This is a genomic window from Nocardia sp. NPDC051750 (genome assembly GCF_044453135.1).
Lineage (GTDB): Bacteria > Actinomycetota > Actinomycetes > Mycobacteriales > Mycobacteriaceae > Nocardia.
Genome location: NZ_JBITCK010000002.1, coordinates 968,498 through 1,081,364 on the forward strand (window position 1 = coordinate 968,498; position 112,867 = coordinate 1,081,364).

114 protein-coding genes and 1 tRNA gene (2 of these 115 cut by a window edge) are annotated in these 112,867 nt (G+C 68.0%); 57 read left to right on the forward strand and 58 right to left on the reverse strand.

Features of this window, described 5'->3' with window-relative positions; translation table 11 throughout:
- Both ACIA75_RS11870 and ACIA75_RS11875 read left to right on the forward strand, forming a co-directional pair.
- A protein-coding gene (locus tag ACIA75_RS11870) for a DUF6883 domain-containing protein (RefSeq protein WP_397102767.1) crosses the window boundary here: on the forward strand, nt 1-974 show its 3' portion. 370 nt of this gene lie to the left of the window's left edge; 974 of the gene's 1,344 nt are visible here — the last part of the coding sequence; the start codon falls outside the window, past its left edge; the stop codon is at nt 972-974.
- A gap of 30 nt (nt 975-1,004) precedes the next feature.
- A complete protein-coding gene (locus ACIA75_RS11875) occupies nt 1,005-1,226 on the forward strand; it encodes a DUF4926 domain-containing protein (protein ID WP_397102769.1) in 222 nt (73 codons plus the stop codon).
- A 339-nt stretch (nt 1,227-1,565) separates the two neighbouring features.
- Here the strand turns inward: ACIA75_RS11875 and ACIA75_RS11880 are convergent, their stop codons facing one another.
- Together ACIA75_RS11880 and ACIA75_RS11885 are read right to left on the reverse strand one after the other, a co-directional pair.
- Nucleotides 1,566-1,889: a hypothetical protein gene (locus tag ACIA75_RS11880; RefSeq protein ID WP_397102771.1), complete on the reverse strand. Its 324-nt coding sequence runs from the start codon at nt 1,887-1,889 to the stop codon at nt 1,566-1,568.
- A 67-nt stretch (nt 1,890-1,956) separates the two neighbouring features.
- Entirely contained in the window at nt 1,957-2,262 is a 306-nt protein-coding gene (locus tag ACIA75_RS11885; protein WP_397102773.1) for a hypothetical protein, read from the reverse strand.
- 107 nt (nt 2,263-2,369) lie between these two features.
- Here ACIA75_RS11885 and ACIA75_RS11890 point away from each other — a divergent pair, with 107 nt between their 5' ends.
- Nucleotides 2,370-3,770, forward strand: coding sequence for a helix-turn-helix domain-containing protein (locus tag ACIA75_RS11890; RefSeq protein WP_397102775.1), 1,401 nt, complete (start codon nt 2,370-2,372; stop codon nt 3,768-3,770).
- A gap of 15 nt (nt 3,771-3,785) precedes the next feature.
- Entirely contained in the window at nt 3,786-4,094 is a 309-nt protein-coding gene (locus tag ACIA75_RS11895; protein ID WP_397102777.1) for a 4a-hydroxytetrahydrobiopterin dehydratase, read from the forward strand.
- 174 nt (nt 4,095-4,268) lie between these two features.
- Here ACIA75_RS11895 and ACIA75_RS11900 read toward each other — a convergent pair whose 3' ends face one another.
- Nucleotides 4,269-4,637, reverse strand: coding sequence for a hypothetical protein (locus tag ACIA75_RS11900; protein WP_397102779.1), 369 nt, complete (start codon nt 4,635-4,637; stop codon nt 4,269-4,271).
- 76 nt (nt 4,638-4,713) lie between these two features.
- Between ACIA75_RS11900 and ACIA75_RS11905 the strand changes: the two genes are divergently transcribed.
- Nucleotides 4,714-4,860 (forward strand): hypothetical protein, encoded by a 147-nt coding sequence (locus ACIA75_RS11905; protein WP_397102781.1) that lies wholly within the window; start codon nt 4,714-4,716, stop codon nt 4,858-4,860.
- A gap of 86 nt (nt 4,861-4,946) precedes the next feature.
- On the opposite strand, the gene ACIA75_RS11910 is transcribed toward ACIA75_RS11905, so the two are convergent.
- The 4 genes from ACIA75_RS11910 to catA form a co-directional block, all read right to left on the reverse strand.
- Nucleotides 4,947-5,438, reverse strand: coding sequence for an SRPBCC family protein (locus tag ACIA75_RS11910; protein ID WP_397102783.1), 492 nt, complete (start codon nt 5,436-5,438; stop codon nt 4,947-4,949).
- Nucleotides 5,439-5,779: 341 nt separating this feature from the next.
- The gene (catC, locus tag ACIA75_RS11915) at nt 5,780-6,070 is read right to left on the reverse strand and encodes a muconolactone Delta-isomerase (protein WP_397102785.1); all 291 of its coding nucleotides are present in this window, start codon (nt 6,068-6,070) and stop codon (nt 5,780-5,782) included.
- An 11-nt stretch (nt 6,071-6,081) separates the two neighbouring features.
- On the reverse strand, nt 6,082-7,203 hold the full coding sequence (locus tag ACIA75_RS11920) for a muconate/chloromuconate family cycloisomerase (protein ID WP_397102787.1): 1,122 nt from the start codon (nt 7,201-7,203) through the stop codon (nt 6,082-6,084).
- Between the two features lie 30 nt (nt 7,204-7,233).
- A complete protein-coding gene (gene catA / locus ACIA75_RS11925) occupies nt 7,234-8,082 on the reverse strand; it encodes a catechol 1,2-dioxygenase (RefSeq protein ID WP_397102789.1) in 849 nt (282 codons plus the stop codon).
- Between the two features lie 126 nt (nt 8,083-8,208).
- On the opposite strand from catA, the gene ACIA75_RS11930 reads away from it, so the two are divergent.
- A complete protein-coding gene (locus ACIA75_RS11930; protein ID WP_357979764.1) occupies nt 8,209-8,979 on the forward strand; it encodes an IclR family transcriptional regulator C-terminal domain-containing protein in 771 nt (256 codons plus the stop codon).
- 3 nt (nt 8,980-8,982) lie between these two features.
- Here ACIA75_RS11930 and ACIA75_RS11935 read toward each other — a convergent pair whose 3' ends face one another.
- From ACIA75_RS11935 to ACIA75_RS11960, 6 genes are all read right to left on the reverse strand, one after another.
- Nucleotides 8,983-9,603 carry a response regulator transcription factor gene (locus ACIA75_RS11935; protein WP_397102792.1) on the reverse strand — a complete coding sequence of 207 codons (621 nt, stop codon included), beginning with the start codon at nt 9,601-9,603 and terminating at the stop codon, nt 8,983-8,985.
- A gap of 77 nt (nt 9,604-9,680) precedes the next feature.
- Entirely contained in the window at nt 9,681-10,238 is a 558-nt protein-coding gene (locus ACIA75_RS11940; RefSeq protein WP_397102794.1) for a nuclear transport factor 2 family protein, read from the reverse strand.
- Entirely contained in the window at nt 10,235-11,512 is a 1,278-nt protein-coding gene (locus ACIA75_RS11945) for an amidase (RefSeq protein WP_397102796.1), read from the reverse strand. The genes ACIA75_RS11940 and ACIA75_RS11945 overlap by 4 nt, the downstream gene beginning before the upstream one ends.
- Nucleotides 11,509-11,778 (reverse strand): hypothetical protein, encoded by a 270-nt coding sequence (locus ACIA75_RS11950; protein ID WP_397102798.1) that lies wholly within the window; start codon nt 11,776-11,778, stop codon nt 11,509-11,511. The genes ACIA75_RS11945 and ACIA75_RS11950 overlap by 4 nt, the downstream gene beginning before the upstream one ends.
- Nucleotides 11,754-12,311 carry a flavin reductase gene (locus ACIA75_RS11955; RefSeq protein ID WP_397102800.1) on the reverse strand — a complete coding sequence of 186 codons (558 nt, stop codon included), beginning with the start codon at nt 12,309-12,311 and terminating at the stop codon, nt 11,754-11,756. Before ACIA75_RS11955 ends, ACIA75_RS11950 begins: the two co-directional genes overlap by 25 nt.
- 66 nt (nt 12,312-12,377) lie before the next feature.
- Nucleotides 12,378-13,871, reverse strand: coding sequence for an ATP-binding protein (locus tag ACIA75_RS11960; RefSeq protein WP_397102802.1), 1,494 nt, complete (start codon nt 13,869-13,871; stop codon nt 12,378-12,380).
- 174 nt (nt 13,872-14,045) lie between these two features.
- On the opposite strand from ACIA75_RS11960, the gene ACIA75_RS11965 reads away from it, so the two are divergent.
- The 8 genes from ACIA75_RS11965 to ACIA75_RS12000 all read left to right on the forward strand — a co-directional run bounded on the left by ACIA75_RS11965 (nt 14,046) and on the right by ACIA75_RS12000 (nt 21,076).
- Complete coding sequence (locus tag ACIA75_RS11965) at nt 14,046-15,200, forward strand: acyl-CoA dehydrogenase family protein (protein ID WP_397102804.1); 1,155 nt, start codon at nt 14,046-14,048, stop codon at nt 15,198-15,200.
- A gap of 31 nt (nt 15,201-15,231) precedes the next feature.
- A complete protein-coding gene (locus ACIA75_RS11970; RefSeq protein WP_397102806.1) occupies nt 15,232-15,597 on the forward strand; it encodes a hypothetical protein in 366 nt (121 codons plus the stop codon).
- 20 nt (nt 15,598-15,617) lie between these two features.
- On the forward strand, nt 15,618-16,910 hold the full coding sequence (locus ACIA75_RS11975) for a Rieske 2Fe-2S domain-containing protein (protein WP_397102808.1): 1,293 nt from the start codon (nt 15,618-15,620) through the stop codon (nt 16,908-16,910).
- Nucleotides 16,903-17,415, forward strand: coding sequence for an aromatic-ring-hydroxylating dioxygenase subunit beta (locus tag ACIA75_RS11980; RefSeq protein WP_397102810.1), 513 nt, complete (start codon nt 16,903-16,905; stop codon nt 17,413-17,415). The genes ACIA75_RS11975 and ACIA75_RS11980 overlap by 8 nt, the downstream gene beginning before the upstream one ends.
- A complete protein-coding gene (locus ACIA75_RS11985) occupies nt 17,412-18,152 on the forward strand; it encodes an SDR family NAD(P)-dependent oxidoreductase (RefSeq protein ID WP_397102812.1) in 741 nt (246 codons plus the stop codon). Before ACIA75_RS11980 ends, ACIA75_RS11985 begins: the two co-directional genes overlap by 4 nt.
- Nucleotides 18,153-18,161: 9 nt before the next feature.
- Nucleotides 18,162-19,118 (forward strand): PDR/VanB family oxidoreductase, encoded by a 957-nt coding sequence (locus ACIA75_RS11990; RefSeq protein ID WP_397102814.1) that lies wholly within the window; start codon nt 18,162-18,164, stop codon nt 19,116-19,118.
- A gap of 114 nt (nt 19,119-19,232) precedes the next feature.
- Entirely contained in the window at nt 19,233-19,532 is a 300-nt protein-coding gene (locus ACIA75_RS11995) for a DUF485 domain-containing protein (protein ID WP_397102816.1), read from the forward strand.
- A complete protein-coding gene (locus ACIA75_RS12000) occupies nt 19,529-21,076 on the forward strand; it encodes a cation acetate symporter (RefSeq protein ID WP_397102818.1) in 1,548 nt (515 codons plus the stop codon). The genes ACIA75_RS11995 and ACIA75_RS12000 overlap by 4 nt, the downstream gene beginning before the upstream one ends.
- Before the next feature lie 67 nt (nt 21,077-21,143).
- Here ACIA75_RS12000 and ACIA75_RS12005 read toward each other — a convergent pair whose 3' ends face one another.
- From ACIA75_RS12005 to ACIA75_RS12015, 3 genes are read right to left on the reverse strand one after another with little or no spacing between them, the layout of a single operon-like run.
- A complete protein-coding gene (locus ACIA75_RS12005) occupies nt 21,144-22,559 on the reverse strand; it encodes an MFS transporter (RefSeq protein WP_397102820.1) in 1,416 nt (471 codons plus the stop codon).
- Nucleotides 22,560-22,572: 13 nt separating this feature from the next.
- Entirely contained in the window at nt 22,573-23,613 is a 1,041-nt protein-coding gene (locus tag ACIA75_RS12010; RefSeq protein WP_397102822.1) for a 3-hydroxybutyryl-CoA dehydrogenase, read from the reverse strand.
- Nucleotides 23,610-24,710, reverse strand: coding sequence for an NAD/NADP octopine/nopaline dehydrogenase family protein (locus ACIA75_RS12015; protein WP_397102824.1), 1,101 nt, complete (start codon nt 24,708-24,710; stop codon nt 23,610-23,612). The genes ACIA75_RS12010 and ACIA75_RS12015 overlap by 4 nt, the downstream gene beginning before the upstream one ends.
- Before the next feature lie 134 nt (nt 24,711-24,844).
- On the opposite strand from ACIA75_RS12015, the gene ACIA75_RS12020 reads away from it, so the two are divergent.
- Nucleotides 24,845-25,858, forward strand: a complete 1,014-nt coding sequence (locus tag ACIA75_RS12020; RefSeq protein ID WP_397102826.1) for an Lrp/AsnC family transcriptional regulator — start codon at nt 24,845-24,847, stop codon at nt 25,856-25,858.
- Nucleotides 25,859-25,926: 68 nt separating this feature from the next.
- Here the strand turns inward: ACIA75_RS12020 and ACIA75_RS12025 are convergent, their stop codons facing one another.
- Entirely contained in the window at nt 25,927-26,889 is a 963-nt protein-coding gene (locus ACIA75_RS12025) for a LysR family transcriptional regulator (RefSeq protein ID WP_397102828.1), read from the reverse strand.
- Between the two features lie 98 nt (nt 26,890-26,987).
- Here ACIA75_RS12025 and ACIA75_RS12030 point away from each other — a divergent pair, with 98 nt between their 5' ends.
- Nucleotides 26,988-28,190, forward strand: coding sequence for an MFS transporter (locus ACIA75_RS12030; protein WP_397102830.1), 1,203 nt, complete (start codon nt 26,988-26,990; stop codon nt 28,188-28,190).
- A 23-nt stretch (nt 28,191-28,213) separates the two neighbouring features.
- On the opposite strand, the gene ACIA75_RS12035 is transcribed toward ACIA75_RS12030, so the two are convergent.
- From ACIA75_RS12035 to ACIA75_RS12045, 3 genes are all read right to left on the reverse strand, one after another.
- Nucleotides 28,214-28,777 carry a flavoprotein gene (locus ACIA75_RS12035; protein ID WP_397102832.1) on the reverse strand — a complete coding sequence of 188 codons (564 nt, stop codon included), beginning with the start codon at nt 28,775-28,777 and terminating at the stop codon, nt 28,214-28,216.
- Nucleotides 28,778-28,838: 61 nt separating this feature from the next.
- Nucleotides 28,839-30,104: a multidrug effflux MFS transporter gene (locus ACIA75_RS12040; RefSeq protein WP_397102834.1), complete on the reverse strand. Its 1,266-nt coding sequence runs from the start codon at nt 30,102-30,104 to the stop codon at nt 28,839-28,841.
- Nucleotides 30,101-30,952 (reverse strand): alpha/beta fold hydrolase, encoded by an 852-nt coding sequence (locus ACIA75_RS12045; protein ID WP_397102836.1) that lies wholly within the window; start codon nt 30,950-30,952, stop codon nt 30,101-30,103. The genes ACIA75_RS12040 and ACIA75_RS12045 overlap by 4 nt, the downstream gene beginning before the upstream one ends.
- 101 nt (nt 30,953-31,053) lie before the next feature.
- On the opposite strand from ACIA75_RS12045, the gene ACIA75_RS12050 reads away from it, so the two are divergent.
- The 15 genes from ACIA75_RS12050 to ACIA75_RS12120 all read left to right on the forward strand — a co-directional run bounded on the left by ACIA75_RS12050 (nt 31,054) and on the right by ACIA75_RS12120 (nt 46,002).
- Nucleotides 31,054-31,533, forward strand: coding sequence for a MaoC family dehydratase N-terminal domain-containing protein (locus tag ACIA75_RS12050; RefSeq protein WP_397102838.1), 480 nt, complete (start codon nt 31,054-31,056; stop codon nt 31,531-31,533).
- On the forward strand, nt 31,530-31,943 hold the full coding sequence (locus ACIA75_RS12055) for an acyl dehydratase (RefSeq protein ID WP_397102840.1): 414 nt from the start codon (nt 31,530-31,532) through the stop codon (nt 31,941-31,943). The genes ACIA75_RS12050 and ACIA75_RS12055 overlap by 4 nt, the downstream gene beginning before the upstream one ends.
- An 86-nt stretch (nt 31,944-32,029) precedes the next feature.
- Nucleotides 32,030-33,340, forward strand: coding sequence for a Rieske 2Fe-2S domain-containing protein (locus ACIA75_RS12060; RefSeq protein ID WP_397102842.1), 1,311 nt, complete (start codon nt 32,030-32,032; stop codon nt 33,338-33,340).
- 131 nt (nt 33,341-33,471) lie between these two features.
- On the forward strand, nt 33,472-34,812 hold the full coding sequence (locus ACIA75_RS12065) for a M20 family metallopeptidase (RefSeq protein ID WP_397102844.1): 1,341 nt from the start codon (nt 33,472-33,474) through the stop codon (nt 34,810-34,812).
- Entirely contained in the window at nt 34,812-35,765 is a 954-nt protein-coding gene (locus ACIA75_RS12070) for a catechol 1,2-dioxygenase (RefSeq protein ID WP_397102846.1), read from the forward strand. The genes ACIA75_RS12065 and ACIA75_RS12070 overlap by 1 nt, the downstream gene beginning before the upstream one ends.
- Nucleotides 35,766-35,817: 52 nt before the next feature.
- Nucleotides 35,818-36,690, forward strand: coding sequence for an alpha/beta fold hydrolase (locus ACIA75_RS12075; protein ID WP_397102848.1), 873 nt, complete (start codon nt 35,818-35,820; stop codon nt 36,688-36,690).
- A 406-nt stretch (nt 36,691-37,096) separates the two neighbouring features.
- Entirely contained in the window at nt 37,097-38,050 is a 954-nt protein-coding gene (locus ACIA75_RS12080) for an ABC transporter substrate-binding protein (protein ID WP_397102850.1), read from the forward strand.
- Nucleotides 38,047-38,913, forward strand: coding sequence for an ABC transporter ATP-binding protein (locus tag ACIA75_RS12085; protein ID WP_397102852.1), 867 nt, complete (start codon nt 38,047-38,049; stop codon nt 38,911-38,913). Before ACIA75_RS12080 ends, ACIA75_RS12085 begins: the two co-directional genes overlap by 4 nt.
- On the forward strand, nt 38,910-39,734 hold the full coding sequence (locus ACIA75_RS12090; protein ID WP_397102854.1) for an ABC transporter permease: 825 nt from the start codon (nt 38,910-38,912) through the stop codon (nt 39,732-39,734). Before ACIA75_RS12085 ends, ACIA75_RS12090 begins: the two co-directional genes overlap by 4 nt.
- A 52-nt stretch (nt 39,735-39,786) precedes the next feature.
- Nucleotides 39,787-41,289, forward strand: coding sequence for an AbgT family transporter (locus ACIA75_RS12095; protein WP_397102856.1), 1,503 nt, complete (start codon nt 39,787-39,789; stop codon nt 41,287-41,289).
- Nucleotides 41,290-41,318: 29 nt separating this feature from the next.
- On the forward strand, nt 41,319-42,542 hold the full coding sequence (locus tag ACIA75_RS12100; RefSeq protein WP_397102858.1) for a M20 family metallopeptidase: 1,224 nt from the start codon (nt 41,319-41,321) through the stop codon (nt 42,540-42,542).
- Between the two features lie 148 nt (nt 42,543-42,690).
- Nucleotides 42,691-43,701 (forward strand): NAD(P)/FAD-dependent oxidoreductase, encoded by a 1,011-nt coding sequence (locus ACIA75_RS12105; protein WP_397102860.1) that lies wholly within the window; start codon nt 42,691-42,693, stop codon nt 43,699-43,701.
- Between the two features lie 2 nt (nt 43,702-43,703).
- On the forward strand, nt 43,704-44,024 hold the full coding sequence (locus ACIA75_RS12110) for a DUF362 domain-containing protein (RefSeq protein WP_397102862.1): 321 nt from the start codon (nt 43,704-43,706) through the stop codon (nt 44,022-44,024).
- Nucleotides 44,024-44,914, forward strand: coding sequence for an alpha/beta fold hydrolase (locus ACIA75_RS12115; RefSeq protein ID WP_397102864.1), 891 nt, complete (start codon nt 44,024-44,026; stop codon nt 44,912-44,914). The genes ACIA75_RS12110 and ACIA75_RS12115 overlap by 1 nt, the downstream gene beginning before the upstream one ends.
- A gap of 203 nt (nt 44,915-45,117) precedes the next feature.
- The gene (locus ACIA75_RS12120) at nt 45,118-46,002 is read left to right on the forward strand and encodes an IclR family transcriptional regulator (protein ID WP_397102866.1); all 885 of its coding nucleotides are present in this window, start codon (nt 45,118-45,120) and stop codon (nt 46,000-46,002) included.
- Between the two features lie 182 nt (nt 46,003-46,184).
- Here the strand turns inward: ACIA75_RS12120 and ACIA75_RS12125 are convergent, their stop codons facing one another.
- The 6 genes from ACIA75_RS12125 to ACIA75_RS12150 form a co-directional block, all read right to left on the reverse strand.
- Nucleotides 46,185-47,729 (reverse strand): AMP-binding protein, encoded by a 1,545-nt coding sequence (locus tag ACIA75_RS12125; protein ID WP_397102868.1) that lies wholly within the window; start codon nt 47,727-47,729, stop codon nt 46,185-46,187.
- Between the two features lie 9 nt (nt 47,730-47,738).
- Entirely contained in the window at nt 47,739-48,686 is a 948-nt protein-coding gene (locus tag ACIA75_RS12130) for a zinc-binding alcohol dehydrogenase family protein (protein WP_397102870.1), read from the reverse strand.
- A 49-nt stretch (nt 48,687-48,735) separates the two neighbouring features.
- Nucleotides 48,736-51,072 carry a CoA transferase gene (locus ACIA75_RS12135; RefSeq protein WP_397102872.1) on the reverse strand — a complete coding sequence of 779 codons (2,337 nt, stop codon included), beginning with the start codon at nt 51,070-51,072 and terminating at the stop codon, nt 48,736-48,738.
- Nucleotides 51,073-51,157: 85 nt separating this feature from the next.
- Nucleotides 51,158-52,138 carry an ABC transporter substrate-binding protein gene (locus ACIA75_RS12140; RefSeq protein ID WP_397102874.1) on the reverse strand — a complete coding sequence of 327 codons (981 nt, stop codon included), beginning with the start codon at nt 52,136-52,138 and terminating at the stop codon, nt 51,158-51,160.
- A gap of 20 nt (nt 52,139-52,158) precedes the next feature.
- Complete coding sequence (locus ACIA75_RS12145) at nt 52,159-52,944, reverse strand: enoyl-CoA hydratase/isomerase family protein (RefSeq protein ID WP_397102876.1); 786 nt, start codon at nt 52,942-52,944, stop codon at nt 52,159-52,161.
- A 154-nt stretch (nt 52,945-53,098) separates the two neighbouring features.
- Nucleotides 53,099-53,947: an LLM class flavin-dependent oxidoreductase gene (locus ACIA75_RS12150; RefSeq protein ID WP_397102878.1), complete on the reverse strand. Its 849-nt coding sequence runs from the start codon at nt 53,945-53,947 to the stop codon at nt 53,099-53,101.
- Nucleotides 53,948-54,183: 236 nt separating this feature from the next.
- Here ACIA75_RS12150 and ACIA75_RS12155 point away from each other — a divergent pair, with 236 nt between their 5' ends.
- The 5 genes from ACIA75_RS12155 (at nt 54,184) to ACIA75_RS12175 (ending at nt 59,613) form a co-directional block, all read left to right on the forward strand.
- Nucleotides 54,184-54,939, forward strand: coding sequence for a prolipoprotein diacylglyceryl transferase (locus ACIA75_RS12155; protein WP_397102880.1), 756 nt, complete (start codon nt 54,184-54,186; stop codon nt 54,937-54,939).
- 101 nt (nt 54,940-55,040) lie between these two features.
- Nucleotides 55,041-55,352: a hypothetical protein gene (locus ACIA75_RS12160; protein WP_397102882.1), complete on the forward strand. Its 312-nt coding sequence runs from the start codon at nt 55,041-55,043 to the stop codon at nt 55,350-55,352.
- Nucleotides 55,349-56,911 (forward strand): radical SAM protein, encoded by a 1,563-nt coding sequence (locus ACIA75_RS12165; RefSeq protein ID WP_397102884.1) that lies wholly within the window; start codon nt 55,349-55,351, stop codon nt 56,909-56,911. Before ACIA75_RS12160 ends, ACIA75_RS12165 begins: the two co-directional genes overlap by 4 nt.
- The gene (locus ACIA75_RS12170) at nt 56,908-57,192 is read left to right on the forward strand and encodes a hypothetical protein (RefSeq protein ID WP_397102886.1); all 285 of its coding nucleotides are present in this window, start codon (nt 56,908-56,910) and stop codon (nt 57,190-57,192) included. The genes ACIA75_RS12165 and ACIA75_RS12170 overlap by 4 nt, the downstream gene beginning before the upstream one ends.
- 114 nt (nt 57,193-57,306) lie before the next feature.
- A complete protein-coding gene (locus ACIA75_RS12175; RefSeq protein ID WP_397102888.1) occupies nt 57,307-59,613 on the forward strand; it encodes a M28 family peptidase in 2,307 nt (768 codons plus the stop codon).
- A 71-nt stretch (nt 59,614-59,684) separates the two neighbouring features.
- Here ACIA75_RS12175 and ACIA75_RS12180 read toward each other — a convergent pair whose 3' ends face one another.
- The 3 genes from ACIA75_RS12180 to ACIA75_RS12190 all read right to left on the reverse strand — a co-directional run bounded on the left by ACIA75_RS12180 (nt 59,685) and on the right by ACIA75_RS12190 (nt 63,780).
- Nucleotides 59,685-60,887, reverse strand: coding sequence for an FAD-dependent oxidoreductase (locus ACIA75_RS12180; RefSeq protein ID WP_397102890.1), 1,203 nt, complete (start codon nt 60,885-60,887; stop codon nt 59,685-59,687).
- A 155-nt stretch (nt 60,888-61,042) separates the two neighbouring features.
- Nucleotides 61,043-62,074, reverse strand: a complete 1,032-nt coding sequence (locus tag ACIA75_RS12185; protein WP_397102893.1) for an alpha/beta hydrolase — start codon at nt 62,072-62,074, stop codon at nt 61,043-61,045.
- Nucleotides 62,075-62,307: 233 nt separating this feature from the next.
- On the reverse strand, nt 62,308-63,780 hold the full coding sequence (locus ACIA75_RS12190) for an MFS transporter (protein ID WP_397103462.1): 1,473 nt from the start codon (nt 63,778-63,780) through the stop codon (nt 62,308-62,310).
- Between the two features lie 49 nt (nt 63,781-63,829).
- Here ACIA75_RS12190 and ACIA75_RS12195 point away from each other — a divergent pair, with 49 nt between their 5' ends.
- Complete coding sequence (locus tag ACIA75_RS12195; protein WP_397102895.1) at nt 63,830-64,219, forward strand: MarR family winged helix-turn-helix transcriptional regulator; 390 nt, start codon at nt 63,830-63,832, stop codon at nt 64,217-64,219.
- 495 nt (nt 64,220-64,714) lie between these two features.
- Nucleotides 64,715-65,338 (forward strand): class I SAM-dependent methyltransferase, encoded by a 624-nt coding sequence (locus tag ACIA75_RS12200; RefSeq protein WP_397102897.1) that lies wholly within the window; start codon nt 64,715-64,717, stop codon nt 65,336-65,338.
- 34 nt (nt 65,339-65,372) lie between these two features.
- Here ACIA75_RS12200 and ACIA75_RS12205 read toward each other — a convergent pair whose 3' ends face one another.
- Nucleotides 65,373-66,245 (reverse strand): LysR family transcriptional regulator, encoded by an 873-nt coding sequence (locus ACIA75_RS12205; protein WP_397102899.1) that lies wholly within the window; start codon nt 66,243-66,245, stop codon nt 65,373-65,375.
- A gap of 79 nt (nt 66,246-66,324) precedes the next feature.
- Here ACIA75_RS12205 and ACIA75_RS12210 point away from each other — a divergent pair, with 79 nt between their 5' ends.
- From ACIA75_RS12210 to ACIA75_RS12220, 3 genes are all read left to right on the forward strand, one after another.
- Complete coding sequence (locus ACIA75_RS12210) at nt 66,325-67,593, forward strand: MFS transporter (protein WP_397102901.1); 1,269 nt, start codon at nt 66,325-66,327, stop codon at nt 67,591-67,593.
- A 42-nt stretch (nt 67,594-67,635) separates the two neighbouring features.
- Entirely contained in the window at nt 67,636-68,274 is a 639-nt protein-coding gene (locus ACIA75_RS12215; RefSeq protein WP_397102904.1) for an NAD(P)-dependent oxidoreductase, read from the forward strand.
- 183 nt (nt 68,275-68,457) lie between these two features.
- On the forward strand, nt 68,458-69,114 hold the full coding sequence (locus tag ACIA75_RS12220; RefSeq protein ID WP_397103464.1) for a formylglycine-generating enzyme family protein: 657 nt from the start codon (nt 68,458-68,460) through the stop codon (nt 69,112-69,114).
- Here ACIA75_RS12220 and ACIA75_RS12225 read toward each other — a convergent pair.
- Nucleotides 69,049-69,708: a TetR/AcrR family transcriptional regulator gene (locus ACIA75_RS12225; protein WP_397102906.1), complete on the reverse strand. Its 660-nt coding sequence runs from the start codon at nt 69,706-69,708 to the stop codon at nt 69,049-69,051. The two genes, ACIA75_RS12220 and ACIA75_RS12225, sit on opposite strands and share 66 nt — an antisense overlap.
- Nucleotides 69,709-69,827: 119 nt before the next feature.
- Here ACIA75_RS12225 and ACIA75_RS12230 point away from each other — a divergent pair, with 119 nt between their 5' ends.
- From ACIA75_RS12230 to ACIA75_RS12250, 5 genes are all read left to right on the forward strand, one after another.
- Nucleotides 69,828-70,556 (forward strand): nuclear transport factor 2 family protein, encoded by a 729-nt coding sequence (locus ACIA75_RS12230; RefSeq protein WP_397102908.1) that lies wholly within the window; start codon nt 69,828-69,830, stop codon nt 70,554-70,556.
- Nucleotides 70,557-70,656: 100 nt separating this feature from the next.
- Nucleotides 70,657-70,733, forward strand: a tRNA-Met gene (locus tag ACIA75_RS12235).
- A 229-nt stretch (nt 70,734-70,962) separates the two neighbouring features.
- Nucleotides 70,963-71,394 carry a pyridoxamine 5'-phosphate oxidase family protein gene (locus ACIA75_RS12240; RefSeq protein ID WP_397102910.1) on the forward strand — a complete coding sequence of 144 codons (432 nt, stop codon included), beginning with the start codon at nt 70,963-70,965 and terminating at the stop codon, nt 71,392-71,394.
- 504 nt (nt 71,395-71,898) lie between these two features.
- Nucleotides 71,899-73,026, forward strand: a complete 1,128-nt coding sequence (locus tag ACIA75_RS12245; protein WP_397102912.1) for a hypothetical protein — start codon at nt 71,899-71,901, stop codon at nt 73,024-73,026.
- Nucleotides 73,027-73,075: 49 nt separating this feature from the next.
- The gene (locus ACIA75_RS12250) at nt 73,076-73,648 is read left to right on the forward strand and encodes a hypothetical protein (protein ID WP_397102914.1); all 573 of its coding nucleotides are present in this window, start codon (nt 73,076-73,078) and stop codon (nt 73,646-73,648) included.
- A 733-nt stretch (nt 73,649-74,381) separates the two neighbouring features.
- Here ACIA75_RS12250 and ACIA75_RS12255 read toward each other — a convergent pair.
- The 6 genes from ACIA75_RS12255 to sucB form a co-directional block, all read right to left on the reverse strand.
- Nucleotides 74,382-74,669, reverse strand: a complete 288-nt coding sequence (locus ACIA75_RS12255) for a putative quinol monooxygenase (RefSeq protein ID WP_397102916.1) — start codon at nt 74,667-74,669, stop codon at nt 74,382-74,384.
- A 159-nt stretch (nt 74,670-74,828) separates the two neighbouring features.
- Nucleotides 74,829-75,851: a lipoyl synthase gene (lipA, locus tag ACIA75_RS12260; RefSeq protein ID WP_397102918.1), complete on the reverse strand. Its 1,023-nt coding sequence runs from the start codon at nt 75,849-75,851 to the stop codon at nt 74,829-74,831.
- The gene (lipB, locus tag ACIA75_RS12265; RefSeq protein WP_397102920.1) at nt 75,848-76,621 is read right to left on the reverse strand and encodes a lipoyl(octanoyl) transferase LipB; all 774 of its coding nucleotides are present in this window, start codon (nt 76,619-76,621) and stop codon (nt 75,848-75,850) included. Before lipB ends, lipA begins: the two co-directional genes overlap by 4 nt.
- A 2-nt stretch (nt 76,622-76,623) precedes the next feature.
- Entirely contained in the window at nt 76,624-77,151 is a 528-nt protein-coding gene (locus ACIA75_RS12270; protein ID WP_397102923.1) for a GNAT family N-acetyltransferase, read from the reverse strand.
- The gene (locus tag ACIA75_RS12275) at nt 77,148-78,038 is read right to left on the reverse strand and encodes a TIGR01777 family oxidoreductase (RefSeq protein WP_397102925.1); all 891 of its coding nucleotides are present in this window, start codon (nt 78,036-78,038) and stop codon (nt 77,148-77,150) included. The genes ACIA75_RS12270 and ACIA75_RS12275 overlap by 4 nt, the downstream gene beginning before the upstream one ends.
- Nucleotides 78,039-78,048: 10 nt before the next feature.
- Nucleotides 78,049-79,800 carry a 2-oxoglutarate dehydrogenase, E2 component, dihydrolipoamide succinyltransferase gene (gene sucB, locus ACIA75_RS12280; protein WP_397102927.1) on the reverse strand — a complete coding sequence of 584 codons (1,752 nt, stop codon included), beginning with the start codon at nt 79,798-79,800 and terminating at the stop codon, nt 78,049-78,051.
- 253 nt (nt 79,801-80,053) lie between these two features.
- Here sucB and ACIA75_RS12285 point away from each other — a divergent pair, with 253 nt between their 5' ends.
- On the forward strand, nt 80,054-80,407 hold the full coding sequence (locus ACIA75_RS12285) for an oxidoreductase (protein ID WP_397102929.1): 354 nt from the start codon (nt 80,054-80,056) through the stop codon (nt 80,405-80,407).
- Nucleotides 80,408-80,637: 230 nt separating this feature from the next.
- Here ACIA75_RS12285 and ACIA75_RS12290 read toward each other — a convergent pair whose 3' ends face one another.
- Entirely contained in the window at nt 80,638-82,149 is a 1,512-nt protein-coding gene (locus tag ACIA75_RS12290) for a leucyl aminopeptidase (RefSeq protein ID WP_397102931.1), read from the reverse strand.
- Between the two features lie 10 nt (nt 82,150-82,159).
- Complete coding sequence (locus ACIA75_RS12295) at nt 82,160-82,954, reverse strand: TetR/AcrR family transcriptional regulator (RefSeq protein ID WP_397102933.1); 795 nt, start codon at nt 82,952-82,954, stop codon at nt 82,160-82,162.
- Nucleotides 82,955-83,059: 105 nt separating this feature from the next.
- Here ACIA75_RS12295 and ACIA75_RS12300 point away from each other — a divergent pair, with 105 nt between their 5' ends.
- From ACIA75_RS12300 to ACIA75_RS12310, 3 genes are all read left to right on the forward strand, one after another.
- Entirely contained in the window at nt 83,060-83,671 is a 612-nt protein-coding gene (locus ACIA75_RS12300) for a GNAT family N-acetyltransferase (RefSeq protein ID WP_397102935.1), read from the forward strand.
- A 132-nt stretch (nt 83,672-83,803) separates the two neighbouring features.
- A complete protein-coding gene (gene gcvT / locus ACIA75_RS12305; RefSeq protein WP_397102937.1) occupies nt 83,804-84,898 on the forward strand; it encodes a glycine cleavage system aminomethyltransferase GcvT in 1,095 nt (364 codons plus the stop codon).
- A gap of 106 nt (nt 84,899-85,004) precedes the next feature.
- Nucleotides 85,005-86,105 carry a branched-chain amino acid aminotransferase gene (locus ACIA75_RS12310; protein ID WP_397102939.1) on the forward strand — a complete coding sequence of 367 codons (1,101 nt, stop codon included), beginning with the start codon at nt 85,005-85,007 and terminating at the stop codon, nt 86,103-86,105.
- Between the two features lie 54 nt (nt 86,106-86,159).
- On the opposite strand, the gene ACIA75_RS12315 is transcribed toward ACIA75_RS12310, so the two are convergent.
- The 6 genes from ACIA75_RS12315 to ACIA75_RS12340 all read right to left on the reverse strand — a co-directional run bounded on the left by ACIA75_RS12315 (nt 86,160) and on the right by ACIA75_RS12340 (nt 91,165).
- Entirely contained in the window at nt 86,160-86,873 is a 714-nt protein-coding gene (locus ACIA75_RS12315) for an MBL fold metallo-hydrolase (RefSeq protein ID WP_397102941.1), read from the reverse strand.
- Nucleotides 86,874-87,077: 204 nt separating this feature from the next.
- Nucleotides 87,078-87,830, reverse strand: a complete 753-nt coding sequence (locus tag ACIA75_RS12320; RefSeq protein ID WP_397102943.1) for an adenosylcobinamide-GDP ribazoletransferase — start codon at nt 87,828-87,830, stop codon at nt 87,078-87,080.
- Between the two features lie 25 nt (nt 87,831-87,855).
- A complete protein-coding gene (gene cobT / locus ACIA75_RS12325; protein WP_397102945.1) occupies nt 87,856-88,923 on the reverse strand; it encodes a nicotinate-nucleotide--dimethylbenzimidazole phosphoribosyltransferase in 1,068 nt (355 codons plus the stop codon).
- Between the two features lie 320 nt (nt 88,924-89,243).
- Complete coding sequence (locus tag ACIA75_RS12330) at nt 89,244-89,915, reverse strand: maleylpyruvate isomerase family mycothiol-dependent enzyme (RefSeq protein ID WP_397102947.1); 672 nt, start codon at nt 89,913-89,915, stop codon at nt 89,244-89,246.
- A 7-nt stretch (nt 89,916-89,922) separates the two neighbouring features.
- The gene (locus ACIA75_RS12335) at nt 89,923-90,489 is read right to left on the reverse strand and encodes a bifunctional adenosylcobinamide kinase/adenosylcobinamide-phosphate guanylyltransferase (protein ID WP_397102949.1); all 567 of its coding nucleotides are present in this window, start codon (nt 90,487-90,489) and stop codon (nt 89,923-89,925) included.
- Nucleotides 90,490-90,496: 7 nt separating this feature from the next.
- Nucleotides 90,497-91,165 carry a DUF3043 domain-containing protein gene (locus ACIA75_RS12340; protein WP_397102951.1) on the reverse strand — a complete coding sequence of 223 codons (669 nt, stop codon included), beginning with the start codon at nt 91,163-91,165 and terminating at the stop codon, nt 90,497-90,499.
- Nucleotides 91,166-91,407: 242 nt separating this feature from the next.
- On the opposite strand from ACIA75_RS12340, the gene ACIA75_RS12345 reads away from it, so the two are divergent.
- Nucleotides 91,408-91,764, forward strand: coding sequence for a HesB/IscA family protein (locus ACIA75_RS12345; protein ID WP_397102953.1), 357 nt, complete (start codon nt 91,408-91,410; stop codon nt 91,762-91,764).
- Nucleotides 91,765-92,120: 356 nt separating this feature from the next.
- Complete coding sequence (locus tag ACIA75_RS12350) at nt 92,121-93,092, forward strand: carbohydrate kinase family protein (protein ID WP_397102955.1); 972 nt, start codon at nt 92,121-92,123, stop codon at nt 93,090-93,092.
- A gap of 65 nt (nt 93,093-93,157) precedes the next feature.
- On the opposite strand, the gene asnB is transcribed toward ACIA75_RS12350, so the two are convergent.
- The gene (gene asnB / locus ACIA75_RS12355) at nt 93,158-95,101 is read right to left on the reverse strand and encodes an asparagine synthase (glutamine-hydrolyzing) (RefSeq protein ID WP_397102957.1); all 1,944 of its coding nucleotides are present in this window, start codon (nt 95,099-95,101) and stop codon (nt 93,158-93,160) included.
- Between the two features lie 443 nt (nt 95,102-95,544).
- On the opposite strand from asnB, the gene ACIA75_RS12360 reads away from it, so the two are divergent.
- Together ACIA75_RS12360 and ACIA75_RS12365 are read left to right on the forward strand one after the other, a co-directional pair.
- Nucleotides 95,545-96,531: a cytochrome c oxidase subunit II gene (locus ACIA75_RS12360; RefSeq protein WP_397103466.1), complete on the forward strand. Its 987-nt coding sequence runs from the start codon at nt 95,545-95,547 to the stop codon at nt 96,529-96,531.
- A 13-nt stretch (nt 96,532-96,544) separates the two neighbouring features.
- Entirely contained in the window at nt 96,545-96,961 is a 417-nt protein-coding gene (locus tag ACIA75_RS12365) for a cytochrome c oxidase subunit 4 (protein WP_397102959.1), read from the forward strand.
- 168 nt (nt 96,962-97,129) lie between these two features.
- Here ACIA75_RS12365 and ACIA75_RS12370 read toward each other — a convergent pair whose 3' ends face one another.
- Together ACIA75_RS12370 and ACIA75_RS12375 are read right to left on the reverse strand one after the other, a co-directional pair.
- Nucleotides 97,130-98,407 (reverse strand): FAD-binding oxidoreductase, encoded by a 1,278-nt coding sequence (locus ACIA75_RS12370; protein ID WP_397102961.1) that lies wholly within the window; start codon nt 98,405-98,407, stop codon nt 97,130-97,132.
- Between the two features lie 606 nt (nt 98,408-99,013).
- The gene (locus ACIA75_RS12375; RefSeq protein WP_397102963.1) at nt 99,014-99,835 is read right to left on the reverse strand and encodes a sporulation protein; all 822 of its coding nucleotides are present in this window, start codon (nt 99,833-99,835) and stop codon (nt 99,014-99,016) included.
- A 229-nt stretch (nt 99,836-100,064) separates the two neighbouring features.
- On the opposite strand from ACIA75_RS12375, the gene ACIA75_RS12380 reads away from it, so the two are divergent.
- The gene (locus ACIA75_RS12380; protein ID WP_397102965.1) at nt 100,065-101,378 is read left to right on the forward strand and encodes a hypothetical protein; all 1,314 of its coding nucleotides are present in this window, start codon (nt 100,065-100,067) and stop codon (nt 101,376-101,378) included.
- Between the two features lie 38 nt (nt 101,379-101,416).
- Here the strand turns inward: ACIA75_RS12380 and ACIA75_RS12385 are convergent, their stop codons facing one another.
- From ACIA75_RS12385 to ACIA75_RS12425, 9 genes are all read right to left on the reverse strand, one after another.
- Nucleotides 101,417-102,142 (reverse strand): lysophospholipid acyltransferase family protein, encoded by a 726-nt coding sequence (locus ACIA75_RS12385; RefSeq protein WP_397102967.1) that lies wholly within the window; start codon nt 102,140-102,142, stop codon nt 101,417-101,419.
- 152 nt (nt 102,143-102,294) lie between these two features.
- Entirely contained in the window at nt 102,295-103,272 is a 978-nt protein-coding gene (locus ACIA75_RS12390; protein ID WP_397102968.1) for an ROK family protein, read from the reverse strand.
- Nucleotides 103,269-103,781: a hypothetical protein gene (locus ACIA75_RS12395; RefSeq protein ID WP_397102969.1), complete on the reverse strand. Its 513-nt coding sequence runs from the start codon at nt 103,779-103,781 to the stop codon at nt 103,269-103,271. The genes ACIA75_RS12390 and ACIA75_RS12395 overlap by 4 nt, the downstream gene beginning before the upstream one ends.
- Nucleotides 103,778-105,076, reverse strand: coding sequence for an ArsA family ATPase (locus tag ACIA75_RS12400; protein ID WP_397102970.1), 1,299 nt, complete (start codon nt 105,074-105,076; stop codon nt 103,778-103,780). Before ACIA75_RS12400 ends, ACIA75_RS12395 begins: the two co-directional genes overlap by 4 nt.
- An 80-nt stretch (nt 105,077-105,156) precedes the next feature.
- Nucleotides 105,157-105,594: an SRPBCC family protein gene (locus tag ACIA75_RS12405; RefSeq protein ID WP_397102972.1), complete on the reverse strand. Its 438-nt coding sequence runs from the start codon at nt 105,592-105,594 to the stop codon at nt 105,157-105,159.
- 42 nt (nt 105,595-105,636) lie between these two features.
- Nucleotides 105,637-106,017 (reverse strand): polyketide cyclase / dehydrase and lipid transport, encoded by a 381-nt coding sequence (locus tag ACIA75_RS12410; protein WP_397102974.1) that lies wholly within the window; start codon nt 106,015-106,017, stop codon nt 105,637-105,639.
- Between the two features lie 47 nt (nt 106,018-106,064).
- Nucleotides 106,065-107,201 carry a glycosyltransferase family 4 protein gene (locus ACIA75_RS12415; protein ID WP_397102976.1) on the reverse strand — a complete coding sequence of 379 codons (1,137 nt, stop codon included), beginning with the start codon at nt 107,199-107,201 and terminating at the stop codon, nt 106,065-106,067.
- A 45-nt stretch (nt 107,202-107,246) separates the two neighbouring features.
- The gene (locus tag ACIA75_RS12420; RefSeq protein ID WP_397102978.1) at nt 107,247-108,329 is read right to left on the reverse strand and encodes an NlpC/P60 family protein; all 1,083 of its coding nucleotides are present in this window, start codon (nt 108,327-108,329) and stop codon (nt 107,247-107,249) included.
- A 164-nt stretch (nt 108,330-108,493) separates the two neighbouring features.
- Nucleotides 108,494-109,072: a C40 family peptidase gene (locus ACIA75_RS12425; protein WP_397102980.1), complete on the reverse strand. Its 579-nt coding sequence runs from the start codon at nt 109,070-109,072 to the stop codon at nt 108,494-108,496.
- A 540-nt stretch (nt 109,073-109,612) separates the two neighbouring features.
- Here ACIA75_RS12425 and ACIA75_RS12430 point away from each other — a divergent pair.
- Nucleotides 109,613-111,400, forward strand: a complete 1,788-nt coding sequence (locus tag ACIA75_RS12430; RefSeq protein ID WP_397102982.1) for a DEDD exonuclease domain-containing protein — start codon at nt 109,613-109,615, stop codon at nt 111,398-111,400.
- A gap of 63 nt (nt 111,401-111,463) precedes the next feature.
- Nucleotides 111,464-111,739: an Lrp/AsnC family transcriptional regulator gene (locus ACIA75_RS12435; RefSeq protein ID WP_397102984.1), complete on the forward strand. Its 276-nt coding sequence runs from the start codon at nt 111,464-111,466 to the stop codon at nt 111,737-111,739.
- Between the two features lie 179 nt (nt 111,740-111,918).
- Here the strand turns inward: ACIA75_RS12435 and trpD are convergent, their stop codons facing one another.
- On the reverse strand, nt 111,919-112,867 hold the 3' portion of the coding sequence (trpD, locus tag ACIA75_RS12440; RefSeq protein WP_397102986.1) for an anthranilate phosphoribosyltransferase. It continues 110 nt past the right edge of the window; the window shows 949 of its 1,059 coding nt (coding positions 111-1,059); the start codon falls outside the window, past its right edge; the stop codon is at nt 111,919-111,921.

The following is a 112,867-nucleotide window of genomic DNA, read 5'->3' on the forward strand; positions in this document are numbered from 1 at the left end:
CCGGCGAGGGCTTACTCGACGACGGTCTCGACCTCGCTACCCAGATCGGTGTCCCGATACCTGATGGCGACGCCGACAAACTCGCGAAAGCCGCCGCCTGCTGGAACAGCCTCGCCACCGGGCAAGCAACCACCAAACTGCCCGCGGAGCTGGAACGCGCCGCGGTGTCGTTCCAAGCTGTCACCGCTCCTGACGCGTCGTTCGTCGATGAAGACCTTCGTGAAATGAAATCGGCGGCCGAGGATCTACTCAACGCCTTCGCTGACCTTGCCACAGCATGTCGCGATCAGGAAGCAGCGCATCGGAAGCAGCGTTCAGAACTCGCCGCAGTGCTCAAGGATATGGCCTACGACATCGGTCAGGATATCGCTGTCGACCTAGCCTTGTACATTGCCGCGTCGGCGGTCACCTTTGGAATGGGCGCCACCGCAGTGGCAGCAATACGAGGGGGTCGCTATGCTCAGAAGGTCATAGACTACGTCGCCAAGATGCGTAAGGTCATGGGTGATTTCAAGCTCAAGACCACAGTGACGTTCCGAAAGCCGATTTCAACAGCGCGCCAACAGATGCAGCGCATCTTGGATCTGGTCAAGAAACGCGCGGACGACACCGGCGATCATAAACCTGATTCTCCCGGAACCAAGAAGCCGTCGCCGGGCAGCACCGAGGATAGCGTGAACAAGAAACTCACACACTATCTACTAAATCAGGAACATCCTGTAGGCGGCCCAAAAGCCAAGTGGTTCGAACAAGCGCTTGGATACACCAAGGAAAACCAAGGGGACCTCGAAAAGCAGATAAAATTCGATCCCGAAAAAGCGGTAGAAACCGGAACAACTCAATACGGTACCAAATATAATCAGACGATACCCATCGTCGGAGCGAACGGCCGAACGATCGAGGTTAATTTCGCATGGATCAGAAATGAGGATGGTGTTGTCAGGTTGGTGACGGCAATCCCGACAAAAAAGTAGAGGAGCATTGTGTACAGTGAAGGCGACACAGTGAAACTGCTGCACGCAGTTTCCCCTGAAACCAAGCCGTTCTGGCCAGGAATCGGCGGTCAAGAGATACCGGAAAATACGGTCGGCGCAGTGGTTTCCGTTTACGGAACCAGTCCGCTGAATGTCGTTTATGAAGTTGAATTTGTCGCTGATGACGGTGAAACGCTTGGAATAGTGACGCTGAGCGGTTCCGACATACAGCCACTGCGCCCAAGCGCGTAGAGCGTCGGGATCGACCCTGACCGCCGTAGTCCCCCGATCGTCATCCCCGGCGGCCCTTCGTGCCTACCGTCGAACGTTGATGATCGGATCGAAGCTGTCACAGCAGTTGTGGTGGTCTCCGGAGGGCTGGGTGAGTGCTGGGGTATGCCCGGGTCTCGGACCGGGGAATAGGCCGAAACCGCTTTCGGTGCAGTCGCCGGGGAACTCGTTCGACGCGTCACCGTGACGGCCGGCTGAGGACACGGCGGGTTCATGGCTTGTCCCGGCGTTCGGGCAGTATCACCGACAGGATCAGCACGGCGAGTGGCAGGCCGATCGCGATGGCGAATCCGAGCGCGATCATTGTTCGGTCCTGTGCTGTGTGGTGAGTGCCGACCCGAGGGGATACTTCTGCGTTCCGGTGATCAGGTCGGCGGCTTGGGTGACCACCCACCACGGGGTGCGCGGCTCGAGGGCGCCGAGGTGGGGGATCACGACCGCGTTCGCGGCGTGCTCGAGGGCGTACTGGACGGCGATCAGCGCGGCCAGGACGGCGACGGTATCGGTGTGGATGGTGTGGACGATGGTCAGCCGGTGTTTCCGCGTCAGTGCTTCGTAGGTGGCCGGGTCGTGGGTGCTGTGCAGGAGGGTAACCGCCCGTGTCGGTGCGTCCGGTTCCGTCACTGTGCTTGCTCCTCCACGATTCGATAGGGACGTACCGGGAGCGAGCCGCATGCCCTCGGTCCGGCGGTCACTGGTTGTCCTCGATGTACTGTGCCGCGAGCCGGAACCGGGGGCAGTTGTGTTTGGTGTGGTCGGCCATCAGGTGGATGGCGTGTGCTCGCCTGCGGATGGGGTCGGTGCTCTTGCAGGCTGCCGGGTGGTCGAGGTGGCGGAGGCCGGCGGCGACGCGCTCGAGGAGGTCGCGGTTGCGGGTGTGCCAGAGTCGGAGGGTGGCCGCCATCGACTGGTTGTGCGTACGCCTGGTGGGGAGTTTCGGTAGTTCCTGACGCAGGTGGTCGTCGACCGCGGCGGTACCGGAAGGGATCGGGTCCACGCAGGCTGGCTCGCGGACGGTGGTTTCGGTTGAAGGAACGGGCAAAACGGTCGGCTCCGGGTTCTGTCGGGGCGAAAGTCGAGCGTGCGCCTCTGCGGACTGCGGTAATGATTGGTTTCAGCATTGCTGTGTTCTTGCGGCAGAAGGACACACCGAACCCGTACGGAGGCCGTACCCTGGCGGTATTGCAGCGGAGGGGAGAACGCCGAAAAATGACGATTATCAGGTGGACTGGGATCGAGGTCGCCGCGCTGCGTACAGCGTTGCGGGACACGCAGGTTCAGTTCGCCGACCGGATCGGTTGTTCGATCGAGTCGGTCGGCAAATGGGAGCGGAGGGGCGCGGACATCACGCTGGGTGCGAAGTACTCCGAGTGCATGGACACCACCCGCAGGAGACTCGACGACGAGCAGCGGGCGCGCTTCGAGACCGCACGGCAGGATCCGGACGCTCCTGTTCGACCCGATCGGGGCTCACAGCCAAATCTGGGCAGCCCCTCAGTTGTGCACGATGTGCAGGAAGCCGAGGTCGATGATGTGAACCGTCGACAGTTCGGGACCGCGCTCCTGGGACTGACGGAACTCGCGGCCAAGCCCTCTGACGCAATGCCGCCAGTAGCGCCTGAACTCGTGGACTACTTCCGGAGCCAACTGGCGGGGCACTACACGGCGGACCGGTTTCTCGGTTCCTTGCAGTTGATACCGACAGCCATTCCGCAGTACGAGTTGCTGTGCAGATTGGCCGGTGGGGCGAGCGGAAGGCTGCGCGGCGATTTTTGGAGCGTTGCGACAGGCTACGCTGCATTTATCGGATGGCTCTATCAGGACGCGGGAGACCTGCGCAGGTCGGCCTACTGGCTCGACCAGATGCTCGAGCGCGCGCATCGCTCACAGGATGTACAGCTCGTGGGCTTCGCGCTTCACAACAAGGCCATGCTCGAGGCGGATAAGAGAGACGGACACGGAGTCCTGGACCTGACCGGTGCGGCGTTGCATCAGCGCACACGCCTATGCCCCAAGGTAGAAATCCTCCTGCTCCAGCAGGCTGCCCACGGCACATCTTTGATCGCTGGTGACAATGCGGCCGACGAGTGTGGCCGACTGTTCGACGAGGCCGCAGCCCTGCTCGACGCTGTCGACGACGAGTACCCGTGGGGCGCCTGCCGGTCGCCCAGGTACATCGACGTGCAGCGGGCCACTGTCTGGACCCGGCTGGGGCGAACGCGCGACGCGATGAAGCTGTGGGAGGAAATCCTTCCCGACATCCCGGCTTCCGAGAGTCGTGATCGGGGAGTCTTCAGCGCACGGCACGCGCAGACCTTGGCCGCCGCAGGGGAGCCTGAACAAGCCGTCGCTACTGTTGCCGCAATTCCGCCGCTGGCGGTCGAGACGGGATCGGCGCGGATGCGCTCGGAACTCTTCATGCTACGGAAGCGCATGGAACCTTGGAGCCACGAGTCGGCGGGCCGTGAGCTTGAAGAACTGCTGTCAGACTTCGCAGAAAAGTAGTCGGGAGGTAGCAACGTGGCACCAAGAGATGAGGTACTTACTGCCGAGCAGGTGAGCGAAAGGCTTGCGGCTCTGGAGGGCTGGCGCGGAGATGCCTCTACCGTCACGAAAGACTTCGAAGTCGACTACGACACTGCAATCGAGATCGTCGCCGAGATCGGCAAGGCGGCGGTCGAGTTGGAGCATCGTCCGGACATCGACATCAGGTGGGATCGGCTGAGAGTCTCTATGACGACGCATACAGCCGGAGATGTGGTGACCGAACTCGACTTCCTGCTCATCGCTCGGATCGAGGAGATTGCCGGACCGTACGGAGTGAGGTAGACCGAAGTTGCGGCGGTCCACGCGCCTACGATGCAGGGACTTCTCAAGAACCCGTTCCTCATGGAGGCCGGAGCTGTTGTCTCCGAGGCCGCCGCCGAGGTCGGAGTACGGCTCGAATAGCGAGCGGTCGGTGCCGATAAGTTGTCGGGATTCGGCCGTCTGGGCCGAGCCGCGTCACTCGGCGCGCATACTCCGTTGGTAGTCGGTTTCGGCGCTCGCCTGCCACAGGATCGGGTGGGCTCCCGGACCGCAGTCCTCGCTCCATTCGACCGTCGATTCGGGGCGCATCCGCTCCCCGGCTCGGTACAGGATGCGCAGGTTGGTGCACAAACCTATGACCCCTGCTGTGGCCGCTCCGACATCGGTGTTCGTGCAATCGATATCGAGCTTGCTGCCCACCGGGACCGCGGTGCAGAACGCGTGTCCGGCCGGTACCGCCTGGGCAGTTCCCGCACCGACGGTGGTCGACACCGCCACGACCGCAAGACCGGAGATCAGCGCGGCCACGACCGGTAGACGGTGGGCTGCTTTATCGACAGACATCGAATTCCCCTCTTCCCCTGTACTGCAAATAAATTCGCATCACAATACGCATACTCGAACAAGGTCCGCACCTTGAATGAATTCGGCGGAACCGGACCGGTTCGGGGAGCAGAGCCGCAACACCGGTCGTCGCGTCGCCGCGCGCCGTAGATTTCCTCTGTTCATCTGGCCACTGCTCGCCGTCGGTGGTCAGGCATTGTGCCTCTGGCAGGCACTGTCCTGAATCACTGCGTTATTCGCCGACCGGGAGCGCGGTGCGGTGGACCGCCGACTGCTCCCGCCCTTCGGGGGACGAGCGCTGATCGTAGATCAGTCGTTCGTTTCGCGGACGTCCTTTCCCTGCTCGGCGAACGCCTTGAAGTCCTGCATGTGCTGCAGCGACTGCTTGCGGAAGGCGCCGGGCATCAGGAGCCCCACCAGCTTCATCATCAAGCCGTCGAACCGGTACTCGTTCTCGCTCTCCCAGAGCGTCGTTTCCGGACCGGCTTCGGTCAGCCGCTCGCGCGCGGCGCTCCACATACCCCCGCCGACGATCTCGCGGTCGAAGTGAACGACGCTCTCTTTCGGGATTTCACGCAGGTCTGCCGGTTCCCGGCGCATGATGGTCTCGGTCGCCTCCATCTTCTGCTTCCCCGTCTGCAATACGACCCGCGACGTGGTGCCGACCTGCCCGTGCACCCCACTCAGCGGCTCGTGCAGAACCAGACCCCGCAGCCACTTCGGCAGGTGTGCCGGGTCGGCGAGCAGTTGTGCCACTCGCTCCCGCGGCAGGGCGATCTCGATCGAGACGGTGTATTTCATGGCGGAGCGCTCCGTGTTCCCGAGTAAACAGGCTACGTGAGAAGTTTCGCCTCATAGTACGAGGTCACGGCAGGTTCAACGATTCGGCGCCCACTCCGAGGCTGCCGGTGGTCGCCGGTGTGTTCCGGCGGTAGTGCACCACGATCGGCGAGTTCTACGCGCGGCAGTTCGGGTTCCGGTCGTGTACACCAACAAGATCGAGGTGCGGACGAACTGGACTCCCGTGCCGATTCTCCCGGTGGTGCGGCTGCCGTTGCAGTGCGAGGGTGGCTCGGCGATCTACGCGGCCGGCGGCGAAACGGTTGCTCGGCACGCCGATTCCCGGGCGGAGCCTGCCGGGGTCAAGCCGCCGGTTCGAGCGCGGACGGGTGGGTCGTGAGCGGCATGATGTCGATGGTCATGTAGGGGAAGAGGGGGAGGTTCCACAGGATTTCGTGGAGTTCGGCGGGGGAGTCGACGGCGAAGACGCTGATGTTGCTGTATTGGCCGACGATGCGCCAGATGTGGACCCACTTCCCGGCCCGCTGGAGTTCCTGGGAGTATTTCTTCTCGCGGGCGACGATATCGGCGCGGACGGCGTCGTCGAGGTCGCGGGGGATGGCAACGTCCATGCGCACGTGGTAGAGGTGCATTCGTCTCGTTCCTAGTTCCGGGTCCACCGTTTGACGGCGTCCATGTTCAGTTCCACCCCGAGTCCGGGGCCGGTGGGCAGGTGGACCTGCCCGTCGCTGTAGTGCAGCGGTTGCTGGAGCAGGTCCTCGCTGAACAGCAGGGGGCCGAAAAGTTCGGTGCCGAAATCGATTCCGGGTTCGGCGCAGGCGAAATGGATCGAGGCGGCGGTGCCGATCGGGCCCTCGATCGACGTGGCGCCGTGGCAGGCCAGGCCGGCGGCGCGGGCGACGGCCACGACCTCGCGGCTGCGGCGCAGGCCGCCGCATTTGGTGGTCTTGACCGCGATCACGTCGGCGGCGCCGCGGCGGGCGACCTCCAGGGCGTCGTGCGGGGTGTGCACGCTCTCGTCGGCCATCACCGGGATCGGCAGCAGCGTGTTCAGTTCCGCCAGGACCTCGAGTTGTTCACCGGGGGTGGGTTGTTCGATCAGCTGGACACCGCCGTCGGCCAGCCGGGGCAGGTAGCGCAGGGCGGTGAGCCGGTCCCAGCGCGCGTTGACGTCGACCCGGACTCCGGCTTGCCCGGCGAGGGCTTCGGTCACCCGCAGGACGCGCTCGGTGTCGGTGGCGGGGTCGAGGGCGCCCATTTTGAGTTTGAAGCTGAAATGCTTACGGTTCTCGAGTTTGTCCCGGGCCTCGGCGATGATCTCCTCGACCGGCGCCGACCCCAGCGCCCAGGTGACATCCACGCTGGTGCGGAAGGCGCCGCCCAGCAGGGTGTGCACCGGGACGTTCAGGCAGCGGGCCCAGGCGTCGTGCAGCGCGACGTCGACCGCGGCTTTGGCGAAGCGCGCCCCGGCCACCACCCGCTCGATACCGGCCATAACGGCGGTGATCTCGTCGACCCGCCGGCCGAGCAGCACCGGGACCATGTACCGCTCGATCAGGGCTTGCATCGTCTCGACCGATTCACCGCCCCACCACGGGCCGCCGGGCACCACACCCTCGCCGTAGCCGGTGACGCCACCGGCGGTGGTGATCCCGACCAGCAGGAGCGGCTGGGCGTCCATCGAGGTGGTGGCGAACTTGTGCGGGCGCACCAGCGGCACATCCAGGACGGTGGTCTCGATCGAGACGATCGACAGGTCGGACATCGAAACTCTTTCTCGCGGCGGCGGAGTGGGTCAGGCGGGGTCCAGCGCGAAGTTGTAGGTGACGCGGTTGACGCCGTCGTCGCCGGTGACCGGGTCGAGGATCAGCTCGGGTTTGGTGGCCGAGGCGACATCGCTGTCGATCCATTCGCCGCCGCGGAAATAGAGCTGGGTGGTCACCGATTCGCGGCCGGGGGCCGAGACGATGAGGTGCAGATGCGCCGGCCGCCACGGGTGACCGCTCTGCGCGGTGATGAAGGCGCCGGTCGGGCCGTCGGTCGGGATCTGGTAGGGCGCCGGCTGAATGGTGCGGATCGAATACCGGCCCTCGGCGTCGGCGACGATGGTTCCGCGCAGGTTCCATTCCGGCAGGTGCGGGGCGAACTGCGAGTAGTAGCCGTCGGCATCCGCGTGCCACAGTTCGACCTTCGCGCCGCCCAGGCCGGTGCCGTCGAGATCGGTGACCTGCCCGGAGAAGATCAACGGAGTCTGTTCGCGGTCCTGCGCGCGCATCGGCAGCTCGCATTCGGCGGGCAGTTCGGGGGCGTCCGGGACGAAGTAGGGGCCTTCGATAGTGCCCTTGGTGCCCTTACGGCTGCGAGCCAGCACTTCCTCCACCGCGTGCTCGATGAACACATCGAGGAACAGCGGCCACTCGCCGCCTTCGCCCACATCGATCAGCCACTGCTTGAACACGCGGTACTCGGGATAGGTGACGCCGTGCTCGAGGATCACGGTGTGCAGGGCGCTCAGTGCGTCGCGGGCGATGGCCGCCAGGCGCTCCGGGGAGGTGTCGGCGGTGGCCCGTTCGCCTTTGAACTTGTCGGTGGCGGCGGTGCCGGAGCCCAGCGCGGTGGGCGAAACGGATTCGGTGGTGGTCATATCGTGCTCCTCGGAGAGAACCGGGGGAAGAATGAGTACGCTATGCGTACTAGACTGACGCTGTGCGTACCGATTACTGTGCGCGTGGTCACTCGGTTTGTCAAGAAGGGAACGGGATCGGGTCGGATGAGTGAGAACGAGCGCGACTACATCCAGAGCATCGAGCGGGGTTTCGCCGTGCTGACCGCGTTCGACAGCGACCGGCCGAACCCCACCCTGGCCGAGCTCGCGCACGCCACCGGGCTGGCGAAACCGGTGGTCCGCCGCATTCTGCTCACCTTGCAGCGGCTCGGCTACGTGGCCGGCTCGGGCCCGCGCTGGACGCTCACGCCCCGGGTGCTGAGCATCGGGCAGCACTACTCGGCGACCCACACGCTGCTCGAACAGGCGATGCCGCATCTGCTGGCGGTAGCCGACGAGCTGCACGAATCGGCCTCGCTCGGTGTCCTCGACGGCGCCGAGGTGGTGTACGCCGCGCGGGTACCGGTGCGCCGGATCATGAGCATCAATGTCTCGGTCGGCACCCGCGTCCCGGCGTATGCGACCTCCATGGGCCGCGCGCTGCTGGCGTGGGCGCCGCGGGCGACGCTCGACGAGGTGATCGCCGCGACCGAGTTCCGCCCGCTGACCGCCACGACGATCACCGATGCCGGACAACTCGAACGCGAGCTCGCCCTCGTCCGGGAAAAAGGCTATGCACTCACCTCCGAAGAACTGGAGAAAGGACTGATCTCGATCGCCGTTCCGGTGCGGGACCAGTCCGGCGAAGTCGTCGCGGTCATCGCCTGCTCGACCTCCACCGGCCGGACGACAGCCGAGGAATTCGAGCGCACCGCGAGCGCGTGTGTCTCGGCGGCGGCCGGTGAACTCAGCCGCGGCTTGGGCTGGACGCCCTGAGGGTCAGACCGTGACCTGGTAGGCGAGGATGTCGCGGACCAGCGTGCCCAGGCTCTCGGCACCGGTTTTCGCCTTGATCCGCGCCCGGTGCACATCGACGGTTTTCACGCTGGTGCCGAGCCGGCTGGCGATCTGCTGACTGGATCTGCCCTCGATCACCAGGTGCAGCACTTCCCGTTCGCGGGGCGTGAGATCGGCCAGCCGGCGCTCGACGGCCAGGCGTTCGGCGCGCTCCGCGAAGGCCCGGTCCGCGGCCAGCAGCTGTTCCTGCACCACCTCGAGCATGCGCTGCGGCTCGTAGGGTTTCTCCAGGAAATCGACGGCACCGGCACGTAAGGCGCGCACCGACATCGGGATGTCCCCGTGCGCGGAGCAGAAGATGACCGGGGCGGGGTAGTCGCGCCGGTTCAGTTCCTCCTGGAGCTGGAAGCCGCTGAGGCCGGGCATCCGGACATCGACGATGACGACACCGGCCTCGTCCAGATCGGCCTCCTCCAGGAAGGAGGCCGCGGTGGCGTAGGTCAGTGCGTCGATGCCGACGCTCTGCAGCAGGAAGGCCAGCGATTGGCGCAGGTCCTCGTCGTCGTCGACGATATGGACGACGGGGGAGGACGCACCGCTCATGCCCGCCGATTCTACGGCGACGCAGCCGGGCGGGTCGCTCGCGTACGTGTTCGGCGAATACCTCGTGGACACCTCCATCACGGCCTCATCAGGACCGAACCGGCCGGGAAACTGTCCGCGAAGGCGTGCGGCAGCGGGGCGACGAAAACGTTCTCGGTGCGGGTGCGGGTGACCTTCCACGCACCGTCCACCCGGCGGAAGGCATTGTTGAGCCGGCTGGAACGCAGGAGTCCGGTGCCGTCGGAATACAGCCACGGTTGCATATGGATCCACTGGCCGGTGGCCGAATCGCCGTCCACGTGGATCTGTTCGGCGGTGAGATAGTGCGCGTTGAGCACCAGGGCGGGCTCGCGGCCCGCATCCCAGAACCGTTCGAAATGGGCGCGGATGGCGTCGCGCCCGGTGAGCCGGCCGAACTGGTCGTCGTAGTATTCGCCGACGCCCTCCCAGATCGCGTCCTCGGCGTAGAGCTCCATGATGAGGTCGATCCGGTGCGCGTCGTCGGTGACCCCGAACTCGGGGCAGGGGGTATCGCACAGGAACATGTAGCGCGCCTGGAGCCGGCGTACCTCGGCCTCGCCCTCCAGGGTCTCGATCCGGCGGGTCAGCCGGTCGATGGTTTCGCTCTCGGTCACGACGTTCTCCCGTCGACGGTACGAGCCTGGATCCACGAAGCAGTCCGGAGCAGTGTCGCCTCGGAGCGCGGTGGGCCGATGACCTGCACGCCGAGTGGCAGGCCCTGCGGTGTGCGCAGGCCGGGAACGGTGACCACCGGCAATCCGAGTGCCTGCCAGGCGCGGCTGAGTACCGGGTCACCGGTGGCGGTCAGACCGGCCGGGGCGGGGCCGGGGGCGGCGGGTCCGACGACGGCGTCGTAGCCGGCGAACAGGTCCAGCACCTCCTGCCGGGTGCGTTCGACGATCGCGCGGGCCGCGTCGTAGTCCTGCCGGTCGGTGGCGGCACCGGTGCGCAGCAGCTCGGCCAGCGGTGCACTCAGCGCGTCGGCGTGCGCGAGTTCGGTGGCGCGTAGCCGGGCGGCCTCGTAGGCCATCACCACCCGGTGCGCGGCGGTGGTATCGGCGACGGCCTGCTCCGCGGCGAAATCGGTGACGGTGGCGCCGTCCGCGGCCAGCCGTTCCCGCAACACCGCGATCGCCTCGGCCATGACCGGCTGCACCGCGTCCAGCGGGGACGCCGACCAGAAGGCCACCCGCGGCGGACTCGAGGGGGTGGCAGCCGGGTCCGGCTCCCCGCGTAACGCCGCCCAGGCACAGGCCAGGTCGCGGACCTCCGCGGCGTAGAAGCCGTGACTGTCCAGGCTGTGCGCGAGTCCGGTGACACCGGTGGTGGGTAGCAGACCCCGCGTCAGGACCAGGGCCGCGACACCGCAGTAGGCGGCGGGCCGGGTCACCGAGGCCGCGGTCTGCGAACCGAGCGCCAGCGGTACCTGGCCGGCGGCGACCGCGGCCGCCGAACCGCTCGACGAACCACCGGGCGTATGGTCCGGCGCCGCCGGATTCCGGGTGGGACCCGGCGCGAAATAGGCGAATTCGGTGGTGACGGTTTTGCCCGCGGGAAGTGCCCCCGCGGCCCGCCACAGCCCGACGATCGCCGCGTCGTGATCCACCGGTGCGCTGTCCGCGCGCAGCGCCGAACCGCACCGGGTGGGATACCCGGCGACATCGATGATGTCCTTCACGCCGACCGGAATTCCACCCAATGGCCCACTCGGCGTGGGTAATTCGGGCCGTGGGCCGCGGGCCACCCAGGCGGCGAGAGTGTGCTCGGTGGCTGCGATCCGGGCGGCCGAGCGTTCCCATGCCGCCGCGGCATCGGTGCGCCCGGCGGCGAGGTCGTCGACCAGCTCGCGTAAAGACCAAGGGGCATAGAAGGATTCGGAGAATGTCATGATTCCACCCACATCGCATCGGCCGACCAGTAGTCCATACCCGCGGCGCTCACTCCGTGCCGCCACTCGGAGGTGCGGCGCAGGCCGGGTTCGGCGACCGCGGTGATCCGGTCGGCGGCGTCGGGGCCGTCCTCGGTGACCTGCCAGTGCACCCAGTTGAGCTCGCGCCCCTCGGCGTCGTGCAGGAACAGGTCCACATGGCGCCAGCCGTAGCCGTGGGTGTCGTTGTAGCACATCAGCGTCATGCGGTGGTCCGCGTCGTCCATCCGGTGTTCTCCTGCTCGGGGTGCGCGCCACGGTCGTTGCCGATGCTGTGGAAGCGCCGCTGGAAATAGACGAGCGCGCCGGTGTTTTCCCGGACATCGACGCGCTGCACACTCACCAGGAAGATCGAATGCGACCCCTGGGTGTGATCGCTGATGATCCGGCCCACCACTCGCGCCGCCGCGGTACGCAGCATCGGAATGTCTTCGGTGTCGTGGTCCCAGATCGGCCACTCGAACCGTTCGGCCATGGGAACTCCGGTGGCACCGGCGAAATGCCCGGCCAGCTCCTCGTCGGACGAACTCAGGATGTTCACACAGAGCCGCTGGTTGCGCCGGAAGATCGCGTGGGCGTAACTGGTCTGGTTGACGCAGACGAGCATCGTCGGCGGTGCGTCGGTTACCGAGCACACAGCGCTGACCGTGATACCTGCGCGACCACGCGGTCCGTTGGTGGTGACGACGTTGACTGCGGCCGAAAGATTCGACATCGCAGCCCGGAAGTCACGCTGCTCGGCGGTCAATTGCTTGGTCATATCCTCGACGCTACGAGTGATCTGCGCCTCGAGGTATCGAGATTTTCTCCGGGTGCGCTGAAGGTTTTACTTATCCGGCGCGGGCGCCGGCAGGGCGAAACCGAATACCGAACCGCCGCCGTCCGCGGGCCGGCACCAGATGCTGCCGTGCTGGCGGGTGATGATCCGATAGCTCAACGCCAGCCCGATTCCGCTGCCGTGTGCTTTCGAGGTGAACGAATCGAGGAACGGATCCCGGGGCACCCCGCGGCCGTGATCACGGACGGTGAAGCATCCGCTGTCGTCACGGAGGGCGGTGGTGAGCACGATGCGCCGGGTCTCGGGCGGGCACTGGCCCATCTCGTCGATGGCGTTGAAGCACAGATTGACGATGACCTGCCCGGTGAGCACCCGCTCGCAGCGGATCTCGACCGGATCGCCGGAGAGTTCCAGGTCGACCTGTACTCCGGCGTCCGCTGCCCGCAATCGCACGAAATACAGGCATTCGGTGACTATGTCGTTCAGATCCGCGACCTGTTCGACCTGCTCCAGATGGCCGACGAAAGCGCGCAGGGTGGACACGATGGTCGCGGCCCGGTCGATCTGTTTACGGGCCGCGTCCAAGCCGAAGGTGACGCGATGATCGAGGACCTCGCCGGCGGGCAGATGCGAGCGGATCCCCGCGACGTAGTTGCCGGCGGCGGCCAGCGGCTGGCCCAGCTCGTGGGCGATGGCCATCGCCATATCGCCCATGGCATTGTAGCGGGCCAGATAGTTCTCCCGCTGCAGTTCCAGGCCGCGTTTCTCCTCGTCGCGGATCCGGTCGGAGACGTCGTGTACCAGCATGAGGTAGGCGGGTACGCCGGCTTCGTCCAGCCGTTCCAGGCTGCCGTCGAGCCAAGAGGTGGACCCGTCCGGCCGCCCGATCTCGAGCCGCACCGAGGTGACCGGGTCGGCGTTCGCGGCCACCGCCGCCCAGTCGGTGCGCCGGTTGTCGCGGTGCAGGTGGGCGTAGCGGGTGAGCCGCGGCCCTTCGGGCAGTTCGACGGCCGGGTCCAGCCCCAGGCGAGTGAGGGCGGTATCGGTGGCGAAGCGGATCTCACCGGCCTCGTCGAGGACGAACGCCAGGGTGGATGTGTGCCGGGCCAATGCGTCCACATAGGTGGTGGTCAGCCGCAGGGCGCGCTCGGTGCGCTGTTCGCGTTCGATATCGCGGAACTGCACCATCACCGCAGGGCCCTGGGCGAGTTCGACCCGGGTGGCCACCGCGTCGGTCGGAATGATCCGCCCCGATTTGGACCGGTAATGCCATTCGATCCGGCTGCTGCCGTGCTCGACGGCGTCCTGGAGCCAGGCGCGGCCGATCACGCGGTCGTACTGCTGGGCGGAACTGCTCATATCGTGGGCCTTCAACGGCCGGAGCTCGGCGAGATCGAAACCGAGCATCGCGCACGCCGCTGGGTTCGCCCACAGGATGTTCTTGGTCGCGGCGTCGTGCACCAGGACGCATACCTCGGTGGCGTTCATCATCGTGACGAAATCCGAGACGACCAGTTCGGGAGCGCGCGGATCGACGGACATCGCGCCAGCGTAGCTTTTCCGACCTGCCCGTTCGCGATCGTCCGGGGCAGCTGAAGGTTTCCCCTACGGGGGTGGTGGTTCACACCGGTTCGGGCGCGGGCATTACCGATGTTCGTGTGACCGCGCTCTCCCTACCGTCGAAGTACAGCCCATCGACGACAGGAGCAGGGGATCGTGACCACCTCGCAAGCCACGGTCGGATCCGCGACCGGCGCGGCGAATCTCGACGACGTCCTCGCCGAGCTCGCCGTGCGGCGGCAGGAGTTCGGCGAGCAGAAATACGTGCCGCGGGATTTCGTCGCGCGGCTCAAGGAAACCGGCGTCTACCGTGCCGCGACCCCGCGCCGCTTCGGCGGTGAACCATTGCCGCCGGCCGAGTTCCTGCGCATCGTCGAACGCATCTCCGTGGTGGACGGTTCCACCGGCTGGGTGGCCAGCTTCGGCTCGGCGCTGGTCTACCTCGCCGCGCTACCGCTGGACACCCAGGCCGCGCTGTACGCCGACGGTCCCGATGTGGTGTTCGCCGGCGGGTTGTTCCCGATCCAGCCGGCGCCCGAGGCCGACGGCGGCTTCCGGATCGACGGACGGTGGAAATTCGCCAGCGGATGTATGGGCGCCGATGTTCTCGGCGTCGGCATACCCGGTGACGCGAGCACCGAGGGTAAGCCCCGCACCGCGGTGCTGCGTCCCGAGCAGGTGGAGATCGTCCAGGACTGGGACGTGGTCGGTATGCGTGGCACCGGCTCGTTCGATCTGGTGGTGCGGGATGTGGTGGTACCGCGGGAGTGGACCTTCATCCGCGGCGGCGAACCGACCGTGGACGAACCGCTGTACCGGTACCCGGCCATCGCCTACGCCGCCCAGGTGCTGGCGGTGGTCGGCGCCGGGGTGGCCCGGGCCGCCCTCGACCATGCCGTCGAGATCGGTGCGGGCCGGTCGGGTATCACCGGCGCGCCCAAGCTGGCCGATCGCGCCTACTACCGGACCGCGGTCGCGCAGGCCGAAGCCGATCTGCGCTCGGCCCGCGCCTATTTCTACGAGGTCACCGAGGAGGTGTGGGAGACGGTGCTGCGTGGTGATCCCGCGACCGCCGAGCAGAACGCCCACCTGCGGCTCGCGGCGACCCATATCGCCGCCACCGCTGCCTCGGTGGTGAACCGGCTCGTGGAGATCTCCGGTACTGCCGCCATCTTCCACGGCCACCCGTTACAACAGTGGGCCGGCGATGCGCTGGTACCGCAGCAGCACGCCTTCCTCGGACCGGGCCTGGTCGACGCCGCCGGCGCCGTCCTGATGGGACAGCCCCCCAACGTGCCCGGATTCCGCTGAACAACAACCTCTTTCGACGACAGGACCTTCCGTGACCGACAGCCCGCTGCGCGTTCTCTTCTGTATCGGCATCAACCAGAACTTCTTCGACCTTCCGCAGGGCGGAGTCACCACCGGCGACGTGTGGACCGCCTTCGTCGCCCTGATGGACGGCATCAAAGCCCTCGACGGGATCGACTTCATCGGCGATATCGACGACGACTCCACCATGGTCGGGCCGTCCGACAGCTGGCCGTGGACCTGCTATCTCCTCGCCGACGCCGACAGCCACGACACCGTCACAGCGGCCTGCAACCTGGTCCGCACCATCCCGGTCGGCACGAGCGACTGGAAACTCTGGAAATTCCTGAAGATCGAGGCCCGCATCGGCCGCGCGCTCACCCCGCGCCAGTACTGACCAACCCGCCAGGAGGCATCATGACCGCGCACAGCGCAGCACTCCCGCACCCGGCACCCGCCGATCTGGTCGGTGCGGATCGGGTCGCGGCCCGGATGTACACCGACCCGGAGGTTTTCGAACAGGAGATCACCCGGATCTTCGAAAGCACCTGGATCTGGGTCGCCCACGAATCCGAACTCCCCACACCCGGCAGTTTCAAATCCACGCACGTGGGCCGCCAGCCGGTGATCGTGACCCGCAATCGCAAGGGACAACTCAACACCCTGCTCAATCGCTGCCGGCATCGCGGCGCCAGTATCTGCGAGCAGAAAACCGGTGTGGCCAACGGCTTCACCTGCCCCTATCACGCCTGGTCCTACAGCCTGGACGGACAACTGCGCGGTATCCCGTACCCCGACGGTTACGAGGGTGTGGTGGAAAAGGGCGATCTGTCGCTGAAGAAGCTGCGCACCGAAACCTACGGCGGCATGGTGTTCGCCACCTTCAACGCCGATATCGAACCGCTCACCGACTTCCTGGGTGACGCGAAGCTCTGGATCGACCGATTCATGAAACAGGGCGGCGGCTACCCGATCAAGGTGCTGGGCACCCACCGGTTCACCTTCCACGGAAACTGGAAGATCCAGCTGGAGAACACCACCGACGGCTACCACTTCCCGATCGTGCATCGCTCCTGGATGGCCTCGGTCGACGCCGAAACCGCCGACATGATGTCGTTCATGACCGACCCGGCGGCGGTCACCCACGACCTCGGCAACGGTCACAGCGTGATGCAGATGGTGCCCGAACACGCCGACCTCGATGCCGACGACGGCAGCGAACCGCTGCAGGCCCGGTTCGACGACCTGATCGCCGAACTGAAGACCACCGGCCTCGACGACGCCGCCGTCCGGAAACTCGTGCGCGCCATGCACGGCACCGGATTCAACCTCAACCTGTTCCCGAACGTATCCATGTCCGCGGCGTTCTTCCGCGTCCTGCGCCCGATCTCGGTCGACGAGACCACGATCGAGCATGTGGCCATCGGCCCCGATGGTCCCGCCGAGATCGTGAACCCGGTCAACCGGGCCCGGCTGCGGGTACACGAACACTTCCAGGGCCCCTTCGGCTTCGGCACTCCTGACGACGCCGAGGGCTGGGACCGCGTCCAGCGCGGCGCGCAGGCCGACCCCGATATGCCGATCCTGGTCAACCGCGGCCTCGCCCGCGAGAAGCCGAGTCCCGAAGGCTGGCCGACGGCCCATGTCACCGACGAGACCGGAATGCGCGCCGCGTATCAGCAGTGGAAGCAGATGATGAGCGATGACTGACACCCGCACCGCGACGGCGGTGTTCACCGACAGCCGGGTCGCGCGGGCGATCGAGCTGGTCTGGCGCGAAGCCGAGCTGCTCGACCGCAGGGAGTATCACGCCTGGCAGGAGCTCTACACTGCCGACGCCCACTACGTGGTACCGATCGACCGCGGCACCGACGATTTCGACAACACCCTGAACATGATCTACGACGACGCCCGCATGCGCGCAATGCGCGTCGTCCGGATGACCGAGGGCCACGCGATCGCCGCCGTCGACGCCGCCGTCACCACCCGTACCGTCTCCCGCTTCGTCCCGGCGAACGTCACCGAGGACGAGGTACACCTGCGGGCCGCTCAGATCATCGTCGCCTACAAACGCGGCCGCCACGACATCTGGGCCGGAGACGTCGAATACCGTATCCGGCTCGGTGCGACGCCTGCCGCCGACCGGATCGCGCGCAAGGTGATCCGGCTGGTCGACAGCGAGGATGCCGTGCCCGCCGCGGGGTTCCTGCTGTGACCGCGCCGGTCGCCGTGGTCACCGGCGGCGCGGGCGGCCTCGGCGCGCATATCGTGCGCCGGCTGCACGCCGGTGGGCATACCGTTGCGATCGCCGACCTGGACGGAACCGCCGCCGCCGCGCTGGCCGCCGAACTCGACGGTGCTGTCGGGGCACGGGGCTACGCGGCCGACGTCGCGGACAAGGGCTCGCTGGAGAAGCTGCTCGCGACAGTGGTCGCCGACTTCGGCGGGGTACAGGTGCTGGTGAACAATGCCGCGCGCACCCAGGCCCGGCCGCTACTGGAGATCACCCCCGAAGAACTCGACAGCGTGATGGCCGTCGGGTTCCGTGGCACATTCCAGGCCTGCCAGCTGTTCGGCGCGCATATGGCCGCGCAGGGGTACGGCCGGATCGTGAACATGGCCTCGCTCGCCGGGCAGAACGGCGGCACCGCCACCGGCGGGCATTACGCCTCCGCCAAGGGCGCGGTCATCTCACTGACCAAGGTGTTCGCCCGCGAACTGGCCGCGTCCGGGGTCACGGTGAACGCCGTCTCGCCCGGCCCGCAGGATTCGCCGGTGGTGCACGACATCGTCGGCGCGGACAACCTCGAAACCTTCGCCCGGTCCATTCCCGTCGGGCGTCTCGGCGATCCGGCGTTCATCGCCGAGATGGTCGCCCTGCTCGCGTCACCGGCCGCCGCGTCGGTCACCGGGGCATGCTGGGACGCCAACGGCGGCCTCTACATGCGTTAGGAGTTCCCCGTGACCGATACCAAAGTGGTGGTCGCCGAAATCGTGGCGGAGACACCGAGTATCCGCTCGCTGCGCCTGGTGCGGGAGGACGGTGCGCCGCTGGGCCCCTACCGGGCCGGCGCGCATATCGATGTCACCGGACCGACCGGCGTCCTCCGGCAGTATTCGCTGTGCGGGCCGCCCGCGGAGACCGCGTCGCTGACCATCGCGGTGAAACGGGAACGGGAATCCCGCGGTGGCTCGGCGGCGCTGCACGAGGTGCGCGAAGGCGACATCATCGCGATCGGGGAGCCGCGCAATATCCTCACCGTCGCACCGGCCGCCGACCAGCATGTGCTGGTCGGCGCCGGTATCGGTGTCACCCCGCTGCTGAGCATGGCTTACGAATTGCATGCCACCGGAGCGGAGTTCACGTTGCACTACTTCACCCGCAGCCGGCCGGACACCGCATTCCTCGATCTCCTGGAAAACCGCGCAGAGTTCCGTCACCGGGTGCAGCTGCACATCGGCTGCACCCGCAACGCACAGCGCACCGCGCTGGCAGCGGTGGCCGCCGGCCTGTCCGGTGGAAGCGCGGTGTACACCTGCGGGCCGGCCGGCTTCATGGATACGGTCGCCGAGTTCGTGACACCGGTGATCGGCGACGGCAATATCCATATCGAACATTTCGAGGCGGCCGAGGTCGACACGTCCGGCGATACCGCTTTCACCGTCGAGCTCGACACCGGTGAGAGTTTCGAAATCCCCGCGAACAGGTCGATTCTTTCGGTACTCGAAGAAAACGGTATCGATGTCTTCAAATCCTGTGAGGAAGGAATCTGTGGTTCCTGCGTTTCGAACGTCCTCGAAGGTGAACCGGAGCATCGCGACAACTGCCTGTCCGTCGCGGACAAAGCCGCCGGTGACCAGATGGCGCTCTGCGTCTCCCGGGCGAAAACCCGTAAACTCCTGATCGAATTGATCTGATCCGCTCGGCCGGAATAAAGGTATTCCGTATCCGCACCGGGAATTCTTCCGATGTTCCACCTCACATCGCCGCTTTAGCGTGTAGTAAATCACACAGCCGAAAGACGATGCCCAATGGAACATTCTCACTCCGATCCCGCCGCGCCCGAAGGGAATTCCGGTCTCGAAGAGCTCGCCCGGGAACGCGCCCGTCTGGTGTTCCGGCTCAGCGCGGTGGTCCTTCTCCTGTTCTTCCCACTGCCCATCCTGGGCGGATTCACCTCCATCCTGGACACGGTGGTGGCCGGCGGCGTGACCGTCGCCTGGCTCTACGCCTTCTTCCAGTTCGCCGTGGCCATCGTGGTGGCCCGCTACTACATGGCTCGGGCCGCTGAGCTCGAGGCCCGCGTCGCACAGGAAGGCGCCCGCGCATGAACCTCGTCTCAGCCTCGCTGTTCGCGGCCCTGGTCGCGGTGACCCTGCTGATCACCGCCTGGGCCGCCAGGCAGAACAAATCCGCCGCCGACCACTATGTCGCCGGTGGTGCGCTCACCGGACGGCAGAACGGTGTCGCCATCGCCGGAGATTTCATCTCCGCCGCTTCGTTCCTCGGTGTCACCGGAGCTATCGCGCTCACCGGGTTCAACGGTTTCTACCTCGCCGTCTTCGTCCCGATCGCGTTCGTTCTGGCGTTGCTGCTCATCGCCGAACCGCTGCGCAACCTCGGCCGCTTCACTTTGGCCGATGTGCTGGCCACCCGGTTTCCGGGTAAGGACGTCCGCTCGCTGATGGCGGTCAGCACCGTCGTGATCAGCGTGGTCTACCTGGTATCGCAATTGGTGGGTGCGGCGCTGCTGGTCTCGTTGCTGTTCGACCTCGACTACACGGTCGCGGTGCTGATCATCGGCGCGCTCACCACCGCCTACACCCTGGTCGGCGGCATGCTGGCGACCAGCTGGATCCAGATCATCAAGACCGGCCTGCTGCTGGTCTGCGCGGTGGTGCTGTTCGTCCTCGTCCTGGTGCGTTTCGACTTCAACCCGTTCGGGCCGTTCAGTACCGCGCTCGCCGAGTTCGGGCAGCAGTTCGTCGCCCCGCAGCGCTCCGGTGACGCGGCCTCGTTCGACCAGTTGTCGCAGACGGTCGGGCTGGTGCTCGGCGTCCTCGGCCTGCCGCATGTAATGATCCGGTTTCTCACCGTGCCGAACGCGCAGCAGGCCCGCACCTCGGCCTACACCTCCATCTGGATCTTCTTCGGCTTCTACCTGATGATCCCGGTGCTCGGTTACGGCGCCGCCGTGCTCGTCGGCCCCGACGAGATCGCCGCGGAGAACAAGGGCGGCAACCTCGCCGTCGCGCAGCTCGCGGAAACCCTGGGCGGTGGGGTACTGCTCGCCTTCGTCGCCGCGGTCGCCTTCGTGACCATTCTGGCCGCGCTGTCGGGACTGGTCATCGCGACCTCCGGCGCCATCGCGCACGACCTGTACGGCCAGGTGCTGCGCAACGGGAAGGTGTCGCCCACCGCCCAGCATCGCGCGGCCCGGATCGCCACGGTCGCCACCTGCCTGGTCGGCGTCGCCATCGCCTTCGCCGCGCAACGGCAGAATGTGGCGTTCCTCGCCTCGCTCGGTATGTCCATCGCCGCCTGTGCCAACCTGCCGGCGCTGCTGCTGACGCTGTACTGGCGCCGGATGACCGCGCGCGCGGTGATCTCCGGCATCGTGACCGGCCTGGTCCTGTCCGTCGCGGTGATCCTGCTCAGCCCCGCGGTGCAGGGCGCGGATTCGCTCCTGCCGTTCTCCAACCCGGCGCTGGCGGTGGCGCCGATCTCCTTCCTGGTCTCCATTCTGGTGGCGCTTGCCGGTGCACCGAGGGGTGACGAGGCCGCGGCGGCCGCCACCGTGTTCCGCTCGCTACGCATCCGCGCCCTGACCGGGCGTACGACGGAACCGCCTGCGGTAGAGCGTATTCCGGTCTGAGGGTGTTGCGTCGATGCCGGCCACTTCGTGATGAGGGGTGGCCGGCATCGGCGCGACGGTTGCGTTCTCACTTACTGAACTGCTCCAATGGTGCCGCGTCGGCGGGCAGCCCGCCCAGGCCACCTCGGTCAGCTTTGCCCGCGTACCCGCCGAGTCGCATCCGGAACGATTTCCCGACCGCCTGCGGCGCGGTCTCCTTCCCCTTCAGCAGCGCGACCAGGCTGATCAGCATGAGCGCCGCGGCGTAGAAGCCGACCGGCACCACACTGCCGGTACCGCTGACGATCCGGTTCGCGACCATCGGCGCGATACCGCCGCCGACCACCGCTCCCACCTGGTATCCGATACCTACGCCGCTGTACCGCTGGGCCACCGGGAATTGCTCGGCGAACATGGTGAACATCGGCCCGTAGACGAACCCGGTCAAGGTGAAGCCGATACAGATCACCGTGATACAGGCCAGGAACGAGCCGTGGGCGGTCACCCAGAACAGCACCGGAGCGAAGAGCGTGGCCGAAGCCATTCCGAAGCCGATCACCGGTTTACGGCCCAGCCTGTCGGACAGATGACTGCCGAGTACCACCGTCGCGGCATGGCAGGCGAGGGCGAGGGTGATGCCCCAGACCACCTGGGAACGCGAGAAACCCCGGCCCGGGCCGTCTTCGGTCAGGAAGGACAACATGAAGGTGAACAGCAGGAATGCGTAGCAGTTCTGGCCGATGTTGACGCCGGCGGCGCGGAGCAGTCCGCGCCAATCCTGCCGCACTACCGCCAGGCCCCGGGAGGCCGGCGGCTCCGTGCCGGAACTCGCGTCGGCGAATTCCGGGGTCTCGGCGATCCGCATCCGCGTCCAGATACCGATGACCAGAACGACGCCGCCCACCAGGAACGGAATACGCCAGCCCCACGCGATGACCTGATCCATCGGGAGCAGGAGCACGAGCGCGAAGGCGGTATTCGCCAGGATCGCGCCGACCGGCGACCCGAGGGTGACGAAGCAGCCGTAGAGCCCGCGGCGCGACGGGGGTGCGTGCTCGGCCGCCAGCAGAACTGCGCCGCCGATCTCGCCGCCGCGCGAAATTCCGTGCAGCATTCGGAGGAAAATGAGTATCAACGGCGCAGCGATCCCGATCGCCCGCGAGTCGGGCACCAGACCCATGATCAACGTGGCCGAACCCATCAAGATGAAGGCCGTGGTGAGCGCGGTGCGCCGGCCGAACCGGTCCCCGTAGTGTCCGAAGATCACCGCGCCCACCGGCGCCATGACGAACCCGATCGCGAAGGTGGCGAAACCGAGGAAGGTGCCGAACCAGGGATCGTCGGTGTTGAAATACACCTTGTTGAACACCAGCGCCGTGGCGGTGCCGTAGATCGCGAAGTCGTAGAACTCGAGGATGGTGCCGACTCCGGAGGCGACCGCCAATTTCATCGGGCGCTCGCGCGTAGTCGTGGCATCGTGCTCGGGTGTATCGAGAGCTGTCACAGCCTTCTCCTCATCAGTTCTGTGACCCGCCGGCTGGGCGTGTCGATAGAGCTCCCACGGCCGCTCGGACTACGTCTCGCGGGAGGTCGTCGTACTTGTGAAGTTGTCCCGTGGCGCCGAGGACCTGGGCGAAGGCCGCGATGCGCTGCGCTCGGTAGGTGTCCGACGCCGCGGGCTCGAGATCGTAGAAGCCGGCCTCGGCGGTGTCGCCACGGCGTCCGGCGGCCATTTTCTGTTCGACCAGCGGCGCGGGCCCGAAGCGTTCGCCGAGCTCGTCCCGGAGATAGTTGGAGGCGTGGAACAAGGTGTCGCAGCCACCCCAGTCGATGAACTCGAGCAGGCCGAGCACGGCGAATCGTGATCCGAATCCTATCCGGACGGCCCGGTCGATCTCCGCGGCACCGGCTACGCCCTCCTCGACCATCCGGGCGGCTTCGTTCATCACCAGTGCCTGCAGTCGCGGCACGATGTATCCCGCCGAGGCGGCGCAGACCACCGGTGTCTTGCCGACCGCGGACAACAGCTCACAGGTCGCCTCGACCACCGCGGGTGCTGTCGCCGCGCCGGGACTGACCTCGACCAGCGGCATCAGATCGGCCGGGTTCAGCCAATGGGCGTTGAGCAGCCGGTCCGGGCGCGCGACGAATCCGGCGAGGCGGCTCACCAGGAAACTCGAGGTGGTCGAGGCGATGGGCGTGTCCGCGTCGACCGCCGACTCGATCCACGACAAGGCCGCTCGTTTGATATCGAGTACTTCCGGCACCGCTTCGAAGACGAGGCCGGCATCCGCCATGGCCGCCGTCGCGGATGCCCGGCTCACCACGTGGATCCGGTCCAGCACCCCCGCAAGGTCGGACGCGGCCAGCAGCCCGAGCTGGACCTTCCGCTCTAGCGATGATCGGATCGCGGCCCGGGACGCCGCGAGATACGCCTCGGCTCCGGCGCCGCGGTCGCGGAGGTCGACGACGGTGACATCGACCTTCCCGAAACCGAGAGCGGCCGCGATACCCTGTCCCATGCGGCCCGCACCGGCCACCGCTACGGCCGCCGTCACAGCGAGAATCCTTCGCGGAGAAACTGTTTCATTCCGTCGCGGTCCAGCTCGGCCAGCTCCAGGGCGGGCAGTGTCCGGCCGGCGCTGCCCGGTGACCGGCCGGTGATCGCGCCGGCGATCGCGAGGAGGCCGCTAGCCACCGGTGTCGGTACACCCGCCCAGTGGCCCACCGAGGTCAGCAGGGCCAGTCCGATCTCGACGTCCTCGGTCATGTACCGGTGGGTGTGCAGGTCGATGTTCTCGCGCCAGTCGCCGCTGTCGGTGAGCTTCTCGTGTGCGGCATTGCCGTACATCCATTCGTCGCCGTCGGAGCTGTAGTGGTCCGCGAGCGGGAAATGCGGCGCCGCGTACCCGAGCGAGGTGCGGACGGCGATGCGTTCGGCATCGAGCGCGGTGGTGACGCGGCGGATGGCGTCCTGCGTGCCCTCGTTGTGGATGTCCCAGGTATCGAAATGCTGCAGCGGGCCGGCGTTCATCAGGATCAACGGCGGGTGGATGATCGGGCCCGCATTCATCAACGCCCCGCTCAGCGCATCCTCGACGGGCTCGACCGGATAGATCGTCGCCAGCACCGCCAGCGCTCGCTCGCTGTCGTGCGCGGGGAAGACCCCGGTGGGCAGCCGGGTGGCGTAGCCGCTCACCACGACGCGGCTGTCGCCGTGCTTGCGCGCGAGATAGGGGAGCGTCCCGGTCTCGGCGAAGGCCACCTTGGCGGAGTTACCGGCGGCGGCCACCGCCCGCGCGAAGATCACCGAACCGAAGCTGCCCGGCGGCAGATACACCACCTGCCCGTCGGTCAGGTATGGCGCTATTCGTTCGGCGAGATCGGGGTGCGAGAAAGCGGGAATCGGCACGATGATTATCTCTGCGCCCGAAACCGCCCGGCCGAGATCGGCTTCGACGGTAATGCCGCCCTCGGTACCGATCGGCACAACATGATGCCCATGGTGGTCCTCGACCCGGATTTCTCCCGCGTCGAGCAGCGGTGTGAACGCGGCGTGATCACGCCGCCACCAGATGACGTCGTGTCCTTTCCCGCTCATATCGGCCGCCGCTGCATACGAGCCGTGGCCGCCGCCGATAACCGTGATCTTCATTCCGATAACCTCCTCGATCGCCGGCCGTCGCGAAGCCGCCGATGTGTGAATTCGAACGGTAAAGATGCGGTCGCCGACTTTTCGCGGCATGTTGAGAAATGCAGATCGAAGGCCACCCGGTGAAGGATTATCACGTGCCAGACGACGTTGATTTACGGATCGTTCACGCATTGCAGTCCGCGCCGCGCGCTCCGTGGGGTGCCGTCGGCGATGTCGCGGGCGTCAGCGCGCCGACAGCCGCACGGCGCTGGGAACGGTTGGTGAACAGCGGTCTGGCCTGGATCGTCACCTACCCGGGCCCGGCTTACCTCAACACGCGATGCGCGGCCTTCGTCGAGGTCGAGGTGGCCGAGCGCGGGCCGGACCTGATGCGGGAGCTCTCCCGGGACGGCGCGGTCGCGACCATCCAGCGCACCGCCGGGGACGGGGACCTGCTCCTCACCGTCATGACCTTCGATCTCGGCACACTCGGTGACTGGGTGCAGCAGCTGGCGGGATCCCCCATGGTGTCCCGCACGCGCACCCGGGTGGTGATGCAGGTGTTCGGCGAGAGCGAACGCTGGCGGGTACGAGCACTCGATGTCGGCGAGGAGTCGATGCTGTCCCGATACCGTCCGCCCCCGCGTCCACTGGTTCATCAGCCGGATGCCGTGGATCTGGCATTGATCGCCGCGCTCGCGGCCGACGGCCGCCGGTCGGCGGTGGAACTCGCCGAGGTCTGCGGGATCAGCGCGCCGGCCGTCCGGCGCCGGCTGACTTACCTCGTCGCCGAACGAATCCTCTCCATCCGCTGCGAGGTCGCACACGTCCTCGGGGGATGGCCGGTGACCGCCAATATCTGGGCCCGTGCCACCCCACGCACGCTCAGCGCGCTCGTCGACGCACTCGATTCGTTCCCCCAGATACGCGTGTGCTGTGAGGTGACGGGCACCGCGAACGTACTGATGACGGTGTGGTTGCGGCAGATCAGCGAGTTGTCGCGCCTGGAGCACGAGCTCGAATCACAGGTACCCGGCCTTGTCATCGCGGACCGCAGTATCACCCTCGAGACGCCCAAGCGGCTGGGTTCGCTGCTCGACCGGGCGGGCCGCTGCACCGGTTTCTATCCGCTGGAGCTGTTGACCACCTCCCGCGGCACCGCCGCATGACACCGGGTACCGCCGGTGCCGCGCTCGCTCTCCGGATACGGCGTAACCCGCCGGCGGGCGCGACGTTGTCAGGAAACGACCGGCAGCGACGCCGGCGGGCTTGCCGTGGTGAACAGGCCGGCCGGTGACTGCGGAGTGCCCGGGAGTTCTCCGAGCAATGCCGCCAACTTCGTCAATTGTGGCCGGCGGTGACCGGTGCGCCAGATCAACGCCATTCTCGATTCTTCGTCGAATCCGGTGACCTGCACGAAGCGCAGGTCGGCGCGTTGGTTGCGTTCCGCTACCGGGCGGCAGGTCAGCATCGCGTACCGCCCGGTGGCGGCGAGGGTCATACCCTCTTGGAGCGTCGTCACCCGGACCGTCGCCGCGATGGGATCACCGAGCGGTGTGAAGCGCGGAAAGTGCACATCTCGCCAATATTCCGGCGCGGATCCGTCCACCGATACCAGATCCACCGTCGCCAGCGCTTCGGCGTCGATACGTTCGGCCGTCGCCAGTGGATGGCCGGGCGCTACGGCCAGCATCCGCGGTGCCGGTGCGAACACGTAACCGACCGAGAGTTCCGGCTCACGGACCGGTAGCAGCGCGACGGCGGCGTCGATCCGGCCGTCCAGCAGTGCGCCGAAGGGGTCGCCTAGCGGGATCTCCTGCAGCGACAAGGCCACGTCGGGGTTCTCGCGGGCGAATCGGGTGAGGGTCCAGGTGACGGTCTCGTAGGCGATGCCCTGGAAGCCGAGACGGATCGGGGCGGGGATCTCGTGCCGGGCTTCCTGTCGCGCACCGCCCACCACGTCGGCCAGTTCGGTGTAGACGGGCCGCACTCGATCCACGAAATCGGCGCCGAAATCGGTGAGGGTCACGCGGCGGCTGGTGCGGTGCACGAGCTGGGTGCCGATGGTGCGTTCCAGCGCGGCAACGAGCTGGCTCACCCGGCTCTGCGATACGCGCAGGCGCTGTGCCGTCCGGCCGAAATGCAGCTCCTCGGCCAGTATCAGCAGGCACTCCAGCTCGCGGACGGGAAGGTCCGGCATACCGCTCCTTCCGGGTCGTCGCGATCGATCAGTTCAGCTGATCGAACAATGAGCTGATCACTGTTGTTCCGCGGTACCGCAGATCCTTGACTGGATTCATGTCCACTGTGAGTGAATCGCGGGCCCCCGCGGCCGAATCTGCCGAACGCTGGTCCTCGATCGCCGTCCTGGCCCTGTCCACCTTTCTCGTCGTCACGGCGGAGATGATGCCGGTCGGTGTTCTCACCCCGATGTCCGAAGGGCTGAGAATCTCCGCCGGCACTACGGGGTTCAGCCTGGCTGTCACCGGTGTCGTGGCCGCGCTGGTCGCGCCTTTCGTGCCTCGGGTGATCGGCCTGCTCGACCGCCGCCGCGTTCTGGTGGCGGCCGCGTTCCTGCTCGCCGCCGGCAACCTGATCACCGCGGTCGCCCAGGGGTTCGCGGTCCTCGCGCTCGGCCGGGTGGTGGTCGGTATCGCCATGGCCACGGTGTGGGCGCTGGCGGTGGCGCTCGTCACCCGGCTGGTGAGTGCTCGTCGCGCCGGGCTCGCGGTGTCGATGGTGGTCAGTGGGGTCGCGGTTGCGTCCGTGCTCGGTGTGCCGCTGGGAACCGCGCTCGGCGATATCGCGGGGTGGCGCAGTGCTTTCGGTGCGCTCGGGCTGGCCGGGCTCGTGCTTGCTGCGGGGCTGCGAATGGTCCTTCCGGCACTACCTGCGCAACTCGAGGCAGGCGTCACCGCACGTTCGGGCTCGCTCCTGGCGATTCCGGCGGTACGCAGGGGACTGGTCGCGGTAACGCTCGTGGTTACCGCACATTTCGCCGCCTACACCTATGTGCGGCCCACGTTGGAGGAGGTATCGGGTGTGCACGGCGCCGGGATCTCGGTGCTGCTCCTCGTCTACGGGCTCTGCGGGATCGTCGCGAATTTCGTGGCGGGCGCTGCGGCCGCCCGGCGGGTTCGGTGGACACTGCTCGTCCTGGCGATCGGTATCGCCGCGGCGCTCGTGGTGCTGCCGCTGCTGGGTACCACCCCGGTGGGTGCCGCCGCGGTGCTGGTGCTGTGGGGCCTTTCCTACGGCGGAGTCTCGGTCTGCAGCCAGCTCTGGGCCGTCCAGGCCGCGCCGGACCGGCGGGAAGCCGTCTCCGGGTTGTATGTCGGTGCTTTCACCGGAAGTATCGCGCTGGGATCGTTCGCGGGCGGAGTGATCCTCGACGGTGCCGGGTTGTCCGTGCTGCTCTGGGGGTCGGCGGGGGTGGCGGCGCTGGCCGCGCTGGCCACGGTCTCCGGCGGCGCCGAGCGTGCACCCGGGTCACCGCAGTAGCCGGCCCCGGGGCCGGCGGCGATTCAGGCACCGGTAGTGCGGCGTGGGTGATTCAGCAGGGCCTGCCAGGCGGGTTCCCAGGGGAACAGGTCCCAGTAACGCTCGCCGGTCCCGGGTTCGTGTTGCCCGTTGACTCCGTCGCCGGCGAGCACCGCGACACCCCAGCCGGACAGTTTCTGGATCGCCTCCTGCACGGCCGGGAAGCCGAGTTGTGCCCGGTTCGAGTAGGGCACTGCTACCACAGGTAGTCCTTTGCCGACCGCCTCGACCAGGAGACCGAGCGGGAGCGTATCGGAGATACCCGCCGCCCATTTCGCCAGCGAGTTACAGGTGATCGGCGCCGCGATCATGGCGTCGGCGGGTGGGAGGAGGTCCGGTGTTCCGGGTTCTTTGTATTCACTGCGCACGGGGTGTCCGGTCCGGGCGGCCAGCATATCGGGATCGATGAAGCGACGACCGTCGGGAGAAGCGACGACGCAGACATCCCATCCGTCCGCCTGTGCCAGTCCGACAAGCCTGCTCACGTCCTGGGCCACCGGTGAGCCGGTGACTATGGCGTACAGGACCGGTTCTCCCCGTTCGTTCATGGTCCCATGATGGCAGTCTCGATCTCCCGGCCACCGGGCGCGACGCATTCACGACTCTGCGTCAGCCGTTCCGTCGCCGACCTCGAACGGCTGACCGGTCTGCAGAACCGCCGCTGTAGCGTGCCGCGAGGAGGCCGAGGAGGGCCAGGGCCGCGGCGACCGTCATGACGATCGCTATCGCGCGGGCGGAGTTGCCGAGGAGCCCGACCGCGGGTGCCGCGAGTGCGGCGGCGCCGAACTGAGCGAAGCCGACGATCGCCGCAGCAGAGCCGGCTGATTCACCGTGCCGGGACAATGCCACTGCCACCGAATTCGGCATCGCGAGTCCGGTGGTGCAGAGCAGGAGCATCAGTGGGACGGCGAAACCGGCGAGCCCGCCCGTACTCGTTGTGGACACGAGGACGAACACGGCGCCGGTGAGGACGCTCGCCAGTAGCGATACCAGGCAGAGGCGGTCGGGGGCCCAGCGGCCGAGCAACAGCACGTTGAATTGCGACGATCCGATGAGTGCCACGGCGCCTGCCGCGAAGGCGAAACCGTAGAGCTGGGGGCTCAGATCGAATTGGTGTTGGAGAACGAAGGCCGAACCGGCGATGTAGGCCCACAGGACCGCCCGGACGAGTCCGCAGACGAGGGCCAGCAGGACGAACACCCGGTCTCGGGCGAGCGCTCGGTAGCGCCGGAGCAGGGAGGCGGTACCCCGGCTCGCCCGGGCGGTGGGCGGAAGTGTTTCCGGCATGGCAAAGCAGCCGAGCAGAATCATCACCAGGCCGAGGCCGGCCAGGGTGAGGAATACGCCGTGCCAGGACACCACGGACATGAGCAGGCCGCCGATCGAGGGCGCCAGGACCGGCGCGACACCCATCACGAGCATCAGCCGGGACAGGACGATCGCGGCATCCCGGCCGGTGAACAGGTCGCGCACCACCGCCATCGCGATCACCGTGGTGGCCGCGGCGCCGACTCCCTGGAGTGCGCGGAAGGCTCCGAGCAGCGCGACCGACGGGGCGAAGTAGCAGGCGACCGAGGCCGCGACGTGGATTGCGGAACCGGCGATCAGCGGGCGGCGCCGGCCGTGGACATCGGACAGCGGTCCGATGACCAGCTGGCCGAGCGCCAGGCCGAGCAGGGTCGCGGTGAGGGTCAGCTGGATCGTGGTGTCGGTGGTGCCCAGGTCGGTGGCGATGACCGGCAGGGCGGGCAAGTACATGTCCACGGTGAACGGGCCCAGGGCGGTGAGGGCACCGAGGATGAGTACGAGGCGAACCCTGTTGTGCTGTGGAGGTGTTCGGACCTCGCCGGTGCCGCGGATCTCTTCCGTGGTCACGGATGCTGCTGGTTCAGGAAACCGGTCACCACGCTGTAGTAGTCGTACGGGCGTTCTTCCTGCAGGTGGTGCGAGGCTCGGTCCATGACGTAGAGATGGCCGTGCGGGACCATCCGGGCGAGCATCAGCGGGTAGTCGGGCGTGAGGAACGCGTCGTGCATACCCCAGGCGAAGAGCACCGGCGCCTGGATCGTGCCGAGTTCGGCGGTCAGGTCCTGCCAGTCGCCGCGCGGGTTGTCCGAGCGGGCGGCCAGCTCGGTTTCGCCGGGGTCGAGGCTCTGCTGGTACCGCATATCCAGGGTTTCTTCGGGGAGCTTGCTGCCGTCGAACCATTCGAGCCCGGTGATGAGCTGACGCATCTTCTCGCGGGTGGGTCCCTCGCCTCCGTAGTACACGTCGCGGGCATTGCGGCCACGGCGTCCGGCTTCGGGGAGGGGGGCGAGGGGGCCGTAGAAGACTGGCATGCTGCCGGTGATCACCAGAGTGCGCACTCGTTCGGGGTATTTGGCGGCGAGGTTGAGCGCGATGGTGCCGCCCCACGAATTGCAGACGAAATCGGCGCGGTCGATGCCGAGTTCGTCGAGCAGGGCCACCATTTTCGCGGCGTGGAAATCCCACATCGGGCCGGTGATCGTGCATTTGTCGGATCGGCCGTACTGCAGGAGGTCCACGAGGAGGGCCCGGCGGTCGCCGGCGAACAGTTCCGCGACCGGCCCGAAGTCCGACCAGGCGGTGCAGCCGGGGCCGCCGCCGTGCAGGAAGAGGGTGGGGGAGCCGGTGCCGAGGTCGTGATAGTGGAATGTCACGCCGGCTGCGGTGGCGTACAAGCTGTTCGGTCGAGATGCCATAGGGACACCTGACCGCATACCGGGTCCGGGCCCAAGGTTCACGGTCCGCTGGACGGTCCGGGCCTGTTGTCCGGCCGGGCCCGGGTTCCTAGCGTCGGCCCATGACAGATGATCTGGAGACCGTGCACGCACAGGCCACGGCGCTGCTCGGCGCCGTGGAGAAACGGCAGCTGGGACGGGTGCGGGCCGCGGAGGTTGTTGCCTTCGCGCGGGCCTGCGGGGAGGACGACGCGCGCTACCTGGACGCGCGCCATCCGGGGTTCGCGGTGCATCCGCTGTATCTGCCGAGCCTGCTGCGCGGACCCGAGGGTGCGCGGGACGAGGAATACCGGCCCGACGGCATGTTCGCCGACGAGGTCCCCGGGACGGCCGGTCTGGCCGTTCGGTTGATGGCGGGCGGGCAGAGTATCGACTTCCATCGGGCGACGCCGTTGGGCGAGGAGATCGAGGTGCGCCGGACCGTGGAGCGGGTCGAATGGAAAGGGCGCGGGAGTGGACGCTTTCTCCTGATCACCGTAGGCAAGGTCTATCACGCGGCCGGCCCTCTGGTGTCGGTGACGGAAGGGTTCATTGTCCGATGAAGGATATTCGTACGGCGCGGCCCGCAGATATCGTCGAACCCGTTGAGCTGCACACCGATCCGGTCCGGATACAACGTTTCGGCGCCGCCACTCACAACGCGCACCGCATCCACTACGACACGCTCGCCGCCCGCGACGAGGGGCTCGACGACCCGGTGGTGATGGCTCAACTGCACGGCACCCTCTTCTTCCGCGCGGCGGCCCGGTACGCCGGAGACCCGGCGGCGGTGCGCTCGGTGAGCTGGCAGAACCGCGCGCCCGCCGCCGTCGGTGCGACCTTGACCGTCACCGGTGTCGTCGGCGACGTCGACAGCGATGTGGTGACACTGCGGCTCGAGGAGCGCGACGACACGGGAACCGTCTGCGCGACCGGCCACGCCGTGGTCGCCGCGGGGTCCCGGGTCTGCTGAGCGAACCCGATCCATTGGGTACCGCCGCGACCGGGCCGAAGATCGGAGCAACCGGACGATCTCGCATCGAGAGGAACTGAACCCATATGACTGGTGTCGAGGCACCGGCCACCCGGCCCACGCTCCCGGAGCGCGCGCGGGCGGCAGGCCGGCAGGACTGGACGGCCTGGCCGTACTACGACCAGGCGGGCAGCGGCTACCGCGGGTATTGGTATCCGGTGACGTGGTCGAACCACATCACCGGGAAACCCACGAGCCATACGATCTGCGGCGAGAAGCTGGCGCTGATCCGCGACAACGGCACCGCCTATGCCCTGCACGACCGGTGCCCGCATCGTGGGGTTCCGCTGTCGGAGGGGGATCAGCAGTTCCCGGGCACCGTCAGCTGCCCGTATCACGGCTGGACCTTCCGGCTGACTGACGGAAAACTCGCGGCCGTCATCACCGACGGGCCCGATTCGAAGGTCTGCGGGAAACTATCCGTGCAGACCTATCCGGTGGCCGAGCGCCTGGGGCTGGTGTGGGTGTACATCCCGATCGGCAACGAACCGGCACCGCCGATCGACGAGCAGCTGCCCCGGGAACTGGTGGAGAACGAGGGGATCGTGGGCGGCCGGATCCAGCCGCGCCGCGGGAACTGGCGTTTCGCGTGCGAGAACGGTTTCGATGAGGGGCACGCGAAATACCTGCACCGCACATCTCTGTGGCGGCTGTTCAAACCCATGCCGACGTGGAATATCACCCGGATCGTGCCCGAGGGCAGCTGGATCTACCGAGTCCAGGACGAGGTGCATTGGGAGGCCGAATTCCCCGGGGTCGGGAAATGGACCAACAAGCGGTGGTGGAAGAAGAAGCCGGACGAGACACAGATCTCCCAGATCGGAAATGTGGGAGCCGGGCTGCGCACCGACCCGGTGATCGAGGCGCAGAAATTCCCTGGGTTCGCCTCGCTGGCGATGCCGGGTGTGCTGCGCATCGCGTACCCGAACTTCATCCACTACGAGTTCTACGTGCCGGTGGACGACGAACACCACAACTACGTGGGGCTGATGGTCAATTTCGTGACCGGGGTGCGCACGCTGGGTTTCTACGCGAAATACCTGGGTGCGATCCGGTGGCTGTTCCACGGCCAGTTCTCCGGTCAGGACGAATGGATGGTGAGCGTTACCGACGCGCCCCCGGAGAAGCTCTACCGGCCCGATATCTCGCTCACGGCGTGGCGCAATCTCGCCGAAGAGCAGTACGCGGAAAAGATCGCCGCCGCCGTGACCCACGAACCGGCGAAACCGGAACGGCCGGTGCGGGAACGGCGTCCGGCCGGAAGGGCCGCGGCCGCAACGAAATTCACAGCCGCGGACACGAACGGTGCCGCCTCGTCCGGTGCCCCGGCCGAGTAGGGAAGGAGAGGACTCATGCGCAGAATCTTTGCCGGTATCGCGGCCGGTGTGCTGCTGGCTGTCGGGGCGCCGAAGGCCTGGCGCTTCCTGGCTGCACGGAACAACACTCAGATTCATCGGGTCAGCCCGCAATGACGGCGATCGCCGACCCTCTTGCCGGTCTCGACGAACAGCGGCGCGACTGGGCCGGACAAGCCTGTGCCGCTGTCGATTACGAACGTCTACGGGAGCTGGTCACCGGGCTGGTGGATATCGCGAGTCCGACCGGCGACGAAGCTCCGCTGGCGCGGCATATCACCGGTGCGTTCGCCGGTGCCGGCATCGAGGCGCACACGATGGAACTCGATGACCGGCAAGCCAATTCGTGGGCCCGCGTTGCGGGGAACGGTACTGGCCCGGACCTGATGCTCTACGCCCCCATCGACACCGTAACGAGCGGAAACGTCGAAGAGGACCTGCCGTGGGCGGGCGATAGCCTGCGCCCGGATATGACGGCGCGGGCGGAGGTGGACGGCGACTACGTGACGGGCCTCGGCGCCTCGAATCCGAAGGGGCACGCGGCTTGCGTCATGGCGGCGGTCGAGGCCGTGCACGCCGCCGGGATACCACTGACCGGTGATCTGATCGCCGCGTTCGGCGCCGGTGGTATGCCCACCAATGCCCGGCCGGGCGTCGGTGGTACGCGGCGCAACACGGGGCAGGGGGTGGGCTGCTCCTTTCTGCTGGAACAAGGCGTATGGGCGGATTTCGCGCTCATCGCCAAACCCGGCTGGACAGTGTCCTGGGAAGAAGTGGGCCTGACCTGGTTCGAGATTGTCGTGCACGGCAGCCACACCTATGTCGGGTCACGGCACCGGTTGCCCTACCGCAACCCGGTCGCGCTGGCCGGCGCGATGGCGGCGCGGCTGGAGCAGTGGTTTCCGGAGTATTCGCGGGCGCATCAGGACGGGCTGGTGTGCCCGCAGGGCATGGTCGCCAATATTCGCGGCGGCTGGCAGCGCACGGCCTCCTTCACGCCCGAACAGGTGCGGATGATGGTGGATCTGCGGCTGAGCCCGCGGACCACGCCCACCGCCGCCAAACGGGAACTGCTGGATGCGGTGCGCGTGATCGCGGCCGACCTGGACGCCCGGATCGATGTCGCACAGATACTGGCGATTCCCGGGGAGTCCTCGGACCCGCGAATGTGGTTGTGCCGCAGTGCGGTCGCGGCCTGGGAGGCGTCGGAATGCCGGCCGCATCACGACGTGCGCGATGCCAGCGGCGCGACGGACGCCAACATCCTGCGGGGCCGGGGTATCCCGACCGTCCGGGTGGGCATGCCCAAGGTGGCCGATGCACCGTTCGAGGTGGATTTCGCGCGGGGAATGAACACCGTGGATATCCGGGCGGCCGAACAGTTCACCCGGTATCTCGTGCGGGTCGCGGTGGATACGGCGACCCGGACACTCGAGGAAGTAGGTATCGACTGATGGCGGAAATCGTGCTGGGGGTGGGCGCGTCGCACAGCACGCTGATGAACACCCACTGGGAGCAGACGACGCACAAGGCGGAAGCGGAACGCTTTCGCGACGGGCTGTATGCGGCCCGGGACCGGATCGCCGCAGCGCGCCCGGATGTGGTGATCCTGCTGGGGTCCAACCATTTCCGTGGTTTCTGGCTCGATCTGATCCCGCCGTTCACGCTCGGGGTGGGCGAATGCCATGCCAGCGGTGAATCGGGTACGCCGAAGGGGCCGCAGAATGTCGATACGGCGCTGGCCCGGCATCTCGCCGATTCCCTGGTCGAGAGTGGCCGGTTCGATCCGGCCTTCTCGGCGCGGCTGCAGATCGACCACGGCCAGTCACACGCCATCCAGTATCTGCTGGCGGGGCTCGACGTCCCGATCGTGCCGCTGGTGGTGAATGTATTCGCCCCGCCACTACCGACCTTCGAACGATGCGCCGAATTCGCGGTCGCGCTGCGGGAGGCGGTGACCGCGTATCCGGCGGACAGCCGCGTCGTGGTGATCGCCTCCGGGGGGCTTTCGCATCGTCTGCCCTGGCCCGACTGGCGGGACCCGCACGGCGACGACGAGGACTTCATGGTGCGCGCGTGGCTCGACGGACGGGAGAACTGGGCCGACTACGACGTGCGACGGCGGCAGATCATCCGCGCTGCCGAAGCCGCGATCTCCCCGGAATTCGACGACCGCGTACTCGAGCTGTTCAGCCTCGGCAAGGCCGCCGAACTCGCCGGATACAGCACCGCCGACCTCGAGCAGGCGGCAGGAAACGGGGCGCAGGAGTTGCGAACCTGGCTGATGATGGCCGCGATGCTGGACTTTGTTCCGGGCGAGCGGCTGGCGTACGAAGCCATCCCGGAATGGCTCACCGGGATGGGCATCACCGTGCTGGATCCCGCGCGGCAGCCCGCCGGCCGATGACCGCTGCCGAATTCGGCACCCGACATTCACCATTTACCGACAAGGATTCGATATGACGATCTGGAACGAATTGACCGGCGTGGATTTCGCGCTGACAACCGTCGATGCCGCCGGTATCCCCACCCGCTCGCTGCAGGCGGGAAACGGCGCCGAAGCGGTGATATTCCTGCACGGCACCAGCGGGCACCTCGAGGCATTCGCCCGCAATATCGTCGCGCACGCGGCCAGGTACGAATGCCACGCCATCGATATGCTCGGCCACGGCTATACGGGCAAGCCCGATTATCCGTACGAGATTCCACGCTATGTGCAGCATTTGATCGATTACCTCGACGCGGTGGGCTTGGACAAGGTGCATCTGGTCGGCGAATCGCTCGGCGGCTGGGTCGCGGCGTATCTGGCCAGTGATCACCCCGACCGGGTGCTCTCGCTGCAGTTGCTCGCCGCGGGTGGCACCGTGGCCAACCCGGAGATTATGGAGCGTATCCGCACCTCCACGATGAAGGCGGTGGAAAGTGACGATATCGAACTGACCCGCGCCCGCATGCGGCTGCTCATGCACGATGCCGCCGACGCCACCGAAGAACTGGTGCAGGTCCGGCACCGGATCTACCACGAACCCGACTTCGTGGCCAATATCGGCAACCTGCTGTCGCTGCAGAACATGGAGGTCCGGCAGCGCAATCTGCTGCGGCCGGAGCGGCTGGCGCGGATCACCGCACCGACGCTGGTGGTATGGGGACACGAAAACCCGTTCGGGGATGTTCCCGAGGCCGAAAAACTGGCCGCTGGTATCCCGGGCGCGCGGTTGCAGTTGTACCCGGCGTGCGGGCATTGGCCGCAGCACGAACATGCCGAGGAGTACAACCCGTTGAGCCTGGAGTTTTTGGCCGAAGCTTCCGAGCGAGCGAAAACGGCCGTATAACGGTACTCCATCTGTCAAGTCCGTCCGGGCCGGTCGCGCATGGTGCGCGACCGGCCCGGTGCCTTTGCGAGCCGATGCGCCGCACCGGAGTCGGTTCCGTGCGGCCGCGGCCGCAGTCGGAACGGTTCCGATGGCGTATATGGGCAACGGTCCGGAAATAACTGGGAAACATGCTGGTCATCAGCGTCCAATAGACCAGTATTCATCCTATGACTCGATCGCACCCCGGCGGTCCGAGGTCAGCAGGTTGCTCGACTTCCACGCCGATGTGCGGGTCCGCTCCCCGGACCGCGTTCGTTCGCGAGGTTGCGGACAGCGGATAGGTTCCCTGTCCAAGGCGCGGCGATTGCGGTGCAGATCACAGAGTGAGGGTGCAGAGATGGCGTGGCGATCTAGAGGTAGGAGAGTGTCGTTCGCGGTACTCGCGGTGGCACTGGCGATCACGCTGGGAGCCTGCACCAGGCCCGCGACCCGCGAGGCGGAAGCGAGCGCGGGCGGGCCCATCCGGGTCGCGGTGGGGATCGACTCCTCGTTCGCGGCCTTCTTTCTCGCGGACCAGGAGGGCATGTTCCGCGACGCGGGACTGGATATCGAACTCGTGCAGTTCGGCAGCGGCGGGGAAGCGGTCGACGCGCTCGCCAGTGGCCAGGTCCAGCTCGCCGGCAGCTCGGACACCACGACAATTTCGCAGCTGCGGCAGAACCCGGATATGCGGGCAATGTTCGCCTACGAATCGTCGGGCGATTACATCAAGGTCGTCCTGCGCAACGGCGTACAGTCCGCGGCCGATATCGCGAAGATCGGCTTCGTCCCCGGCCTCGGCCAGGTGTCGACCGATAAATATCTGCGAGCCAACGGAATTGCGGCCGATTCCGTCGAGATGATCTCGGCTACGCCCAGCGATATGCCGGCACTGCTCGCCCGCGGGGATATCGACGGTTATGTGCTGTGGGAGCCGTGGCCTGCTGCCGCGGTGACGCAGGGCATCGGCCGGGTGGTCGGGGTGACCGGCGATTTCGACTGGATCTATCACCATTGGGCGATATCCACCGATTCGTGGTTGGCGAAGAACTCGGCGGAGGCGCAGCGGTTCGCGCAGGTGCTGGCGGCGGCCGGTGAGCGGGTCGAACAGGATCCCGCCCGGGCCGCGGCGGCCACCCGGACCGCGGTCAACGTCGCCGACGATCAGACCCTCGTCGCGATCCGCGAGATCGACTTCGGGGTCACGAACCTGACCGAGAAGGACGTGGATTCGGCGCAGCAGATCGTCGATTTCTACCAGGACATCGGCGTCCTCTCCGAGCAGCCCGACCTGCGGTCGGCCCTGCTGCTCGATTGGTACAAGGAGGAGAAGGAATGACCGTGACCACATCCGCTGTCGCCCGTGCGGGCGCCACCGATAAGGGCGTCTCGGTGCAAATCCGGGACCTGGACATCAATTTCGGCACCGCCGAGATCGTCGCGGGTATCGATCTCGCGGTGCGGCCGGGTGAATTCGTCTGCCTGCTCGGGCCGAGTGGTTGCGGGAAATCGACGCTGCTCTCCGCCATGGCCGGGTTCGTCCGGCCGACGGCCGGCGGAATCGTCTGCGACGACGAGGACATCGACGGCAGCAACCGGCATGCCGGCATGGTTTTCCAGAGTTCCGAGGCACTGTTCGACTGGATGACCGTGGCGCAGAATGTCGCCTACGGGCCGCGGATGCACGGCGCGAAGAAGGCCGAGCAGGCGCGGATCGCGGCCGAATACCTGGGAATGGTCGGCCTGCCTCATGCGGGTGGCAAGTTCCCGGCCCAGCTGTCCGGCGGGATGCGGCAGCGGGTGCAGATCGCCCGAGTGCTCGCCAACCAGCCCTCGCTGGTGTTGATGGACGAACCGTTCGGTGCGCTGGACGCCCAGACCCGGCAGGTCCTGCAGATGGAACTGGACAAGATCTGGCGGCATACCGGTTGCACGGTCGTCTTCGTCACCCACGATATCGACGAGGCGCTGACCCTCGCCGATCGTGTTGTGGTGATGACGGCCGGCCCGAAGGCCCGGATCAAGAGCGTCTACGACGTTTCCGCCCCGCGGCCTCGCGACCGGGCGAATCCCCAAGTGATCGAACTGTACGAGCAGTTACGTGACGATATCCGGGCCGAAGTCGTCGCGGCGTTGCGCAATCAGGGCTTCGAAGGCGAACCGGACCTCGCGGGTGTTCGGGGCGAGGAGGAAAAGGTATGACCGCCATAGCGGAAATCCGTGCACCACGGAGCACAGTCGCGGCCCGCAGCGCCGGTATGCGAATCGGTAACCAGGTGCTGCGCACCGGCGCACTGTGGATCGCCTCGGCGCTGATCGGCCTGGCTGTCTGGTCGTTCCTTGCCTGGTGGTACGGCCCGACGACGATCGCTTCGCCCGCCGAAGTGTGGCGGGCGGCGGGCGAACTGTCCGAGAGCGGTGTTCTGTGGACCTCGGTGGTCGCCTCGGGACAGCGCATTCTGCTCGGCTGGAGCCTCGGCGTGATCGTCGGCGCCCCGATCGGCATCCTGATGGGGCGGTTCAACCTGGTCCGCCAGCTGCTCGACCCCTATATCGAGTTCTTCCGGTTCATTCCGCCCATCGCGTTCGTCACGCTGGCGGTGGTCTGGTTCGGTATCGGTGAGACCTCCAAGGTGGTGCTGATCTTCTACACCTCGGTGTTCATCGTCACCGTGAGTACGATCGCCGCCACCGTCGCGATCAGCGAGAACAAACTGCAGGCGGCCACCAACCTGGGCGCCGGCCGCCTCCAGATCATGCAGACGGTGGTCCTGCCGTCCGCTGTACCGGGGATCGTCACCGGTGCCCGGCTGGCCATGGGCAACAGCTTCCTCACCATCGTGTCCGCCGAGATCGTCGCCTCCGAGCACGGGCTCGGCTCGATGATCTGGCAGGCCCGCAATTACGGCCGTATCGACTGGACCTTCGTCGGCATCATCGTGCTCGGCATCATGGGTTTCTTCTTCGACCGCGTCCTGCGCCTGTCCTCGACCAAGTTCCTCGCGCGCTACGGCGTCAAATAAATCAGATGGGTGCCCGATTTCGGTGAATGCGATCCGTACACACGCGCGCAGGATGCCGCGTAATTTTCTCAACGGTGTCGAGCGGGTCGGGAATCGGCTGCCGCATCCGTTCATTCTCTTTCTGCTGATCGCGGCCGTGATCGCGGTCGCCTCCCTCATCGCCTCGCTGGCCGGCGCGACGGTGATCGATCCGAAGGAGAACACGCCGGTCGCGATCCAGAGCCTGATCTCGGGTGAGGGGCTGCAGTTCGCGCTCACGTCGATGATCGACAATTTCCTGTCGTTCCCGCCGCTGGGCCTGGTGATCGTCATGCTCCTCGGGGTGGGCCTGGCCAACCAGGTGGGGCTGCTGGAGGTGGCGTTCAAGGCGATCGTGGCGCGGGCGTCGTCGCGGATGCTCACCTTCGTGGTGATCTTCGTCGGGATCGTCAGCAATGTGGCCTCGGAATCGGCCGCCATTGTGATCCCGCCGCTCGCCGCCATGCTGTTCCTCGCGGTCGGCCGTCATCCGGTCGCCGGGCTCGCCGCCGGATTCGGGGCGGTGGGAGCCGGGTTCTCGGCGAACTTCCTGATTGCCGGCACCGATGTGCTGCTGTCCGGGCTCACCACGTCGGCGGCGGGGATCGTCGACAACGAGGCCGTCGTGACACCCGTCGCGAACTGGTATTTCATGGCGGCGTCGACGGTGATTCTCACCCTGGTGGGTGTATTCGTGACCGAGAAGATCGTCGAGCCGCGACTCGGGCCGTACGAGCGATCGGAACAGGTCGAGACCGGGGAATTCACGATCTCGGTGGAGCAGCGGCGCGGCCTGCGCCGAGCATCGCTGGCGGCCATTCTCTATATTGTTGCTGCCGGTGTGTTGATCGTGCCGCCCAACGGTCTGCTGCGCGGAGCGGACGGCGGCATCATCGAATCGCCGTTCATGGATTCGCTGGTGCCCATCATTTTCCTGTTCTTCGTGACAGTGGGCGTGGTTTATGGTGCCGCCACCGGCGTCGTCCGGTCCAGCAGCGATGTGCCGAAACTGATGATCGAATCGGCGCGCGAACTGGCCGGAATATTGGTGCTGGTCTTCGCGGTGGCGCAGGCGCTCGCGTACTTCGAATGGACCAATATCGGGTTGTGGATCGCGGTGCAGGGCGCGGATGTGCTCCAGCATCTGGAATTGCACGGGGTGGTCGCACTCGTCATTCTGAGTATCGTCACTCTGGTTCTCAGCCTGGTGATCTCCAGCGGTTCCGCGCTGTGGTCGATCATGGCGCCCGTCTTCGTACCGATGATGATGCTGAACGATATCAACCCTGCGTACGCGCAGCTCGCATACCGGATCGCGGATTCTTCGACCAATATGCTGGTACCGCTGAGCCCGATCCTGGCGGTCGCGCTCGGCTACATCCAGCGCTACGACAAGAAGGCAGGAATAGGCACGGTATTCGCATTGATGATCCCCTACGCGATCGCCTTCTACGCAATCTGGATCGTTCTGTTCGTGGTCTGGGTTCTGCTGGGTGTACCGATCGGCCCGGGGCAACTTCTCCACGAAATCTCCTAGCACACAAGACGAACGAAAGAAGTATGTGAATGACCGAGACATCGGAGCAGGTGGACACCGGGCTGGACGAACGTGTGGAAAAGGTGCTGCGCGACGATATCGCCGGATTGCAGGAGAAATTGCTGTCGGTGAGTCACGATATCCACCGGAACCCGGAAGTACGGTTCACCGAACACCATGCCTCCGCACTGCTCGCCGATGCGCTGGCCGCGGAGGGATTCGTCGTCGAGACCGGTGTCGCCGGCCTGCCCACGGCCTTCCTGGCGGAATACGGTTCGGCAGACACCGGGCCGACGGTTGCGATATTCCTCGAATACGACGCGCTGGAGGAGATCGGCCATGCCTGCGGCCACAACGTCATTGCCACAATCGGCCTCGGCGCGGCGATCGCGGTGCGGCGCTGGCTGGAGGTCTCCGGGACCGGCGGCCGGGTCATCGCGGTCGGCAGTCCCGCCGAAGAGGGGGGTGGCGGTAAGACCTATCTGCTCGACAGCGGGCGGCTCGACCGGATCGATGCGGCGATGATGATGCATCCGTCGGGGGAGAATCTGGCAGCTATGCGGACTCTGGGCCGGGTCGCGCTCGATTTCGAGTTCACCGGGAAAGCCGCGCACGCTGCGGTTTCGCCACACGACGGGGTGAACGCTCTCGATGCCGCGGTACTCACCTTGAATGCCGTCGGTCTGCTGCGGCAACAGCTCCCCGACGATGTCCGGGTGCACGCGGTAATTCGTGACGGCGGGGAAGCACCCAACGTGATTCCGGAGCGTGCGCTGATCCGCTCCTACATCCGCGCCGAGGACACCGATGCGCTGGTCAACAATTTCCAGCCGCGTGTCGAACGGTGCGCGCAGGGAGCGGCGCTGGCCACCGGAGCGACGGTAACCATCACGAAGCAGGCGCCGACGTACGCCGGTCTGCGGCCGAATCCGGTCCTCGCGCAACTGGTCGACGCCAATTTCGCGCGGATCGGGCGGGTGACCGAACCGCCGCGCGCCGAGGTGTTCCCGGGATCGACCGATATGGGCAATGTCAGTCAGGTGATCCCGTCCATCCATCCGAATATCGAATTCGTGCCGGGCCTGTCCATGCACACTCGGGAGGCTGCGGCCTACGCGGCCGATGCCGAGGGCGACCGTGCGGTGACCGACGGGGCGCTGGTGCTGGCGATGACCGCGGCGCAGTTGTTCGCGCGTCCGGAACTGGTCGAGCGGGTCCGGGCGGAGTTCGTCGAGGGCACAAAGGTGAGCTGACAACAGAGCGAATCGCGGTGGGCCCCGGCATATGTGCCGGGGCCCACGGTTCGTCGTCTCTGCGCCTCGGGAGTGCTGCCCGGACCGGAGTCTGCTCACCGGACCCGTTTCATTTCTCCTGCGCCGCAACGCTCTTAGCGTGCACGGTATGAACGAAACGCTCGATACGCCGGCCGGCGCCGGACCGGAGGTGGACCTCCTCGTCGTCGGTGCCGGACCGGCCGGACTGTTCGCCGCGTACTACGCGGGCTTCCGGGGGCTGCGGGTCGCGGTGATCGACGCGCTCTCCGAACCGGGTGGTCAGGTGAGCGCGATGTACCCGGAGAAGGCCATCCTCGATATCGCGGGGTTCCCGGCAGTCAAGGGCCGGGAGCTGATCGGGCGGTTGCTGGAGCAGGCGGCGCCCTACGACCCGGTATATCTCCTCGGAGAACAGGCGCAGACCCTCACTCACGCTCCGGACGGCAGTGCAGTGGTCGGTACCGGTTCCGGGCGCACCATCACCGCCGGTGCGGTGGTCATCACCGGGGGGATCGGCACGTTCACCCCGCGCCCGCTGGCCCAGGGGCTGGATTTCCTCGATCGCGGGCTCAGCTACTTCGTGCCCGATCTGTCCGCGCACACCGGGCGTGATGTCGTCATCGTCGGTGGCGGGGACAGCGCGTTCGATTGGGCCGTACACCTCGAGCCGGTCGCGGCGTCGGTGACGCTGGTGCACCGGCGGGACAAGTTCCGCGCCCACGGGTCCACGGTGGCCAAGGTCCGCGACAGCAGTGTGCGGATGCTGGTGAATTCCGATATCGCCGCGGTGCGCGGCAACGGCTGGATCGCCGAGGTGGATGTGCACCACAAGGCCGACAAGACCACCACGACGCTGCCGGCGCAGTCGGTGATCGCCGCGCTCGGCTTCACCGCCGATCTGGGGCCGCTGACCGACTGGGGGGTGCGGATCGAGAACCGCCATATCGTCGTCGACACCCGCATGCGGACCGGTGTGCCGCGCGTCTACGCGGCCGGCGATATCACCGACTATCCGGGCAAGGTCCGGCTGATCGCCGTGGGATTCGGCGAGGCGGCCACCGCGGTGAACAACGCCGCCGCCGAACTCGATCCCGACGCCGACATCTTTCCCGGCCATTCCACCGAACAGGAGAACTGACCATGCCATTCGTCATCGGTGAGGCGTGCATCGACACCACGGACCGTTCCTGTATGGAGGAATGTCCCGTCGACTGCATCTACGAGGGCGACCGCAAGCTCTACATCAACCCGGCCGAATGCATCGACTGCGGCGCCTGCGAACTGGCCTGCCCGGTCGAGGCGATCACGGTGGATCGTAAGGCCGACCCCGAATTCAAACAGGACGCCGTGCGGTTCTTCACCGAGGTCCTGCCCGGCCGTGCCGAACCGGTCGGCAACCCGGGCGGGGCGGCGAAGATCGATGTCATCGGTGTGGACACCCCGCTGGTTGCGGCGTACTGATGGGCCTGCGGTTCGGTTACGCCGACACCTCGTTCGGCCAAGTGCACTACGCCGAGCAAGGTTCGGGGCCGGTGCTGTTGCTGCTGCACCAGACACCGCGCTCCTGGGATGAATTCCGGGAGCTGATCCCGCTGCTCGCGCCCGGTTACCGGGTGATCGCGATGGATATGGTCGGGTTCGGGGCCAGTGCCGCACTGCCGGCGCCGCAGACCATCGAGGCGTTCGCCGCCGGTGCGTGGGCGCTGCTGGACGCGCTCGATATCTCCGGCGTCGCGGTGCTGGGGCATCACACCGGTGCCGCGGTGGCGCTGGAGATGGCGGCCGCGGATCCCCACCGGGTCGAGGCGGCGATCCTGTCGTCGTGCCCGTGGACGGACGAGGCATATCGTGCCGGGCACGCCGGCAGTGGGGGCGTCGACCGTGCCGAGCGCGCACCGGACGGACGGCATCTGCAGACCCTCTGGGACCTGCGCCGCCCCTACTATCCGAAACCCGGCACCGACCTCCTGGATCGGTTCGTGCACGACGCGCTCACCTTCGGAATGGACCCGGCCGAAGGGCATCGGGCCTGCGCCCGCTATCGCATGGAAGATCGGATCGGCGCGGTACGTGCACCGGTGCTGCTGGTGGGCGCGGCGGCGGACCCCTTCTCCATCGGGAACCTGCAGACGCTGCGCGCCCGGCTGACCGCCGCACCGGTGGTGGAGGAGGCGATTTTCGCCGACGGCACGGTCGCGCTGATCGAACGGGAGGCACCGGGAATCGCCGCCGCGGTGGGCCGATTCCTGCGGGTCGTCCGTCGCGAGCCCGGCTGCCCGGCAGATCCAACGAACAAGGACCGCTCGGCGGACAGAGCCGAGCCGGGTCCGCCCGGCGGACCCGGCGAATAGAGCCGCTCGGCCGGCGCGCGGAGCAAGGCCCGCTCGGCGGAGGCGGCGAGCCCGGTCCACTCGGCGGACGTGCTGAACCGGGTCCGCTCAGCGGACCCGGTTATGCTGCGGATCGAGGGTACGACCGTTAGCGTCACTCTTCCGGCGAGTCCGCCGGTCGGGCCCCCTCTGGGGACGGCCCCGCAAGGCGTCAGGAGGTCACCATGACGACAGCCGCACATCGGCCGGCGGATCTCGGTCCGGATATACCCCTCGAACCGGCGCCGGGCCAGGGCACCGAGATGTCCTCGGTGCTGAGCAAAGCCCGGATGATCCTCGACGCGTTCGACAACGAACACCGCGATCTCGCCCTCACCGAACTGGCGCGGCGCAGTGGTGTCGCGAAGGCCTCGGTGCACCGGCTGGCCGGTGAACTGGTCGAATGGGGGCTGCTGGAACGGTCCGGCACCAAATACCGTCTCGGGTTACGCCTGTTCGAGCTCGGGCAGCTGGTACCCCGGCAGCGGATCCTGCGCGACGCGGCACTGCCCTATATGGAGGACCTGCTGATCGCCACCCAGGAAACCGTGCACTTCGCGGTCCGCGACGGGATCGACGTGCTCTACATCGAGAAGATCGTCGGCCACCGCGGCCTCAAACAGCAGTCCCGGGTGGCGGGCCGGCTACCGCTGTACTGCACGGCCACCGGCAAGATGATCCTGGCGTTCTCCCCGCCGTCGGTCTTCGCCGAGGTGGTCGAACAGGGTTTCACCGCGCTCACCTCGCGCACCACCATGTCGGTGTCGGTGCTGCGCCAGCAGCTCGACCGGATGCGCAAGGAACAGATCGCGGTGGAGGTCGAGGAGACCCGGCTCGGCTATATGAGTGTCGCGGTGCCGGTGTTCAGCGGACCGCAGACCATCGCGGGCGCCTTGTCGGTCACCGGTCCCACCGCTCGGCTCAACGTCAGCCGGGTGACCGGCGCGCTGCGTACCGCGGGCGTCGGTATCAGCCGGGCGCTGCAGGCGATGCGCTGCCACCACAGTTCGCCGGACAGCGCCGCGATGTGCACTCCGGCGCTGTGCTCGCTCAACGGTTGCGGCCGGTAGATCGCGGCGGGCCGGAACTCGGCAATGCTTGCCGCCGGTGCATCGGCGCAGGCCGGGCCTCGACCGATGGTAGTGCCCTGCGGGTAGGCCCCGGTACGACGATTGTGGCAGGTGAGTCGGCACTTGCCGGACTTGAATCGATTGCTGTGGCCGATGACTCGGCGCGCATCGGCCCGGGCGGTTCAGCGTATGCCCGGCATTGGGCGATCGCCGTCGGCCGACCATGTCCGCGCAGTGACACCCCGGGCGCGCAGGTCGGCTTTGCGGACCTTGCCTGTTTCGGTGAGGGGCAGGGTCGTGACCACGTCGATGTAGCGCGGTAGTGCGAAGCTCGCGAGGTGTGCCGAGGCGAAGCGGCGCAGCTCGTCCGGATCGACCGGTGCACCCGGATGCGGGACCACCGCCGCCATGACCTCGTCCTCGGCCAGCTCCGACGGCACCGGAAAAACGGCCACCTGGGCGAGAGCCGGATGCTGTGCCAGCACCTGCTCGACCTGCAGTGACGAAATGTTCTCCCCGCGGCGGCGGATAACATCCTTGATGCGGTCCACGAACCGGAACCAGCCGTCGGGTTCGCGGATCACCCGATCGCCCGTCCGCCGCCACGACCCGGGTTCGGGAACCGGTTCGCCGAGGTAGCCCAGGGCGAACGCACCGGGGAGTTCGGTGCGTACCACCAGTTCACCCGTGATACCGTCGCCGACCGGCGTCCCGGACTCGTCGACGACGGCGGCGTCGTAGCCCGGCATCACGGTGCCGAGGTATCCGGCGCGCCCCGCGCCCGGGAGGCTGCCAACGGCGAGATTGGTTTCGGTGCTGCCGAATCCGTCGATCAGCTCGATGCCGAAACGTTCCCGGAACGGCGCGCACAGGTGCGCGGGGGTCGCGGGCGCGAGTGCGCGGGTGACCCGGTGCGCGCGATCTCGCGTATCCGGGGGCTGCCCGGCGAGCATCGCGACCATCGCGCCCAGCAGGTAGATCACCGTCGCGTCGGCCTCGGCCACCCGCCGCCACTGCTCGCGGACCGAGAAATGTTCACCGACTACGAAGGTGGCGCCCGCGACGAACGCCTGGAACACGGAGTTGATCGCATTGGTGTGGAAGAGCGGCAGGCCGTTGTAGAGAACATCGTCGGGCCCGAGATCGAGCGAGGTGCCTACGCCGTGCCCCCACCACAGGAATTGCGCATGCGGGCAGCGAACCCCTTTGGGGAGGCCGGTGGTGCCGGAGGTGAACAGCACGGCGGCCGGTACCAGCGCGGAGACCTCGCCGACGGGAGCGGGTGGCCCGCACGGGCCGGGGGCCGAATCCGTGCCCATCACCCAGATCGTGCCGTCGAAGCCGACCTCGGCGACGCGGCCGGCGAACTCGTCCTCCAGGAGAAGGTGCCGAGCGCCGGAACCCACCAGAACATGGGCCAGCGATTCCCCGCGTAATGCGGTGTTCAGCGGTACGGCGACGGCGCCCAGCCACGCGCAACCGAGCAGGAGATCGATCAGTTCGACACGGTTGCCCGACAGCGCGGCCACCGGATCACCGGGCCGGACGCCGTGCCGTGCCAGCGATCCGGCCATGGCCGCCGCGCGGTCCGCGAGTTCCCGATAGGTCAGCAGAACCGGGCCGGCACGTAAGGCGAGGCGATCGCCCCGGCTGTTCGCCCGGTCCCGCAGCAGCGAGGGAATGGTCAGGTCCGCCGGCAGCGAGTCACCGAGGGGGGAAGCTGTCATGGCACACACTCAGGGGGTAACCACCGCGCGACCCGTCACCTTCCCGTCGCGCATGGCCTGTAGTGCGCTCGCGATCTCATCGAGCGGGAACGTTTGGACGGCCAGCTCGACCGCACCGGCCACCAGCATGGCGATCAGCTCCGGCGCAAGCTCGGCCTGCCTGGCCGTTCGGCGGATCATATTGACCGGGAGCAGCGCTACGTCGGCGAGCAGCCAGTTCGGCAGGTCGAGCTGCAGGTCGGTGCCCAGGGTGTAGCCGATGAGGGCGGCCCGCCCGCCGGGCACGATGCGTCGCAGCAGCACCGGCAGCAGATCGCCGCCGAGCGTATCGATCAGTACCTCCGCGATGGGTTCGGTGCCCAGCGCGTCGGCCACCTGTTCGCCGCGACCCACCACCGGGCGTACGCCCGCCGGTAGCAACGCGGCCTGATCGTCGCGCGGGACCACGCCGATCACCTCGGCCGCGCCCGCCGCCAGCGCGAACTGGGCCGCCATCGAACCGACCGCGCCCGAGGCGCCGGAGACGACCACCCGTTCGCCCGCAACGACTCGCGCCACGTCGTGCACCGCGACGTATCCGGTGGTGCTCGGCAGGAAGAATGTCGCAGCGACAGTCGGGTCCAGCGCGGTGTCGAAAGGTGTGAACACCTTGTCCGCCGCGGCCAGGTACTCGGCCCAGCATCCGTTCTTGAACAGTCCGACACCACCTCCACGGATGAGCACCTTGGTTCCCGGCGCGAAGGTATCGGATTCGACCACCGTGCCCGCGCCGTCGGTGCCGCCGATATGTGGCAGCTCGGGGCGGACATCGAAGGTGCCGCTCGCGATCGTCATATCGAGGTGCCCGAGGGCCGCGGCGTCGACCCGCACCAGTGTCTGCCCGGGCGCGCGGACCGGGACGTCGATGTCGTCGATGACCGGGGCTCGGCCGAATTCGTGGAGCCGGGCGGCACGCATGATTACTCCTCGGGGATCGTGTGGTGACGGGTGACGGGTGGCGGGGCGCTCAGGCCAGGATGCCCGTGGCACGCAGCCGGGCGATGGTTTCGGGCGGGTAGCCGGCGATATCGCCGAGTACGTCATCGGTATCGGCGCCGAGCACCGGCGCGGTCCGGCGGACGGCGACCGGGGCGCCGATCCGGATGGGGGAGCCCTCGTGCAGGAAGGCGCCTGCCTTCGGATGCACTCCCCGGACGTAGAACTCGCGGGCGCGCAGTTGGGGGTCGGACTCGACCAGGTCGCGGCCGGTGTGCACCGGCCCCGCCGGAATGCCGGCGCGCTGCAGCCGCTCCGCGACGAGTTCGGCGGGCAAGGACGTGGTCCACCGGGTGATCGCCGCATCGATCTCTGCGACGGCCGCTCGGCGGGCCGGGGCGTCACCGAACCGTTCATCGCCGGCCCATTCGGGACGTTCGATCACGGCACACAGCCGCTGCCACTCGGCGTCGTCGCGTACCGCGATCGCGCACCACCGGTCCGGTCCCAGGCACGGGTACACACCGTGCGGTGCCATCGTGCGATGGGCGTTGCCGATCGGCGTGCCGGGTTGCCCCGACCCGGTTGCGCGGAGCACGGCGGCACCCATATGCGATGCCATGGCCTCGAGCTGGGACAGATCGATGTGCTGTCCGCGTCCGGTGCGGTCGCGATGGTCGAGTGCCGCGAGGACCGCCGTCGCCGCCTGCAGGCCCGCGACGATATCGCCGTGACCGTAGATGACGCCCACCACCTCGTCGACGCTCCAGCCGGTGAGTGCAGTCAAACCCGTTGCCGCGGAAACAATATCGGCATAGGAGACCCAACCGCTGCGCGGTCCGGTGTGGCCCATACCGGACATCGAAACGTAGACGATATCGGGCCGCAATTCGCGCAGTCGCTCGTAGCCGAACCCCATTTTCGTCATCACCGTGGAGCTGAAGTTCTCGACCACCACATCGCTGTGCGCGAGGAGGTCGGCGAGCACCTCCAGACCCTCGGGTGACCGAGTGTCGAGGGTGATGCTGCGTTTGTTGCGGTTGACATCGTTGAAATAGCCGCTGGTGTCGGGATCGTCGTGCGGGCCGCGGGACAGGTGCATGAACGGTGCGAACCGGGTGGGATCCGGGCGGCCACGGGATTCCACCTTCACCACGTCGGCGCCGTGGTCGGCGAGCACACGCGTGCAGTACGGCCCGGCCAGCACCCAGGTGAGGTCGAGGACACGAACACCGTCCAGCGGTAACCGGCCGGCAGCCGGCGCCGGGGCCGGGACCGGCGCTTTCGTGGCGGGGACGAGGTGCTGGTGTTCCCCGGGCCGGGGTACGTGCAGTTCGCGGACCCGGGTTCCTTCGGGAAAGGCGAAGCCGAAACCCAGATCCCGCGACACCACGCCGTCGCGGACCACGTCGAGGAAGAAATCCCGGTCGTTGAGCTGCGGGTTCACCAGCAGCTCGGCGGGCTGGTCCACCGCCGACCAGGGCAGTTTGCGGTCCTGCGCGGCGGCCGCGAATTCCTGTTTGGGCCATTTCGCGATGAACCGCCCCACCACATCGAAGATGTGGTCCTGGTGGCGTTTGCGCTCCACCGGGTCGGCCCAGCGGGGGTCGGTGAGATCGGCGGCGGCGTTCTCCTCCACCAGCCAGGACAGCAACGCGTCCCACATCCGGGGGCTACCGCCCAGACCGCCACCCACGTATCCGTCGGCGGCCTGGAACAAGCCGTGCGGGACCAGCGGATGCACCCGGCCCGGACGCGGCGGTACCCGGTCCTCGTGCAGGTAGGCGAGTGTCCCGGCCTCCAAGCTCGCGGCGACGCATTCCTGGGCGGAGATATCGACGACGGGTACCGGGCCGTGGCGCCGTGCCCGCATCCCGAGCAGCGCGCCGATCGCGGCATTGATACCGGTGAGTTGTTCGGCCTGGTTCTCCGGTAGTGCGAGGGGCGGGCCGCCGGGGTCGCCGACCTGCGCCAGCATGCCGCCTTGTGCGGCGAGGGTGAGATCGGTTGCCGCCCATTCCGACCGGGGACCGTTCAGCCCGAACGGAGTGACCCGCACGTGGACAAGTGTCTCCGAACGCGAAGTGACAGGTCCGGATCCGGGCGCGCTGCCGTCGAGCAGAATATCGGCAGTGGTCAGCAGGCGTTCCAGGTCCGCGCGGCCGTCGTCGCTCGCGAGATCCAGCACCACCGATTTCTTGCCGGCGTGCCAGTGTGCGAACGGGTCGCCCGCCGACTCGTCCCGGCTCGGATCACCACCGGCCGGTTCGACCAGCACGACCTCGTAACCGAGTCCCACCAGTACCCGGCCCGCGAAGCGGGTGAGCGGGGTGGACAGTTCGACCACCCGGACAGCGGGCTCGGTCATGATTGCTCCGTTCTGCGTCGATTTCGTACGTCATGCCCGTTCGGCACCCATCGGACTGCACTGCGGTCGGTGCCGGGGGTCGTGCTCAGGCGGGTGCGCCGCGGAGATGTTCGTCGACCCAGCCCCGCAGCAGGACCTGTCCGGTATCCACCGAGCCGCCGATCTTGCCCTGGTCGCGGAAGAAGGTGACGAGATCCTTCGCCCGGGCGCTGTCCTCGTCGGTGAAATCGCGCACCCCGAAATCGATCTGTTCCACGGTTTGCCGGGCCTCGGCGGGATCCTGCTGAATCGAGGCCGCCACCGCGCGGGCCGCGCGGTCCGGGTCGGCGTCGACGATCGCGGCGGCCTCGGACACCACATCGAATACTTGCGCTGCGACCTCCTCGTTCGCCGCCAGCCACGCCTCGGACGCCACCAGCCACTGCGTGTACCGGGCACCGAAGTCGCCGCTGGTGGCGACCACCCGGCCGCCGCCCGCCACGGCCTGGCTCACCCACGGGTCGAACGAGACGAACGCATCGATATCACCGCGGCCCAGCAGCGCCGGATGGTCGGGCGGGCTGGTGGTGACCTGCTCGACCGTGGCGGGGTCCAGCCCGATACTGCGCAGGTACAGGTCGGTGAAGTACAAGCCGATACCCGGGAACACGCCGACCTTCCGGATCTGTTCCGGCTCGATCCCGTCGCGCACGACCACCTGGAAGTACCGATCCGATTCCTCGTACACACCCAGAGCGCGCAGACTCGGATTCGCGGCCATGACGGTGAGCGCGGTGGAGTCCGCATTACCGGACATCTCGGAGGTTCCGGCGACCACGTTCTGGGCGCTGGCCGCGCCGCCCTCGGTCTGGAGTATCCGGACGTCGAGCCCGGCTTTTTCGAACATGCCCTCCTGCTCGGCGACGAAGAACGGCGCGTACGACGGATCCACGCCCACGGAGATCCGGATCGGCCCGGAGCCGGTTTCCTGCTGGGTGGCCGGCCTGGTGCAGGCGGCCGCCGCCACCGTCAGTGCGACGAGTGCGGCGACGGCGGCGATTCCGCGCAGCCTGGGTCGGTATTTCATCATGACTCCTTGTCCACCGATCACCGGCCGTCGAACGACGGGGTGCGTTTGTCGAGGAATGCCTGCAGGCCCTCGGCGGCATCGCCGGTGCGGATGAGTTCGAGCACGGCGGCGAACTCCAGCTCCAGCGCATCCTCCAAGGGGAGATCGAGTCCGCGTTCGACGATGTCCTTGAGCAGGCCGACGGTGCGGGTCGGTTTGGCAGCGAGGGAGGCGGCGAGCTCATCGATGCGGGCGGAGAATTCGGCATCCGCCACGACTTCGTCCACGAGCCCGATCCGCAGTGCCTCCGCGGCGGTCAGGCGCGTGCCCTCGATCATCAGCAGCTTCGCGCGGTGTGCGCCGAGCAGCCGGGGCAACCGCTGACTCCCACCCGCACCCGGGAACAGGCCCAGTTCGATCTCCGGGAAACCGATGGTTGCCGATTCCGTCATCACCCGCATATCGCAGGCCAGCGTCAGTTCCGCACCACCGCCGAGCGCGTGCCCGTTGATCGCCGCGACCACGGGCTTCGGCGCGGTTTCCAGCATCCGCTGGACCTGCACCCACGGCCGCATCGCCCGCTGCGTCTCCTCGGTGAGCTCACGCATCACCCGGATATCGGCGCCCGCGACGAAGAACCGGCCGGTGCCACGCAGGACGAGGCACCGCACCGTGGGATCCGCTACCAGCGGTTTCAGCGCCGTGAGCAGGTCGGCGATCAGCGCGGGGTCGAAGGCGTTGGCGGGCGGGCGGTCGATGGTCACGGTGGCCACGGCATCGCTGACGGACACGCGGACGTGTTGAGGGGCGCTGACAGCGGTCATACCGGCTCCGATGTGGTTCGTCGAACTGCTGGGAGTTCCGAGTATCGGCGACCCGGATCCGACCGGCACTGTCCCGGGTCCGGTAGGCGAACCCGGGACAGTGCTGATGTTGCGACTCGACGTGGCTTGCGTGGACCTACGCGGGGCCGGCGGGTCAGCCGGCCAGGTCGGCGAGGCGGTCGACCTGGCCGGGGTCGGTGCCGTAGCAGTACAGCATCACCTCGTCGGCTCCGAGGTCGGCGAACTGCCGGACCGCCGCGCGGATGTCCGCGGCGGTCGTGTGCAGGCCGGACACCATGTGCGCGGCGTTGCCGGTGAACTCGTAGTAGGCGGCAAGGGCTGCGCGGGCTTCGTCGACGACCGGCTGCGGGCCGAGCGCGACGTTGATCTGCGCGACGATCCGGGGTTCGCCGGGCCGGCCGTGCTCGTGCCAGGACGTGCGGACCGAGTCGAACAGTTCCCCGGACCACTGGACCGGGGCCGCGGAGAGGAACCCGTCGCCCCAGCGGGCGATACGTGCCAGCGCGGCGGGTTTGAAGCCGCCGATGAGGATCGGTGGTCCGCCGGGCCGCAGCGGTGCCGGGCCGATCGGACCACAGTCGGGGCCGAACGGTTCACCCGACCACAGACTGCGCAGGTGCTCGAGTTGTTCGTTCATCCGGCGGCCGCGCGTACGGAGTTCGACGCCGGCCGCGCGGTGGTCGTCGGCGCGGCCGCCGACGCCGAGGCCCAGAACCAGTCTGCCCCCGGACATCCGGTCCAATGTCGCGACCTGTTTCGCCAGCAGGGCGGTATCGCGTAGCGGGGTGAGCAGAACCTCGGTCTGCACGCTGATGCGGCGGGTGGCGCCGGCGAGGACCGAGAGCGCCACCAGTGGTTCGGGGTTGTCGTAGACCAGGCGGTCCAGCAGGCCGAGGGTGGAGAAGGGGCCGGCGTCGGCGCGGCGGGCCCAGTCGAGCAGGGCGGGTGGGTCGGCGATGGGCAGTCCGAGTCCGATATGCATGATTTCCTCCAGGAAAAAGGGGGTGGGCAAATAACGCCGCCCACTCCACCGCTCGGAATCCTGGGGCGCGGGCTCTCGTTCTGCGGCAGTACTTCCAGAGAGCGCCGATCGGATCCTGGAACTGTAGGCCCCCGACGCGGCGACCCGCAACCCGCGGGGCCCGGCGGTGATTCGACGCCTGGGCGGCAGGTAGTTTCACTCATCCCGCGCTCCGGCCGCACCGATAGGCTCGCGATATGGTGCCGCACCTGATCTTCGGGATCCCCACCCACGGCTTTTTCGTCGCGCTGGGTGTCGCGGTGGCGGCAGTCGTTTTCGTGCTGGAATGCCGGCGGCGGGACGCGCTGCGGGAAGAGTCACTGGTCGCGGTGACGGGGGCGCTGGTCGGTGGGGCGATCGGGATGCGGTTGTCGAGCCTCGCCGAAACACTGGACCCGCTGGAGAGCTGGATGTTCGGGGCGCGGAGTGTGCTCGGCGGGCTGGTCGGCGCGTATGCCGGGGTGCTGGTGGCGAAGCGGATCATCGGATATCGGGAGCGGACCGGGGATCTGTTCGCGCCGGCGGTGGCGCTGGGGATGGCGGTCGGGCGGGTGGGGTGTCATCTCACCGAGGCGCCGGGGCGGGAGACCGGATTGCCGTGGGGCGTGCACGCGCCGGGGACCGTACCGGAATGTCCGGGCTGCGCGAGCGGGTCGGCGATGCATCCGAGCTTTGTGTACGAGATCGTGTTCCAGCTGGCGGCTTTCCTGTGGTTGCGGTGGGCGCGGGACCGGATCACGGCGCCCGGTGAACTGTTCACGCTGTATGTGAGCGCGTACGCGGTGTTCCGATTCTTGGTCGAGTTCACTCGGGCCAATGAGACCGTATGGCTGGACCTGACGCGCCCGCAGTGGTTTCTGCTACCGGGACTGGTGCTGGTCGCCGTGCGGTTGGGTATCGGCTACCGGCGTGGGCACTACGACGGTGTCCTTCGACGAAAGGTTGCGCTGTGAACTATCCACCGCCTCCACCCCCTCCACCTCTGCCGCCGGGGCCGCCGGGTGGTCCGCCGCCCGGGCGGCGGGGTGCCGGACTCGAGACGACGGGATGGGCGATGCTCGGTGCGTTCCTGTTCATCACGGTGACGGCGGTCTGCGGGTTCGTGGTGTTCATCGCGGTCGCGAACAGTAGCGACACGGCGATGCGGGTTGTCGTCGCACTCGCCGCGGTGTTCGGTGTGCTGGCCGCGTTCGGGGGAGGTACTGTGCTGATTCTGCGGCGGACCCCGGTGACGAAGGGCCTGGGGATGGGGTTCATGATCGGCTGGGCGCTGGTGACGATCTGTACGGCCGGGTTCTGTACCGGGGTGAATCCGTCGATCTACGGCGCCCAGCAGATAGTGATGTCACCGGGAGTCCTGCGATGACGGGCGGTATGCCGCTGCGCGGCGATCGAATCCTGCGGTATGTGAACGCTTTCTGCCCGGTCTGTCATCAGGAGAACCCGGAACGCCCGCTCACCGAGGTGGCGCGGCTGTCGGGGTGGCTGGCCGAGCGGGACGGGCAGGTGTACCTGGAACGCGGCTGCCCGGCGCACGGCATGGTGCGCACCCTGTACGACGAGAACCCGGAGATCCTGGCCTACCTCGAAGAGTGGACCGCGCCGACGAAGGCGCATCTGCCGGACGTTGCCGGGAATTTCGATCCGGTACCGGCGGCGTATCTGCGCGGGCTGCCGGAAATGCAGACCCAGCACACCTGCATCCTGCTGGAAGACCTGCTGGACAGCTGTAATCTGCGGTGCCCCACCTGTTTCGCCGATTCCGCCCCGGACCTGCGGGGTGTGGTGGCGACCGAGGACGTCCTGGCGAATGTGGATGAGCGACTGTCCCGGGAGAACGGCAAACTGGATGTGCTGATGCTCAGCGGGGGCGAGCCGACGCTGTATCCGGAACTGGCACGGTTGCTGGCGGAACTCACCGCGCGGCCGGTCACCCGGATCCTGATCAATACCAACGGTATTCGTCTCGCCCGGGACGAGGAGCTGGTGCGGCTGCTGGCCCGGTATCGAGAGCGGGTGGAGGTGTATCTGCAGTTCGACGGGGTGACTGCGGAGGCGTCGAAACATCATCGTGGCGGCGATCTGCGTGCGATGAAAGACGAAGCGCTGCAGCGGCTCTCGGTGCAGGGGATCTTCACCACCTTGGTGATGACCGCGGCGCTCGGCGTGAACGACGACGAGATCGGGGCGGTGGTGCGCACCGCGCTGGAAACGCCGTTCGTGGGCGGGGTGTCGATCCAGCCGCAGTTCGGGTCGGGTCGGTCGGGCACCATCGACCCGATGCGGCGGCTCACCCACACCGGAGTACTGGACCGGCTCGGACCGCAGACCGGCGGTCTGGTGACCTGGCGCGATCTCACCGCGCTGCCGTGCTCGCATCCGCACTGCTGCTCGGTCGGCTACCTGCTGCGCGACGACAGTGGGGAGTGGCGGTCGCTGGTGAGCCTGATCGGGCACGACCGGCTGAAGGACCGGCTCGGACTGGTGGCGAACCGGATCGCCGACCGGGAACTGCCCGCGGAACTGCGGATCGCGGTGCGTGAATCGCTGCTCGGGTTGCTGTCCGAACAGTCGTCGCTGTCGCATCCCGATATCGGCGACGTGTGGAGCAGTATCTGCGAGAACTGTGATCTGGGGATGTCGACCCTGCTGACGCTGGCGTCGTCGGCGCTGCCCGGGCGGCGGTCCCGGTTGCGGAAACTGCTGGGGGAGCGGGTCGTACGGATCACCGTGAAACCGTTCATGGATATGTCGACGATGATCGAGGAGCGGCTCACCCAATGCTGTGTGCACGTCGGCACCCGCTCCGACGCCGATCAGTGCGCGCCGTTCTGTGCGGTGCAGGCCTGGCCGGCGCTGTCCCGGCAGCGGCTGCCCGCCGCGGCTCCGGCGGGCCGGTCCTTGCTGCCGGTGACGGTGCCGTGACGAGCGAGGACGCCCGGCAGGGTGTGTACTACGCGGAGGCGACGGCGCGGCAGCAGGTGCCCGATCCGCTCAACCTGTGCATCTATGCCACGGTGGCCCTGGTGACCTGGCTGCTCGGACCGGTAGCGCTGGCCGGATTCGCGGTACTGGGGTTCGCCGGTTACTGGCGGGCCCGGCGGCAGGGTCTGCGGCGCAGCCGATGCTGGTTACGCGATACGCGGCTGGTGCTCGGCTATCTCGCTGTCCTCGCCGGGGTGGGGGTCTGGGCGTTGGTGTGGTGAACGGGAGCAGCTGCTTCGACCGTGGGGCGGACCCGGGCAGCAGCGTGCCCCGGCCCGGTTCGTGAGCGGAGTGCCGCGCCCGCCCGGGTGGAGCGCTACCTCTACCGTCTGAGCGTGGTCCGAAAACTTGTCGACACGCCCCACCGCATACTGGGCGCTGCTGTACTGCTGGTTCTCGCGGGCGTGGCCGCGCTGGCGATCCGGGCGGAGGGCAACGATCGCGAGCTGGTGCCCGCGTCGGTGCCGGGGCAGTTCAGTGCCGAGCGAGGGATCGCCCACCTGGAGCGGTTCGCTACGGAACCACGACCGCTGGGCAGCCCCGCGAGTGACCGGGCCGCGGACTACATCGCCGGGCAGCTGCGGGCGGCGGGTTTCGGCGTGGAGATCCAGCGCGCGGTCGGGGCGGGGACGGCGCCCGGCGTGGCGACGTTCGGCTGGGTGGACAATGTGATCGCGACCCTTCCGGGACGGAACCCCACCGGCACCGTTCTGCTCGCCGCGCACTACGACTCGGTGGCGGCCGGGCCGGGAATATCCGACGACGGAGCGGCGGTGGCGGCGATGCTGGAGGTCGGGCGGATGATCGCCCGGGACGGGGGAGTGCGGAACAATCTGGTGCTGCTGGTCACCGATGGGGAAGAGGACGGCCTGCTGGGTGCCGAAGCGTTCGTCCGGGAGCATCCGCTGGGTAAGACGGGCGGTGTCGTACTCAATTGGGAGGCCCGTGGCGTGAGCGGGCCGTCGCTGATGTTCGAGACGTCTCGGGGCAATGCGGAACTGGCGGCGCTGTTCGCCGATACGGTGCCCGATCCACGCGGCGACTCATCGATGGTCGAGATCTATCGGAAGTTGCCGAACGATACCGATTTCAGCGAATTCTCCGCGGCCGGATTTGCCGGTCTCAACTTCGCCTACATCGAACAGCCGGCGTACTACCACACCGCCGGCGACTCCCTCGCCAACCTCGACCCGCGCAGCCTGCAACACCACGGCGAGAACATGCTGGCCCTCACTCGCGCGCTCGGCGCCGCCGACCTGCCGGCCCTGCGCACCGACCGGGACGCCACCTACTTCCGGGTGGGCCCGCTGACGATCCACTATTCGAATGTGCTGGTCGGGCCGCTCGCCGCGCTGGCCGCCGCGCTGGTGGTGGCGCTGGCCGTGCTCGCGCGGCGCCGGGAATCGGCGAGCGCGCCGCGGATGCTGCTGGCCGCGGTATCGGTGGTGCTGCCGGTGGGTGTGGCGATCGGACTGGGGCAGGCACTGTGGTGGCTGCTCGTGGCCCTGCGGCCGGGCTACGAGCTGATGGGCGGGCTGCTGCATCGCCCGGGGTTCTATCAGGCCGCTCTGGTCGCGCTGGCGGTGACCGTGCTGCTCGTCTGGTATCTCCTGTTGCGCGGCCGGCTCGGTCCGCCGGCGCTCGCGATCGGAGCGCTGGCCTGGCCGGCCGTGCTGGGCGTGGTGTGCGCGGTCGTGGCCCCCGGCGGATCGTTCCTGTTCGTGCTGCCGACGATGTTCGCGGCGGGTGGGATCCTGCTGGCGTCGGTGCCGGTGCGCTGGGCGGGATGGCCCGTGGTCGCTCTGGCACTGGGCCTTTCGGTTTCCGCGGTGTTCCTGCCGCTACTGGCCCGCGGCATGTTCGATGCGGTCGGACTGGCATTCGGCGGTGCTGTCGCCGCCTGCCTGGTTCTGTTCGGTCTGCTGCTGCTTCCCGCTCTCGAAATGCTGCTGCCGGCCTCCGGTATCCGCATCGCGCGGGCCTGGCCGGCTCCGGCGATCGTGGCGGTACTGGGGGTCGTCTCGGTGGTCGCCGGGCTGGCCGTCGATACCGCCGACGCCGCGCATCCCCAGCGCAGCCACCTCGCCTATGTGCTCGACGCCGATACCGGGCGGGCGCACTGGGTCAGCGCCGAACGGTATCCCACCGACTGGACCGGCGAGTACGTCACCGACCGCGATACCTCCGGGCTCCCGCCCGGTTACGCCCGCGGCGCATTGTGGACGGGCCCGGCCGAACCCATCGACGTGGAAGGCCCGCGGCTCGAGGTCCGTCACCGTGACGGGGACACCGTGACAATGCATGTGGTGTCACCGCGGTCGGCCGGTTCGCTGATTCTGCGGATCGATCGGCCGGTCGATCTCGTCACCGCGAAGATCCCCGGCGCGACACCGGTCACCGTGCCCGTCTCGGGCACGCGGTCCGCCACCTGGCCGGGTGAGATCCGTTTCCGGGATCTACCGCCGGAAGGCGTCGACCTCACGGTGCGTACGCCCGGCGCCGATCGGGTCCGCGTCACCGCGATGGACGAAAGTCACGATATCGACGAGGCGCCCGGGTTCCGGCCGCGCCCAGAGGATACGGGCGCCTCGATCCGCGCGGACGGCGACTTGGTGGTGGTGGCGCGCACGTACGAGCTGTGAGCCGGGGAATCCACCGGCCGCGTCGATCCGCGCGCCACCGGTCGGCCCCGTCTGCTCGCCGGGTGCCGCGCTCAGTTGTTCGCGCGTTGGATGGAGCGCTGGACCAGTGTGCGGATACCCGGCAGCTGGATGGCGCGGAGCATGAGTTCGCCGGCCCGGACCTGCGCGCGGGTCGACGGGGCGAATCGGCTCATTCCCTTGCGGGCCAGGGTCTGTCGTTTGCCGACTTCGGGCCGGAGCGATGCTTCCCAGGCGGTGAGTGCACGGGGGATATCGTCCTTGGTGGCCAGGGCTTCGCCGAGGCGGTCGGCGCCGTCGAGGGCGAGGGCGGCGCCGTAGCCCGCGAATACGGTGACACACCACGCCGCGTCGCCGAGGAGAACCACGCGGCCCTCACTCCAGCGATCCATGACGATCTGACCGACCGAATCGAAGTAGGCGCCCGCCGGGTCGGCGTCGAGCTGGTGCAGGGCCTCGGCGACGCCGCGGCCCAGATCCCCGAACGCCTCGGTGAGCGCGGGCGCGGGGCCGTGGGACAGTTCGGTTGTCGTCTCGGCGCAGCGGTAGGTGAAGAACGCCGAGGACCGTTTCGGCCCCAGGTTCATCACCGCGGCCGTGCGGCCCGGGCCGATGAAGGTCGTGCCGGCACCCTCCGGAACATGCTCGGGAGCGGATTCGAGCGGGAACGCTCCGACCATGTGGCCCAGGTCCACCAGGTAGCCGGATTCGGGACCGAATACGAGCTCACGGATCCGGGAGTGCACGCCGTCGGCGCCGATGAGGAGCTCGGCGCGGATATGGGTGCCGTCGCTGAGGGTCGCGTCGACGGCGTCCGCGTTCTGGGTGAGCGCCTGCACGGTGGTGCCGAACCGGATATCGGCGTGCTCGGCCACAGCGTGGTAGAGCGCGGATTCCAGGTCGCCGCGGAACAGGGTCAGTGCCCGGTTCCCGACGGCGGCCTGCGCGACGGCGGCGGGGAGCCGGAACTTCTCCCGGCCGTCGGCGTGGACGAGGATCGAGGTGAAGAAGCCGATATCGTGCGGGGTCAGGGCGGGGAGCAGGCCGAGCCGTTCGGCGGCGTCGTAGCCGGGTCCGTGCAGGTTGACCAGGTAGCCACTGCTGCGCCGGGACGGAGCTCGTTCGACCACGACGACGTCTCGGCCTTGCCGGGACATCCGCAGCGCGGCGGCCAGCCCGGCGATACCGGCGCCCACGACCAATACCTGTGTCTTTCCTGTCTCGGCCGCAGTTCGCGCCCTGTTTTCGTCAGCCACCGCTACCACTCCTGAGTCGGTCCGTATCGGTGACGCGCGTACCGGCATCACCGCTTCCGTCAACTAATAGTTGACGGAAGCGGTACCGTCAACCTTGAGTTGACGATAGGTCTCGGTGGCGGCTCTGTGGGCTGCGCCTGCCCCGGACGAACGGCTCAATTCACCGGGACACCCACCGCCCCGGCCAGGAAAGGCCAGGAGCTGCGCAGATCGTCCTCCCAATAGCCCCAGGAATGTGTTCCCACCGGGCGATCGTCCAGGGTTACCGGGATATTCAGCTCCCGCAGCCGATTCGTGAGGTTCAGCGTGCAGTAGCGGATAGCCGCCTCGATCGGCCCGCCGAACGCGATCTGCACCGGCAGCGGTATCCGGCCTTCCTGGACCCGCTTATCGGCCGGGGTGTCGTGCGGTGCGGCCGGAATGCCGCTGCCTGTACTCAGGTAGATCGCGGTTCCGCGCAGCCGTTCGGCGTTCACCAGCGGATCGTTGGCGCGCCACAGCGGACCGTTGCGCGGGCCCCACATATTCTCGACGCTCTGCCCACCGCCCCAATTCTCGACGGTGATCCGGACGAACTCCTGGCCCACGGGGTCCGAGGTCTGCGCGCAACCGCTGTAGGACGCCACGCTCTTCCAGAAGCCCGGTTTGGCGATGGCCAGGTTGAGCACCGAGGTGCCGCTCATCGAGACACCGGCCAGCATCCGGTTCCCGTCGGCGCCCAGGAATCCTTCGATTACCGGGGGCAGTTCCTCGTTGAGGAAGGTCTGCCATTTGTTGCGGCCCAGGACGGCATCATCCCGGACCCAGTCGGTGTAGTAGGAATTCGCTCCGCCGTAGGGGGTTACGACATTGACGTTCTTGTCCCGCAGGAAGTTCACAGCGTCGGTTTGCACATCCCATCCGCTCTCGTTCGGGCCGCCGCCGGAGCCGTTGAGCAGATACATCGTGGGGCGCGGTCGCGAGGTGTCCGCGGCCCGCAGGACCTGCACCGGGATCGGCCTGTTCATCGCGGGGGAGAACACCGAGACCGTCTGCCTGCCGTCGGCCAGTTGTTCCACCGAGACCACGTCGGCGGCTCCGGGTTCCGCGGTCGCGGCACTTCCCGAACCGACCAGGCAGGCCGTGGTCAGCGCGCCGGCCAGCGCCCAGCGTAGTGGTGCCGTACGAGTCGTTCGCGGTGTTCTCAATGTCGGGGCCCTCTCGTGGTCGCGGGTTGTCCGGCGTTCCCGGATGCCGCGTCGGCCATCGGTATCCGGGACTGCATCGGAGGAGATTCGCGCCGGTGCGGTCTCCGGTTTGGTCTCGCGCGGAGAAAACCGGAGACCTCCGGAGAGGGTTCGGATCGGCCCGCTTCGACCGTGGTCCGGACATGCGCGCGTGGGGCCGCCGATCCGGCGACCCCACGCGCTATTGCACTGCGCTACGCGATCTCGGCAACCACCTGCCGACGGCCGATCAGCGCCGCGGTGGAGGCCAGCAGGCCGACCACGGCGACTCCGGTGACGAGGTACAGGCCGGGCTGGTAACCGGCGATTCCGTCGGTGGCGGCACCGCTGATCAGTCCGGTGGCGACGGCGAGGACCACCGCGCCGCCGATCTGGAACGAGGTCTGCACGAGACCGGACGCCAGTCCTTGTTCATGGTCGGCGATACCTTCGGTGGCCTGCACCATCACGGCCGAGAAGCCCAGGGCGAAGCCGAGTCCGAGCAGCAGGAACGCGGGCAGGTAATCGACCGCGTAGGCCGGGTCGGGGTTGCCGCCGCGGGTCAGGAACCAGGCGTAACCGGCCACGAACGAGGTGAGCGCGGCGAGGATCATCGGGGTGGTGCCGAAGCGGTCGATGAGCTTCCCGGCGACCGGGGACAGGATCGCCACGATGATGCCGGTGGGCGCCATCGCCAGTGCCATCTGCAACGGCTCCCAGTGCAGGGTGTTCTGCAGGTAGAGCGAGACGATGGTCTGGAAGCTGAGGTAGGAACCGAAGATGGCCAGCGCGGCCAGGTTCGCGCGCACGATCGACTTGACCTTGAAGATGCTGAGGCGCACCAGCGGGTGACTCACCCGATTCTCGACCACGAAGAACGCGGAGAGCAGGCCGACGGCCAGGATGGTGGTCGCGATGACGGTGGCGGTGAAGCCGGTCTCCGGGGCGGTGACGATGGTGTAGATCGCGGCGAGCGTACCGCCGGTGAGCAGTGCGGCACCGGCGAAATCGATACGGCCCTCCTCTTTCTCGGTGTTGCGCGGCACCACGATGTAGGCGGCGAAAACGACGCCGGCGACAACGACCACGGGCAGGTAGAAGGTCAGCCGCCAGTCGATGCCGGTGAGCAGGCCGGACACGATGAGCCCGGATGCGTACCCGGTGGCGCCGAAGACGGCGAAGATCGACAGCGCGCGGTTGCGGTCGGGGCCCTCCTTGAAGGTCGTGGTGATGATCGAGAGGGCGGCCGGGGCGGTGAACGCGGCGGCCACGCCCTTGACGATCCGGGTCGCGATCAGCAGCCAGCCCTCGTCGACGAGCCCGCCGATCAGTGAGGCGATACCGAAGACCACCAGGGCGGTCAGGAAGACCTGCCGGCGTCCGAGCAGGTCGGCGGCTCGTCCGCCGAGGAGCAGCAGGCCGCCGTAGCCGAGGATGTAGCCGTTCACGATCCACTGCAGTGCGGCGGTGTCGAGGCCGAGTTCCTGGCCGATGGACGGGAGGGCGACGCCGACCATGGAGACGTCGAGGGCGTCGAGGAACATCGCCAGGCCGGCGACGAACAGGATGGCCCACAGTTTGGGCGCCCACCGGCCGGCGGCGGGGGCCGCGGGCGGGGTGAGGATCTGCGAGGTGGTGGCAGTCAGGGTCACGTCGGCTAACTTAAATGCACGAGCATTAAATGTCAACGCATGTAATGCGTGGGCATTTAATGACTTGACATGATAATCTCGGGGCATGTACCACGACTCCGACAACGATGTCTGCGCGAAGTGGTCCGACACTCTCCGCCTCTACCACGGCACATCCTGTGAACTGGAGAGCGCTCTGCAGGCGCAGCATCAGCTCGGGCTCAGCGAATTCGAACTTCTGCAGGTCCTCGGCGGCCGCTGCGGCCAGGAGCAGACGGAGAAGGTCAAGATGAAGGACATCGAGACCGAGATGTACCTGAGCCAGAGCGCACTCTCGCGCACCGTGACCCGCCTGGAGAAGGCGGGCCTGGTGGAGCGGGCGGCCTGCGATTTCGACCGGCGCGCGAACTTCCTGAAACTCACATCCGAGGGTCGGGCACGGCTGAACGACGCCAAACCCACGCATCTGGAAGTCCTGCGCAAACACCTGGGCTGAGTGGGCCCGCCCGGCGGAGCCCGGGGGTGGTCCCGGATACCCGGATTCGGTGCCCGGGAGCGCCGCCCGCGCCGTTCGCTGGTTGAATACCTCGGCGCGCGGAACCTGCCGTTCTCCAGTCCCGGGATCGTGGTGGCCGCCACCCAGGGCGAACTGAACTCACCGTGCACCCGCAGCACAACGGCTGGTGGTACGAACACGGTTACAGCACCAACCGGAATTTCGAATGCAACACCTGGCCGGCGCCGGCGGACATGGTGTCCTGAAACAGCCGATCCGCTCGGCGCGCAGACCCGGTGCGTTCTACACGATGTCGATGATGCCGGGCAGCGCCGCGTCGACCCGCCCCCGGTCCCAGCGGCTCCACGGCACCCGACCGGTGCACCAGGACACCGATGCCTGCCCGGGCAGGTGCCCGGGCGCGGCGGTGACCCCCGGGGCCGTACCGTTTGATGACGATCGCGTAGTGCCGAGTCCGAGCCGAGGAGGAGACGGATGAACGCCCACACCCCCGAGGGGCGGGTTCCGAGCAAATGGGAAGAGCTCGTCGCGGCCGATCCGGAGCATTCGGCGTGGTACGTGCAGCGGTTCCGGGACCTCGCCGCCGCCGGGCAGGACATCTTCGGGGAGGCGCGGCTGATCGATGCGATGCTCGGCCGGCAGGGCCGGGTGCTCGACGCGGGCTGTGGGCCCGGCCGGCTGGGCGGATTTCTGCACAATTCGGGGCATTCGGTGGTCGGGGTGGATGTGGACCCGGTGCTGATCGCGGCCGCGGAAGCGGATTATCCCGGTCCGGCGTGGCTGGTGGGCGACCTGGCCGAACTGGATTTGCCGGCGCGCGGTATCGCCGCCGATTTCGATGTCATCGTCTGCGCCGGCAATGTGATGACCTTCCTGGCACCGCCCACCCGCGCGGCCGTGCTCGCGGGATTCGAACGGCACCTGGCGCCGGACGGCCGGGTGGTCGTCGGTTTCGGTGCCGACCGCGGTTACGAGTTCGCCGATTTCCGCGCCGACGCCACCGACCAGGGCCTGCACACGGACCTGCTGCTGTCGACCTGGGATCTGCGCCCCTTCACCGAGGATTCGAACTTCCTGGTGGCGGTGCTCTCGCATTAGCGAGGGGGTTCGTGGTGCCCCGAATCTGCTGTCGCTACAGCGCCACCCCCAGGGCGGACAGATAGGCCCCGGCGGCCGGTCCGGGTTTGCGCGGACCCCACACCACGTACTCCACCCGCTGCGGCGGATTCCGGAGAGTCACGATCCGGAGGTCGGGGTATGCCGCGACGATCGATGCCGGTAGCAGACCGATGCACAGATTCTGCCGGATCAATTCGACGAAATAGTCCACAGCGACCACTTCGAACGCGACCTCGCGCCGCACTCCGGCGGCGGTGAACGCCCGGTCCGATTGGGCCCGCCCGGCCGAGCCCGCGGGGAAATCGACGAACAGTTCTTCGCCGAGGCGGCCCGGTTCCACCTCGCGTTCACCGGCCAGCGGATGCGCGGGGGAGACCAGGGCGACCAATTCGCCCCGGCCGAGTTCCACGGCCGCTACGCCACTCGGTTCGGTATCGGCCGGTAGACCCAGGAAGGCGATATCCAGTGTGCCGTGCCGGACATCGTCCGCCAGGTGGCCGCTCATCCCGATCTGCAGGCTGATCTGGACCCGCGGATGGCGGGTGCGGAAGTCTCGCAGCGTGCCCAGCAGATCGATCGCGCCGACGCTGGGAATCGCCCCGATAGCGAGCCGGCCGCGGATCTCACCGGCCGCGGCGGAGACCTCGGCGCGCGCCCGTTCGGCGGCCTCGAGGGCCTGGCGGGCCGCGGGCAGGAACGCCGCGCCGGCCGGAGTCAGTTCGACCCGGCGACTGGTTCGCTCGAAGAGTTTCGCCCCGAGTTCCTTTTCGAGCCGGGCGATCTGGTGGCTGAGCGCCGACTGGACGACCAGGCAGCGCTGGGCGGCGCGGGTGAAGTTCTTCGTCTCCGCCACGGCGATGACATACCGCATCTGCTGCAGTTCCATCCATCTATCGTGAATCACGATTGTTGCGCTGACAAACATGTGTTGGACTCATCGACCACGGGCGCTCAAGGTTGAATTCATGACCGTGACCGCGGCCCGGCCGCTCCCCAGCGACAACACTCCCGAATCCGGCTCCGGACTACCGCCCGGGCTCCTGCTGCTGATGTCGGTGGCGACCGGCCTGATCGTGGCGGGCAACTACTTTGCGCAACCCCTGCTGGACGTCATACGCCACGATCTGGGCCTGAGTACCGGTACCGCCGCGTTGATCGTCACCGCCGCCCAAGCGGGTTACGCGCTGGGCCTGATCCTGCTGCTGCCCTTGGCCGATCTGTTCGAGCGACGGCGGCTCGCGGTGACGTTGTTCGGCGCCACGGCCGTCTTCCTGCTGGTATCCGGCACCGCCGGCAGCGGTGTCGTGCTCCTGGCCGGTACCGCGCTGGCCGCGTTCACGTCGGTCGCGGCACAAGTGCTGGTGACTTTCGCCGTCGCGCTCAGCGATCCCGAGCGCCGGGGCCGGGTGGTCGGCACGGTGATGAGTGGTTTGCTGATCGGCAGCCTGCTGGCCCGGACCGTTGCGGGCCTGCTGAGCGAATTCGGTGGCTGGCGCGCCGTGTACTGGTTCGGCGCGGCCGTACTGGCCCTGGTCGCGGTCGCGCTGTGGCGGACGCTGCCCACACTGCACACGCCGGTGGGGATGTCGTATCCGGCGCTGCTCCGGTCGACTGCCGGGCTCTTCCGCACACAACCGGTGTTGCGCCGGCGGGCAACTCTCGGCGCGCTGTCCATGGCCTCGTTCACCATGTTCTGGACCGGAGTGACGTTCCTGCTGGTGGGCTCGGGTTATCAGTGGTCGGAGGCGACCATCGGGCTGTTCGGGCTGGTCGGTATCGCCGGCACTGCCGCGACACCGGTCGCCGGGCGGTTGGCCGATCGCGGATATGTGCACCACGTCGCGGGGGTGGGCGCGGCGCTGCTGGTGGTGGCCTGGGTGGCGCTCGCTGCCGGCGGGACCTCGCTCTTCGCGCTGATCGCCGGTGCGATCGCCCTGACCGTGGGCCAGCAGTCACTGCTCAACAGCAATCAGAACATGCTCTACGCACTCGCCCCCGAACTCCGCAACCGGTTGAACTCGGCGTTCATGACGGTCTTCTTCCTCGGCGGCGCGGCCGGATCGGCGCTCACCGCCGTCGCATGGTCCTGGGGCGGGTGGATCGGGGTCAGCGCGGCCGGCGGCGCGCTGGCCACGGCCACGCTGCTGCTGTGGGCCGCCGAGCGCGTGCCGGCCCGGTCTACACGCCCGTTGCGGCGCCGGACGCGGGTGCCCGCCGCCGGACCGCGGCCCTGAACAGTATTTCGAACGATGAGCGACTGCGAAGCGAGAAAAACCATGCGTATCACCATTTTCGGCGCCGCCGGACAGGTCGGCAGCAGGACGCTGGCCGAGGCCCTGTACCGCGGCCATCAGGTCACCGCGGTACTCCGCAGCCCGGCCCGGGCGGCCGAGATCCCCGGTGCCGCGGAGGTCCGGATCGGTGACGCCGCCGATCTCGAGGATGTTGCAGATCTCACCGACGGACAGGATCTCGTGATCAGCGCGACGCGGCCCGCCACCGGACGCGAGGGCGAACTGATCGCCACCACCGCGAACCTGATCGCGGGCGCGGCCCGCGCCGGGACCCGATTGTTGCTCGTGGGCGGCGCGGCGACGCTGACCGTGCCCGGCTCCGGCGGAGTGACGGTGATGGACGAACCGGGATTCCCCCAATCCCTGCGCGATATCGCCCGCGCCTGCGCGGATCAGCTCGCGGTATGCCGGGCCGCCGTCCGCGGCGACTGGACCTACTTCAGCCCGCCCGCACAACTGCATCCCGGAATCCGCACCGGACGCTATCGGCTGGGCCGGGACGCGCTGGTCACCGATCGGCACGGAGTTTCGGCGCTGTCCTACGAAGACCTGGCGGTAGTCCTGCTCGACGAAGCCGAACGGCCCGCGCACCGCGGCATCCGGTTCACCGCTGCTTACTGACACACCTCTGTGGTGGCGATACCGACAGTGCCCGGCACGGCGCACCGGCCGGTGGCTCGGCACTGCCCGGGCGGTTGTGCCGATCGGGTGTGGGCCGGTGGTCATCGCGCGGTGAACGAGCGGGCGAGCGTGGCAGCCCGCCGACGCTGCTGGTAGACACGGCGGGTGGGTACCGAGGTTCAGCTGGTGGATATCCGGCCGGGGCGCGTCGAGTTGTCGGATCGCCGGACGGAACGGCGCTGGCCGGTCGAGGTGGCGGCCTACCGGATCGCGGCCATGCCGGTCACCCGGCAGCAGTACGCGGCGGTTACCGGGTCCGGTGGCGGGGGAGAAGCCGAGGGAGCGCTGCCGGTCGACAGTGTGTCGTGGGACGACGCGGTGCGATTCTGTAACCGACTGTCCGAGCAGGAGGGCCTGGAGTCGGTGTATCGATGGGTCGGGGAGGATGTGTCGATCGGTCCCGGCGACGGATATCGCCTGCCGACCGAAGCCGAGTGGGAGTATGCCTGCCGGGCCGGAACCGAGGGTCCGCGCTACGGTGAGCTCGACGAGATCGCTTGGTATCGCGGCAATTCCGCGGAGCGCGTGCATGCGGTCGGTGGTAAGCGGCCCAACGGGTGGGGGCTGTACGACATGCTCGGCAATGTCTGGGAGTGGTGCTGGGACGTCTACGACCCGGCCGTCTACGGCGAGTACCGGGTGCTGCGTGGCGGCGGCTGGTTCGACGAACACTGGAGCTGCCGGGCGTCGGTCCGGCGGCGCAGCCATCCGACCCTACGGCTCGACGATGTCGGATTCCGGGTCGCCCGGTCGGGGCTGGGTGCCGGTTCGGGCGAGTGAGAGCACTATTTCGGTCGCCGCATCGACCAAACGGTCTCGCGGCACCGGGAGACGGCCGTCGATCCAGTCCACGTAGAGCGCGACGAGTGCCCCGCTCAGTGCAGTGGCGCTGATGACCAGGGCTTCCTCGCTGTTGGGGAGCAGCGCGTCCATATCGTCACCCAGGGCGGGGACCACTGTCCGGAGGAAGAGGGGCAGGCGGCCGGCGCTGTGCTCGCGCAAGGTGTCGTCGGTGAGGGGTTCGCGGAGCAGGACGCGGGCGCGACGGGGGTCCTCTTCGAAATAGGTGGCGCAGATCTCCAGCGCCGAGCGGACGGTGCCCTGCGGGTCGGTGTCCGGGGCGACCGCGCTCAGCCGGGTGCGGAGTTCGGTTTCGAGCCGGTCGTAGACGGCGATGACGAGCGCTCGGCGATCGTCGAAGTTCTCGTAGAAGTAGCGGGGACTCAGATTCGCCAGGCGGGTCACCGCCCGCATGGTGACCGCGGCCGACCCGCCGCTGCCGAGCAGATCGACCCCGACGTCCACCAGCTGTTCGCGGCGCTCCGCGGATCGGTCGTCGAGGGTCCGGCCGCGCCACAGCTTGGGTGCGCCCATCGATTCCTCCTCTCCCCGGTCGGTGCCCTTCATTGACATCAACTGCTTCAACATGAATCATACGATTCACGTAGACACCGGGTGCGGCCGGGACCGCGCCCAGCGAAAGGTCTGGTGCTGTGTTCAGTGAGGAAAAGTTCCAGGAGGCGCTGCGCCGGCCCCGCCTCGCCCGGCCGGCTCCCGAATTCCTGGACGGTAATCGCGCCGTGCCGATCCGGGTGATCCCGGAGGCGGAACTGCAGGCCACCACGCAGGAGTGGTTCGTGCAATTCGACCGGAAGCTGGAGTACTACGGCAAACTCGGCCTCGACCTGTCCTGGCTGATGGAGTGGGCGAAGAAGTACTGGTGGAGTTTCCTGGCGCGGGATATGAGTCTCAACGACGAGCTCTACGCGCCGGATATCCGCTACACCGACGTCACCACCTTCGGCCGCACCATCGTCGGTATCGACGACTTCGTGACCTACAACTTCGCCTTCTTCGACGCGATCCCCGACTGGCGCTACGACCCGCTGCCCGGCCAGGTCTATCTCGATGTCACGCCCGACGAAAAGGTGCGGGTCGTCATCCGCTACATCGGCAGCGGCCACTGGGACGGGCCGCTACGGCTCTACCCCTACGACGACAGCGCACCTGTCCTGTACGGCACCGGCCGCTTCATCCAGTGCCCGGCGGTCGACCGCTACCACTTCAACGCCGACGGACTCATGGAGGAAGGCGAAACCCTCTACGACGCCTTCGACGTCACCCAGCGCGGCGGGATCCTCCCGCGAGACGACAGCTGGCAGTTCAAGGCCCTGATGTCGGCGTCGAAGATCCCGGCCCTGCTGCAACGCCTCAAGTTCTGATGGGCGATCCGCATGTCTGTCGGCCGGAGTCGGGCCCGCGGCGCCCGGTTGGAGCGCGATTTGGATCGACGCTACCCATGCGCTACGGTTGCTAACGCAACGCGGGGTGGAGCAGCTCGGTAGCTCGCTGGGCTCATAACCCAGAGGTCGCAGGTTCAAATCCTGTCCCCGCTACCAGCGGCCGAGGCCGGAACGGTTCTACCGTTCCGGCCTCGGCCTTTTCCGGTCCGCTGGATCTTTCGCCAGGGAAACGGCTCCTGGATCGATCTCGACAGGACGTTCGAACCATGGAATACACAACATCGAGCACAGTGTTCACGGCCGACCGTCCATGGGTTCATTTCCGGGGTCGGCTCGTGGCCACATGCCAGGGAAGCGGACCGCTCGTCCGGCGGTTGCATCATGTATGCCGAAATCCTTCACGGAAGCCGAACGCCAGAAATTCCTCGCGGACAAGCATATTGCGGTGCTGTCGGTCGCGGCGACCGATGGCCGTCCGCCTGCGTCCGTCCCGATCTGGTACGACTACACACCCGGTGGTGGTATCCGGATCAATACGGGCGCGAACCGGCGCAAGGCCAGGCTGATCCGGGAAGCCGGCGTGGTGACGTTGGTCGTCCAACGCGAAGAGCTGCCCTATCAGTACGTCATAGTCGAAGGCACCGTAGTCGATGCCGCGACCCCCTCGCCTCAGGACATCCGGGAAGCCATCGCCACTCGTTACCTCGGCCCCGAAGCCGGGCGTGCGTTCGCCGAGCAGATGGACGGCCTGGAATCGGTCCTGTTCACGATCCGACCCGACCGCTGGATCACTCAGGACTACTCGGCCGACTTCTGACAGCGCAGGAGGCACGCTCCAGTCGACGGTTGTAGCCGGCCGCGTCCCGGTCGGCACTCTGCCGGCACGGTCGCCGCTCGGACCGGCCCGGGACGCCTATGCAGAACTGCCCACCGCTCCCGGTCCATCGGTGTGTTCCGGCCCTACGTGCAGGCTCCCCGTGGCTTCGTCGAATCGCGGAGGGGAGACGACGGCTGCCTCCCGGAGGCCCGGGAGGCCCTGGCGCGGACACCCGGGCCGATCGGGCACCCTCGTCACGGGTTCCCCGCCGGCGCCATGAAGACACCCGCCTCGGCACACAGCACCGCCGGATCCGAGACGCAGTCCCCTCCGAGCACGATCCTTTCCGCCCGGTCACACGCGACCTCGCCCCTGCGGCCAACGATCTTGATCTTTACGACGACGTGATCCACCTTGGGACGCGGTCAACTCTATTGCGCTGCTTGCTCTTTCATGTGATTATCTGGGTTCTGTGCGTGCACGCGGTATCTGAGGGGGCATTCGATGTCTGACGTGAAAGTCGACCTATCCGCCCTTGCAGGCTTTCGGCTCGACCTCGCTGACCTGGGCACTGCCTTCTCGACCAACAGCACACGCATGCTCGCCGGACTCGCATTGCCCGCTGGAACCTCGGGCCTGCTGGCCACTGTGACCCCCACCCTGACCGACTTCCAGACCGCGTTCACCGGCCTGTGCGGGCAGGACCGGGTCACCCTCGACACGTATTCGACCACCCTGGCCGACAATGCCGCCGGGTACCGGGCCGCGGATGGGTCGACGGCCGAGACCCTCGCAGGCACCGGTCAGTCGCTCGCCGGCGCCGTAGGCACCGAGGTGACAGGCTCGGACGGTGGAGTCAGCCGATTCACCGGATTGACCCTGCCGAACCTCACCGAGGAGGCCGAGCCACCGTACACCGTCGGGCGGACGGTAACCGGCATGATCGAAGCCATCAGGGCCTATGACGAGATATTGGGTGAAGCGATCGGGATGAAGCCCGCCGCGGATTACCTGAGCCCACTGGTCGGCGATTGGGAAGCGTTGCAGGGCATCGGAAAACGAATCCGATCACTCGGTATCAACGATTTCGTCACTTCACAGAATCTGGCCAACGGCACCGCATGGTTGCAGCTGGGCTGGACCGGCGATTCCGCCAGTGCCTTCGGAACTGCTGTGACCCAGCTCTCCCAGGCGGTCGATACCCGCGGCGTCGACCTCGACATCGTCGCGAAAATAGTCGAGAACGGCGGCCTCGCGCTCGAACGCCACGTCTACAACCAGGCTGTCGCCCTCGCCGCCGCCGTAATCGCCCCCATGACGTTACTCGATATGACTCTGCCCCTGGCCACATGGGCAAGCCTCGTCGACGAACCGATCGACGAGCCGACTCGATCGGAGATCAGCACCGCGATCGACAACCTGAAATCCACAGCCGAATCCGGAAAGAACACGGTGACCACCCTCATCGACCGCATCAACCGGGCGCTGGCCTACCGCCCGGGACAAACCGCACCGACATACAACGCCACCGAATTCGACCTCCCCGACAAGGCCACCGTCGACCTCGGCACACACCGCTACGGATACAACGGCAACACCTGGTGGGAGGGCTCCATTGCATCGGCCACCTGATCGCGAACTCCCAGCGGATCGCGCGGTATACGGCTCGAAGAGCGGTACCGTGAGCGATGAACAGAGTTCCAGGCTTGCCAGGTCTACCACAATCACCAAGACCTATTTCACAATCAAGGGATACAAATTCGCGGACGATATATTCAAGGCATATCTCGATAATAACGGGCCGGACTTCGTCTACCAGATCAGTCCATCCAACGTCGAGCGGATGATCGCTACCGCCGGAGCGAGAGAACAAGTCGCCAAGTGTGTGGATACCATCAAGGAGCAGGCGCGGCTCGATCCTCGAACCGGTGTCACGCAGGACATCACCACGGCATGGATGGGGGCGCCTCAAGAGGAGGGGGATATCGGCCTCGCGGTAGGGCATTACGATGTAGGTCTCGGAAGCGACACCACCCTGTACATGGAGGACGGTCGGCTTCGGGCGGAAATCATCTACCGGATCTACATCTACGAGTACTACAACTTCGACCTGCTGGATCAGAAGTCATACGATCTGAATATAAAAGACGGTGTCAACAATGACATGCGGATACTCGAAGAAGTTGGATGGGCCAGAAGTTTTCGTGTTCACGGTGAGGCTCCACGACTCGAGAGGTGGGTCGGGGATCTGTGAGGGGTAGGCTGATCCGCGCCGCCGGTGCTGCTCTTTCGGCGTGCGTGACGGCGGTAGCCGCTACGGGCTGCTCGACCGAGGAAGAAGACGCTCGTGGCTTCGTTTCGTGCGCTGGCGTCGTGTTCCCCGACCAGGTCGAAGTCGTATGGTCGCACCACGACAGCCGCTTCCGCGAATCGGATTCCGAGGTAGTCGTCGACATTCCTGCTCAGACGGTCGGTGAGTTCACTCGACTCTCGGAATTCGTTCGTTTCGATCCCGGGGTTCCTCGGTACTGGCGGTCCCACTGGGAGGCAACGGGAATGGCCGATTTGCTCTCGACCGACGTGGGAAACGAACACTCCGTGGACGGCGACCGGGACCCACGTCGATACGTCGTCATTCACGACGGCGGTGGAGACAAGCGCAGGGTTTTCGTTCACACCGACTGCTGAAACACGATCGGGGCCATCGCGGATGGGCTACGGATAGCCTCCGCGGGTTGTGAGTGCGAGCTAGTCACGACGGCGGAGGTCCGACTCGGCTACGCCACCGTTGTGGACTTGCCGAAAGTCCCGTTGTGGATCTGCCGGCAAAGTGATCGTGGATCTGCCGAGGAACTGCCAGAGAGGCTCGGCCCTGGGCGGGATAATTCGGGCAGCAACTGCGCTACGTCCGGGATCGGACCGGCCGGGACACCTATGCAAAACTGCCCACCGCTCCCGCTCCATGGCAGCTGCAGCATCATGCGCGCTCAGATGAGGGGGCGGACCTCGGCGATCGCGTACTCCGCCACTGTCGCGCCGAGGATTGCCGCATTCTGTTCCTCACCGGTACCGGCACCGCGAAAGGACTCCGCCGCCTCCTGGGTTTCCCAGCGCTCGAAGATATTGATCCGGGCCGGGTCGGTGAGATCCGCACTGATCGCGAAATCGAGACAGCCGGGTGAGGACCTGGCCTGTTCGACCACGTCGACACAGCCGACGAGATAGGCATCCCGGCCTTCCGGTGCGACGAGCAGATATCCGGCGACGATGACCATGGGTGCACTCCTGTTCGGTGGGCTCACCTATGCCGACCGATTCGCGCCGCCCGATTCATCGGCCCGATCGGTCCCGGGCCGTGATTCCGGCGTTTCGGGTGAATCGGGGGGAGTTGTCCAGAGTGCGCTGATCGGGAGACCCGAGTGCGGAGATGTGCGCTAGCTCCGCGACCCGAACCGTTCCAGGACAGCGCTCGCTTCTTGAGAAGCGGTGCCTTCCGCGGCGAGGTGCGCCATGGTCTCCGGGATCGGCCGGCCGTGATGGGCCATCGCCTGGGCGTAGAGGCGGCCGGCGCGGTAGGAGGAACGGACCAGGGGGCCCGCCATCACACCGGCGAAACCGATTTCCTCGGCGACCTTCGAATGTTCCACGAACTCTTCGGGTTTCACCCAGCGGTCGACCGGGTGGTGGCGCGGCGAGGGGCGCAGGTACTGGGTGATGGTGAGGATATCGCAGCCCGCCTCGTGCAGGTCGCGCATGGCCTGGGTGACCTCGTCGGGGGTCTCGCCCATTCCGAGGATCAGGTTGGACTTGGTGACCAGGCCGTCGGCGCGGGCGGCGGTGAGCACCTCGAGGGACCGTTCGTAGCGGAAGGCGGGTCGGATCCGCTTGAAGACCCGGGGGACCGTTTCCAGGTTGTGTGCCAGCACCTCGGGGCGGGTGGAGAACACCTCGGCGAGCTGGTCCGGTTTCGCGTTGAAATCCGGGATGAGCAGTTCGACACCGGTGTTCGGGTTGAGTTTCTTGATGGCGCGCACGGTTTCGGCGTACAGCCAGGCGCCGCCGTCGTCGAGGTCGTCGCGGGCGACACCGGTGATGGTGGAGTAGCGCAGGCCCATGGCCTGGACGCTTTCGGCGACCCGGCGGGGTTCGTCACGATCCAGCGGGGACGGTTTACCGGTGTCGATCTGGCAGAAATCGCAGCGGCGGGTGCACTGTTCGCCGCCGATCAGGAAGGTGGCCTCGCGATCTTCCCAGCATTCGAAGATATTCGGGCAGCCCGCTTCCTCGCACACCGTGTGCAGGCCCTCGCGTTTCACCAGGCCCTTGAGTTCGGTGTACTCGGGGCCCATGGTGGCGCGGGTGCGGATCCAGCCGGGTTTGCGTTCGATCGGGGTTTCGGCGTTGCGGGCCTCGATCCGCAGCAGTTTGCGGCCGGCGGGGGCTTGGGCGGAGGTCATGCGGTCGGACCTTTCGAATCGCGTGCCACGGTAGCGGCGGCGTGCTCCGCGACGGCCGGGGTGGCGGCCTGCGGAATATCGTGCTCGGTGACCGGAAGCTCACCGTTGAGCGCGGCCGGGATGGCGTCGGCGAGCCGCGGCCGGGCCTCGGCGACGGCGACGGCGCGGCCGAGTTCCTGACTCAGGCTGGTGGAACCCACATCGCGGATCCCGCAGGGAATGATGGCGCCGAACGCACCCAGATCGGGATCGCAGTTCAGCGAAACACCGTGCAGGGTGACCCCACGCTGCACCCGGATCCCGATGGACGCGATTTTGCGCTCGGGCAGGAGCCCGGACGCGGCGAGCCACACCCCGGAACGCCCGGGTACCCGCCCGCAGTCGACCCCGAGATCGGTGACCACCTGGATGAGGGCCTGTTCCAGGCGCCGGACGTAATCGACCACATCGAGCGGTTCGGCCAGCCGGATGATCGGGTAGCCCACCAGCTGTCCCGGGCCGTGCCAGGTGATCTTGCCGCCGCGGTCCACATCGATCACGGAACTGCCGTCGTGCGGCCGGTCGGCCTCTTCGGTGCGGCGGCCAGCGGTGTAGACGGACGGATGTTCCAGCAGCAGCAGGGTATCGGTGCCCCGGCCGTCGGCGCGTTCGGCGGCGAGTTCCCGTTGCAGGTCCCACGCCTGCTGGTACTCGATGAGGCCCAGGTCACGCACGTCGACGGGGGTGCTGTCGTAGCGTGCCGACCGGGTCGCGGTGCGGGTGTTGTTCACGATCACGACGTTACGCCCATCTCCAATGTGAGCTGCATCAGCGTCAGATCCATCCAGCGGCCGAATTTGCGGCCCACCTCGGGCAGCGTTCCGACGGTGCGGAAACCGAACCGTTCGTGCAGCGCAATGGAGGCGGTGTTCCTCGATTCGATGACCGCGATCATGGCGTGGATATCCCCGGCCCGCTGGGCGCGGGCGATGAGCTCGGCGAGCAGGGTGGCGCCGATACCGCGCCGCTGGAAGCGGTCGGCGATGTAGATCGAGTTCTCGGCGGTGTGCCGGTATCCGGATTTGGGCCGCCACGGGCCGTAGCTGGCGTACCCGGCGAGTTCCCCGTCGACCTCGGCCACCAGCACCGGGCGGCCGTGCGCGGTGCGGTTGTCGAACCAGGCCTGCCGGTCGCCGAGATCGACGGGTTCGTCGTCCCAGATGGCGGTGGTTTCGGCGATCGCCCGGTTGTGGATCTCCAGGATCGCGGGCAGATCGGCGGTCCGCGCGTCGCGGACAAGGGTGGCGGTGGTGGGGGTCATCGGCCCACCGCGGCGGTGAGTGCGGCGCCGATGGTGGGGTGCCGGAATTCGTAACCGGTCTCCTCCAGGACACCCGGCAGGGCGCGCGGGCTGTGCAGAATCGCCTCGTCGGCGAATTCGCCGATCGCCAGGCGCAAGGCGAAACCCGGCACCAGCAGTGGGGTCGGGCGGTGCAGTGCGCGGCCGAGCGCGCGGGTGAACTCGGCATTGGTGACGGGTGCCGGGCCCACCGAATTGAGCGGGCCGCGCACCGCCGGTGTGGTGAGTGCGTGGCGGATCGCGCCGACCTCGTCGTCGAGGGAGATCCACGGCTGATACTGCCGGCCGCTGCCGAGCCGGCCGCCCAAGCCCAGCAGGAACAGGGCTTTCAGCTGCGGCAGCATCCCGCCGGTTCCGGCCAGCACCACACCGCTGCGCAACAGCACCGTGCGGGTGCCCGCGTCGGTGGCCGCGTGCGTGGCGGCTTCCCAGTCGATGCACAGGGTGGGCAGGAAACCGGTACCGGGCGGGCCGGTTTCGTCGACCGCGCGGGCACCGGTATCGCCGTAGTAGTGCACACCGCTGGCGTTCACCAGCGTGGCCACCCCGGCCCGCGCGACGGCCGTCGACAGCACATCGGTGGGTGTCAGGCGGCTGTCGCGGAGCTCCTGCTTGTACGTGCCGGACCAGCGTTTGTCGCCGATCCCGGCGCCGCACAGGTTGACCACGGCATCCGCGCCGTCCAGCACGGCGGGGTCGAGTTCACCGCGGACCGGATCCCAGCGGTATTCGTCGGGCGCGGCGGCCGGGCGCCGGACCAAACGGATCACCTGACTCCCGTCGCGGCGCAACGCCGCGACGAGAGCAGAGCCGATCAGTCCGGACGAACCGGCCACCACAACCAGCATTACCGTGACCTTACAGGCCGAGATCGGCCTCGAACGCCGCCTCTTCCAGGCGATGCCGGATGGTGGTGAGGAACCGTCCGGCATCCGCGCCGTCGATGAGGCGGTGATCGTAGGTCAACGGCAGGTAGCACATCGAGCGGACGCCGATGAATTCGCTACCGGATTCGTCGGTGACCACGGTCGGCCGCTTGACGATGGCGCCGGTCCCGAGCATCCCGGACTGCTGCGGCATCAGGATCGGGGTGTCGAACAGGGCACCCTGGCTGCCGATATTGGTGATGGTGAAGGTGCCACCGGCCAGCTCGTCCGGCTTCAGGCCGCCGGTGCGGGCCCGGTTGGCGATATCGGCGATGGCGCGGGCCAGACCGGCGAGCGACAGGTCGCTGGCGTTGTGGATCACCGGCGAGAGCAGGCCCTGTTCGGTGTCCACGGCGATCCCGAGGTGCACCGACGCGTGGTAGGTGATCTCCTTGGTGCTCTCGTTGTAGCTGGCGTTGACGTTCGGGTGCGTCCCGAGCGCTTCCACCACGGCCTTGGCGAAGAACGGCAGGTAGGTCAGGTTCACGCCCTCACGCTTGGCGAATTCGGCCTTGGCCTTCTTGCGCAGCGCGGCGATCTTGGTGACATCGGCCTCGTGCACCTGGGTGAGCTGCGCGGTGGTCTGCAGCGATTCCAGGGTCTTGGTCGCGGTGATCTGCCGGATCCGGCTGGCCTTCTGCGTGGTACCGCGCAGTGCCGCCAGCGCGGGGCTGGGGGCGGGCGCGGCCGGAGCCTTGGCGGCGGGAGCGGACGCGGCCGGAGCAGCTGCCGGGGCGGCGGGCGCCTTCTTGGCGTCGGCGGCGGCGAGGACATCCTGCTTGCGGATGCGTCCGCCGACACCGGACCCGGTGACGGTGGACAGGTCGACGCCGTTCTCGTCGGCCAGTTTCCGGACCAGCGGGGTCACGTAGGGGGTGGCGCCGTTACCGGTGGACGGCGCGGGAGCCTGCGCGGCGGGCGCCGGGGCAGGTGCGGGAGCGGGAGCCGGAGCGGGCGCCGGGGCGGCGGCGGGCGCCGGAGCCGGAGCAGGCGCGGGAGCCGGAGCAGGCGCGGGAGCCGGAGCAGGCGCGGGCGCGGGAGCCGGAGCAGGCGCGGATTCGGCCGCGGGGACACCGGAGCCGATCACGCCCAGCTGGCCACCGACCTCCACGACATCGTCTTCGTTCGCGGTGATCTCGAGGAGCGTGCCTGCGACGGGCGAGGGGATTTCGGTATCGACCTTGTCGGTGGAGACCTCGAGTAGCGGTTCGTCGACCGCGACCTCGTCGCCGACCGCCTTGAGCCACCGGGTCACGGTGCCCTCGGTGACCGATTCGCCCAGTTCCGGCATCTTCACCGGCGTACCGGAGGATGCCGCGGGCGCGGCAGCGGCAGCGGGCTGCGGGGCCGGAGCAGGCTCCTGGGCCGGTGCGGCTTCCTGCGCGGGGGCGGGCTCGGGTTCGGCGGCAGCCGGTTCCGGTGCGGGCGCCGGGGCGGCGGATTCGCCGGCCTCACCGATTACGCCCAGTTCGCCGCCCACCTCGACGACATCGTCTTCCTTGGCGACGATCTTCGTCAACACACCCGCCGCGGGGGACGGGATCTCGGTGTCGACCTTATCGGTGGAGACCTCGAGCAGCGGCTCGTCGACCTCGACCGTGTCTCCTTCCTGTTTCAGCCACCGTGTCACCGTTCCCTCGGTAACGCTCTCACCAAGAGCGGGCATCTGGACGGAGAAGGCCATGTCCGTTGACTCCTCTAACTGCTCGACGGGTCTACAACAGTTCGTTCCGGAGGATCCCGCCGCGGGTCGCGGCGGTGCTCCAGCCGGCGTTCATTCTGCGCGGCGCCGGAGATCCGTGTGGTTGTTGTTCCGGGATCCATCCTTGCACCCGCCGGCTCGCGCGGTTACCGGAGGGCATCGAATTCTGGTATCCGGCACCATGGAATCACCGCCCTGTACGGCGGGTTCGGTGCAGAAGAGGAGGTCGGGCCCGGTGGGATTAATCGACCGTTTCCGTCGCGTCGCCGCTGGGCGAGGGGGTGTTTCTCGTGGGCGTTCGCCCGAGGCCGGGTATCTGGCGGAGTGGGTGCGCACGCATACCGGTGTCGAAGGTTTCGTCGAACCGAAGACCACTGTGACCGATGTCACGGTGGTGCTGATTGCCGCGGATGGTGAATGGACGCGCCGGATCGTCGGCGAACGTGGCGCCCGCCGGCTCGCGCGCGAACTCGGGATCCCGGTGTACGACGTCGGCCGGACCGGTTATCCGCAGCGGATGCGCGACTACGACGCGCGGCGGCGGATCGAACGCAAACGCGCGATCGAGCGCGACCTCGGCGCGGAGTGAGCCTGCGCGCGTCCTCGCGGGAGCGGGCTCGTCGACGCGTTACCCGGCTCTGTCGCGCCGGTGCCGCGGCGGTAGGGCTCGGCGTTGCCGGACCCGAGACGCGGGTACCGGACGGGTCCGGCGGAATCGCCGCGGGACCGGCACGGTATTGCCCAGCGGGCCGGGCGGAATCGACCGCCCGGCCCGATCAGTGCTGCCGGGTCTCGGGATCGATACCCGAGGACCAGGGTTTACTCGGCGGCGATGTCCTCGAGCACCCCGATGAGCGTGCGGACCGGAACACCGGTACCGCCCTTGCCGATATAGCCGAACGGCCCGCCGGTGTTGTACGCCGGACCCGCGATATCGATATGCGCCCACTGGACGCCCTCGGGCACGAACTCCTTCAAGTAGGTGCCGGCCACCAGCATCCCGCCCCAGCGGTGCGAGGTCGCGTTGACCATATCGGCGACCTTGGAGTCGAGATCGGCGCGCAGTTCCTTGGGCAGCGGCATCGGCCAGCCGTGTTCGCCCACCTCACGGGAGATCCGGGCGACCCGGTCGCGGAAATCGTCGGTGCCCATCACGCCCGGGGTGCGGGTGCCCAGCGCGACCATCTGCGCACCGGTGAGGGTGGCGACGTCGATCAGATAGTCCGGTCCGTCCTCACCGGCGCGGACCATCGCATCCGCCAGGATGAGCCGGCCCTCGGCGTCGGTATTGGTGACCTCGATGGTGGTGCCGCCGTACTGGGTCAGCACATCGCCGGGGCGCTGGGCGGTGCTCGACGGCATGTTCTCGGCCATCGGCACGGTCGCGATCACGGTGACCGGCAGGCTCAGCCGCGCGGCGAGCAGAGTCGTCGCGACCACGGCCGCCGCCCCGGCCATATCCGAGGTCATGTTCTCCATGTTCGCGGCCGGTTTGATGGAGATACCGCCGGTGTCGAAGGTGATGCCCTTGCCGACCAGCGCGACCTTCTTCTCGCCGCCCCGGTAGGTGAGGCGGATCAGCCGCGGCGGCCGCGAGGATCCTTTGCCCACGCCGACCACGCCGCCGTAACCACCGGCTTCCAGCGCTTTCTCGTCGAGCACCTCGACCTCGAGCCCGGCGCCCTCGGCGAGCAGTTCGGCCCGGCGGGCGAATTCGGCCGGGTAGAGGTGGCTCGGCGGGGTGTTCACGAAATCGCGTGCCGTGGCCACGGCTTCGGCGGTCAGCTGGGCTCGGAGCAGGGCGTCACCGCCGAAATCGGGTTCGGGGACGAGCAGTTCCACCCGGGCGAGGGGGGCGGCCTCCGGTTTCGGTGCGGATTTCGCGGAGCGGAACGGGGTGAAGGAGTAGGCGCCCAGGTAGAAACCCTCCACGGCGGCGCCGATATCCAGGCCGGACAGGGTGGTGACGGCACGGGTGACTCCGGTCAGCGACCGGGCCGCGACACCGGCGCTGCGGCGGATCTGCTCGGCGTCGAATTCCGCGGCGTTGCCGAGCCCGACGGCGAGCACGCTGGCGACATCGTCCAGCCCGGCCGGGGCCGGAATACGGATCAGCTGTTCGGCCTTGCCGGTGCCGCCGACCGCGGTCACCTGATCGAGCAGCCGGGCGCGCAGGTCGGTATCGAGCACATCGCCGAAGAGGTCCTCGGGCACCAGGACGGGCCCGTCGTCGGTGGTGGCCACACCGACGACGAGGACATCGGTGCCGGGCTCGATGGTCTGGGTACGTGCCAATTCCGGTCCGAGCGGACGATCTGCGACTGCTGTCATGGCCTTCAGGCTATTCGGTGGTGCTCGCGTGCCGCATCGCGACACCGTCCAGGAGCGTGTCCACGGCCTCGGTGAGCAGCGCGTCGAAATCGAGTTCCGGGGCCGGTGGGGCGAAGACCTTGTGCAGCGTGGGCCGGGCCGCCGGGTCGATGAGTTCGGCGAGGGCCGCCGGAATATCGGTGGCCGCTCCGGCGCCGCCGATGCGATCCACCCGCTCGGAGGTCCACAGCAGAGCCAGTCCCTGGACCAGTGCCGAGTAGCTCAGGTAGGCCGACATCAACTGTGCCCGTGGCAGGTTGAATTCGTCGAGGGCGGCGAAGGCGCGCTCCAGCGCGTCGAACAGGCTCTGCCCGAGCGGCGGCCGGACGCGCGCGAGGACGGACAGTATCCAGGGATGGCGCCGGTAGAGCTGCCATTCCTGGTGCGCCTCGTAGCGCATTCGCGCGCGCCACCCGGTGAGGTCCGGCGGCGGAGGCGGGGTTTCGGCGAGGACCAGATCGGTCATCGCGACGAGGAGATGTTCCCGGTCGTCGAAATACCGGTAGAGCGATGCGGTCGCGACGCCCAGTTCGCCGGCCAGCCGCCGCATGGTCAAACCCTCCAGGCCCGCACGGTCGGCGAGTCCGACGGCGGCGCGGGTGATCGAGACGGTGGACAACCGGCGGGCGATCGGGCGTTCCCGCGGCGGCACCGTGGCCCGGCGATCCCGATAGGCGCGTCCCTGACAGGACCGCGAGCAGTAGCGCCGGCGCCGTCCCCGGGCGGGTTGACGAAGGGTTTCACCGCAGCGCACACAGTGGGTCACGACCCCGATTTCATCACACGAAATGCCGTGACGAAATAGTGGTGATGCACTGGTGAGCCGCATATGTTCGTCTACAGGAACACCATTCACCTAGGAGGCGGCGTCGTGGGTGCGGAACTGAGTGTGCGGCGGGCGGAACGAGACGATTTCGACCCCCTGATGACGGCGCTGCGGGAGGCTGCCCCGGACGAGGCGGTGACGGAATGGATAATGCGGGGGCATCCAATGGATCAGTTCCTCGACGTCTATCTGCCCGAGATCATCGAACGCGGGTTCGGTGACGACGAGATCTGGATCGCGGGCGCCGAGGACGAGATCTGGGCGGTCTCGGTCTGGCAAGCCGTCACTTCCGTCGACCGTCTGCTGGCCGACGCGACCACCGCCCGCGAACACGCCGAACGGGCTCCGGATAGCCGTCCGCTACAGCGTTCGGCGTATGTCACCGAACTCCTGGCCCGGGAACACCCCCGGCGGTTCCCGCATCGGTACCTGGAGTTGATCGTCACCGTGCCTCGATATCGGGGGCAGGGTGCGGGTGCGGCAATCCTCGGCGACCGGACCCGGGCGCTGGCGGCCGCGGGGATGCCGGCGTACCTGGAAGCCAGTACCGAACGGTCGTCGCGCCTGTATGCCAGGCAGGGATTCGTGCCCACCGGTGCGACTCACACGCTGCCCGAGGACGGGCCGACTCTCATTCCTATGTGGTTCGCGGCCTGACGCGCCGCTCGTGGCGGCGGAACTCGTGACCCGTAGCGCCGCGGAGCACCAGGACCAGGCCACCCACCGGTGTGGTGCTGCACCCGGCGCGGGGCGGTCCGCGACCCTGTGGGGCCGGGATAAGCTCGGCGGGTGAGTGACGCCGGGCTGAAACAGGGACCTGTCCATGGAGTTCATGTCGAACTCGGGGCGAAATTCGCGCCGTTCGGCGGATGGGAGATGCCGGTCTCCTACGCGGGGACCGTGGCCGAGCACACCGCGGTACGGGAATCGGCGGGGCTGTTCGATGTGAGCCATCTCGGCAAGGCGACCGTACGTGGTGCGGGGGCGGCCGAATTCGTGAACTCCGCGCTGACCAACGATCTGGGACGGGTCGGTCCGGGCAAGGCGCAGTACACGCTGTGCTGCACCGCGGACGGGGGTGTGGTCGACGACCTCATCGCCTATTTCGTGCGTGACGACGAGATCTTCCTGGTACCGAACGCGGCGAACACCGCGACGGTGGTGGAGTTGCTGGCGGCCGCCGCGCCGCCGCGGATCACCGTCACCGACGAGCATCGCGAGTACGCGGTGTTCGCGGTGCAGGGGCCCCGGTCGGCGGAGGTTCTGACCGAGCTCGGACTGCCCACGGATCTGTCGTATATGGCATTCACCGACGCCGAGTGGCGCGGGCAGTCCGTGCGCGTGTGCCGGACCGGCTACACCGGTGAACACGGGTACGAACTGCTGCCGCGCTGGGACGGCGCCGAGGCACTGTTCCGGGCGCTGGTCGAGCAGGTGCGCGCGGCGGGTGGCGCGGTCGCCGGGCTCGGTGCGCGCGACACCCTGCGCACCGAGATGGGCTACCCGCTGCACGGCCACGAACTCTCCACCGAGATCACGCCCGTACAGGCCCGGGCTTCCTGGGCGGTCGGCTGGGCGAAAGCGGATTTCTGGGGCAAGGCCGCCCTCGAAGCGGAACGGACGGCCGGTGCCCGCCGGATCCTGCTGGGCCTGGAGGCACTCGACCGCGGTATCCCACGGGAGAACCAGGCGGTGCGCCACGACGGCCGGGAGGTCGGGGTGACCACCTCCGGGACCTTCTCGCCGACCCGGCAGCTCGGGATCGCCCTGGCGCTGCTGGATCCGGCGATCCCGCCCGGCAGCGAGGTCGAGGTCGATGTCCGCGGCCGGTCGCTGCGCTGCACCGTGGTGCGGCCACCGTTCGTCACCCCGCATACCAGCTGAACCCGGAGACCGCCCGGTTCGGACCGGGACGGTTGAGAGACTCGTGGGTCACAGACAACGGGACCACCGCGGATTCGGTGCGGACGCAGGACATACACTGCTGGTCATGACCGCTGCTGCACAGTTCGCCCGTATCCCTCATCCTGCGCCCACCCCGGCGCAGCGGGTACAGGAGATTCTGACGGCACCCGGTTTCGGCCGGTTCTTCACCGACCATATGGTCACCATCGACTACACCGAGGCCGACGGCTGGACCAACGCGGTCGTCGAACCCTACGGTGCGCTCACCCTGGACCCGGCGACCATGGTCTTCCACTACGGACAGGCGATTTTCGAGGGCCTCAAGGCGTACCGGCAGCCGGACGGGCAGGTCGCGTGTTTCCGGATCGACGCGAACGCCGCCCGGTTCCGCCGCTCCGCGCGCCGGATGGCGATGGCCGAACTGCCCGACGAGCTGTTCATCGAATCGGTGCGGCAGCTGCTCGACGTCGACGGGGCCTGGGTCCCCGAGGCCGGCGGCGAGGAGTCGCTGTATCTGCGGCCGTTCATGTTCGCCACCGAATCGGGGCTGGGTGTGAAACCGGCCTCCGCGTACAAGTACCTGTTGCTCGGTTCGCCGGCCGGCGCCTACTTCCCCCGCGGCGTGAAACCGGTGCGGGTGTGGCTGTCCACCGAATACGTGCGGGCGGCGCCCGGCGGCACCGGTGAGGCGAAGGTCGCCGGTAACTACGCCGCCTCGCTGCTCGCCCAGGCCGAAGCCACCGCCAAGGGCTGCGACCAGGTGGTGTGGCTGGACGCCTGCGAACGCCGCTACGTCGAGGAGATGGGCACCAACAACCTGTTCTTCGTCTACGGCTCCGGCGCCGACGCCGAGCTGGTGACCCCGGAACTGTCCGGGTCGCTGCTGCCCGGTATCACCCGTGACTCGCTGCTCACCCTGGCCGCCGATTCCGGTTACCCCGTGACCGAGCGCAAGATCTCGGTCGAGGACTGGCGTGCGGGTGCGGAATCCGGCGAGATCACCGAGGTTTTCGCCTGCGGTACGGCGGCGGTGATCACCCCGGTCGGCTCGGTGGCCGGGCCGGACGGTGAGTTCACGATCGGTGGCGGCGAACCCGGCGATGTGACCATGGCGCTGCGCGACACCCTCACCGGCATCCAGCGGGGCACGTTCGCCGATGTCCACCAGTGGATGCGGGTGCTCTGACCCCCGCGGATCTCCGGGTACCGGGCGGATGCGCCGGTACCCGGACCGGCGATATCAGCCCGGCATGAGGGCGTGCCATTCGGCCAGCGAGCGCGGGCGCAGCACGTAATTGTTGTCGCGGATGCTGTCCAGGGAAGCGTGCGGGTCGGCGGAGTACCAGTGGCCCGGATAGACCTCCGGGTTTATCGGCATATCCGCCAGCGACCGCAGGCTCGCGAACATCGCCGCGGAATCCCCGCCGGGGAAATCGGTGCGGCCGCACCCGTCGATGAACAGGGTGTCGCCCGCGATGAGTTTGTCGTCCACGAGGAAGCACTGGCTGCCGGGGGTGTGCCCGGGGGTGTGCAGGAATTCGATATCGAAGGCGCCGACACTCAGCTTGTCGCCGTGGCCGTGCCCGGTCAGCTCGCTGGGGGCGATCCCGGTGACATTCGCCACCCAGGATTTCTCTTCGTCGTTCACATGGACGGGCACGGTGGCCTGTTCGAGCAGTTCCTTCACGCCGCGCAGCGTGAACCCCATCATGGTGCCGCCGATATGGTCGGGATGGTGGTGGGTGACCAGTACCCCGGACAGTTTCAGGCCGTCGCTCTCGGCGATACCGGCCAGATCGCCCGCGGCGTAGGCCGGGTCGACGACAACACACTCGCCGGTGTCCCGGTCACCGATCAGATAGGCGAAATTGCGCATCTGCGTGGCGATCGGGTCGCCGATGGCGAAATCCCGGCCGGCGAGCAGTTGGCGGAAGTAGAGACGCTCGGCTGACATACCTACCACCTTATGGGCAGCACCGCGGCGGTGAGACGCTGCGTTCGCAATCTCGGGGCAGGTGACATCAGAACGGCCCGGCTTTGTGGGTGCACAACGTGTCTGGGCCAGCTTGCGTCGGGTGGTGAGCACTACGGCAACGGAGCGCGGTACGGGTCGATTCCCGGCCTGTGAGCCGCCGGCGCCCGGACAACCGGATATCCGTCAGCCGTAACCCGTGGCCGCCGCCGCGAAACCCAGCGCGGCCAGTGATGTGCTGAGCTCGACAGCGGCGCCGAGCAGGTCGCCGGAGAGCCCGCCGATCCGGCGGATACCGTGGTCGGTCAGCCGGACGGCCGCCAGCAGCGCGAGCAGTGCGATCAGCGGTCCGGACCATGCGAGTCCCGGAACGGCCCAGACGGCTGCCGCGGCAGCGAGCGCCCCCCACACCACCACCGTCAGCCGTGACTGTGTCCCCGCGACCAAGGCACCGAATCGGGTATCGGGAGCCGGCTCGATACCCCGGCGGCAGGCCGCAACCACCGCGACCCGGCCCAGGCCCACCGCGACGATCACCGCGAACCAGTGACCGGAACCGGCCAGCGCGGTGAACGCGCCGGCTTGGATACCGGCGGCCGAGACGACCGCGACCACGCCGAACGGCCCGGCGCCGCCGCTTTTCATGACTTCCCGCGCACGCTCCGGCGGTCCGTACACGCCGAGCCCGTCGAAGGTATCGGCCAGCCCGTCCAGGTGCATGCCCCGGGTCAGCAGGGCCAGCACCGCGACCGCGACGAACCCGGCCGCGGCACCCGCCGGCGCCAGCAGCCACAGCGCCGCCGCCGCCGCGACCCCGAGCGCGAGACCGGCGACCGGTGCCAGCGCGATCGCCCGGGTCGCCGCGCGGCGGTCGACCTCGGCCGGACCGCGCACCGGCAGCACGGTGAGCCAGGAGAAGGTGAGACGGAGGGTCAGCACAGCGCCGGCCCGGAATCCGGCGCGATCACTTCTGCAGATCGACGGCGGGCGCGGCGGCCGTACTGACACCGGCGTCCGCGAAGGTCGCCATCTCGGCCAGCACGGCCACGGCCGAACGCAGCACGGGAAGCGCCGTGAGCGCACCCGACCCCTCGCCGAGCCGCATCTCCAAGCCGAGGATCGGGTCGAGTTTCAGTTTGGTCAGCGCCGCGGTATGCGCGGGTTCGGTCGAGCGGTGCGCGGCCACCCACCAGGCCGACGCGCCCGCCGCCAGATCCTCGGCCACCAGGGCCGCGGCGGTCACGATCAACCCGTCGAGCAGTACCGGTGTGCGCCGCGCCGCGGCCTGCGCCAGGAACCCGGTCATCGCGGCGATATCGGCGCCACCGGCCACCCGCAGCAACTCGACCCCGTCGCGGGCGACCGGCCGGGCCCGCCACATGGCGTCCCGCACGGCGGCCACCTTGCGCATCCAGCCGTTGTCGTCGACGCCGGTACCGCGACCGACCGCGCGGACCGGTTCGGTCGCGGTGAGTGTGGCGATCAGCACGGTCGCCGGGGTGGTGTTGCCGATACCCATATCGCCGGCGATGAGCAGATCCGCGCCCGCGTCGATCTCCTCGTCGGCGATCGCCCGGCCGGCGGCGAGCGCGGCGTCGACCTCGTCGGCACTGAGCGCGTCCGCGCGGTCGATGGCGCCGCTGGACCGGCGGACCTTGTGCGCGCTCACCGCGGGGTCGGTATCGCCGGCCACCGCGATATCCACGACCCGCACGCCGGCATCGGCGATCCGCGCCAACGCGTTGACCGCGGCGCCACCGGCCCGGAAGTTGGCGACCATCTGCGCGGTGACCTCGCTCGGATACGCCGAGACACCGTGCTGGGCCACCCCGTGGTCACCGGCGAACACCACCACCCGGGCACGCTGGAACTGGGCCGGCGGGCATACGCCCTGACACGCCGCCACCCAGTTACCCAGTTCCTCCAGCCGCCCCAGCGACCCCTGTGGTTTGGTCAGCGACGCCTGCCGCTGCTCGGCCGCCGCGCGGGCACCGGCATCCGGCGGGGTAACGGCTGCGAATCCCTCTGACACTGTGTGAAGCCTTCCGATCGGGTAGCTGTCGCGCCGGGCGCCGTACCGGTTCCGGCCGCCTGCCCTCCGACAATATTGCCCGCACCGCTACGGGACGGTGGGACCACCCGCCCCAGCGATCTACCCCGCCGCCCCTACCTCGCGAGGTACCGCCGGTGCCGGATCGAGCTATCACGTGGCCGGGGCCACCTGCGCCGGGTTCTTCACCGGGCGCGGGGCGCCGATCGGGCCGATGCGATAGACCAGCTATCCGGCGTTCGCGACGGATGCGTTCCCGGTGCCGAAGGTCCGGCTCTGACGCGTGCAGAATCGGCGGGAGGTCAGCCGGTGATTCTGGACTGCAGCGTGGCCACACCCGCGCCGGTCAGTTCGGCGCAGTAGCCGTCGCGGCCCGCCAGCGCCATCACCAGGGCGAGAGTGGTGCCGCGGACTTCCGGGCCGGTTCCGATATCGAACGGGCTGTCGGTCGCGACGAGATGGAGTCCCTCGCGGAGCGTGCGACCGGAAACGGTGAAATCGCGGGCGGCGAAGAACCGCGCGACCTCGGTCACCGCGGCGGCCGCCGGAGTCCCGGTCAGCCCGAGTGGCCGGCGGATGTCCTGCCCGTGCACCACGACCTCACCCAACCAGGCCGGGGTGTGCCCGGAAGGTGCTGTCGTACTCGTGCCGACCGCCCGGAACCGGGCCAGTGTCTCCGCGGGATCGGTGCCGAGGTATTCCCGCATCCGTCGCTGATTGTGCAGGTCGGCGTCGAAACGGGCGCCGGCCATACTGCGGATCCAGCGCAGCGGGCCGATACTCGCCGCCGCGGTGAGATGCGCGAGGACCTCCTCGACCGTCCACCGACCGCATAGTGAGCGGGTCCCCCACTGCTCCGGGGTCAGATCGGCGAGCTCGTCGGCCAGCGCGGCCCGTTCCCGGTGGATCGCGGCCCAGATATCGGCGCGTGACATGGTCTGCACGGTGCTCATCGAAGCAGGTGCGTCCGACACGATCGGCTCATTTCAGGCGCGTCGGCAGGCCGGCCAGGACGAAATAGACCTCGTCACAGACGTGGGCGAGACGTTGGTTGAGGGTGCCGATCTCGTCGCGGAAGAGTCGGCCGGAGCGGGTCGCGGGGATCACGCCGAGTCCTACCTCCGGGGTGACCAGCACCAGCCGGCCCGGATACTGCCCTACGGCGGCGACCAGCGCATCGGTGTCGGGCGTGATCGTGCCCCGCGGTTCGTCCCAGGCGCCGCGGGCGTCGAGGCGGGCGGTGAGCCAGGTGCCGATATCGTCGACCAGGGTGGGGCCGGGGTGGGCGATGCGCAGCACCGTGGCCGGATCGGCGCCGTCGAGCACTGTCCAACCGGCGGGGCGGCGGGCCCGGTGCGCGGCGATACGGGCGGCGAAATCGGTGTCCGCGGGGTCCGGGATCGCGGTGGCCAGATAGCGGACCGGCCCCTCGCCGACCTGGGATTCGGCGAATGCGGATTTCCCGGACCGTGCGCCACCGAGAACCAGTGTGCGCCGCCCGGTACCGGACGTCCTGGATACCGGCGGCACAGGATCGGGTTGCGACACCCCTGGATCAGACCGCGTCGCCGGGACCGACACGCGGTTTCGGTGCGCGCATCTTACGAATCTGGGAGGCGCGGACGAAGGCGTACCAGCCCAGGCGGAAACCGGTATCGGTCTCCTTGGGGAAGCGCTCGCGCACGCGCCGGTTGACGATCCGGCCGAGCAGGAAACCCTCGGCGACCATGAACACCATCATCACCAGCATCGCCAGGGTGATGATGGACTGCCACGCCGGCGCCGCGAACATGGACAGGATCAGCAGCAACGCCATCGGCATGAACAACCCGACCAGGTTGCGGCGGGCGTCGACGATATCGCGGACATAGGCGCGCAGGGGGCCCTGATCACGGGGGAGCAGGTACTTGTCCTCACCGGCGAGCATCCGGGCCCGGCGATCCTGTGCGGCGGCCCGGCGATCCGCGGAGGCGGCCTTGCGGTCCTCCTTGGAGCCGCGGGTCTCCTTGCGGCGGGCGCGTGCTTCCTTGGAGGTCATGGGCGGCGGGGCGACGGGGCCGCGGCGGCGGCCCTCGGCCTCGCGCCGGCTCGGGGTCGGCCGGCCCTTACCTGCAGTAGGGGCGGATTTCGCCGGTGCCGGGTCGGCGTCGGTGGCGGTCGCGGCCCGAGAGCTGTCGGCGGGCACGTCGGTACCGCTGGACTCACCGCGTCGAAACAACTTCACAGTGACCAGGCTAATCGGTCGGCTGACCGGCACGGAAGCCGGGCGGTTGCCGGGTGGGACCGATCACCGCCCGCGCCGGACGTGGCGACCCTCACCGGCCGGGCGTGCCCCGGACCGGGCCGGTGCTGTGGCCAACGGGGCCGGAGATGGCAAGATGGGGGAATAAGCAGCCCGTCCGAGGGTGTTGAACCCGGAACCGTGCGCTGTTCACGGACCGACCACGCTGTCCATTAGGAGAGTTCATGACTGTGCAGAACGAGACCGCCACCGAAACCCACGGCGTGAAGCTGACCGACGCCGCCGCGGGCAAGGCCAAGGCGCTGCTCGACCAGGAGGGCCGCGACGACCTCGCGCTGCGTATCGCGGTGCAGCCGGGCGGCTGTGCCGGTCTGCGCTACCAGCTCTTCTTCGACGACCGCACCCTCGACGGCGACCTCATCGCCGATTTCGGTGGCGTCAAACTGACCGTCGACCGGATGAGCGCCCCCTACGTGCAGGGTGCCGCGATCGATTTCGTCGACACGATCGAGAAGCAGGGTTTCACCATCGACAACCCGAACGCCACCGGCTCCTGCGCCTGCGGCGATTCCTTCAACTGATATCCGCGTCGCTCGCGGCGTCGCGGTGTCGGCCTACTCGGGCCGACATTCGAGGGCCCGGCAAGGCCCGCGGCGCCGCTGGCGACGTTCGGCTGGAGAGTTTTCCGAAACTCTCAGAGCTTCGCTGAACTCGGCACCCTCGGAGGGCGCGCCGATGTTCGTGAGGCTCGGAGTTCGTCGGCATCGATCCGGAACAGTGCTCGGACTGTGGGCGGATCGTCGGCATGCCCATCGGCGACGCGGATAAGCACCGTTTACGACGCGTAGTCGTAGGCCCCGTTCATTGATACGGTGAGTCGGCGGGGGCAAGGCCCCGTTTACTTCTTGTTCGCGCTGATTCCGAAGGGGCCACTTACGTGTCCATTGCTGTATCCGCGTCCGTCGCGACCGACCATCTCATGCGGTTCCCCGGCCGTTTCGCCGACGCACTGCTGCCCGATCAGCTCGAGCATGTCTCGCTGAGTTTCCTCGTCGACGATCTGGTGATCCGGCGCGGCGGCGTGGGCGGCAACATCGCCTACGCCATGGGCCTGCTGGGCCGGTCCCCGCTGCTCATCGGCGCGGTGGGCCGTGACTTCGACGAATACCGGACCTGGCTGGAGAGCAACGGCGTCGACTGTTCGGCGGTCCGGGTCTCCGAGACCGCGCATACCGCGCGTTTCGTCTGCACCACCGACGAGGACATGGCCCAGATCGCCTCGTTCTACCCCGGTGCGATGAGCGAGGCCAGCGATATCTCGCTCACCGCCCTCGCCGAACAGCGCGCCCTGGATCTGGTGCTGATCGGCGCCAACGACCCCGAGGCCATGCTGCGCCATACCGCCGAATGCCGGGAACTACACGTTCCCTTCGCCGCCGACCCCTCGCAGCAACTCGCGCGGCTGGACGGGGATCAGGCGGTGCAGCTCATCGAGGGCTCCACCTATCTGTTCACCAACGAGTACGAATGGGGTCTGCTCAAGCAGAAGACGGGCCTCACCGAGGAGGAGATCGCCACGCGGGTCGGCGTCCGGGTGACGACCCTCGGCAAGGACGGTGTGCTGGTCGTCGATACCGACGGCACCGAGGTGCGTGTCGAGGCCGTCCCGGAGAACGCCAAGGTCGATCCCACCGGCGTCGGTGACGCCTTCCGGGCCGGATTCCTCACTGGTCACACCTCGGGGCTGAGCCTGCAGCGCTCGGCGCAACTCGGTTCGCTCATCGCTGTGCTGGTGCTGGAAACCGTCGGCACCCAAGAATGGACCCTGGACGCGGATGCCGCGCTGAAACGGCTCGGCGAAGCCTACGGCGCCGACGCGGCCGCCGAGCTCGAACCGCTGTTGCGCTGAGCCATCGCAGACCGAAGGCCCCACTCGGCGAGTGGGGCCTTCGTCGTCTCCGGGTTCCGGGTGGCCTAGACCTGCACCGGGTAGGTGGGTTCGGCGATCTCCGGTTTGATCCGGTCCTCGACGAAGATCCCGTGCCAGATCATGAACACCAGCAGCGTCCACAGCCGGCGGCTGTGATCGGAATCCCCGGCGCGGTGCGCGTCGAGCATCGCGGTGACGGCGGCCTTGTCGAGCAGGTGGTCGGTCTGCGATTCGGTGATCTGCTGCCGAGCCCAGTCGTAGAGTTCGGTGCCGCGCAGCCAGTGCCGCAGCGGTACCGGGAAACCGAGCTTCGCGCGGTGCAGCACATGCCCCGGGACGATGCCCTCCAGCGCCCGGCGCAGGGCGTACTTGGTGGTGTCCTTGGTGATCTTCTGCTCCAGCGGGACCTGTTCGGCTACCCGGAACACCTCGGTATCCAGGAACGGCACCCGCAGTTCCAGCGAGTTCGCCATGGTCATCTTGTCGGCCTTGACGAGAATATCGCCGCGCAACCAGGTGAACAGGTCCAGATGCTGCATCCGCGTCACCGGATCCCAGCCGGCCGACTGCGCGTAGATCGGGGCGGTGACATCCTGATGGGTCCATTCCGGGCGGAACTCCCGCAGCACCGACCGCAACTGGGCGTCGCTGAAACTCCGCGCGTTGCCGTAATAGCGCTGTTCCAGCGTGAGCGACCCGCGATGCAGCAGGCTCTTACCGCGGGTCCCCTCCGGGATCAGATCCGATACCTTCCCGGCCAACCGGCGCAGCCCGCCCGGCAGTTTGTCGAACGCCGCCAATGACAGCGGTTCCCGGTAGATCGTGTAGCCGCCGAACAGTTCGTCGGCGCCTTCCCCGGAGAGCACGACCTTGACGTGCTTGCGCGCCTCCTTGGCCACGAAATACAGCGGCACCAGCGCCGGATCGGCCACCGGATCGTCGAGATACCAGACGATCTCCGGGATGGCGGCGGCGAACTCGGCGGGGGAGACCACCTTGACGATATGCCGGGCACCGATCGCCGCGGCACTCTCGGCCGCCACATCCACCTCGGAATAGCCCTCACGTTCGAAACCGGTGGTGAAGGTGATGAGCTTCGGATTGTGCCGCATGGCCAGCGCCGCGATGGCGGTGGAATCGATACCACCGGACAGGAACGACCCGACGGTGACATCGGCGCGCATATGTTTCGCGACGGAGTCCTCGAGCGCCTCGGCGATCTCCCGGTAGCGGGCGGCCTCGCTGTTCACCGCGAACGGGCGCACCCCGAACTTCGGTACGAAGTACCGGGTGGTCACCGGGCGCTCGCCCGGCCGCACGACCGCGTAACTACCCGATTCCAGCCGGCGGATACCGGCGTGCAGGGTCTCCGGTTCGGGCACGTACTGCAGCACCGTGTAGTGCTCGAGTGCGCGATGGTCCAGGGATTCGTCGAGATCCAGGTCGCCGAGCAGTTCCAGCAGGCTCTTCTTCTCGCTACCGAACGCGGTGCCGCCGGGTCCGGTCGCCAGGAACAGCGGTTTGATACCGAACGGGTCGCGGGCGAGGAACAATTCCCGGTCACGGGTATCCCAGATCGCGAAGGCGAACATGCCGCGCAGCCGCCGCACGGCCTCGGGGCCCCAGTAATGGAAGGCCGCCACAATGGCCTCGCCGTCACCCTCGGTGGCGAACATCGGCCGCTCGCCGAACTCGGCCGCGTGGTCGCGGGACAGTTCCGCGCGCAGTTCCAGATAGTTGTAGATCTCGCCGTTGAACGTGAGGGCGTAACGCTCCGGATCGTCGGCCGGTCCCCAGCGCAACGGCTGGTGCGAATGTTCGATATCGATGATCGAGAGCCGGTTGAATCCGAAGATCAACTGGTCGTCGTGCCAGGTGCCGCGCTCGTCCGGTCCGCGGTGCCGGACACAGTGCAGGGCGTCGTACACCCGCTCCACCGTTTCCGGCGCTGCGGTATCGGACGTCAGAAATCCGAGCAGTCCACACACTGCGGCGCTTACCTCGTTTCCTCTGGTCGGGGATCCGCGCCGAGGCAGGCGGGCGCGGTGGGCGAAATCTAGTGTCCGAGTATGCCGCACCCCCGGTTTTCCCGTGCGATACACCTCCGTTCTGCGGCTACGCTGTCGCGCGGAGTGTCGAAGCCGACCCGACGGCGTACCGGGCGCGTGTTTGGTCTACGCTGCGTAGTACTCGGACTGTTCCGGGTGGTGCTGCGTGGTGCGCAGGGCCGCCGGAGAGGCCCGATGTGCTGTTTTTCTGTATCACCGGAGGCGGTCCTCGCCGCCGTGGATGCGATGTCGGAATGTGTGGCGACCAGGAAGGCGTGAGCGTGGCGCACAAGGCGAGCGACGAGATCGGGGCACGGCCTGCCCGGCGGCGGGGAAGTGTCCTGCGGCGGGCCGGTCTGGCGGTATCCCTCGGGATCACCGCGATGCTCGTCTCCGGCTGCTCGATCGACAATGTGTGGTTGCGGTTCGGCTGGCCCTCGGGTGTCACCCCGCAGGCGCACCGGATGCGGGAACTGTGGACCTGGTCGGTCGTGGCCGCCCTCATCATGGGCGTGCTGGTCTGGGGTCTCACCTTCTGGACCGTCATCTTCCACCGCAAGAAGAAGAACTCGCCGGAGTTCCCGCGGCAGACCGGCTACAACGTGCCGCTCGAACTCACCTACACGGCGATCCCGTTCGTGATCATCGCGGTGCTGTTCTACTTCACCGTGGTCGTGCAGAACTACGTGCACGAGAAGGTCGACAATCCCGATGTCGTCGTCGACGTGACGGCCTTCCAGTGGAACTGGAAATTCGGGTACCGCGAGGTCGACCTGAAGAACGGCTTCACATACAACGGTGTCGACACCGTGCGTGAGGACGCGAACCAGGAGCAGCTGCAGGAGTACGCCGAGCGCACGAACGAAGACGGCCACGAGCAGCCGGGCCCCGTCCACGGCCGCCCGGAGAACGATATCCTCTCGTTCCTGCACTACAACAAGATCGAAACGGTCGGCACCAGCACCGAGGTACCCATCCTGGTCCTCCCCACCGGCAAGGTGATCGAGTTCCAGCTGGCCGCCGCGGACGTCATCCACGCGTTCTGGGTTCCGGAGTTCCTGTTCAAGCGGGACGTGATGCCGAACCCGAAGGAGAACAACTCCGATAACGTCTTCCAGATCAGCGAGATCGAGCGCGAGGGCGCCTTCGTGGGCCGCTGTGCGGAAATGTGCGGCACCTTCCACTCGATGATGAACTTCGAGGTCCGCGCGGTGACGCCGGAGAAGTTCCAGAGCTACATCCAGGCCCGGGAATCCGGTATGACGAACGCGGCGGCACTGGAATCCATCGGCGAATCGCCGGTGGCCACCTCGACGCAGCCGTTCAACACCGATCGCACGGTCAAAACCGATGCCACCGAGAGCAAGTGAGGACTGATCTCCGATGAGGATCGAAGCACGACTGTTCGAACTGCTCACGGTGTTCTTCATCATCGTGGGCATCATCTACGGCTTCTTCACCGCGCAATCGCGTACCGGCATCGAATGGGCGGGCACCACGGCGATCGTGCTCACCGCGGGCCTGTCGCTGATCATCGGCACGTATTTCCGTTTCGTGGCCCGCCGCCTCGACCTGCGGCCGGAGGACTTCGAAGACGCGGAGATCGTCGACGGTGCGGGTGACCTCGGGTTCTTCTCGCCCGGCAGCCCCTGGCCGATCCTGCTCGCCGGCGCCGCCTCGGTCACCGCCCTGGGTTTCGCCTTCTTCGAGCCCTGGCTGATCGGGCTGGGCGTCATCCTGATCCTCACCGCCGCCGGCGGCCTGGTCTTCGAGTACTACCTGGGCCCCGAAAAGCACTGAGTTCTCTCGAGCAGAAAACCCCGCAGTCCGAGTCGGCTGCGGGGTTTTCTGCTGCTGCGGTGAGCGGAGTCGCACGTTGCGGTCGGGGGTCGGGGCCCGCCCGGTTCTGGAGAGGAGTGAAGAACCGGGTTGACAGGTCCCCGCGCCGGAGGCGGCCCAAAAAACAGCTCAGTCGGTGGATTCGTAGCGGGTGCTGTTTTCCGAGTGGCAGATCTCGTCGATGCCGGTGACGATATCGCGGAGCTGTTCGGAGGGGAGCGCGTACGGGCGCAGCCGGCAGGTGAAGGTGATCAGGCCGTGGTCGGTTTCCGGCAGGCCGTGGGCCGCGGATTCGGCGCGCAGATACGCCGAGCGCACGCCGTAGGTCATGGCCGAGATCACGGTGAAGCAGCCGGTGCGTTCCCGGTGCCCGTTGAACAGATCGTGCAGGCGGTAGAACACCGAGGTGTAGTTGGACAGCGGTGCGAATACGCCGACCCGGTAGGCGGGGCCGCGCTCCGAGGAACTGATCACCGTATCGGCCAGATACTCCGCGTCCCGCAAGGTCAGCACCTTGGGGGTGAACATCACGGCACCTGCCGCGGCGTTGCGGACCGGCATTCCGGCCTTACCGCTACTGGCCGAGGCGATCGCACCGAGCGACCGGCGGGCCCGGCTGCCGACCTCGCGGCGGGCACGCAGCGACCGGGTCGGTGCGGTGGGGTAGAGGCTGGACCACTGGCCGAAACGGACCGTGCCCAGCTGGACCTGTCCGGCGCCGGCCGGGCGGGACACCTTGAGCGGTGCGGTGTCCACCCAGCGGCCCACCTGCAGGACCGCGTCGCGGGGTTTGCCGACCTCGGTGTAGGCGTAGTCCACGAAACTGTCGAAATCGAGGAACCGGTGCGAATCGGTGGACAGCCAGGTGTTGTCCTTGTCGATCTCGACGGCGTCCAGGGTGAGCGCGGTGATGATGCCCGCCCGGCCGCCGGCACCCAGGATGCGATGGAAACGCTCGGTGTGATGGGTGCGGCCGCAGGTGCCGATCCGGCCGTCTGTATCGACATACTCCAGATCCGCGATCTGATCGATGAACAATCCGTACCGGTGCGAGGCGGTACTCACGCCGCCCACCGAAGCGAAACCACCGGCGGTGATATCCCGGTGGTCGCCCACCACGGGAAGCCCCAGCCCGTGCGCGCTCAGCCGGCGATCGATATCGGACAGCCGCGCACCCGCCTGGACCCGGACCGTCCGGCGGCCCAGATTGAGGTCGACGATCGCGTTCATCCGGCGCAGCGAGACCACCGTCTGCTGATCGGGCAGGGCGAGGCCGTCGGCGGCGGGATCGCCCCCGTGGACGGTGAGCGGCCTGGACAGGTCCCTGGAATTCCGCACGGTGCGAACGACATCCGCGGTGTCGAGAGGCAGATACTCGGCGGGAGAAACGATGGACGGCGTGCTCATGGCAGGAAGCTAACCACAGCCCGGCGGCTGCGGCGATATCGAATCACGGATCTGCCCCTATCCGTCGGCGGAACAGTCGGAACGGTTCCCGGTTCTGCGTCGGCCGGCGGGAGCGAAGGCGCGGCGCCGATCGGGCTCCGACCCCGGCACGTCGGTGCCGGCACATTTGAATTCTACCGTTGACCTGTGGCTTTAACGCAGTCCAGCCCATGACGGCCGAGGACATCCCGGTGTGGATCGCTGGTCCGCTCTGTCCAGGGGGGTTTCGCCGACCAGCCGCCCCGAACGACCACCATGGGAACTACCACCATCGTGCCCACTCTCGGCGCAGTCTGTACACCACGCGTTCACGGTCGGGGCCCGCCCCTGGTCTGGAGCGGGGGAGCGAAGCGGAGGAGCGGAGGAGTGCAGGGGTTGATAGGGCCCCGACCTCGAGGCGCGGAGCGCCTCCGAAAACACAGCCCGCCCCTTCGCGGATGGTCTACGTCGAGAGAAGGATTAATAGGCCTCGACTCCGCGACGCCGGAGACGGCGCCATAGGAGACGCCGGAGACGACGCTGTAAATACCAGTGCTGCGTCGCCGGATTCGTCGCTGGAAATACCGCTCAGCGGGCCAGCAGATGTAGCCGCTGCCCGATCACATCGACCCAGTTCACTTGTTCGAACGTCGCGAAATCGACCCGGATCGCGTCCTGGACATCGCGGCCCGGGGAGAACAGGAGAGCGCGTTTATCGGCTTCCAGCACCACATACATACCGTGTGGGTCGGCGACGAAGGTCACCTCGAGCTGGTTCAGTCCCGGAAGGCGTGGTGACGGGCCGAATTCGATCTCCTGGAAGAACGGGAGCTGATGCGGGATCCGGTCCACTCGGCCGGCTTCCACGTCGGCGTGCTGGATACCGAAACCCCACGCTTCGACGGCCGCGAGCAGAACATGCTGCGCGGGCAGGGCGCCCACGCCGATGGGATCGGTGTCCGCGGCGTCGAATCCGCCGTCCACATCGACCCGGGTGCGTACCGCCACCGCGGTCCCGTGCAGATGCCGCCCGTTATAGAAGGTGATCGGCGTTTCCCAGGGTGTGCGCAGTTCGAATCGGCCCTCCAGCGGGTGTCCGGGGTGCAGTTCGAACGGCCCGAACACCGGCTGGCGCGCGAACGCGAGGTCCACCAGGTGCTCCCGGCCGTCGTATTCCCGTTCGGCCCGGGTGATCAGCTCCACCGCGACCCCCTTGATCCGCACCGGCCGGTCCTGGCAACGCATCCGGATCACCCCCTGCACCGGCTGTCCGGGCTGCACTCCCGGGGTGAAGAGCTCCGTCTCCACCTCGGTGGAATTCGTGCCGAGCGCGCCCAGCATCGCCTTGAACATGTCCGTAGTCTCCGATCGAGCTTGTTCCAGGTCGCTGTGCTCGGACACCGACGCCATTCAAGAGTTCACCTCGAAGCGTATCCCGGTTCGGAATGCGGCGGCGGACTCGATCGGGTCGACCGACGTGATGCCATCCTCCCGGCGAACTCTCGCGCCAGGTGGATGACCCCGTCGGGTGGATTGTCCGGTTGCTGTTCGGCCACCGGACGGGCAGGTATAGTGGCGGCGAAGCTACGCGCGCTGTATATCCTTACCGTGCAGTGGGTTTCAATTCCAAGGGGGCGTGGTGTACATCGATGAACGAATCGATCGTGCTGCCGACTGGTTCGCGCGGAGCCTGGTCCGGATCGACGGGGAACACGCGGGCTGGGGGTGGTCTACCGACGTTCCGCCCAATCCGCAGGATTCCGCTGAGGTTCTCTGCGCGTTATCGCGTGTCGGTCGCCCGGTGCCGGAGGAGCCGCTCGTATTGGCGATGGTGCGTCGCGATGTTGTTCGGCACAGCAATCAAGACGAATGGGCATTCAGAGCGCCGATCGACGCCGCCTGGCGCCTCCGGGCCCTGCGTTGCTCAGGTGGGGCCGCAACCGATGACCATGTCATCGGATGTCGCGACCTGCTGGTCGCGACGCAGGACCCGGATACCGGCGGCTGGGCACTGGCCGACGGTGTGGCTCCGGTTTCGGTAACGGCTACGGCGGCCGCAGTGCGGGGGTTGGTCAGCCTGGCTGCCACCGATGAGCTGGCTGCGCGGACAGCTCTTCGTGGGACGATGTTTCTGGTTTCTGCCATGCTCGATGGTGACGCATGGGTGTCGCCGAACTATGCCTCGGCCCATATTGCGAGCTTGCTGGCGATTCCTGAGATCGCGGCATTGGGTGGCCCCCGGGTACGGCGGGCGTACGAGCTTGCCGCGGACAGGGTCCTGGAGTGCTTGGAGACCGGCCTCGGCAAGCTCGAGGAGGAGCCGATCCGCCGCGGCAGTGTGACGCAAACCTGGCATCACGCGACCTTGCCGCTCTCGGTCGCGGCCTTGGCCACCTCCGGTGACCGGCTCATCTTTCACCCGACGTTCCGCCGTGCATTCGCCGAGCTACTCGATTACCAGCAGCTGTCGCCCATCCACGCCGACCGAGGTGGCTTTCGTACCTCCAGCGAAGGCTTCATCACCTCCTACTCGACAGCACATGCGATCCATGCGCTGGCGCAGGTGCGGTCCGAGGTCGGCGATTGGGTGAATCCGGCCACGGTGTTCGACATGTTGTGCCAACGCGGGGGCGTCCACCACACGGATCCGCAAGAGGTCGTCCAGCTGGGAAAGTCGCGCCTTGTGATGAACAGTCCCGCCGGGGCCGCTTTCCTTGCGGTGGGGGCCTCGGCGGGGTTCACCATTGTGATGCTGGCTCTGCTGTTCGCCCGGCCCCTCGGCGAGCTCGGCAGCCGAGCCTTGGTCGCCTGGGGAACCTTCCTGGTCTTTCTGGGAATTTATGGCTTTGCCGCGACTCGTCTCACGCGACTGTCGAAGCGGAGAGTGGCAGCGGTCGTATTCGCCGCTTTCACCGCGATAATTTTTCCGGTTGTCGCGTTCCTGCTGGCCTGAAGCGCCCGTGGCGGGCCGGCAGTGACCGAGTACGGGCCTCAGCTCGCCGCGGACTCCGGGATTCGCGGGGTATGGGAGGACGGGCCGGACGGGACGTCCTTCTTGAGGCTGGCGGCGTACACGTCGACGTACTCCTGACCGGACATCCGCATCAGCTCGTACATGACCTCATCGGTGACCGCGCGCTCGACGAAACGGTTACCGCCCATACCCTCGTACCGGGAGAAGTCGATCGGCTTCCCGAATTTCACGGTGACCTTGCGGCGCCGCCACCGGAACGGTCCGGGCGGGCTCACCTCGTCGGTGCCGATCACCGCGACCGGGATCACCGGAACCCCGGTTTCCAGCGCCAGCCGGGCCATACCCGTCTTGCCCTTGTACAGCCGGCCGTCGGGGGACCGGGTGCCCTCCGGGTACAGACCCACGAGCCTGCCCTCGTCCAGCAGTTTGCGTGCTGCGATGAGCGCGTCTTCGGCGGCGGAGGCTCCGCTGCGATCGATCGGGTACTGGCCGGATGCACTGAAGAAGAACTTCTGGAACCGCCCCTTGAGACCGGGGGAGTGGAAGTACTCGGCCTTGGCCAGATAGTTGATCCGGCGGGGGCTCGACAGTGGAGCGAAAAGCCAATCCGCGAAGGAGAGGTGATTTCCCGCCATGATGGCCGCGCCGTCGGCCGGGATATTCTCCACGCCCTCCACCTCGGGCCGGTTGTACAGATGGATGAACGGACCCAGCAGCACGAACTTGAGCAGCCAGTAGAACATGACGTCCTTACTCCGGGAATCGGGATCGAAGTGTGAAGAGCCTCGGATGCCGACTCTACCGCCGGTCGCGGACCCTATCCAAGCTCGGTTGTGTTAATTCTCTATCTATGGCGCGCCCTCCGGCCCCGCGGGGCCGGGGCCTGCCCGGTCGCTCAGCGGCCGGCGATCAATGCGGTGCGGGCGAGTTCGGCGGCGCCGATCATTCCGGCGGCTTCGCCGAGCTGGGTGGTCCGGATACGGGCCAGCGGACGGTAGCCGTGACCGGTTACCGCGGCGGCGTATTCTTCGCGCGCTTCGTCGAGGAACAGCGGCGCCGAACTGCTCACCCCGCCGGCGATCACCACCAGGTCGGGGTCGAAGATATCGCCCACGAATGCCAGGCCCAGGCCCAGCCAGCGCGCGAAGTCGGCCATGACCCGCTGGGCCAAGGGATCGCCGTCCTGGGCGGCGTTGGCCACCCGGCGGCCGGTGAGCGCACCCGGGTCGGCGACGATCTCCTTCGCCAGCATCGACGGCGTGGCATCGGTGGCCAGTAGTTCGATCGCGGTTTCGGCCAATGCCGTTCCGCTGCAGTAGCGTTCCCAGCATCCGCGTTTACCGCAGCCGCAGTCGCGGCCCTGGGGGACCACCTGCAGATGCCCGAGTTCCGGTGCGACACCGTGCGTACCGCGATACAGCGCGCCGTCGATCAACAGGGCCGCGCCGATTCCGGTGCCGATGGCGACCAGGACCACATTGTGGCCGCCCGCCGCGGCACCGAACCGGTACTCGGCCCACATGGCAGCGTTGGCATCGTGTTCGAGGAGCACGGGCAGGCCGAGCCGTTCGGTCAGGCGTTTCGCGACCGGCGCGCCCCGCCAGGGCAGATGGGGTGCGAAATGCACCGTGCTGCGGTCCGCCGAGATGAACCCGGCCACGGCCAGTCCGACGGCGTGGATACTGTGCCGGGCGCCGAGATCGCGGACGGCGCGATCGAGTGCGGCCTCCAGCGCCGGGGCCGAATGCGGGGTCGGGCACTGCACCGTGTCGAGTACCTCGCCGGTGCTGTCGACGACGGAGGCGCGGATATTCGTGCCCCCGATATCGACACCGACGGTGAGTGATGTGCCAGAACCGGAGGTGGACGTCATGGCTTGATATTCACGGGTATGCCGACGTACCGGGATTTTCCGGAGGAGGCGCGGCGGGAGTCCGGCCGATCGGAGCCGACCGGTTCCGCGGGACCGGATTCGGCGGCCGGCCCGTCGGTTCCGGTGTCCGCGGTATCCGCCCCGGCGGAGCCGGACGACGGATCTCTGCCGGCGCCCGGGGAATCGTCCGGGGCCGCGGGGGTTCCCGTGCCGTGATCATGCGAGACGACCGGGTCGACCGGTGCGCCGGCCAGTGCCTCCCGCAGGACGGTCACGATCGCCGTGCCGTGCGCCGCGACGGCCGCCAGGACCTCGTGCTGCTCGCCGCGGACCAGGGCGGCCGCGGCGCACAGCGGGCACCAGGTGCAATTACTCCACTCCGGTGCACCGTCCGCGGCGGCCGCGCGCAGCACCGGCTCCACGCGTTCGAGCAAGGCTTCGGCGAGCAGGCGCAGTTCGTCGGCGAATTCGGCGATGCCCTCCGGCTGCCGGTAGTCGGTCCCGGTCATTTCGGCCACTCCTGCGGGTCGGGGCGGAAACGGATGACAAGGTATCCGTTGTCGAGTTCAGCGGTGCTGACGGTGCAGCGCCGCAGTACCGGCGCCAGACGCAACCGCCGGCGTACGCCGTCGGCTCCCACGATCAAATCGTCCTCCACTCGTCCCAGGCGCAGCGTGGCCGGATCCGCTACCGGAAGCTGGATACGCAGCGCGTATACCGAATGCACACCCGCGCCCGATTCCAGTTCCACGGCGGGCACCGCGGCGTCGGCGGGTGCCGGGCCGGCCGCCGAACCCGCATCGTCGCCTATCCGGGGGCCGCTGTCACGCCGAACGGGATCGCCGCCGCCGGTGTCGTTCCCGGAGACGCTGCCGTCGGCCGCGACGGCACACGACAGCCCCGCGAGCGGGCCGATACCCACCGGTTCGGCGCCGGTATGGCCCGCTACCAGCACCGGGACCTCCGGCATCGACCTTCGGAGTCCGGCGATCACATCCCATTGCTCGGCATAGCGGTGCATATACCAGCGCACCGCCGGATGCTGGGGCTCCGGTCCCGCGGGCGGCACCGCCGGCAGCACCTTGTTCACCACGACCGCCTGCAGCCGCAGGCCGAGCAGCGCCGTGGCCGAGCGCACCCGCGCGGACTCCGCGACCGCGACCCGTTCGGCCAGGGTGATCAGCCGGGCGCTGGTGCGGTCCCGGTCGGCGAGCAGGTCGCGGACCTCGGTGACGGCGGCGACGATCCGCTGCATCGTCGCCGCCAGGACGGCGCGCCGCAGATCGGTGCCGATGGCGCTCATCATCCGCTGGTGCGGGGGCCAGATCCGGTCGAGGTAGCCGAGCAGTGTGTCGGGGGCGGTGACGATGCGCAGCATATCGGCGGTGGGCGGACAGTCCAGGACGATCACATCCCATTCGCCGTCGTCCGCGTACTGTGCGATCTCCACCAGCATCAGCAGTTCCTGCACACCGGGTAGACCGGTGAGTTCGGCCGGATCCAGCGCACCCGGATCGAACCCGTGGTCGTGGCCCGGATCGGCCGCCAGGACATCGGCGACCTCCCGGAAACGGTCTTCGAGCAGGGCCAGGGAATCGAGTTCGATCACTTCGAGACCGGGGACGACCCGGGTGATCCCGGGGACCGCTCCGGCGTCGTGCGCGAACCGGAAACCCAGTGCGTCCCCGAGGGAATGCGCCTGGTCCAGGGAGGCGACCAGGACCCGCTGTCCTTCGCGGGCGTAGCCCATGGCCTGCGCGCAGGCCAGCGTCGTCTTTCCGACACCGCCCTTGCCGACGAACAATTCGACACGCGTCCGCGCTCGCCGGCCGTGATCCGGCGAGCCGTCGCCGCGGGCGCGCTCTCCGGTGGTGCGCGGCCCGGTCAGCCTTCGACCCGTTTCTTCAGTTCCTTGAGCGCGGTATCGGTGATCACCTTCTCCGCCTTGCGTTTGAACATGCCGATCATCGGGATGGTCAGGTCCACGGTCAGTTCGTAGCGCACCTCGGTGCCGCCGTCCGGCTGTTCGACCAGTTCGTAGCGGCCCTCCTGGGCTTTCTGCAGTTCGCCGCTCACCAGCGTCCAGCTCACCGCCAGATCGTCCGGGCGCCAGGTGTAGGACAGGACGTAGGTGTCCTTGACGACACCGGCGTCGAGGACGAACCGGGCGGTGCGGGCCCGGCCGTCGGGCCCGGTTTCCAGCACCTCCACCGATTTGGCCGCCGATACCCATTCCGGGTAGGACGCCAGATCGGCGATAACGGACATCACCTGTCGTGCGGGAGCCGCGATGACGATCGATCTCTGGGTCCGGTCGGCCATAGGTTCTCAGTCGTTCCTTTCGGCGGTACGGTATGGAATTCGTCAGTGGTCCGCTGGGCAGACTCCGGCCGGCCGGTCGCCCTCGAGTCGATCCTTGAGTTCGAACGTCATCACTTTGCCCGCGACCCGGCGCTCCCGGTTGGCGGCGGCGAGCTTACGCGGCGGCAGCGGCCGCGGCGGTTCGGCGTGCAGGAAGTAGTGCAGGATCACCCCGTCCAGCGAGGGTTCCAGCCACACCTCCATGGTGCCGGTCAGCGCCCCCTGCACCGACCAGCGAATTCCCTTGTCGCCCCGGTCTTCCCGGACATCCAACTCGAGATCGGGCCACCAGCGCCGCCAATGGCCCGGGGCGGCCAGCGCACCCGCCACGGCGGTGCCCGGGGCGGCGAGGAATGTCTGGTCGGCGACCTGGATACTGCTCACCCGGGTGAGCGTAGTAGATCCCGGTAGTTGCGCTGCTGGCGCGGTGTTTATCCGTCGTGCCGGAGAAATATCCGCAGGCGGGAACCGAGGGTGTCCCAGCGCCAGTGGCGTTCGACGAAGGCGCGGCCCGCGGCGCCCATCGCGGCGGCCGCGTCGCGGTCGGCGAGGATATCGGCGATCGCTTCGGCCACCCGGTCCGCGCGGCGGCCGTCCACCACCCGGCCGGTTTCGCCGTCCAGCACCGTTTCCGGTGCGCCGCCCGAGGTTCCGGCGACCACCGGTACCCCGGTCGCGGAGGCCTCCAGGTAGACGATGCCGAGACCCTCGACGTCCAGCCCCGCGCCGCGAGTTCGGGCGGGCATGGCGAAGACATCGGCGATGGTGTGGTGCGCGGCGAGTTCGGCCGAGGCGACCCGGCCGGTGAATACGACATCGTCGGCGACGCCGAGTGCCTCGGCCAGGCCGCGCAGCCGGTCCTCGTAGGGCCCGCTGCCGGCGATCACCAGGACCGCGCCGGGGATGCGTTCCCGGATCCGGCGCATCGCGACCAGCAGGACGTCCTGCCCTTTGCGCGGGACCAACCGGGACAGGCACAGGATCGTGGGGCGGTCGCCGAGGCCGTAGCGTTCGCGCAGCTGCGCGCGGGCGGCCGGATCGGGGCGGAATTTCTCCGGGTCCACACCCGGCGGCAGGTGTTCGAGCGCGGCATTCGGCCCGAACGCGGCGGCGAACCGGCCGCGCGTGTATTTACTGACGTAGGTGACGACATCGGTGTGTTCCCCGATGACCCGCAGCGCCTGCCGTGCCGCCGGCAGCATCGACCAGCCGACCTCGTGGCCGTGGGTGCTGGCGACGATCTTTCCCGCCCCGGCCCGGCGCAGCGGCGCAGCCAGCAGCGCCAGCGGTGCGGCGGCGCCGAACCACACGGTGTCGCAGCCCTCGGCCCGCATGATGGTGCGCGCCCGGCGCAGGACGCCCGGAGTGGGCAGCATGAGGGGGGTGGGATGGCGAACCACCTGGAACGGCTGCTTCGCGTCGAACCGGAGATGGCTGTCACCGCGCCAGCGGGGCGCGTAGACGACCAGGTCATCCGGGGGGAGCTGACCGGCGAACGTGTGCAGATACGACTGGATACCGCCCGGACGCGGCGGGAAATCGTTGGTAACCAGCAGGGTTCGAGCCATGGGACTCACACTATTGGCGGCCGGTCGCCGGTGACGTTCCGGGGCTCAGTATCGCCGGGCCGAATGGTAGGGGGTGGAGTCCATGGGAGCTACCGCCACCGGAACTCCGAAGGTGGAGGCGTGCAGCATGAGGCCGTTACCGGCGTAGATGCCCACATGGGAGATGTCGTCGTAGAAGAACACGACATCGCCGGGTTGCAGATCCGCGCGGTCGACCGGGGTGCCGTAGGCGGCCTGCGCGGAACTGGTCCGGGGCACCTGCTTGCCTACCTGCGCGAACGCCCACTGCACCAGGCCCGAGCAGTCGAACTGGTCGGGTCCGGTGGCGCCCCAGACGTACGGGTCGCCCACCCGGGTGAGTCCGGCGGCCAGCGCGCTGGTGCCGTTGCCGGGAACCAGGTCCCGCAGCAGGCTGTCGCGGTCGAATCCGGGTGGGAAGGGCGAGCCGGCGAGGGCGGTCCGGTCCGTCGTCGACAACGTGCCCCAGACCTCGATCACCTTGGCGACGGCATTCTGCAGATCGGTTTGTTTCCGGCCCACATCGTCGCGGACCGCGTTCGCCTGATCGGCCGCGGCGCGGGCGGAGTCGGCGGCGGAGCGGGCGGCCGATTGCGCGGCGGTCGCCGCGTCGGTGGCACGTTTGTACTGTTTCAGCTGGTCCGAGGTCTGGGTCGCCACCACGTCCAGGGTCGACATCTGGTCGAGGAGCTGCTGCGGTGAATCGCTGACCAGCACGGAGAACAACCGATTGGTGCGCGCGCCCTGATAGGCGGCGATGGCGGTGCGGTCGATCATCGGCCGGTACTTGGCGACCTCGTTGCGTGCCGCGTCGACGGCGGCGGTGGCCGCGCCGACCTTGGCGTCGGCATCGGCCTGAATCGCCAGCTTCGCGTCGAGATCGGCCTGGGCGGTGAGGGCCTGCTGGTTGAGCTGCTCGGTCTGCCGGGACAGGTCGATCATCTGCTGCACCGCTTCGCCGGCCGAGGTCGGCGCGGGAGCAGGAACGGGGTCGGCGCCGGCGGGGCCGCCGCCGTAGAGAGCGGCGGCCAGGAGTCCGGCCGCGAGGACCGTGCGGGCGGGCCGGCGATCCGGTCCGGGGGTGCGGCGACTCCGATGCTGTGTTGTCACGGCCTGCCGTGCCCCGCTCTCCTTGTGACGCCTGTGCAAGATCAACCGGTGAAGGTCTCGATTAGATTACGGAACGGGCCCGTGGGGTGTCCAGTACGACACGGAACGGTCACATCCTCCCAGGAACGTACCGCGTCGTGGGGGAGCCCGCGGGCCCGGCCGACTCAGTAGCGGCGCGCGCCGGCGAACGGCATGGACGAGATGGGGGCCAGCTGGACCGGGGTGCCCGAGGTGGCGGCGTGGACGACATTGCCGTCACCGGCGTACAGGCCGGAGTGACCGCCGCCGTAGAACGAGACGACGTCGCCGGGCCGGAGATCGTTCATCGAGATCGGGGCGCCGGCCGACAGTTGGGCGCCGCTGGTGCGCGGTAGCTCGCGCCCGGCCTGTCTATAGGCCCACTGCACCAGGCCGGAGCAGTCGAAGGCGTCCGGTCCGGCGGCGCCGTAGACATACGGGGCGCCGACCTTCGAGAGTGCGGCGTCGAGGGCCAGATCGCCGGCGGTCTTGGTGGGGGTCACGAAGGGCGGCGCGACGGCGGGGGAGTTGGGCGCCTCGAGGCCGGGGATGCCCTGGGGGATCGGGATCTCGTTGGGCACCTCGAAGGTGCCCACGCCGGGGATGGTCACCGGCTGGGCTGCGGCCGGGGCGGCGGGCAGCAGGAACGCGCCCAGGGTGGCAGCGCCGACGGCTCCGGTTGCGGCAGCGCGCCGCGCCTGTCGCTTGACGGTGGTGAACGCCATGATGCGGTCCTTCCGATCTCCCCGCCGGCGGCACCGGGGTGGTGCGCCGAACTCCGCGAGGTCTCGAAAAGATTACGAACAGATCACGGTGCTTTGTAAAGCCTGAGATCCGGATAAGTACTCGTTGCGTAGTTTTTCATCGGCAAATTATGCGAGTTGAATCACAGTCGCGGAATCGATTGCGCCTGGGTTACGTCGAGGTGATCGCTGGGCGCGCACTTCTGTGTGTTACATCGGATCTCATGGCAATTTTCAGCCGTTTTGCGCAGTTCGAGCGGGCGGATGTCACTAAGGTGACAATGTCCTCGATGGGGCAGGGGTGGCAGGTTGCCCGATCCGGGCTTCCGAGTTTTGGGCCGATTGACCATTTTCGGTGCAATGAGGCAATTGGATAGCAAATAAACATCATGTGTGAGCTGGCGCACATATTTGTGGTAATCGGGTGTCTGCGGGGGAACAGGAACATGTTCCGGGTGTGCTGAGCCCGCATCACGGTCCGATATCGCGAATCTGTCGGACCCGGGCCGTACGCTTCCCGCCGTGTCCGAACCCGCCCCGCTGCCTGCCCGGCAGCTGGCGTTCGATCAGCTCGACACCCCGCTCTACGACACCACTTTCGTGGTGGTCGACCTGGAAACCACCGGTACCAGCCCGGCCGAGGACGCGATCACCGAGATCGGCGCCGTGAAAGTACGCGGTGGCGAAGTGCTCGGCGAATTCGCGACTCTGGTGGATCCGGGCCGATCCATCCCGCCCGCGGTCGTCCAGATCACCGGAATCACCACGGCGATGGTGCGGGCCGCCCCGACCATCGAGGCGGTACTTCCCGGGTTCCTGGAGTTCGCGGCCGGCGCGGTCCTGGTCGCGCACAACGCCCGTTTCGATATCGGCTTCCTGAAGGCTGCGGCCGCCCGCTGCGATACGGCGTGGCCGCGACCGCAAGTGGTGTGCACGGTCCGCCTCGCGCGGCGCGTACTCGGCAAGGACGAGGCGCCCTCGGCCCGGCTGGGTGTGCTGGCCCGGCTCCTGGGAGCGAGTACGACGCCCACCCACCGCGCGCTCGACGACGCCCGCGCCACGGTGGACGTCCTGCACGCGCTCATCGGCCGCGTCGGCAACCAGGGGGTGCACAGCCTCACCGAACTGATCGACTATCTGCCCGAGGTGACCGCCGGCCAGCGCGCGAAACGTGCCCTGGCCGTAAACCTTCCCGCCACGCCCGGGGTCTATCTGTTTCGTGGTCCGTCGGACGAAGTCCTCTATATAGGGACCGCGGTGAATCTGCGCCGCCGGGTCCGCGGTTACTTCACCGGTTCCGAGACCCGGGGGCGGATCCGCGAAATGGTCCGGCTGGCCACCCGGGTCGATCATGTGGTGTGCGCGCACGGGCTGGAGGCAGGGGTCCGGGAACTACGCCTGCTGGCCGCGCACGCGCCGCCCTACAACCGCCGCTCGAAGTTCCCGAAACGCGTCTGGTGGATAACGCTCACCACGGAGGCCTTTCCCCGGCTCACCGTGGTCCGTGAGCCCGCCGGTCCGGCGGTCGGCCCGTTCCACGCCCGGGCGGCCGCCGCGGAGATCGCCGCCACCCTGGCCGAATACTGCGGGCTGCGCACCTGCACCACCCGGCTGTCGCGCACCGCGGTGCACACCTGCCTGCCGGAAACGGTCGGCGGCTGTCCCGCAGCGGCTGCCACACCCTGCACCGCGACCGCGTACGCGGCAGCACCGGCGACCGCTCGCGCGCTGTTCGCCGGTGCCGGCGATGCCGCGATCCGTGCGATGGTGTCGCGGATCGGGCGCTTCGCGGACACCGAACACTACGAATCCGCGGCCCGGCTGCGCGACCGTGCCGCCGCCGTCATCCGCGCCCTGCATCGCACCCAGCGGCTGGCCGCCCTGGCCCGGTTACCGGAGCTGATCGCCGCCCACCCCGACGGCGCCGGGGGCTGGGAATTCGCGGTGATCCGTTACGGGCAGCTCGCCGGTGCCGGCACCGCGGGCCGGGGCACGCCACCGATGCCCGTGGTCGAGCAGATCGTGGCCGCCGCGCAGACCGTGCGCCCGGCCGGTGCGGAGCCGGGGGGTCAGGAGCTGCCGTTGGCGGAGACGGGCCGGCAGCATCCGCCGCTGCGTGGCGCCCCGCCCGAGGAGGTCGCGTTGGTCGCGCGCTGGCTCGAACGCCCCGGAGTGCGGATCGTGCGGACCACCGAGGGCTACGCCGAACCTGTCCACGGTGCGGCCCGCTGGGTCGCCTGGGCCGATACCGCCGCTGCGGCAGCGGACGCCGCACGGGGAGCGGAGTCCTACGACGAGGAACGGGGATGACTCCGACGTTGCCCAGCCGCGATGCGCTCCACCGGGCGGGCGGTGAATGCTTAGGCTGTTCCCATGATTACCGCGATCGTTCTGATCCAGGCCGACAACGGGCGCATTCCGGAAACCGCGCAGGGAGTGGCCGATACCGACGGCGTTACCGAGGTGTACTCGTGTGCGGGGGATGTCGATCTGATCGCGCTGGTGCGGGTGCGTGACCACGAAGAGGTGGCCGAGGTGGTCACCGCGCGGATCGACAAGGTGCCCGGGGTGCAGCGCACCGTGACGCATATCGCGTTCAAATCGTATTCCAGCGCCGATGTCGAGGCCGGTTTCTCGATCGGCGAGTAGGAACCCGTCCACGGTCGGCGTGGCACGGTGTGCGCCGGTTGCGCTCCTGTGTCGAGGGGACCACGGCACGGTCGGCAGCTTGTGCGCCCTGCCGTCGGCCGGTCCGGCCCTGCCACGGTCGGGGCGGGGCCGGATGATCCGACCGGTGTCGACGTGAGGGCCGGGTGAACGATCGCCGGTCAGTCCTCGCCGAGAGTCCGGGTGAGCGCGGCCCAGCGGTCCAGCAGGGCCGCCGCCGCGCCGCTGTCGATGGCGGTCGCGGCGCGTTCGATCCCGGACACCAGGTGATCGTCGAGGTCACCGTCGAGTTCCGCGCCGCGGGACAGATCGTAGGCGGTGATCGCGGCGGCCGAGTTGACCAGGACGGCATCGCGCACCGCGCCCGCATCACCGGCGAAAACATCCCGGGCGACCTGTGCGTTCACCTGGGCATCGCCGCCGCGCAGCGCGTCCAGGTGGACCCGGGGGATACCGAGCCGCACCGGGTCGATGACCGTTTTCCGGACGCGGCCGCCGGCCACCACATAGGCGTCGGTGGTATCGGAGGTGGTGATCTCGTCCAGGCCGTCGTGGCCACGTACCACCAGCGCTCCGGCCCCGCGGTCGGCGAAAACGCCGGCGATGGTTTCCAGCAGATCGGGGAAGGCGCAGCCGATCAGCCCGGCGCGCGGCTGGGCCGGGTTGGTGAGCGGGCCCAGCACATTGAAAACCGTCGGGATCCCGATTTCTTTACGGGCCGGCCCGGCGAACCGCAGTCCCGAATGGAAGAGCGACGCGAAGCAGAAACCGATCCCCACCTCGCGCACGCACCGGGCCACCGATTCCGGGCCGAGGGCGAGTTTCACGCCGAGCGCCTCCAGCACGTCCGCGCCGCCGCTCTTGGAGGAAGCGGCCCGGTTACCGTGCTTGACCACCGGCACCCCGGCCGCGGCGACCACGACCGCGGACATGGTGGAAATATTCACCGATCCCGACCGGTCGCCGCCGGTGCCCACGATGTCGACCGCGTCGCCGTCGATCTTCACCAGGCGCGCGTGGCCGAGCATGCCGCGCGCCATTCCCGACAGTTCGGCGGGGGTGGGGCCCTTGATCTTCATGGCCACCCCGAACGCGGCGATCTGCGCGGCG

Excerpts from the sequence above, each read along its gene's own strand:
- ACIA75_RS12075 (WP_397102848.1), top strand. The coding sequence starts at position 35,818 with ATGACGATCTGGAACGAATTGACCGGCGTGGATTTCGCGCTGACAACC.
- ACIA75_RS12035 (WP_397102832.1), bottom strand. The coding sequence starts at position 28,777 with ATGAACGAACGGGGAGAACCGGTCCTGTACGCCATAGTCACCGGCTCA.
- ACIA75_RS11995 (WP_397102816.1), top strand. The coding sequence starts at position 19,233 with ATGGAACATTCTCACTCCGATCCCGCCGCGCCCGAAGGGAATTCCGGT.
- ACIA75_RS12150 (WP_397102878.1), bottom strand. The coding sequence starts at position 53,947 with ATGCATATCGGACTCGGACTGCCCATCGCCGACCCACCCGCCCTGCTC.
- catC (WP_397102785.1), bottom strand. The coding sequence starts at position 6,070 with ATGCACCTCTACCACGTGCGCATGGACGTTGCCATCCCCCGCGACCTC.
- ACIA75_RS11950 (WP_397102798.1), bottom strand. The coding sequence starts at position 11,778 with ATGGACGACGCGGACCACCGCATGACGCTGATGTGCTACAACGACACC.
- ACIA75_RS12125 (WP_397102868.1), bottom strand. The coding sequence starts at position 47,729 with ATGACAGCTTCCCCCCTCGGTGACTCGCTGCCGGCGGACCTGACCATT.
- ACIA75_RS12060 (WP_397102842.1), top strand. The coding sequence starts at position 32,030 with ATGACTGGTGTCGAGGCACCGGCCACCCGGCCCACGCTCCCGGAGCGC.
- ACIA75_RS12290 (WP_397102931.1), bottom strand. The coding sequence starts at position 82,149 with ATGACAGCAGTCGCAGATCGTCCGCTCGGACCGGAATTGGCACGTACC.
- ACIA75_RS12085 (WP_397102852.1), top strand. The coding sequence starts at position 38,047 with ATGACCGTGACCACATCCGCTGTCGCCCGTGCGGGCGCCACCGATAAG.
- ACIA75_RS12215 (WP_397102904.1), top strand. The coding sequence starts at position 67,636 with ATGCGTATCACCATTTTCGGCGCCGCCGGACAGGTCGGCAGCAGGACG.
- ACIA75_RS12120 (WP_397102866.1), top strand. The coding sequence starts at position 45,118 with ATGACGACAGCCGCACATCGGCCGGCGGATCTCGGTCCGGATATACCC.
- ACIA75_RS12055 (WP_397102840.1), top strand. The coding sequence starts at position 31,530 with ATGAAGGATATTCGTACGGCGCGGCCCGCAGATATCGTCGAACCCGTT.
- ACIA75_RS11945 (WP_397102796.1), bottom strand. The coding sequence starts at position 11,512 with ATGACATTCTCCGAATCCTTCTATGCCCCTTGGTCTTTACGCGAGCTG.
- ACIA75_RS12000 (WP_397102818.1), top strand. The coding sequence starts at position 19,529 with ATGAACCTCGTCTCAGCCTCGCTGTTCGCGGCCCTGGTCGCGGTGACC.
- ACIA75_RS12310 (WP_397102939.1), top strand. The coding sequence starts at position 85,005 with ATGACCGCTGCTGCACAGTTCGCCCGTATCCCTCATCCTGCGCCCACC.
- ACIA75_RS12115 (WP_397102864.1), top strand. The coding sequence starts at position 44,024 with ATGGGCCTGCGGTTCGGTTACGCCGACACCTCGTTCGGCCAAGTGCAC.
- ACIA75_RS12165 (WP_397102884.1), top strand. The coding sequence starts at position 55,349 with ATGACGGGCGGTATGCCGCTGCGCGGCGATCGAATCCTGCGGTATGTG.
- ACIA75_RS12360 (WP_397103466.1), top strand. The coding sequence starts at position 95,545 with ATGCTCGTCTCCGGCTGCTCGATCGACAATGTGTGGTTGCGGTTCGGC.
- ACIA75_RS12245 (WP_397102912.1), top strand. The coding sequence starts at position 71,899 with ATGTCTGACGTGAAAGTCGACCTATCCGCCCTTGCAGGCTTTCGGCTC.
- ACIA75_RS11905 (WP_397102781.1), top strand. The coding sequence starts at position 4,714 with ATGAATTCGGCGGAACCGGACCGGTTCGGGGAGCAGAGCCGCAACACC.
- ACIA75_RS12050 (WP_397102838.1), top strand. The coding sequence starts at position 31,054 with ATGACAGATGATCTGGAGACCGTGCACGCACAGGCCACGGCGCTGCTC.
- ACIA75_RS12110 (WP_397102862.1), top strand. The coding sequence starts at position 43,704 with ATGCCATTCGTCATCGGTGAGGCGTGCATCGACACCACGGACCGTTCC.
- ACIA75_RS12205 (WP_397102899.1), bottom strand. The coding sequence starts at position 66,245 with ATGGAACTGCAGCAGATGCGGTATGTCATCGCCGTGGCGGAGACGAAG.
- ACIA75_RS12145 (WP_397102876.1), bottom strand. The coding sequence starts at position 52,944 with ATGACCGCTGTCAGCGCCCCTCAACACGTCCGCGTGTCCGTCAGCGAT.
- ACIA75_RS11975 (WP_397102808.1), top strand. The coding sequence starts at position 15,618 with ATGACCGCGCACAGCGCAGCACTCCCGCACCCGGCACCCGCCGATCTG.
- ACIA75_RS11930 (WP_357979764.1), top strand. The coding sequence starts at position 8,209 with ATGAGTGAGAACGAGCGCGACTACATCCAGAGCATCGAGCGGGGTTTC.
- ACIA75_RS12160 (WP_397102882.1), top strand. The coding sequence starts at position 55,041 with ATGCTCGGTGCGTTCCTGTTCATCACGGTGACGGCGGTCTGCGGGTTC.
- ACIA75_RS12210 (WP_397102901.1), top strand. The coding sequence starts at position 66,325 with ATGACCGTGACCGCGGCCCGGCCGCTCCCCAGCGACAACACTCCCGAA.
- ACIA75_RS12090 (WP_397102854.1), top strand. The coding sequence starts at position 38,910 with ATGACCGCCATAGCGGAAATCCGTGCACCACGGAGCACAGTCGCGGCC.
- ACIA75_RS12345 (WP_397102953.1), top strand. The coding sequence starts at position 91,408 with ATGACTGTGCAGAACGAGACCGCCACCGAAACCCACGGCGTGAAGCTG.
- ACIA75_RS12140 (WP_397102874.1), bottom strand. The coding sequence starts at position 52,138 with ATGAAATACCGACCCAGGCTGCGCGGAATCGCCGCCGTCGCCGCACTC.
- ACIA75_RS12100 (WP_397102858.1), top strand. The coding sequence starts at position 41,319 with ATGACCGAGACATCGGAGCAGGTGGACACCGGGCTGGACGAACGTGTG.
- ACIA75_RS12395 (WP_397102969.1), bottom strand. The coding sequence starts at position 103,781 with ATGACCGGGACCGACTACCGGCAGCCGGAGGGCATCGCCGAATTCGCC.
- ACIA75_RS12390 (WP_397102968.1), bottom strand. The coding sequence starts at position 103,272 with ATGACGTCCACCTCCGGTTCTGGCACATCACTCACCGTCGGTGTCGAT.
- ACIA75_RS12095 (WP_397102856.1), top strand. The coding sequence starts at position 39,787 with ATGCCGCGTAATTTTCTCAACGGTGTCGAGCGGGTCGGGAATCGGCTG.
- sucB (WP_397102927.1), bottom strand. The coding sequence starts at position 79,800 with ATGGCCTTCTCCGTCCAGATGCCCGCTCTTGGTGAGAGCGTTACCGAG.
- catA (WP_397102789.1), bottom strand. The coding sequence starts at position 8,082 with ATGACCACCACCGAATCCGTTTCGCCCACCGCGCTGGGCTCCGGCACC.
- ACIA75_RS11955 (WP_397102800.1), bottom strand. The coding sequence starts at position 12,311 with ATGACCAAGCAATTGACCGCCGAGCAGCGTGACTTCCGGGCTGCGATG.
- ACIA75_RS12255 (WP_397102916.1), bottom strand. The coding sequence starts at position 74,669 with ATGGTCATCGTCGCCGGATATCTGCTCGTCGCACCGGAAGGCCGGGAT.
- ACIA75_RS12415 (WP_397102976.1), bottom strand. The coding sequence starts at position 107,201 with ATGGCTCGAACCCTGCTGGTTACCAACGATTTCCCGCCGCGTCCGGGC.
- ACIA75_RS12435 (WP_397102984.1), top strand. The coding sequence starts at position 111,464 with ATGATTACCGCGATCGTTCTGATCCAGGCCGACAACGGGCGCATTCCG.
- ACIA75_RS11910 (WP_397102783.1), bottom strand. The coding sequence starts at position 5,438 with ATGAAATACACCGTCTCGATCGAGATCGCCCTGCCGCGGGAGCGAGTG.
- ACIA75_RS12270 (WP_397102923.1), bottom strand. The coding sequence starts at position 77,151 with ATGACCCCCACCACCGCCACCCTTGTCCGCGACGCGCGGACCGCCGAT.
- ACIA75_RS12015 (WP_397102824.1), bottom strand. The coding sequence starts at position 24,710 with ATGAAGATCACGGTTATCGGCGGCGGCCACGGCTCGTATGCAGCGGCG.
- ACIA75_RS11900 (WP_397102779.1), bottom strand. The coding sequence starts at position 4,637 with ATGTCTGTCGATAAAGCAGCCCACCGTCTACCGGTCGTGGCCGCGCTG.
- ACIA75_RS12315 (WP_397102941.1), bottom strand. The coding sequence starts at position 86,873 with ATGTCAGCCGAGCGTCTCTACTTCCGCCAACTGCTCGCCGGCCGGGAT.
- ACIA75_RS12370 (WP_397102961.1), bottom strand. The coding sequence starts at position 98,407 with ATGAGCACGCCGTCCATCGTTTCTCCCGCCGAGTATCTGCCTCTCGAC.
- ACIA75_RS12045 (WP_397102836.1), bottom strand. The coding sequence starts at position 30,952 with ATGGCATCTCGACCGAACAGCTTGTACGCCACCGCAGCCGGCGTGACA.
- ACIA75_RS12070 (WP_397102846.1), top strand. The coding sequence starts at position 34,812 with ATGGCGGAAATCGTGCTGGGGGTGGGCGCGTCGCACAGCACGCTGATG.
- ACIA75_RS12130 (WP_397102870.1), bottom strand. The coding sequence starts at position 48,686 with ATGCGTGCCGCCCGGCTCCACGAATTCGGCCGAGCCCCGGTCATCGAC.
- ACIA75_RS12135 (WP_397102872.1), bottom strand. The coding sequence starts at position 51,072 with ATGACCGAGCCCGCTGTCCGGGTGGTCGAACTGTCCACCCCGCTCACC.
- lipA (WP_397102918.1), bottom strand. The coding sequence starts at position 75,851 with ATGACCTCCGCCCAAGCCCCCGCCGGCCGCAAACTGCTGCGGATCGAG.
- ACIA75_RS12225 (WP_397102906.1), bottom strand. The coding sequence starts at position 69,708 with ATGGGCGCACCCAAGCTGTGGCGCGGCCGGACCCTCGACGACCGATCC.
- ACIA75_RS12405 (WP_397102972.1), bottom strand. The coding sequence starts at position 105,594 with ATGGCCGACCGGACCCAGAGATCGATCGTCATCGCGGCTCCCGCACGA.
- ACIA75_RS11920 (WP_397102787.1), bottom strand. The coding sequence starts at position 7,203 with ATGTCCGACCTGTCGATCGTCTCGATCGAGACCACCGTCCTGGATGTG.
- ACIA75_RS12025 (WP_397102828.1), bottom strand. The coding sequence starts at position 26,889 with ATGCCGGACCTTCCCGTCCGCGAGCTGGAGTGCCTGCTGATACTGGCC.
- ACIA75_RS11890 (WP_397102775.1), top strand. The coding sequence starts at position 2,370 with ATGATTGGTTTCAGCATTGCTGTGTTCTTGCGGCAGAAGGACACACCG.
- ACIA75_RS12275 (WP_397102925.1), bottom strand. The coding sequence starts at position 78,038 with ATGCTGGTTGTGGTGGCCGGTTCGTCCGGACTGATCGGCTCTGCTCTC.
- ACIA75_RS12200 (WP_397102897.1), top strand. The coding sequence starts at position 64,715 with ATGAACGCCCACACCCCCGAGGGGCGGGTTCCGAGCAAATGGGAAGAG.
- ACIA75_RS12105 (WP_397102860.1), top strand. The coding sequence starts at position 42,691 with ATGAACGAAACGCTCGATACGCCGGCCGGCGCCGGACCGGAGGTGGAC.
- ACIA75_RS12155 (WP_397102880.1), top strand. The coding sequence starts at position 54,184 with ATGGTGCCGCACCTGATCTTCGGGATCCCCACCCACGGCTTTTTCGTC.
- ACIA75_RS11980 (WP_397102810.1), top strand. The coding sequence starts at position 16,903 with ATGACTGACACCCGCACCGCGACGGCGGTGTTCACCGACAGCCGGGTC.
- ACIA75_RS12425 (WP_397102980.1), bottom strand. The coding sequence starts at position 109,072 with ATGGCGTTCACCACCGTCAAGCGACAGGCGCGGCGCGCTGCCGCAACC.
- ACIA75_RS12065 (WP_397102844.1), top strand. The coding sequence starts at position 33,472 with ATGACGGCGATCGCCGACCCTCTTGCCGGTCTCGACGAACAGCGGCGC.
- ACIA75_RS12195 (WP_397102895.1), top strand. The coding sequence starts at position 63,830 with ATGTACCACGACTCCGACAACGATGTCTGCGCGAAGTGGTCCGACACT.
- ACIA75_RS12375 (WP_397102963.1), bottom strand. The coding sequence starts at position 99,835 with ATGGCGTCGGTGTCCGAGCACAGCGACCTGGAACAAGCTCGATCGGAG.
- ACIA75_RS12240 (WP_397102910.1), top strand. The coding sequence starts at position 70,963 with ATGCCGAAATCCTTCACGGAAGCCGAACGCCAGAAATTCCTCGCGGAC.
- ACIA75_RS11960 (WP_397102802.1), bottom strand. The coding sequence starts at position 13,871 with ATGTCCGTCGATCCGCGCGCTCCCGAACTGGTCGTCTCGGATTTCGTC.
- ACIA75_RS12365 (WP_397102959.1), top strand. The coding sequence starts at position 96,545 with ATGAGGATCGAAGCACGACTGTTCGAACTGCTCACGGTGTTCTTCATC.
- ACIA75_RS12385 (WP_397102967.1), bottom strand. The coding sequence starts at position 102,142 with ATGTTCTACTGGCTGCTCAAGTTCGTGCTGCTGGGTCCGTTCATCCAT.
- ACIA75_RS11935 (WP_397102792.1), bottom strand. The coding sequence starts at position 9,603 with ATGAGCGGTGCGTCCTCCCCCGTCGTCCATATCGTCGACGACGACGAG.
- ACIA75_RS12030 (WP_397102830.1), top strand. The coding sequence starts at position 26,988 with ATGTCCACTGTGAGTGAATCGCGGGCCCCCGCGGCCGAATCTGCCGAA.